The organism is Enterobacter cloacae complex sp. 385G4 (assembly GCF_057320665.1).
In genome coordinates this window covers 1-113,609 of record NZ_JBXWDD010000005.1, presented here as the reverse complement: position 1 = coordinate 113,609, position 113,609 = coordinate 1, and the positions used below count along the sequence as shown (strand labels likewise).

106 protein-coding genes, 5 tRNA genes and 1 pseudogene (1 of these 112 running past the window's edge) are annotated in these 113,609 nt (G+C 55.7%); 50 read left to right on the top strand and 62 right to left on the bottom strand.

What is annotated here, in order from left to right; genetic code table 11:
• Window positions 1-489, top strand: partial view of an orotate phosphoribosyltransferase gene (gene pyrE, locus AC2FAJ_RS15095; protein ID WP_041911672.1) — the 3' portion only. The gene continues 153 nt to the left of window position 1, outside the view; the window shows 489 of its 642 coding nt (coding positions 154-642); its start codon lies off the left edge, out of view; its stop codon occupies window positions 487-489.
• Between the two features lie 41 nt (window positions 490-530).
• Here pyrE and slmA read toward each other — a convergent pair whose 3' ends face one another.
• From slmA to coaBC, 3 genes are all read right to left on the bottom strand, one after another.
• Window positions 531-1,127 carry a nucleoid occlusion factor SlmA gene (gene slmA / locus AC2FAJ_RS15090; RefSeq protein WP_028015015.1) on the bottom strand — a complete coding sequence of 199 codons (597 nt, stop codon included), beginning with the start codon at window positions 1,125-1,127 and terminating at the stop codon, window positions 531-533.
• 118 nt (window positions 1,128-1,245) lie between these two features.
• Complete coding sequence (dut, locus tag AC2FAJ_RS15085) at window positions 1,246-1,704, bottom strand: dUTP diphosphatase (RefSeq protein WP_015570042.1); 459 nt, start codon at window positions 1,702-1,704, stop codon at window positions 1,246-1,248.
• Entirely contained in the window at window positions 1,682-2,893 is a 1,212-nt protein-coding gene (gene coaBC, locus AC2FAJ_RS15080; RefSeq protein ID WP_028015016.1) for a bifunctional phosphopantothenoylcysteine decarboxylase/phosphopantothenate--cysteine ligase CoaBC, read from the bottom strand. Before coaBC ends, dut begins: the two co-directional genes overlap by 23 nt.
• A gap of 173 nt (window positions 2,894-3,066) precedes the next feature.
• Here coaBC and radC point away from each other — a divergent pair, with 173 nt between their 5' ends.
• The 4 genes from radC (at window position 3,067) to mutM (ending at window position 5,259) form a co-directional block, all read left to right on the top strand.
• The gene (gene radC / locus AC2FAJ_RS15075) at window positions 3,067-3,732 is read left to right on the top strand and encodes a RadC family protein (protein WP_048958498.1); all 666 of its coding nucleotides are present in this window, start codon (window positions 3,067-3,069) and stop codon (window positions 3,730-3,732) included.
• Window positions 3,733-3,950: 218 nt separating this feature from the next.
• Window positions 3,951-4,187 (top strand): 50S ribosomal protein L28, encoded by a 237-nt coding sequence (rpmB, locus tag AC2FAJ_RS15070; RefSeq protein WP_002436699.1) that lies wholly within the window; start codon window positions 3,951-3,953, stop codon window positions 4,185-4,187.
• 22 nt (window positions 4,188-4,209) lie between these two features.
• A complete protein-coding gene (rpmG, locus tag AC2FAJ_RS15065; protein WP_003024094.1) occupies window positions 4,210-4,377 on the top strand; it encodes a 50S ribosomal protein L33 in 168 nt (55 codons plus the stop codon).
• A 72-nt stretch (window positions 4,378-4,449) separates the two neighbouring features.
• On the top strand, window positions 4,450-5,259 hold the full coding sequence (gene mutM, locus AC2FAJ_RS15060; protein ID WP_028015018.1) for a bifunctional DNA-formamidopyrimidine glycosylase/DNA-(apurinic or apyrimidinic site) lyase: 810 nt from the start codon (window positions 4,450-4,452) through the stop codon (window positions 5,257-5,259).
• Between the two features lie 2 nt (window positions 5,260-5,261).
• Here the strand turns inward: mutM and coaD are convergent, their stop codons facing one another.
• The 7 genes from coaD to rfaQ form a co-directional block, all read right to left on the bottom strand.
• Complete coding sequence (gene coaD / locus AC2FAJ_RS15055; protein ID WP_045260067.1) at window positions 5,262-5,741, bottom strand: pantetheine-phosphate adenylyltransferase; 480 nt, start codon at window positions 5,739-5,741, stop codon at window positions 5,262-5,264.
• A 3-nt stretch (window positions 5,742-5,744) separates the two neighbouring features.
• Window positions 5,745-6,515, bottom strand: a complete 771-nt coding sequence (locus AC2FAJ_RS15050; RefSeq protein WP_060571997.1) for a glycosyltransferase family 2 protein — start codon at window positions 6,513-6,515, stop codon at window positions 5,745-5,747.
• On the bottom strand, window positions 6,515-7,789 hold the full coding sequence (waaA, locus tag AC2FAJ_RS15045) for a lipid IV(A) 3-deoxy-D-manno-octulosonic acid transferase (protein ID WP_028015020.1): 1,275 nt from the start codon (window positions 7,787-7,789) through the stop codon (window positions 6,515-6,517). Before waaA ends, AC2FAJ_RS15050 begins: the two co-directional genes overlap by 1 nt.
• 66 nt (window positions 7,790-7,855) lie before the next feature.
• Entirely contained in the window at window positions 7,856-8,845 is a 990-nt protein-coding gene (locus tag AC2FAJ_RS15040) for a glycosyltransferase (RefSeq protein WP_060571998.1), read from the bottom strand.
• Between the two features lie 11 nt (window positions 8,846-8,856).
• Window positions 8,857-9,957 (bottom strand): glycosyltransferase, encoded by a 1,101-nt coding sequence (locus AC2FAJ_RS15035; RefSeq protein ID WP_060571999.1) that lies wholly within the window; start codon window positions 9,955-9,957, stop codon window positions 8,857-8,859.
• Between the two features lie 2 nt (window positions 9,958-9,959).
• On the bottom strand, window positions 9,960-11,087 hold the full coding sequence (locus AC2FAJ_RS15030; protein WP_485454277.1) for a glycosyltransferase family 4 protein: 1,128 nt from the start codon (window positions 11,085-11,087) through the stop codon (window positions 9,960-9,962).
• A complete protein-coding gene (gene rfaQ / locus AC2FAJ_RS15025; protein ID WP_485454276.1) occupies window positions 11,084-12,154 on the bottom strand; it encodes a putative lipopolysaccharide heptosyltransferase III in 1,071 nt (356 codons plus the stop codon). The genes AC2FAJ_RS15030 and rfaQ overlap by 4 nt, the downstream gene beginning before the upstream one ends.
• A 150-nt stretch (window positions 12,155-12,304) precedes the next feature.
• Here rfaQ and AC2FAJ_RS15020 point away from each other — a divergent pair, with 150 nt between their 5' ends.
• Complete coding sequence (locus AC2FAJ_RS15020) at window positions 12,305-13,261, top strand: polysaccharide deacetylase family protein (protein ID WP_047363309.1); 957 nt, start codon at window positions 12,305-12,307, stop codon at window positions 13,259-13,261.
• Window positions 13,262-13,285: 24 nt separating this feature from the next.
• Here the strand turns inward: AC2FAJ_RS15020 and AC2FAJ_RS15015 are convergent, their stop codons facing one another.
• The 6 genes from AC2FAJ_RS15015 to rfaD are packed head-to-tail and all read right to left on the bottom strand — an operon-like array spanning window position 13,286 to window position 19,474.
• Entirely contained in the window at window positions 13,286-14,500 is a 1,215-nt protein-coding gene (locus tag AC2FAJ_RS15015; protein ID WP_041911663.1) for an O-antigen ligase family protein, read from the bottom strand.
• Complete coding sequence (locus AC2FAJ_RS15010) at window positions 14,488-15,396, bottom strand: glycosyltransferase family 2 protein (RefSeq protein ID WP_041911662.1); 909 nt, start codon at window positions 15,394-15,396, stop codon at window positions 14,488-14,490. The genes AC2FAJ_RS15015 and AC2FAJ_RS15010 overlap by 13 nt, the downstream gene beginning before the upstream one ends.
• A gap of 5 nt (window positions 15,397-15,401) precedes the next feature.
• Window positions 15,402-16,502, bottom strand: a complete 1,101-nt coding sequence (locus AC2FAJ_RS15005) for a glycosyltransferase family 9 protein (RefSeq protein ID WP_059353786.1) — start codon at window positions 16,500-16,502, stop codon at window positions 15,402-15,404.
• A gap of 3 nt (window positions 16,503-16,505) precedes the next feature.
• A complete protein-coding gene (gene rfaC, locus AC2FAJ_RS15000) occupies window positions 16,506-17,489 on the bottom strand; it encodes a lipopolysaccharide heptosyltransferase RfaC (protein ID WP_060572001.1) in 984 nt (327 codons plus the stop codon).
• 3 nt (window positions 17,490-17,492) lie between these two features.
• Window positions 17,493-18,539, bottom strand: coding sequence for an ADP-heptose--LPS heptosyltransferase RfaF (gene rfaF / locus AC2FAJ_RS14995; protein WP_048958489.1), 1,047 nt, complete (start codon window positions 18,537-18,539; stop codon window positions 17,493-17,495).
• A gap of 2 nt (window positions 18,540-18,541) precedes the next feature.
• Entirely contained in the window at window positions 18,542-19,474 is a 933-nt protein-coding gene (gene rfaD / locus AC2FAJ_RS14990) for an ADP-glyceromanno-heptose 6-epimerase (protein WP_041911658.1), read from the bottom strand.
• A 215-nt stretch (window positions 19,475-19,689) separates the two neighbouring features.
• Here rfaD and kbl point away from each other — a divergent pair, with 215 nt between their 5' ends.
• The gene (gene kbl / locus AC2FAJ_RS14985; protein ID WP_041911657.1) at window positions 19,690-20,886 is read left to right on the top strand and encodes a glycine C-acetyltransferase; all 1,197 of its coding nucleotides are present in this window, start codon (window positions 19,690-19,692) and stop codon (window positions 20,884-20,886) included.
• 9 nt (window positions 20,887-20,895) lie between these two features.
• Window positions 20,896-21,924, top strand: coding sequence for an L-threonine 3-dehydrogenase (gene tdh, locus AC2FAJ_RS14980; protein WP_006812404.1), 1,029 nt, complete (start codon window positions 20,896-20,898; stop codon window positions 21,922-21,924).
• Between the two features lie 26 nt (window positions 21,925-21,950).
• On the opposite strand, the gene AC2FAJ_RS14975 is transcribed toward tdh, so the two are convergent.
• From AC2FAJ_RS14975 to gpmM, 5 genes are read right to left on the bottom strand one after another with little or no spacing between them, the layout of a single operon-like run.
• On the bottom strand, window positions 21,951-22,865 hold the full coding sequence (locus tag AC2FAJ_RS14975) for a hypothetical protein (protein WP_447087747.1): 915 nt from the start codon (window positions 22,863-22,865) through the stop codon (window positions 21,951-21,953).
• 15 nt (window positions 22,866-22,880) lie between these two features.
• Window positions 22,881-24,086 carry a glycosyltransferase gene (locus AC2FAJ_RS14970; protein ID WP_485454275.1) on the bottom strand — a complete coding sequence of 402 codons (1,206 nt, stop codon included), beginning with the start codon at window positions 24,084-24,086 and terminating at the stop codon, window positions 22,881-22,883.
• 20 nt (window positions 24,087-24,106) lie between these two features.
• Entirely contained in the window at window positions 24,107-25,057 is a 951-nt protein-coding gene (locus tag AC2FAJ_RS14965) for a divergent polysaccharide deacetylase family protein (RefSeq protein WP_045630248.1), read from the bottom strand.
• A gap of 3 nt (window positions 25,058-25,060) precedes the next feature.
• Window positions 25,061-26,320 (bottom strand): murein hydrolase activator EnvC, encoded by a 1,260-nt coding sequence (gene envC, locus AC2FAJ_RS14960; RefSeq protein WP_231940812.1) that lies wholly within the window; start codon window positions 26,318-26,320, stop codon window positions 25,061-25,063.
• Between the two features lie 33 nt (window positions 26,321-26,353).
• Window positions 26,354-27,898, bottom strand: a complete 1,545-nt coding sequence (gene gpmM / locus AC2FAJ_RS14955; RefSeq protein WP_485454274.1) for a 2,3-bisphosphoglycerate-independent phosphoglycerate mutase — start codon at window positions 27,896-27,898, stop codon at window positions 26,354-26,356.
• 246 nt (window positions 27,899-28,144) lie between these two features.
• Here gpmM and AC2FAJ_RS14950 point away from each other — a divergent pair, with 246 nt between their 5' ends.
• The 5 genes from AC2FAJ_RS14950 (at window position 28,145) to cysE (ending at window position 31,254) form a co-directional block, all read left to right on the top strand.
• Window positions 28,145-28,576, top strand: a complete 432-nt coding sequence (locus tag AC2FAJ_RS14950; RefSeq protein ID WP_014882007.1) for a rhodanese-like domain-containing protein — start codon at window positions 28,145-28,147, stop codon at window positions 28,574-28,576.
• Window positions 28,577-28,587: 11 nt separating this feature from the next.
• Window positions 28,588-28,839 (top strand): glutaredoxin 3, encoded by a 252-nt coding sequence (gene grxC, locus AC2FAJ_RS14945; protein ID WP_028015037.1) that lies wholly within the window; start codon window positions 28,588-28,590, stop codon window positions 28,837-28,839.
• A 32-nt stretch (window positions 28,840-28,871) separates the two neighbouring features.
• On the top strand, window positions 28,872-29,339 hold the full coding sequence (gene secB / locus AC2FAJ_RS14940; protein ID WP_003860835.1) for a protein-export chaperone SecB: 468 nt from the start codon (window positions 28,872-28,874) through the stop codon (window positions 29,337-29,339).
• The gene (gpsA, locus tag AC2FAJ_RS14935; RefSeq protein ID WP_045630251.1) at window positions 29,339-30,358 is read left to right on the top strand and encodes an NAD(P)H-dependent glycerol-3-phosphate dehydrogenase; all 1,020 of its coding nucleotides are present in this window, start codon (window positions 29,339-29,341) and stop codon (window positions 30,356-30,358) included. Before secB ends, gpsA begins: the two co-directional genes overlap by 1 nt.
• 74 nt (window positions 30,359-30,432) lie before the next feature.
• The gene (gene cysE, locus AC2FAJ_RS14930; protein WP_008502718.1) at window positions 30,433-31,254 is read left to right on the top strand and encodes a serine O-acetyltransferase; all 822 of its coding nucleotides are present in this window, start codon (window positions 30,433-30,435) and stop codon (window positions 31,252-31,254) included.
• Here cysE and trmL read toward each other — a convergent pair.
• The 9 genes from trmL to AC2FAJ_RS14885 all read right to left on the bottom strand — a co-directional run bounded on the left by trmL (window position 31,251) and on the right by AC2FAJ_RS14885 (window position 41,338).
• A complete protein-coding gene (trmL, locus tag AC2FAJ_RS14925) occupies window positions 31,251-31,724 on the bottom strand; it encodes a tRNA (uridine(34)/cytosine(34)/5-carboxymethylaminomethyluridine(34)-2'-O)-methyltransferase TrmL (protein ID WP_485454273.1) in 474 nt (157 codons plus the stop codon). The genes cysE and trmL overlap by 4 nt on opposite strands.
• 45 nt (window positions 31,725-31,769) lie before the next feature.
• Window positions 31,770-33,110, bottom strand: coding sequence for an MFS transporter (locus AC2FAJ_RS14920; protein ID WP_047363324.1), 1,341 nt, complete (start codon window positions 33,108-33,110; stop codon window positions 31,770-31,772).
• Between the two features lie 181 nt (window positions 33,111-33,291).
• Window positions 33,292-34,479 (bottom strand): FMN-dependent L-lactate dehydrogenase LldD, encoded by a 1,188-nt coding sequence (lldD, locus tag AC2FAJ_RS14915; protein ID WP_485454272.1) that lies wholly within the window; start codon window positions 34,477-34,479, stop codon window positions 33,292-33,294.
• Window positions 34,476-35,249, bottom strand: coding sequence for a transcriptional regulator LldR (lldR, locus tag AC2FAJ_RS14910; RefSeq protein WP_485454271.1), 774 nt, complete (start codon window positions 35,247-35,249; stop codon window positions 34,476-34,478). The genes lldD and lldR overlap by 4 nt, the downstream gene beginning before the upstream one ends.
• The gene (gene lldP, locus AC2FAJ_RS14905; RefSeq protein WP_045630254.1) at window positions 35,246-36,901 is read right to left on the bottom strand and encodes an L-lactate permease; all 1,656 of its coding nucleotides are present in this window, start codon (window positions 36,899-36,901) and stop codon (window positions 35,246-35,248) included. The genes lldR and lldP overlap by 4 nt, the downstream gene beginning before the upstream one ends.
• Before the next feature lie 271 nt (window positions 36,902-37,172).
• A complete protein-coding gene (locus AC2FAJ_RS14900) occupies window positions 37,173-37,535 on the bottom strand; it encodes a YibL family ribosome-associated protein (RefSeq protein WP_015572767.1) in 363 nt (120 codons plus the stop codon).
• Window positions 37,536-37,592: 57 nt separating this feature from the next.
• A complete protein-coding gene (gene mtlR / locus AC2FAJ_RS14895) occupies window positions 37,593-38,183 on the bottom strand; it encodes a mannitol operon repressor MtlR (protein ID WP_045630256.1) in 591 nt (196 codons plus the stop codon).
• On the bottom strand, window positions 38,180-39,328 hold the full coding sequence (gene mtlD / locus AC2FAJ_RS14890; RefSeq protein WP_045630257.1) for a mannitol-1-phosphate 5-dehydrogenase: 1,149 nt from the start codon (window positions 39,326-39,328) through the stop codon (window positions 38,180-38,182). Before mtlD ends, mtlR begins: the two co-directional genes overlap by 4 nt.
• A 102-nt stretch (window positions 39,329-39,430) precedes the next feature.
• Window positions 39,431-41,338 carry a PTS mannitol transporter subunit IICBA gene (locus AC2FAJ_RS14885; protein ID WP_028015047.1) on the bottom strand — a complete coding sequence of 636 codons (1,908 nt, stop codon included), beginning with the start codon at window positions 41,336-41,338 and terminating at the stop codon, window positions 39,431-39,433.
• 634 nt (window positions 41,339-41,972) lie between these two features.
• Between AC2FAJ_RS14885 and AC2FAJ_RS14880 the strand changes: the two genes are divergently transcribed.
• The 5 genes from AC2FAJ_RS14880 (at window position 41,973) to selB (ending at window position 47,491) form a co-directional block, all read left to right on the top strand.
• Window positions 41,973-42,329, top strand: a complete 357-nt coding sequence (locus AC2FAJ_RS14880; RefSeq protein ID WP_028015048.1) for a DUF3302 domain-containing protein — start codon at window positions 41,973-41,975, stop codon at window positions 42,327-42,329.
• A 2-nt stretch (window positions 42,330-42,331) separates the two neighbouring features.
• Window positions 42,332-43,468 (top strand): HlyD family secretion protein, encoded by a 1,137-nt coding sequence (locus AC2FAJ_RS14875; RefSeq protein ID WP_048958477.1) that lies wholly within the window; start codon window positions 42,332-42,334, stop codon window positions 43,466-43,468.
• A gap of 90 nt (window positions 43,469-43,558) precedes the next feature.
• Entirely contained in the window at window positions 43,559-44,167 is a 609-nt protein-coding gene (locus tag AC2FAJ_RS14870) for a glutathione S-transferase (protein ID WP_028015050.1), read from the top strand.
• A gap of 103 nt (window positions 44,168-44,270) precedes the next feature.
• Window positions 44,271-45,656: an L-seryl-tRNA(Sec) selenium transferase gene (selA, locus tag AC2FAJ_RS14865; RefSeq protein WP_485454270.1), complete on the top strand. Its 1,386-nt coding sequence runs from the start codon at window positions 44,271-44,273 to the stop codon at window positions 45,654-45,656.
• Window positions 45,653-47,491, top strand: a complete 1,839-nt coding sequence (gene selB / locus AC2FAJ_RS14860; RefSeq protein WP_319879240.1) for a selenocysteine-specific translation elongation factor — start codon at window positions 45,653-45,655, stop codon at window positions 47,489-47,491. Before selA ends, selB begins: the two co-directional genes overlap by 4 nt.
• 3 nt (window positions 47,492-47,494) lie before the next feature.
• Here the strand turns inward: selB and AC2FAJ_RS14855 are convergent, their stop codons facing one another.
• Window positions 47,495-48,379, bottom strand: a complete 885-nt coding sequence (locus tag AC2FAJ_RS14855) for an ROK family protein (protein WP_041911640.1) — start codon at window positions 48,377-48,379, stop codon at window positions 47,495-47,497.
• A 165-nt stretch (window positions 48,380-48,544) separates the two neighbouring features.
• Between AC2FAJ_RS14855 and aldB the strand changes: the two genes are divergently transcribed.
• Window positions 48,545-50,083 carry an aldehyde dehydrogenase AldB gene (gene aldB / locus AC2FAJ_RS14850; protein WP_041911639.1) on the top strand — a complete coding sequence of 513 codons (1,539 nt, stop codon included), beginning with the start codon at window positions 48,545-48,547 and terminating at the stop codon, window positions 50,081-50,083.
• Here aldB and AC2FAJ_RS14845 read toward each other — a convergent pair.
• On the bottom strand, window positions 50,080-51,045 hold the full coding sequence (locus tag AC2FAJ_RS14845; protein WP_065365927.1) for a LysR family transcriptional regulator: 966 nt from the start codon (window positions 51,043-51,045) through the stop codon (window positions 50,080-50,082). The genes aldB and AC2FAJ_RS14845 overlap by 4 nt on opposite strands.
• A gap of 117 nt (window positions 51,046-51,162) precedes the next feature.
• On the opposite strand from AC2FAJ_RS14845, the gene AC2FAJ_RS14840 reads away from it, so the two are divergent.
• The 3 genes from AC2FAJ_RS14840 (at window position 51,163) to AC2FAJ_RS14830 (ending at window position 52,720) form a co-directional block, all read left to right on the top strand.
• On the top strand, window positions 51,163-51,903 hold the full coding sequence (locus tag AC2FAJ_RS14840) for a MipA/OmpV family protein (protein ID WP_045630265.1): 741 nt from the start codon (window positions 51,163-51,165) through the stop codon (window positions 51,901-51,903).
• Window positions 51,904-52,112: 209 nt separating this feature from the next.
• Entirely contained in the window at window positions 52,113-52,298 is a 186-nt protein-coding gene (locus AC2FAJ_RS14835; RefSeq protein ID WP_041911637.1) for a type II toxin-antitoxin system HicA family toxin, read from the top strand.
• A gap of 14 nt (window positions 52,299-52,312) precedes the next feature.
• A complete protein-coding gene (locus AC2FAJ_RS14830; protein WP_193359172.1) occupies window positions 52,313-52,720 on the top strand; it encodes a type II toxin-antitoxin system HicB family antitoxin in 408 nt (135 codons plus the stop codon).
• 3 nt (window positions 52,721-52,723) lie between these two features.
• On the opposite strand, the gene AC2FAJ_RS14825 is transcribed toward AC2FAJ_RS14830, so the two are convergent.
• From AC2FAJ_RS14825 to AC2FAJ_RS14815, 3 genes are all read right to left on the bottom strand, one after another.
• Entirely contained in the window at window positions 52,724-53,800 is a 1,077-nt protein-coding gene (locus AC2FAJ_RS14825) for a type I restriction endonuclease (protein WP_060572008.1), read from the bottom strand.
• Between the two features lie 206 nt (window positions 53,801-54,006).
• The gene (locus AC2FAJ_RS14820; protein ID WP_485454269.1) at window positions 54,007-55,956 is read right to left on the bottom strand and encodes a glycoside hydrolase family 127 protein; all 1,950 of its coding nucleotides are present in this window, start codon (window positions 55,954-55,956) and stop codon (window positions 54,007-54,009) included.
• Between the two features lie 10 nt (window positions 55,957-55,966).
• On the bottom strand, window positions 55,967-57,367 hold the full coding sequence (locus tag AC2FAJ_RS14815) for an MFS transporter (protein WP_041911634.1): 1,401 nt from the start codon (window positions 57,365-57,367) through the stop codon (window positions 55,967-55,969).
• Between the two features lie 225 nt (window positions 57,368-57,592).
• On the opposite strand from AC2FAJ_RS14815, the gene AC2FAJ_RS14810 reads away from it, so the two are divergent.
• Window positions 57,593-58,411, top strand: coding sequence for a helix-turn-helix domain-containing protein (locus AC2FAJ_RS14810; RefSeq protein WP_045260037.1), 819 nt, complete (start codon window positions 57,593-57,595; stop codon window positions 58,409-58,411).
• Here the strand turns inward: AC2FAJ_RS14810 and araD are convergent, their stop codons facing one another.
• The 8 genes from araD to yiaK all read right to left on the bottom strand — a co-directional run bounded on the left by araD (window position 58,412) and on the right by yiaK (window position 66,014).
• Window positions 58,412-59,107: an L-ribulose-5-phosphate 4-epimerase gene (araD, locus tag AC2FAJ_RS14805; protein WP_041911632.1), complete on the bottom strand. Its 696-nt coding sequence runs from the start codon at window positions 59,105-59,107 to the stop codon at window positions 58,412-58,414.
• A complete protein-coding gene (locus AC2FAJ_RS14800) occupies window positions 59,101-59,961 on the bottom strand; it encodes an L-ribulose-5-phosphate 3-epimerase (protein ID WP_060572011.1) in 861 nt (286 codons plus the stop codon). Before AC2FAJ_RS14800 ends, araD begins: the two co-directional genes overlap by 7 nt.
• A 2-nt stretch (window positions 59,962-59,963) precedes the next feature.
• Window positions 59,964-60,617 carry a 3-keto-L-gulonate-6-phosphate decarboxylase UlaD gene (gene ulaD, locus AC2FAJ_RS14795; protein ID WP_060572012.1) on the bottom strand — a complete coding sequence of 218 codons (654 nt, stop codon included), beginning with the start codon at window positions 60,615-60,617 and terminating at the stop codon, window positions 59,964-59,966.
• Window positions 60,614-62,119 (bottom strand): FGGY-family carbohydrate kinase, encoded by a 1,506-nt coding sequence (locus tag AC2FAJ_RS14790; RefSeq protein WP_485454268.1) that lies wholly within the window; start codon window positions 62,117-62,119, stop codon window positions 60,614-60,616. The genes ulaD and AC2FAJ_RS14790 overlap by 4 nt, the downstream gene beginning before the upstream one ends.
• A 76-nt stretch (window positions 62,120-62,195) precedes the next feature.
• A complete protein-coding gene (locus AC2FAJ_RS14785) occupies window positions 62,196-63,515 on the bottom strand; it encodes an MFS transporter (protein ID WP_280029387.1) in 1,320 nt (439 codons plus the stop codon).
• Between the two features lie 42 nt (window positions 63,516-63,557).
• Window positions 63,558-64,511 carry a DUF4862 family protein gene (locus AC2FAJ_RS14780; protein ID WP_485454267.1) on the bottom strand — a complete coding sequence of 318 codons (954 nt, stop codon included), beginning with the start codon at window positions 64,509-64,511 and terminating at the stop codon, window positions 63,558-63,560.
• A gap of 26 nt (window positions 64,512-64,537) precedes the next feature.
• On the bottom strand, window positions 64,538-65,005 hold the full coding sequence (locus AC2FAJ_RS14775) for a YhcH/YjgK/YiaL family protein (protein ID WP_041911627.1): 468 nt from the start codon (window positions 65,003-65,005) through the stop codon (window positions 64,538-64,540).
• A 10-nt stretch (window positions 65,006-65,015) separates the two neighbouring features.
• Window positions 65,016-66,014 (bottom strand): 3-dehydro-L-gulonate 2-dehydrogenase, encoded by a 999-nt coding sequence (gene yiaK / locus AC2FAJ_RS14770; RefSeq protein ID WP_193359167.1) that lies wholly within the window; start codon window positions 66,012-66,014, stop codon window positions 65,016-65,018.
• A 224-nt stretch (window positions 66,015-66,238) separates the two neighbouring features.
• Between yiaK and yiaJ the strand changes: the two genes are divergently transcribed.
• On the top strand, window positions 66,239-67,057 hold the full coding sequence (gene yiaJ / locus AC2FAJ_RS14765; protein WP_041911625.1) for an IclR family transcriptional regulator YiaJ: 819 nt from the start codon (window positions 66,239-66,241) through the stop codon (window positions 67,055-67,057).
• Window positions 67,058-67,061: 4 nt separating this feature from the next.
• Here the strand turns inward: yiaJ and avtA are convergent, their stop codons facing one another.
• The gene (avtA, locus tag AC2FAJ_RS14760; protein WP_047363353.1) at window positions 67,062-68,318 is read right to left on the bottom strand and encodes a valine--pyruvate transaminase; all 1,257 of its coding nucleotides are present in this window, start codon (window positions 68,316-68,318) and stop codon (window positions 67,062-67,064) included.
• A gap of 202 nt (window positions 68,319-68,520) precedes the next feature.
• Window positions 68,521-70,551, bottom strand: a complete 2,031-nt coding sequence (locus tag AC2FAJ_RS14755) for an alpha-amylase (protein ID WP_047363355.1) — start codon at window positions 70,549-70,551, stop codon at window positions 68,521-68,523.
• A 314-nt stretch (window positions 70,552-70,865) separates the two neighbouring features.
• On the opposite strand from AC2FAJ_RS14755, the gene AC2FAJ_RS14750 reads away from it, so the two are divergent.
• Window positions 70,866-71,690, top strand: a complete 825-nt coding sequence (locus AC2FAJ_RS14750; RefSeq protein WP_045630274.1) for a protein bax — start codon at window positions 70,866-70,868, stop codon at window positions 71,688-71,690.
• 38 nt (window positions 71,691-71,728) lie between these two features.
• Here AC2FAJ_RS14750 and xylR read toward each other — a convergent pair whose 3' ends face one another.
• The 4 genes from xylR to xylF form a co-directional block, all read right to left on the bottom strand.
• Window positions 71,729-72,907: a D-xylose utilization transcriptional activator XylR gene (gene xylR / locus AC2FAJ_RS14745; RefSeq protein ID WP_041911622.1), complete on the bottom strand. Its 1,179-nt coding sequence runs from the start codon at window positions 72,905-72,907 to the stop codon at window positions 71,729-71,731.
• A gap of 33 nt (window positions 72,908-72,940) precedes the next feature.
• Window positions 72,941-74,122 carry a xylose ABC transporter permease XylH gene (gene xylH / locus AC2FAJ_RS14740; RefSeq protein ID WP_485454266.1) on the bottom strand — a complete coding sequence of 394 codons (1,182 nt, stop codon included), beginning with the start codon at window positions 74,120-74,122 and terminating at the stop codon, window positions 72,941-72,943.
• Window positions 74,100-75,641 carry a xylose ABC transporter ATP-binding protein gene (locus AC2FAJ_RS14735; RefSeq protein ID WP_048960306.1) on the bottom strand — a complete coding sequence of 514 codons (1,542 nt, stop codon included), beginning with the start codon at window positions 75,639-75,641 and terminating at the stop codon, window positions 74,100-74,102. The genes xylH and AC2FAJ_RS14735 overlap by 23 nt, the downstream gene beginning before the upstream one ends.
• A gap of 72 nt (window positions 75,642-75,713) precedes the next feature.
• A complete protein-coding gene (xylF, locus tag AC2FAJ_RS14730) occupies window positions 75,714-76,706 on the bottom strand; it encodes a D-xylose ABC transporter substrate-binding protein (RefSeq protein ID WP_309258365.1) in 993 nt (330 codons plus the stop codon).
• Between the two features lie 371 nt (window positions 76,707-77,077).
• On the opposite strand from xylF, the gene xylA reads away from it, so the two are divergent.
• The 4 genes from xylA to AC2FAJ_RS14710 all read left to right on the top strand — a co-directional run bounded on the left by xylA (window position 77,078) and on the right by AC2FAJ_RS14710 (window position 81,479).
• On the top strand, window positions 77,078-78,400 hold the full coding sequence (gene xylA, locus AC2FAJ_RS14725; protein WP_088204493.1) for a xylose isomerase: 1,323 nt from the start codon (window positions 77,078-77,080) through the stop codon (window positions 78,398-78,400).
• Window positions 78,401-78,461: 61 nt separating this feature from the next.
• On the top strand, window positions 78,462-79,916 hold the full coding sequence (xylB, locus tag AC2FAJ_RS14720) for a xylulokinase (protein ID WP_048958456.1): 1,455 nt from the start codon (window positions 78,462-78,464) through the stop codon (window positions 79,914-79,916).
• Between the two features lie 103 nt (window positions 79,917-80,019).
• Window positions 80,020-80,559 (top strand): isochorismatase family protein, encoded by a 540-nt coding sequence (locus AC2FAJ_RS14715; RefSeq protein ID WP_045630278.1) that lies wholly within the window; start codon window positions 80,020-80,022, stop codon window positions 80,557-80,559.
• Entirely contained in the window at window positions 80,559-81,479 is a 921-nt protein-coding gene (locus AC2FAJ_RS14710; RefSeq protein WP_485454265.1) for a GlxA family transcriptional regulator, read from the top strand. Before AC2FAJ_RS14715 ends, AC2FAJ_RS14710 begins: the two co-directional genes overlap by 1 nt.
• Here the strand turns inward: AC2FAJ_RS14710 and AC2FAJ_RS14705 are convergent.
• On the bottom strand, window positions 81,472-82,467 hold the full coding sequence (locus AC2FAJ_RS14705; RefSeq protein WP_059353756.1) for an acyltransferase: 996 nt from the start codon (window positions 82,465-82,467) through the stop codon (window positions 81,472-81,474). The genes AC2FAJ_RS14710 and AC2FAJ_RS14705 overlap by 8 nt on opposite strands.
• Window positions 82,468-82,649: 182 nt before the next feature.
• Here AC2FAJ_RS14705 and AC2FAJ_RS14700 point away from each other — a divergent pair, with 182 nt between their 5' ends.
• From AC2FAJ_RS14700 to glyS, 3 genes are all read left to right on the top strand, one after another.
• Window positions 82,650-82,955, top strand: coding sequence for a YsaB family lipoprotein (locus tag AC2FAJ_RS14700; RefSeq protein WP_047363363.1), 306 nt, complete (start codon window positions 82,650-82,652; stop codon window positions 82,953-82,955).
• A gap of 160 nt (window positions 82,956-83,115) precedes the next feature.
• Window positions 83,116-84,027: a glycine--tRNA ligase subunit alpha gene (gene glyQ / locus AC2FAJ_RS14695; RefSeq protein ID WP_003860141.1), complete on the top strand. Its 912-nt coding sequence runs from the start codon at window positions 83,116-83,118 to the stop codon at window positions 84,025-84,027.
• 9 nt (window positions 84,028-84,036) lie between these two features.
• Entirely contained in the window at window positions 84,037-86,106 is a 2,070-nt protein-coding gene (glyS, locus tag AC2FAJ_RS14690; protein WP_028015075.1) for a glycine--tRNA ligase subunit beta, read from the top strand.
• Between the two features lie 94 nt (window positions 86,107-86,200).
• Here glyS and AC2FAJ_RS14685 read toward each other — a convergent pair whose 3' ends face one another.
• Both AC2FAJ_RS14685 and AC2FAJ_RS14680 read right to left on the bottom strand, forming a co-directional pair.
• Window positions 86,201-86,578: a hypothetical protein gene (locus AC2FAJ_RS14685; RefSeq protein WP_485454307.1), complete on the bottom strand. Its 378-nt coding sequence runs from the start codon at window positions 86,576-86,578 to the stop codon at window positions 86,201-86,203.
• A pseudogene (locus tag AC2FAJ_RS14680) lies at window positions 86,539-86,718 on the bottom strand (hypothetical protein); the annotation flags it as partial. The pseudogene AC2FAJ_RS14680 and the gene AC2FAJ_RS14685, both read right to left, overlap by 40 nt.
• Before the next feature lie 841 nt (window positions 86,719-87,559).
• Here AC2FAJ_RS14680 and AC2FAJ_RS14675 point away from each other — a divergent pair.
• Window positions 87,560-89,179, top strand: coding sequence for an ABC-F family ATP-binding cassette domain-containing protein (locus AC2FAJ_RS14675; RefSeq protein ID WP_485454264.1), 1,620 nt, complete (start codon window positions 87,560-87,562; stop codon window positions 89,177-89,179).
• Between the two features lie 38 nt (window positions 89,180-89,217).
• On the opposite strand, the gene AC2FAJ_RS14670 is transcribed toward AC2FAJ_RS14675, so the two are convergent.
• Window positions 89,218-89,505, bottom strand: coding sequence for an HTH-type transcriptional regulator (locus AC2FAJ_RS14670; protein WP_028015078.1), 288 nt, complete (start codon window positions 89,503-89,505; stop codon window positions 89,218-89,220).
• Between the two features lie 331 nt (window positions 89,506-89,836).
• Between AC2FAJ_RS14670 and AC2FAJ_RS14665 the strand changes: the two genes are divergently transcribed.
• On the top strand, window positions 89,837-90,547 hold the full coding sequence (locus AC2FAJ_RS14665; RefSeq protein ID WP_045260020.1) for a DUF3053 domain-containing protein: 711 nt from the start codon (window positions 89,837-89,839) through the stop codon (window positions 90,545-90,547).
• A 247-nt stretch (window positions 90,548-90,794) separates the two neighbouring features.
• On the top strand, window positions 90,795-91,007 hold the full coding sequence (gene cspE, locus AC2FAJ_RS14660) for a transcription antiterminator/RNA stability regulator CspE (protein ID WP_003860775.1): 213 nt from the start codon (window positions 90,795-90,797) through the stop codon (window positions 91,005-91,007).
• Between the two features lie 58 nt (window positions 91,008-91,065).
• Here cspE and ghrB read toward each other — a convergent pair whose 3' ends face one another.
• The 6 genes from ghrB to AC2FAJ_RS14630 form a co-directional block, all read right to left on the bottom strand.
• Complete coding sequence (gene ghrB, locus AC2FAJ_RS14655; protein ID WP_041911608.1) at window positions 91,066-92,040, bottom strand: glyoxylate/hydroxypyruvate reductase GhrB; 975 nt, start codon at window positions 92,038-92,040, stop codon at window positions 91,066-91,068.
• A 26-nt stretch (window positions 92,041-92,066) separates the two neighbouring features.
• A complete protein-coding gene (locus AC2FAJ_RS14650; protein WP_028015081.1) occupies window positions 92,067-93,347 on the bottom strand; it encodes an MFS transporter in 1,281 nt (426 codons plus the stop codon).
• 117 nt (window positions 93,348-93,464) lie between these two features.
• On the bottom strand, window positions 93,465-94,403 hold the full coding sequence (locus AC2FAJ_RS14645) for a sugar kinase (RefSeq protein WP_028015082.1): 939 nt from the start codon (window positions 94,401-94,403) through the stop codon (window positions 93,465-93,467).
• A 3-nt stretch (window positions 94,404-94,406) separates the two neighbouring features.
• Entirely contained in the window at window positions 94,407-95,156 is a 750-nt protein-coding gene (locus AC2FAJ_RS14640; RefSeq protein ID WP_280029405.1) for a sugar phosphate isomerase/epimerase family protein, read from the bottom strand.
• Between the two features lie 103 nt (window positions 95,157-95,259).
• A complete protein-coding gene (locus tag AC2FAJ_RS14635) occupies window positions 95,260-96,276 on the bottom strand; it encodes a LacI family DNA-binding transcriptional regulator (RefSeq protein WP_028015084.1) in 1,017 nt (338 codons plus the stop codon).
• Window positions 96,277-96,390: 114 nt separating this feature from the next.
• On the bottom strand, window positions 96,391-97,053 hold the full coding sequence (locus AC2FAJ_RS14630) for an OmpA family lipoprotein (RefSeq protein WP_008502762.1): 663 nt from the start codon (window positions 97,051-97,053) through the stop codon (window positions 96,391-96,393).
• Window positions 97,054-97,264: 211 nt separating this feature from the next.
• Here AC2FAJ_RS14630 and AC2FAJ_RS14625 point away from each other — a divergent pair, with 211 nt between their 5' ends.
• Window positions 97,265-99,544, top strand: coding sequence for a molybdopterin guanine dinucleotide-containing S/N-oxide reductase (locus AC2FAJ_RS14625; protein WP_485454306.1), 2,280 nt, complete (start codon window positions 97,265-97,267; stop codon window positions 99,542-99,544).
• Here the strand turns inward: AC2FAJ_RS14625 and AC2FAJ_RS14620 are convergent.
• Window positions 99,507-99,953 carry an N-acetyltransferase gene (locus tag AC2FAJ_RS14620; protein WP_041911602.1) on the bottom strand — a complete coding sequence of 149 codons (447 nt, stop codon included), beginning with the start codon at window positions 99,951-99,953 and terminating at the stop codon, window positions 99,507-99,509. The two genes, AC2FAJ_RS14625 and AC2FAJ_RS14620, sit on opposite strands and share 38 nt — an antisense overlap.
• The gene (gene tag, locus AC2FAJ_RS14615; protein WP_047363377.1) at window positions 99,931-100,512 is read right to left on the bottom strand and encodes a DNA-3-methyladenine glycosylase I; all 582 of its coding nucleotides are present in this window, start codon (window positions 100,510-100,512) and stop codon (window positions 99,931-99,933) included. The genes AC2FAJ_RS14620 and tag overlap by 23 nt, the downstream gene beginning before the upstream one ends.
• A gap of 160 nt (window positions 100,513-100,672) precedes the next feature.
• On the opposite strand from tag, the gene AC2FAJ_RS14610 reads away from it, so the two are divergent.
• The 9 genes from AC2FAJ_RS14610 (at window position 100,673) to dppF (ending at window position 111,096) form a co-directional block, all read left to right on the top strand.
• Window positions 100,673-101,215 carry a lipase gene (locus tag AC2FAJ_RS14610; protein ID WP_045260015.1) on the top strand — a complete coding sequence of 181 codons (543 nt, stop codon included), beginning with the start codon at window positions 100,673-100,675 and terminating at the stop codon, window positions 101,213-101,215.
• A 236-nt stretch (window positions 101,216-101,451) separates the two neighbouring features.
• Window positions 101,452-102,654, top strand: a complete 1,203-nt coding sequence (locus AC2FAJ_RS14605) for an L-lactate MFS transporter (RefSeq protein ID WP_041911599.1) — start codon at window positions 101,452-101,454, stop codon at window positions 102,652-102,654.
• A gap of 238 nt (window positions 102,655-102,892) precedes the next feature.
• Window positions 102,893-104,587, top strand: coding sequence for a kdo(2)-lipid A phosphoethanolamine 7''-transferase (eptB, locus tag AC2FAJ_RS14600; RefSeq protein WP_163332990.1), 1,695 nt, complete (start codon window positions 102,893-102,895; stop codon window positions 104,585-104,587).
• A 91-nt stretch (window positions 104,588-104,678) separates the two neighbouring features.
• Window positions 104,679-104,755: transfer RNA gene (locus AC2FAJ_RS14595), tRNA-Pro, on the top strand.
• 620 nt (window positions 104,756-105,375) lie between these two features.
• Window positions 105,376-106,983, top strand: a complete 1,608-nt coding sequence (dppA, locus tag AC2FAJ_RS14590; RefSeq protein WP_028015091.1) for a dipeptide ABC transporter periplasmic-binding protein DppA — start codon at window positions 105,376-105,378, stop codon at window positions 106,981-106,983.
• Between the two features lie 177 nt (window positions 106,984-107,160).
• Window positions 107,161-108,180, top strand: a complete 1,020-nt coding sequence (dppB, locus tag AC2FAJ_RS14585) for a dipeptide ABC transporter permease DppB (RefSeq protein WP_028015092.1) — start codon at window positions 107,161-107,163, stop codon at window positions 108,178-108,180.
• 9 nt (window positions 108,181-108,189) lie between these two features.
• Window positions 108,190-109,092 (top strand): dipeptide ABC transporter permease DppC, encoded by a 903-nt coding sequence (gene dppC, locus AC2FAJ_RS14580; RefSeq protein WP_028015093.1) that lies wholly within the window; start codon window positions 108,190-108,192, stop codon window positions 109,090-109,092.
• Window positions 109,093-109,102: 10 nt separating this feature from the next.
• Window positions 109,103-110,086, top strand: a complete 984-nt coding sequence (gene dppD / locus AC2FAJ_RS14575) for a dipeptide ABC transporter ATP-binding protein (RefSeq protein WP_041911597.1) — start codon at window positions 109,103-109,105, stop codon at window positions 110,084-110,086.
• The gene (dppF, locus tag AC2FAJ_RS14570) at window positions 110,083-111,096 is read left to right on the top strand and encodes a dipeptide ABC transporter ATP-binding subunit DppF (protein ID WP_028015094.1); all 1,014 of its coding nucleotides are present in this window, start codon (window positions 110,083-110,085) and stop codon (window positions 111,094-111,096) included. The genes dppD and dppF overlap by 4 nt, the downstream gene beginning before the upstream one ends.
• A gap of 44 nt (window positions 111,097-111,140) precedes the next feature.
• On the opposite strand, the gene coaA is transcribed toward dppF, so the two are convergent.
• On the bottom strand, window positions 111,141-112,091 hold the full coding sequence (coaA, locus tag AC2FAJ_RS14565) for a type I pantothenate kinase (RefSeq protein WP_032644951.1): 951 nt from the start codon (window positions 112,089-112,091) through the stop codon (window positions 111,141-111,143).
• A gap of 317 nt (window positions 112,092-112,408) precedes the next feature.
• Here coaA and AC2FAJ_RS14560 point away from each other — a divergent pair.
• The 5 genes from AC2FAJ_RS14560 to AC2FAJ_RS14540 form a co-directional block, all read left to right on the top strand.
• A tRNA-Thr gene (locus AC2FAJ_RS14560) sits at window positions 112,409-112,484 on the top strand.
• Between the two features lie 8 nt (window positions 112,485-112,492).
• Window positions 112,493-112,577, top strand: a tRNA-Tyr gene (locus tag AC2FAJ_RS14555).
• Window positions 112,578-112,694: 117 nt separating this feature from the next.
• Window positions 112,695-112,769: transfer RNA gene (locus AC2FAJ_RS14550), tRNA-Gly, on the top strand.
• Window positions 112,770-112,775: 6 nt separating this feature from the next.
• Window positions 112,776-112,851 (top strand) — tRNA-Thr (locus AC2FAJ_RS14545).
• 118 nt (window positions 112,852-112,969) lie between these two features.
• Window positions 112,970-113,609 (top strand): GTP-binding protein (locus AC2FAJ_RS14540; protein ID WP_485454263.1); only part of this gene is annotated, 640 nt, incomplete at its 3' end.

Sequence of the window (113,609 nt, the reverse complement as noted above, 5' to 3'; positions counted from 1 at the left end):
TTCTATGCCGAAGCGCTGGTGGATTCCGGGATTGATTTCGACCTGCTGTTTGGCCCTGCGTACAAGGGCATTCCGATTGCAACTACCACGGCGGTGGCGCTGGCGGAGCACCATGACCGTGATGTGCCGTACTGCTTTAACCGCAAAGAGGCCAAAACCCACGGTGAAGGCGGTAATCTTGTGGGCAGCGCGCTGCAGGGCCGCGTGATGCTGGTCGACGACGTGATTACCGCAGGCACCGCGATCCGTGAATCTATGGAGATTATCCAGGCCAACGGTGCGACGCTGGCTGGCGTGCTGATTTCTCTTGATCGTCAGGAGCGTGGTCGCGGCGATATCTCTGCTATCCAGGAAGTAGAGCGTGATTACAGCTGCAAAGTGACCTCTATCATCACTCTGAAAGACCTGATTGCGTATCTGGAAGAGAAGCCAGAGATGGCGGATCACCTGGCGGCGGTGCGGGCGTATCGCGAAGAGTTTGGTGTGTAATTGAATTGCCCGGCGGCGCTACGCTTACCGGGCCTGCGGTGCTACTGCAGCTGCGCTGCCACTAACGGCCAGCGGGCGTCAAAATCGTCCGTTGGTCGGTATTTGAATTCGCTGCGCACAAAGCGGGAGAGCATGCCTTCACAAAACGCCAGAATCTGGCTTGCCAGCAATGTCTCATCCGTATTGTATCCTTCGCCTTCACGCATTTTCTTCTCGCGCAGCACCTGGCGCAGCTGCGCTTCAATACGCTCAAAAAGCTGATTGATGCGGCCCTGCAGCCTGTCCTGCTCAAACATCAGCGCGTGGCCGGTCAGGATACGGGTTAAACCCGGATTGCGCTCCCCAAAGCCCAGTATTAACAGCACAATCAGACGAAGACGCGCGGTGGTATCTTTTTCATCTTTCAGAATCAGGTTAATGCGCGTGATCAGACTGTCTTCAATAAACTCGATCAGGCTGTCGAACATTTTTGTTTTGCTGGGGAAATGACGATACAGCGCCGCCTCAGACACGCCCACAGAGGCGGCCAGTTTGGCGGTGGTGATGCGTTGACTGCCATCGCTGGATTCAAGCATCAGAGCCAGAGATTGAAGTATTTCTTCGCGACGATTCCTTTTCGCGGTTTGTTTTTCTGCCATGTTACAAAATACCCCTGAAAATAAGCACTTGCCAGGCTGGCATCCACACAGCGACCGCAAACTGACGTTTGCGGTTTGTTATTGCGTTATGGCGCTGCGAGATACGTGTGTCGGGCGGTTATTTGCGCCCGGAATGGCCGAAGCCGCCTTCGCCACGGTCGGTGGCATCAAAGTCTGCCACCAGGTTAAATTCTGCCTGTACCACCGGTACAAAAACCATCTGCGCGATACGCTCGCCCGGTTCAATGGTGAAGCTGTCCTGACCACGGTTCCAGACGGACACCATCAGCTGACCCTGGTAGTCGGAGTCGATCAGGCCGACCAGGTTACCCAGCACTACGCCGTGCTTATGGCCCAGACCCGAGCGCGGCAGGATCACTGCCGCCAGAGACGGGTCTGCAATGTGGATCGCCAGGCCAGTCGGGATCAGGGTAGTGGCACCGGGAGCCAGTTCTACGGCGTCATCGAGACAGGCGCGCAGGTCAAGTCCGGCAGAGCCGGAGGTGGCATAGGTTGGCAGCGGGAATTGCTCGCCAACACGCGGGTCCAGAATCTTAACGTCGATTTTTTTCATCATAACGGGTAACGATCTCGTCCAGTAATTGTTGGCCCAGGAGTTCCTTGCGCTCAAGCGGTAAGATTTTATCTCCATCCTGCCAGAAAAGGTGCAGTGCGTTGCTGTCGCTATTAAATCCTTGCGTGGCCAGCGATACGTCGTTCGCGCAAATTAAATCGAGGTTTTTGCGGGTACGTTTTTGCCGGGCATATTCTTCCACATTATTCGTTTCTGCGGCAAATCCAACAACGTAAGGTCGATGGCTTTTTAATGCGGCGACACCGGCAACAATGTCCGGGTTTTTCACCATTTTCAGTGTTAATTCATCGCCTTGCTTTTTAATTTTAGACTCGGCGATGGTCTCGGCGCGATAGTCTGCCACGGCCGCACAGCCGATAAAAATCTGCTGGCGTTGCGCATGAGCCTGCACGGCGGCTTCCATCTCCAGCGCGGTGGTAACATTAATACGCTGTACAAAAGGTGGCGTAGGTAGCGAGACCGGGCCGCTGACCAGCGTGACGTTAGCACCGCGTTTTGCCGCTGCGGCAGCAATCGCAAAGCCCATTTTGCCGGAGCTGTGGTTGGTGATGTAACGCACCGGGTCCAGCGGCTCGCGCGTCGGGCCCGCGGTAATCATGATGTTGAGATGTTGCAGGTCGTTGACAGGTGAAAAATGGGCGGCGGCCATATCCACAATCGTCAGCGGGTCGAGCATACGCCCCGGGCCAACGTCGCCGCAGGCCTGGCTGCCGCTGTCCGGGCCCCAGACAAGCAGGCCGCGCGAAGCCAGCGTCTCCAGATTATGCTGGGTAGCGGCATTGCGGTACATCTGCTGGTTCATGGCGGGCACAACGGCGACGGGGGCAGGCGTCGCGAGGCAAATGGTCGAAACCAGATCGTTCGCCATACCGGCCGCCACGCGGGCAATTAAATCTGCCGTGGCAGGGGCAAGAATCACCAGATCGGCCCATTTCCCAAGCTCAATATGCCCCATCGCGGCTTCGGCGGCCGGATCGAGCAGGCTGTCAGATACCGGGTATCCTGAAACCGCCTGCAGGCTCAGAGGGGTGATAAAGGCTTTACCGCCTTCGGTTATCGCGACCCGCACGTCCGCCCCGCGCTCGCGCAGACGACGCACCAGCTCCGGCGCTTTATAGGCAGCAATGCCGCCGCTCACGCCAAGAACGATTTTTTTACCGGCCAGGCTCATCATGATTCTTTCCTGTTGGGTTTCACCAGAGAGCGGGCATTTTACCACAATCCCAAATAGGGGGTGATGAAGTCCTTTATGCACTTTGCGAGGCGCTACGCAAGAACGAAACCTCAGCGTCGAGCCCCGGATTTGCCTGTGGCAGCATAATGGCAAACAGAAGGAGGCCGGGCATGGAAGAGACTGAACTGCTGCTACCGCGCGAAAAAATGCTGCGTCATGGCGTCGCGTTATTAAAAGACGAGGAGCTGCTGGCGCTCTTTTTACGTACAGGTACGAAGGGAAAAACGGTATTTACGCTGGCGAAAAATCTGATAGACCATTTTGGTTCACTACATGGTTTGCTGACAGCCGAACTGGAGGCGTTTACGCACGTAGAAGGCATTGGCGTCGCGAAGTATGCCCAGTTACGGGGTATTGCTGAACTTGCCCGGCGATTTTATAACGTACAGATAGAGGAGCAAGATCCGATCCTTACCCCTGACATGACCCGCGAATTTTTGCAAAGCCAGCTATCTGGTCTGGAGCGGGAGATCTTTATGGTGATCTTTCTCGACAACAGGAACCGGGTACTGAAGCACAGCCGCCTGTTTTCGGGTACACTGAGCCACGTTGAGGTACATCCGCGTGAAATTGTGCGTGAAGCGATAAAAGTGAATGCAGCGGGGGTGATCCTCGCGCATAATCACCCCTCTGGCTGTGCAGAACCGAGCAGAGCTGACAAAGAAATCACCGAACGCATTATCAAATGCTGTCAATTCATGGACATTCGTGTTCTGGACCATCTGATAATTGGCCGCGGAGAGTATATTTCTTTTGCAGAACATGGCTGGATTTAGGCTATTTCTCGCGATCCATCGGGATCTTTGTCTGTTCGGGACTTGAGCACACCGCCGAGTCAGCGTATACTACGCCACCTTTGAGAATCTCGGGTTTGGCATTTGGGCCTGGCAATCGAGAGTTCACTTAGAACTACGCGATGACCGGGCTGTAAAGCCTGACGAGGCGCCGATACCCCATACGAAGCTCGAGCTAATTTGATTTTTGGAGAATAGACATGTCCCGAGTCTGCCAAGTTACTGGCAAGCGTCCGGTGACCGGTAACAACCGTTCCCACGCACTGAACGCGACTAAACGCCGTTTCCTGCCGAACCTGCACTCTCACCGTTTCTGGGTTGAGAGCGAGAAGCGTTTTGTCACCCTGCGTGTATCTGCTAAAGGTATGCGTGTAATCGATAAGAAAGGCATCGATACAGTTCTGTCTGAACTGCGTGCCCGTGGCGAAAAGTACTAAGTACTTAAAGAGGAAATAAATCATGGCTAAAGGTATTCGCGAGAAAATCAAGCTGGTTTCTTCTGCTGGTACAGGTCACTTCTACACCACCACGAAGAACAAACGTACTAAGCCGGAAAAACTGGAACTGAAAAAATTCGATCCAGTTGTACGCCAGCACGTACTGTACAAAGAAGCTAAAATCAAATAATTTTAGCCTCCTTGTATTGAAAAACCCCGCAACTGCGGGGTTTTTTGCATTCTGCATCTCAACGGAGGAACCATGCCTGAATTACCTGAGGTAGAGACCAGCCGTCGCGGCATTGAGCCCCATCTGGTCGGCGCGACTATTCTTCATGCCGTCGTTCGTAATGGACGACTGCGCTGGCCGGTGTCCGATGAGATCCACGCGTTAAGCGACAAACCCGTCCTTAGCGTGCAGCGCCGCGCGAAATACCTGCTGCTGGAGCTGCCTGACGGCTGGATCATTATCCATCTTGGGATGTCCGGGAGCCTGCGCATCCTGACCGAAGAACTGCCTGCGGAAAAACACGATCACGTTGACCTGGTAATGAGCAACGGCAAAGTGCTCCGCTACACCGATCCGCGGCGCTTTGGCGCGTGGCTGTGGACGAAGGAGCTGGAAGGACACAACGTGCTGGCGCATCTGGGCCCTGAGCCGCTTTCAGACGCGTTTAATGCGGACTACCTGAAAGAGAAGTGCGCGAAGAAAAAGACTCCGATCAAGCCCTGGCTGATGGATAATAAGCTGGTGGTCGGCGTGGGGAATATTTACGCCAGTGAATCGCTGTTCGCGGCCGGGATCCATCCCGATCGGCTGGCCTCGTCGCTGTCCGCGCAGGAGTGTGAGCTGCTGGTTCGGGTCATTAAAGCAGTGCTGCTGCGCTCGATTGAGCAAGGTGGGACCACCCTGAAGGATTTTCTGCAGAGCGACGGTAAACCAGGCTATTTTGCCCAGGAGCTGCAGGTGTATGGCCGTAAGGGCGAGCCATGCAGGGCATGCGGGACGCCGATTATTGCCACGAAGCACGCCCAACGCGCCACGTTCTACTGCCGCCAGTGTCAGAAATAGAACTACTTTAGCTTTTCCATCAGCGCCAGGTGGACGTTATCCGGCAGGAAATGGGTAACGTCCCCGTGATGGCGCGCCACCTCTTTTACCAGCGTGGACGAGATAAACGACCACTCTTTTGACGGCATCAGGAATACGCTTTCCAGCTCCGGCATCAGGTGGCGGTTCATGTGCGCCAGCTGCATCTCATACTCGAAGTCTGCCACCGCGCGCAGGCCACGAATCAGAATATTGGCCTGCTGGGCGCGGGCGAAGTTCGCCATCAGATCGCTGAACCCGACAACTTCAACATTCGGCAGGTGCGAAATGGCGTCGGTGGCAAGTTGCACGCGCTCGTTGAGATCAAACATCGGCTTTTTGCTGGGGCTGGCGGCAATCGCCAGGATCACCTTGTCGAACATGCACGCTGCACGGGTAATGATGTCAAGATGACCGTTAGTGATCGGATCGAAGGTACCCGGATAAATCGCTTTTGTGCTCATGGCTCACGTTTTCTCTGAGTAGCCGCGGCAGAGCGCCCACAGCTCGGTGTATTTGTTGAAAGTATACTGAGCATTCACTACCGCCAGTAACCAGCCCTGCTTACCATCCAGCACGCCGCCGCGCAGCAGCAGCGTTTTCAGAAACGCGCCCAGCGTGTGGGTGAAGATTCCTGTCAACGAGGCCTTCTTGCCGCGCTGATGGCGTTCCTGCGCCCATGCGGTGGCATAGTTGAGCTGCTTTTGCTGGAAGCTGGCGAAATCACGGCAGGTCAGATGCAGCAAATCACCCGTCAGGGGGATGACCTGTGCGCCGTCGCAGGCCAGTGACTCATGGACAAGATTGTCGTTGTACTGAAAGCACCCGCGCTCGTAGAGGCGCATTACGCGATCCGGATACCAGCCGCTGTGGCGCATGAAGCGGCCAAGGAAGTAGTTGCGACGCGCGATGCTGTATACAGCGCCAGGCTGGGGTGAGGAAAGCACCGCCTGAATGGCCTGCTGGAGTTCCGGGGTGACGCGCTCGTCGGTGTCGATCATCAGCACATAATCGCCCGTGGCGTGACCCTGCGCGCGCTGGCGCTGAATGCCGTAGCCCTGCCAGTCGGTATCGGTAAAGACTTTTGCGCCCGCAGCCCGGGCGATGTCCACCGTGTTGTCCGTGCTTCCGGAGTCGAGGATAACAATTTCGTCAGCCCAGGCGACGGAGGCCAGGCAGTCCGGAAGCAGGTCGGCGGCGTTTTTGGCGATCATGACGACCGACAGACGCGTAGACATTAGTGGCTCCGCTGAGGCAGATAAGGTTGCAGAAGCTGCAGCAGACGGGTGAGTGCGCCCTGGTTCTGGTGCAGCACTTCGACGGCGTGGCGACCGTACCACAGGCGGTAATCTTCATCCGTCAGAAGGGTCGATACTTCTTTGACGACCGAGTCCGCATCGGTCACGGTAATTAAACCATCGGCCTGCTGCAATTTAGCGCAGATATCTTTGAAGTTAAACGTGTGTGGACCCATCAGCACAGGAATGGCGTGGGCTGCCGGCTCCAGCGGGTTATGGCCTCCGCGCTCCACCAGGCTGCCGCCAACAAAGGCGAGGTCAGCAATGCCGTAGAGCAGCATCAGTTCGCCCATCGTATCGCCAATCACCACCTGGGTACTGCCGGAAGGGATCTCTCCGCTGCTGCGCAGGGTGAAGCTGAAGCCGCCTTTCTGCACCATTTCACGGGCATCTTTAAAACGTTCGGGGTGACGAGGCACCAGAATCAGCAGTAGGTCCGGGAAGGTTTCCAGCAGCTTACGGTGCGCCTGCAGGATAATCGCCTCTTCGCCCTCATGAGTACTGGTCGCTATCCAGACCTGGCGACGCGGAGCCCACTGGCGGCGCAGCGTGATGGCGCGGGCGGCCAGTTCAGGGGTAACGGAAATATCGAATTTCAGGCTGCCGGTCACGGCAAGCTGGTTGCGCTTCAGGCCCAGGGAGATAAAGCGCGCCGCGTCTTCTTCGTTCTGCGCGGCAATCAGCGTGATTTTGCTCAACAGGCGGCGCATAAATTTGCCCAGCTTGCCGTAGCCTTTCGCCGAGCGCTCTGACAGGCGCGCGTTGGCAATCACCAGCGGAATTTTACGGGCGTGCAGAGCGGAAATCATGTTCGGCCACAGCTCGGTTTCCATCACGATCACCAGCTTCGGGCGAACGGTGTTCAGGAAACGATTCATAGCGCAGGGCAGATCGTAAGGGAGGTAGACGTGATGAACGTCTTTGCCAAACGCGGATAACGCGCGCTCTGAGCCGGTTGGCGTCATGGTGGTGACGGTAATCGGCAGAGACGGGTAGCGGTGGCGCAGAGCGCGAACCAGCGGGATCGCCGCCAGCGTTTCACCGACAGAAACGGAATGCAGCAAAATACCGTCCGGGGCGACTTTATTGCGGCAAAAGCCATAGCGTTCAGCCCAGCGTTTACGATACGCAGGCGCTTTACGGCTACGAAGCAACAGTCTCAGCCACACCAGTGGCTGAATGATATAGAGCAGGGCGGTATACAACAATTCCAAGCGATTATCCGTCTTTTTAGTTTCGGCGGGCAAATTCTAAGCATTTAAGCCAGGTAAAGCTATCTCTTATGCCAGATACCGTTTTAAACGGAAGTAGCGTCGGCCCAGGCGCCAGCGCAAACGCGGGCTTTTGGCACTTTTCCAGATAAGTTTCCAGATCCCGGTGTCGAAGAACTCTTTGATAATCATTGTTTTCTTTGTCTCATCCTTCATGTTGTCGAAGGTATGAATGATCCCCAGCCCCTCTTTGGCGATTTGCCAGTGGCAGGCGGGGATCTTTTTCACTTTATCCGGGTAACGCTGGTTAATGGCATCAAGCATCTGCAGGATTTTCATGTAGTGGCGCGCGGAGCGGATCAGCGTGTCGTCATTATCCGGTGTATGCGATACCGAGGCAGAGTGAATGTAGTAGTCATAAAAGCGTTCACTGGTGTACTGAACGCGCTCTGCGGCAAGCAGCACCTCGGTGGTCCACGGGATATCCTGATGGCGCAGCCCGGGTTCGAAATGGAAACTGTGTTTACGAATAAAATCGTGGCGATAAATATTAAGCCAGGTCACGTGCAGGAACTTACGTGAATCCAGCGCCATCTTTAACCATGCCGGGCCCGTCATAACGCCCGTTGAGGCGAGTTTATCCTCGGGGAAGATAGGTCGAGACGGTTTCTTATCATTTTCCCAGACGTAGTTGCCGTTGCAGGTGGCGACATCCAGATCCTGCGTGACGGCCATATCCAGCAGACGCTGGTACATGCCAGGTTTGAAGACGTCATCAATATCCGGGAAAGAGAGATACTGACCGGTTGCAACGGCCAGGCCGGTATTCCGCGCAATGGAAACGCCCTGGTTTTGCTGTTCAATCACCTGCATCTGCGGCAGTTTTTCACGCCAGCTTTCGACGATCTGCATCGAGCGGTCAGTCGAGCCATCATTGACAATAATGACTTCCATGCTGTCGATGCGTTGATTCACAAGGCAGGTAAAGAACTGATCCAGAAAAGCTTCGCCGTTATAAACGGCAACCACCACGCTTAACAATGGCGCTGAATTTTGCATAAGAAACCTGATTATTTTTGATTGTCGACCAAAGCAATGTACTGCTGGCAAATGGCATTGATACCGAACGACGAAATCGTTGCATCGCCAACGACCGGCGGGGCGGTATAAATATCTACCAGGGTTTTTGCCAGTGACGCGTCATTTAGCTCTGCCAGCCCGCGCGCTAAGGCGCCGGTGAGAATTTCTGCGGGACCACCCGGACAATTGGTACTGACCGGTGGCGTCTGGCAGATAATGGATTCCACCAGCACATTACCAAAACCTTCGCAGTCAGAACTTAACACTAAGAGGCGTGCCCCTTTAATCCAGGGGTAGGGATTGGAGTCGAAGGGACGGAAAACCGTCTTGTCTTCAATACCCAGGTCGCGGGCAAGCTGTTTGAGCTTTTGAATTTTGGCTTCGGAACCATTGCCCATCATGACAAGCGTAGTGTCGAGCTGGCTCTGTGCGAACGCGCGTAAAAGACGGTCGTGGCGTTTGTGTTCATGGAAGCGGCCGACATGGATGATGTAATCCTTCCCTTGCATCTCGAAGGGGGCATCCGCCAGACGCTGAATTTCAGGGATATCAAAAGGATTGTGGATAACCGCTTTACGCCGGAGTTTCAGAGCCAGGGTCTCGGAAAGGTCTTTCAGCACGGCGCCTGAGACGGCGACAACGTTTCGGTTTTCGTAGGTATGACGAATTTTAAGATGCTTAAACCAGCGCGAAAGCCCGCTGCGATGGCGAAGATAGGAGAAAGAGAACATGCCATGCACGCAGAACCAGACTTTTTCACGCTCCAGCGCGCGGCAGTGCGCCACAATGCGGTCAGTTTTGTGCAGATGAGAGAACACAACGTCAAATTTTCCGCTGCGCTCAGCCCGCTCAATTGCCTGATCCAGCAGGCGGGCTCGGCGTGGGATCTCCGTCAACTTGCGCCACGGTTTTTTGCAGGTATCCTGAACCACCTGATAATCAATGCCTTCCGGGATGGCGTAATCACACACTTTCCGCAGAGAGAAAAGGGAGACCTGATGCCCCATTTCCGTTAATCCGCTGGAAAGTGTAAGAACTGTTTTTTCAGCTCCCCCACCGGGTAAACCATCAATAATCATTAGGATGCGCATTTTTAATCCAGTAATTTTTGATAAAGCGAAATAAGCTGACTTGACAGTTTTTCGGGGGTGGCGTCTTTTACCCGTTCACGTGCCGCTTGCCCCATCGTGTTATTTTTTCCCAGAGAAGGAGTGGCTGCAATTGCCTCCTTCAATGTGTTGATATCCAGGGCGTCACAATAAAATCCGTTCTGGCCTTGCTGAATAAATTCAGCGCCTCCGCAACTCTCTGAAGTAATGACGGGCAAGCCGCAGGCCATCGCTTCAAGAATGACGTTTGGAAAGGGATCATACAGCGTTGGCAACAGTAAACCATCGGATAGCTGATAAAAAGGCAGCGTTTCTTTCTGCATCCCCAGGAAACGGATTTGCCCTTCGTAGCCCAATGAACGGGCGAGGTCACGATAACGATGTTCTGCTTTATCCTGTCCAACCACAATCAGCCAGGCTGAAGTTCCTGCGATAGCGCGTATGGCGCTGGCCAATCCTTTTCGTTCAAAACCCGATCCTACAAAACAGAACACCACGGCATCGGCTGGCAAACCAAATTGCTGACGCAGCGCGGCACGCTGTGCTTCCTGGGCTGGAACGAAGCGGCTGGAATCAATTGAATTATAAATCACATGTATCTTTTTTGCGTCAATATCAAAGTCTTCAACGATTTCGCGTTTGATCATCTCCGCATTACAGATAACCGCTTTCAGCTCTGGCGCCTGGTACATTTCACGCTCGGCGTGCATCACGTAGCGGTGATAGCGGTCGACCATTAGCATTTTCGCGCGCCAGGCGGGCAGGATGCGCGCACGCTGTAGCAGCCAGCGGCGATGAACGCCATCGCCAGCGCGGTAGATATCACAGCCCGGAATCCGCTCGTGGCTTTGCACAATATCAAACTGCTGTTGCTGCCACAGCGCGCGGGCAGCATGGGCAAATCCGCGTTCGCGGCTAATTCGGCCCCATTTGTGCGGGTCGCAAATATGGATATGCCAGTCGTCCTGTCTCTCGCCCTGCCATTCACGCGTAATGACGTTGAGTTCAAGATTCTGATTGCTCAGCGCGGTGAGCGCACGTGAAACGAAGCGCTCCGCTCCGCCATCAGGGCGATACTTTTGGCGAACAATCGCCAGACGATGGTGTTTCATAACAAATATCTCCTTGCAGCGGAGACGACAGCATCAACAGGAATGGCGTCGAGATAGCGTTCTTTCGTTTTGGTATCAATAGCGTCGGGATCGGGAAGGGGACCGTAGTCGCCAGCCCAGATGACTTCACCGTTGACTTGCCATGGAGACCAAAACGTCAGTTTGGAAGGGCCAAACAGCGCCACGCAGGGCGTCTGCAGCGCGGCGGCCATATGCATCGGAACGGAGTCAACGCCAATAAAAAGACACGCGTGGTCGATGAGTGAGGCCAGCTGGCGCAACGTTAGCTGTCCCGCCAGCGAGACGACCCCCGTTTTCGGTGAGGCGGCGAGTATGCGATCTATCATCGCCAGCTCTTTTTTATCCGGCCCGGCCGTGAGTACAACGGTATGCCCATCCTGCTGCAGCGCGGTGATGGTTTGCGCCATTTTGCTTTCATCCCAGCATTTGAAGAACCAGCGTGATGTCGGCTGAATGACGATGTAGTTATCGCCCACTCCTTTTTGCACCAGCTGCTGGCGGGCGTGGTGCCAGTCTTCTGCGCTGTAGGCCATGGTAACAGCTGGCTCAGGTGCGACCTGTAATGGTGACAGAATGGAGAGATTTTGTTCGACAGTGTGCAGGGATTTGTGATTTGCAACAGAGACTAAATCGCTATGACAGAAACGCCAGAATGGATTGTTGCGTTTGTTAAAGGCGAATCCGAGGCGAACCGGCGCACCGGTGAAACGGGTGACGATAGCGCTACGCCACTGATCGGCAAGATTTATCACCAGATGATAATGTTGCTTTCGTAACGCGCAGAGTAACTGCCACTCCTTTTGAAGGTGCTTTAGCGTGCCCAGTTGCTTCCATTTACGATCGATTCCATAAATAGTGCCAATCGTCGGGTGCGCGGCGAGCATATCGCGCGTTTCTTCATACAACAGCACGTCAATTTGCGCTTGTGGCCATTTTTGACGTAATGAATCAATGACGGGGGTGGTCAATAACATATCGCCATGATGGCGGAGTTTGATCAGTAGAATGCGCAAATCAGGCGTGTCAGGTAAGTTATTCATCATCATCTTATCGGCGTTGTACTGTTGGCAATTCTAATAGACCTGGTAGCGACTTGCACTCTTTCTCCATAATCTCAGGAATTTCCCAGGGAGGCTTTACTCAGGCTTTGGTGAGTGCGTAACATAGCGCTAACTTCCCTGTCATGCGGACTCATTATGAAAAAACCAGCGTTTATCATCACGATTGATACTGAGGGCGATAATCTCTGGCAGAATCACCGCGTCATTAAAACGGAAAATGCGCGCTATCTGGCCCGGTTCCAGGCCCTTTGTGAGCGTTTTGGTTTTAAGCCCGTATGGCTGACAAACTATGAGATGGCAATCGAGCCCGTTTTCATTGAATTCGCCAGGGACGCGATCGCTCGCGGTCAGGGGGAGGTGGGAATGCACCTTCACGCATGGAATAGCCCACCTGAGCACGATCTCACGGGAGATGACTGGCGCTGGCAACCGTATCTGATTGAATTTTCAGACGAGGTGATGCGTGAGAAAGTGCTGTTCATGACCCGTCTGCTGGAAGAGACATTCCAGACCAAAATGCTGAGCCACCGCGCCGGGCGTTGGGCATTTGATAGCCGCTATGCAAAATTGCTCGTTGAACTGGGCTACCAGGTTGATTGCTCCGTGACGCCACGCGTGAACTGGCGCAATGCGAAAGGTGCTCCGCAGGGCAATGGTGGAACGGATTATCAGCATTTCCCCGACCACGCCTATTTTATGGATTTAGATACTATTTCCCGGGCGGGAAATAGCCCCTTACTCGAAGTGCCGATGAGCATTCAGTATAAACATCCGGCCTGGTTGAACACGATCAAACAGGGATACGATCGGCTTCGCGGTAAATATCGCTCGCCTTCCGTGAACTGGCTACGACCGACCGGTGGCAATGCGTCGCAGATGATTCAGGTCGCGCAGCAATGCCTGTCGCAGGGAAATGACTATGTGGAGTTTATGCTTCATTCGTCAGAATTTATGCCCGGCGGAAGTCCGACCTTTAAAGATGAGGCGGCGATTGAAGGGTTATATCAGGATTTAGAAGCGCTTTTTAGCTGGCTATCCGATAAGACGGTGGGGATGACGCTGGCGGAGTTTTATCAATACAAGAAAAAATAATGCCCGGCTGGCGGGCATTATCTCTTAGTGATGTTGTCTGGTTTGCGAGAAGGGAGTACTCAATGCAAACAGAGTAACAAAGAATATTAGGGCTTCTGAGCTCAATAAAATGACGTCCGTCAGGCCATAGAGTAATAAGAGAAGCATCGTTGTCAGCAGCAGGCCATTTCGGTTTTTAAGCGCGTAAGCGATCATCGAAACGAAGAAAAAGAGTAATATCGCCAGACCCGGAAGCCCCTGCAGAGAGTATTTTTCGATAAATTCATTGTGCAGATGTATCCTGATATACTCGAGTGCGGATACGAGGTGCGGGTGCCCCTCTTGAACATAATGCTGTGACCATACCTCGCGATCTTCGATTGACTGTCCCAGTGGGTGGGCCAGACCGTTCTGAAGACCCACTGTCCACATGGAAAAACGCGCCCCGAGTGACGTGGCGTCGATGCCTTGTTGGTAGATTGCAAATTCCCTCTGCGTTTGATCTATCTTAGGCGAGATCAACGGTTTGTAGCTAACGATAATAATGCCCGCCACAACACATAAGAAAATCAGCATTGATTTAAGGTGAATTCTTCTGAAATGGTAAAGGGTCAGCACAATCGCCATAAGCAAATACAGCCCCATGGCAGCACGCGTCCCTGTCAAAAGAATAACGAACCAGGAAATTAATACGGTGAGACCCGCTACAACATACAATTTTCTGTTTTTCTGAAGATAAAGACTGTATATCAGCGCCAGCGACAGTACAGAGTATACATAGGCTGACACGGTCGCACGATTTATGGCCATCTCGATACGCCCCATTCCCTGGCAGGCCTGCCATAAGCCATATCCCGTGGCGAGGACAAACCCTGTACCTGCCGCGTACAGGAAGTACTTCTGGAAAGCGCTTTTATCGACGTAAGTTTTAAACCGATCAAGATAAAAAACGAGAATGCTCGCTAATATCAGTTTCTTACTGGCACCCAGATAATCGCTGTAAGCGTTTAAACCTTCGCTATGGTATTCGTACACCATATACCAGACAAGATTGAGTAGCCCAATCAGCAATATGGGGAGCGCGATTGAAAAGGGGCGCAGGGTGATTTTTTTATATTCGCAAGCTAAGCCGATAATGCTGGCATAAACCGCAATATAGAAAAATTCGCGTTGTTTACCTGAGCTCAGCAGCGCCAGTGCAAACGAAATGAGGCTCAAAATCAGCGTCAGCTGATAGAGCCGCAGTTTTACTTTTTCCATAATGCCTCAATGACCCTTTTTTTGTAGCTGAAACGTACATCTCTGGAGAAGAAAAAAGAGAAAGAATAAAGTGCGTTTACCCGCGCCTTAACCTGTTTGAGCTGCAGGTCGGTCAGATATTGGCGGTGATTACTGTAAATATCAAACCAGTGGCAATTAATAAGCTGCTTAAATGATTGCGGGAATGTATTTTCCATCTGTAGTGTACATTCAATCAGCGTGGCGATTTTGCTGGCGTCAAGACGGCTCGACAAACTGTCGCTGCGTTTGATGTAATAGTAGTGTCCCTGGCGCTGATAGAATATTTTGTGCGATTGCATCAGCATGCCGGGAAATACCGCGAAATCTTCATAGCAGACCATAGACGGGATCGGGTTGCTTGCATACAGCTTGCGGTGGATGAATTGCCCGATCAGATGCGCCTGAAAATCTTTGTGCTGCAGGAAACGCTTTATTGCATCATTTTGCGATAATGAGACGGGCGTGAATCCCTGCCAGGCGGAGGTGATTTTCCGCATATCGCGTATTTCCAGCAGGCGCGTCAGCAACATATCAGGACGCTCTGCTTTCAGGAAGGCGATGGCATCCCGGATGCTACCCGGCTTTAACAGATCGTCGCTATCAAGCATCGTGATGTAATCGCCTGACGCCAGTGAGACTGCGCTGTTTCGAACATGCCCTACGTTACGGTACTCAACGTATTGGCATTGCGCATGCGGAAGCTTTGGCAACCACGCCTCAATAATATCCTGTGTGGAATCGTTGGAACTGTCATTAATGATAATAACTTCTACATCATCGCCTGCATTCTCAATCGCGTTTTGCAGACTTTCCAGCGTGGCGTGAAGCGTGTTTTCGGCATTATGTGCGGCAATAATGATGCTGAGAAAAGCCATAGTAATTAGTTCCCCTGAGCATCAAAGGCAGATTTTGCTGTTGGTAGCCCGCAAATGAAATGTTTGAGTTCGTCCAGCGATTCATCTGTTACCGCGAAGAGTTCTTCCCGGCCTTGCGGGAAATAATAACGAGTTTCAAAAACATACGAGCAAATATTATCATCGTTGCCAATCAGCATCACGTTGCCAAGCGGGCGCTGCTCGTAGTGACAGCACGGACCGAACAGTAAGACGACCGGCACGCCAACCGCATCGGCGATGTAGACATTCCCCGAGTCGGAGGCGATATAACAATCCATTTTAGAAATTGCCCATGGAAGCTCTTCAAGCGAGATCTTGCCAATCAGATTAATAAAGTTGGGCAGTTCACCGTAAGCGCGGGTGATGTCATCCATCCAGGACTGTTCATTTGGGGCGCCAAAGACATAAAACTCGCAGGGCAGGTCGGCGAGACGATCGGCAATTTGCTTCCAGATGACAGGCGGAACGGTTTTGGCTTTATTCCCGGCGGCGATACTGATGCCAATGCGGACCGCGCCGGGTTTATCAAGGATCGCCGGATAAGTCGCGGGTTTAAACAGTGGCTTTGTGGCGTGCTTTGGAGAGTCTTGCCAGGTCAGAGCGCGGTCGGCCAGCTTAAGATAGTCAGTGACTGTTAACGTTTTTCTACCGTGGTCAACCGTACCATCGGCCGTTGAATAGAAAATCCCGTGATACCACCTGCGCGTGTAAGTGCTTAAAAATTGCTTGTTTTTGGCGTTACAAACGGAGGCGAAAAAAAGATTCACGCTGTTAGGCTGCAGAAGGTAGACGTTGTCATAGCGGTTCATGATCCTGCAGGCGAAACAGAGCTTACGCCACAGGTTACGCTTATGCTGCTCAATAAAATAAATCTCTTCGACCGTCTCGTCGTGCTTCGCCAGCGCACCCACGCTGCGGCTGATGAGTACGTCGCTTTTTTGCAGCCAGGCCAGAAGAGGCGTTGCATTAACAAAATCACCGATTTTGGCTGTCTGAATGACCAGGTTTTTCCCTGTCTCTTTGCGCAACAGCTTCCGGATAAGCTTCACCGGAAAGAGTAAAATCAGCAGAAATACGTAACTCATGGGTTAAATATCCCTGTTGGAAAGCCAACGGCTGCCCTGTAAAAATGAAAAAATCGCATCTGCGCTGATATCCTTCGTTTGCTGAGTCGGGCTGACCATCTGATGCTGGTTTTTGCCATAGCCCCCGATCAGGCCGGGATCGGTCGGGCCAAAAAGGGTGATATTTGGGCGATCCAGCGCCGCGGTTAAATGGCTTAAACCCGTATCCACGGAAACAACGGCGTTAGCGCCTGCCAGCTCTGCGGCAACCTGCGCCAGCGTGAGTTTGGGTAACACCTCGACGTGGGAAAAGCCTGCTGCCAGACGCGCCGCACGCTGTCGCTCATGCTCAGCGCCCCACGGGAGTTTAATATGGATACCGGAGGGTTGCATTAGTTCAATCAGCCTTCGCCAGTGCGTTTCCGGCCAGTGCTTATCGTCGCGCGTTGTGGCATGCAGGAAGACAAGATAAGGCTGAGCACAGGGATCTGTATTGCGCAAAAAGTGCTGTGCAATGGCATAGTCGCCCTGGGTTTCCGGTTTCGCATAGCCGAGGCTTTTCGCAAACAGCTCGCGGGTGCGTTCGACGGCGTGCTGCTGTTTTGCGATGTGGTGGCGTCGGTTATAGAACAGGCTCGCCAGCGGTTCGCGGGCGGTGTGCCAGTCCATACCGTGCTTTACGCCATGTGCCAGACGCGTGACCAGCGCCGCGCTTTTCACCAGCCCCTGCGCGTCGATAATCGCGTCGTAACGCTGCGCCTGCACCGTTTCACGGAAGGCTTTACGCTCGGCTTTAATCGGCGCGGAGAACCACGCTTTGCGCCAGCGGCGAATCGCGACCGGGATCACGCGGTCAACCGCTTCATGCCAGGTGGGGATCTGCGCGAAGCCTTCTTCTACCACCCAGTCAAAACGGATGCCGGGAATGGCCCGCATGGCGTCCGTCAGCGACGGTAGCGTATGCAGCACATCGCCCATTGAGGAGGTTTTAACGATCAATACCCGCATCCGTTATCCTTCTTCGCTCAACAGCAGTTCGTTGAGCTCTTCGAGAACGCGCTCTGGGGTAATGTCGATCAGGCTCTGATGGTAACCTTCAGCGGCATCGCCTTTGCGTACCTTGTGGTAGCCGGTGATCAAACGGATTACGCGCGCTTTGTGCGACAGCGGCGGCGTGAAGTCCGGGCTGCTTGGGCCATACAGCGCGACCAGCGGACGGTCCAGCGCGGCGGCGACGTGCATCAGGCCAGAGTCATTGCTGACCACGGCCTTACAGGCGGCAATCAGGATAACGGCCTGCTCAAGCTGCGTTTCTCCAGCCAGGTTACGGCACCAGGCCTGCTGTTCATTACTGAGTGTGGCGAGAATTTCGTTGCCCGCCTCGTGATCCTTCGCCGAGCCAAACAGCACAATCTGGTAGCCTTCGTCGATCAGCTGTTTCGCCAGTTCGGCGTAGTGGTAGTGCGGCCAGCGTTTTGCCGGGCCAAATTCTGCGCCGGGGCAGAAGCCAATCAACGGGCGTTCAGACGAAAGACCAAACGCGCTGCAGGTCTGAGACTTCTCGCCGTCGTGCACCTGAAGCTGCGGCCACAGCAGCGGCTGCGGCAGGTCTTTCGCGCTGCGCATCACCCCTTTGTCGTAGGCCAGCGCCACGTAGCGCTCCACCATCAGCGGCCAGGCCGCTTTATCCAGCACCCGCGCGTCGTTCAGCAGACCGTAGCGCATTTCGCCGCGCCAGCCGGTACGGTGCGGAATGCCCGCAAAGAAAGGTACGAGGGCGGATTTAAAGGAGTTTGGCAGCACGTACGCACGGTCATAGCGCTTCTCGCGCAGGCTATGACCGAGCTTGCGGCGTTCGCCGATTTCCAGCGCCCCGTGGCCGAGCGGCATCGGGATCGCCTCGTTTACTTCCGGCATACGCGATAACAGCGGACGGCACCATGCGGGTGCCATCACGTCGATTATCGCCTGGGGATAACGCGCCTTGAGCGTGCGATAGAGACTTTGCGACATCATCATGTCGCCCACCCATGACGGGCCGATCACCAGAATCTTCATACTTATGCGTCGCGGTTCAGCCAGGCCATATATTCCGTTACGCCTTCGGCAACGGTCTTGAACGGCTTGTCATAACCCGCTGCGCGCAGGTTGGTCAGGTCGGCCTGCGTGAACGCCTGGTAACGGCCCTTCAGCTTGTCCGGGAACGGAATGTACTCGATGCTGCCTTTCTTATGATATGCCAGCGTCGCGTCTGCCACCGCCTGGAAGGATTCCGCGCGGCCCGTGCCCAGGTTGAAAATGCCGGAGACGCCGTTTTCCAGGAACCACAGGTTAACGGCCGCCACGTCGCCTACGTAGACGAAGTCACGCTTGAAGCCGTCGCTGCCTTCGAACAGTTTTGGACTTTCACCGTTATTCAGCTGGGTGTTCAGGTGGAACGCCACGCTCGCCATGCTGCCTTTATGGCCTTCGCGCGGCCCGTAAACGTTGAAGTAGCGGAAGCCGACAATCTGCGAGTTCGCTTCCGGCAGGATCTGACGCACGTACTCGTCAAACAGGAACTTGGAGTAGCCGTAGACGTTCAGCGGCTGCTCGTATTCGCGGGATTCGATGAAATCTGAAGTGCGCCCACCGTAGGTTGCCGCGGAAGAGGCGTACAGGAACGGAATTTCACGCTCCAGGCAGTAGTGCAGGATCTCTTTAGAGTACTGATAGTTGTTATCCATCATGTACTTGCCGTCCCACTCGGTGGTGGAAGAGCACGCCCCTTCGTGGAAGATGGCCTCGATCTCGCCGAACTCTTCACCCGCCATAATCTGGATAAGGAAGTCTTCTTTATCCATGTAGTCAGCGATGTTCAGATCCACCAGGTTAACGAACTTGGTGCCGTCTTTCAGGTTGTCCACCACCAGAATGTCGGTGATGCCCTTATCATTGAGGGCCTTGATAATGTTGCTGCCGATAAAGCCCGCGCCGCCGGTAACGATGATCATAACTGTAACCTTTGAAGTGTTGAGCCCGGGGACAATCCCGGACGCTAATATTCATATCATATCATCACAATGCCCGGTCTTCAGCCATTCACCGATATGCAGCAGGGGTACACGTGATTTATGCTGCAAAAACGAGAAGAGATACGGCGTCATCTCGTCATGAACTATAGGTTTGGGTAATATGTGCCAAAATTTGCCGAGTCTGGAGAATTGCAATGCGTGGTGATTTTTACAAACAGTTAAACAGCGACCTCGACACCGCACGTGCGGAAGGGTTGTTCAAAGAAGAGCGTATTATCACGTCTGCCCAGCAGGCGGATATCACCGTTGCCGACGGCAGCCATGTGATCAACTTTTGCGCGAACAACTACTTAGGTCTTGCGAATCACCCTGAGCTGATTGCCGCCGCGAAAAACGGCATGGACACCCACGGCTTCGGCATGGCCTCCGTGCGCTTCATCTGCGGCACCCAGGATAGCCACAAGCAGCTTGAGCAAAAGCTGGCAAACTTCCTCGGAATGGAAGACGCGATTCTGTACTCCTCCTGCTTCGATGCCAACGGCGGTCTGTTTGAAACCCTGCTCGGCGCAGAAGATGCGATTATCTCCGACGCCCTGAACCACGCCTCCATCATCGACGGTGTCCGCCTGTGTAAAGCGAAGCGTTTCCGCTACGCCAACAATGACATGGTTGAGCTGGAAGCGCGGCTCAAAGAGGCACGCGAAGCGGGCGCCCGCCACGTACTGATCGCGACCGACGGGGTATTCTCCATGGACGGCGTGATCGCCAACCTGAAGGGCGTGTGCGACCTGGCGGATAAATACGACGCGCTGGTGATGGTCGATGACTCCCACGCGGTCGGTTTTGTCGGCGAAAACGGCCGCGGCTCCCATGAATACTGTGACGTCATGGGACGCGTGGACATCATCACCGGTACGCTGGGCAAGGCGCTCGGCGGCGCGTCCGGCGGCTATACCGCTGCGCGCAAAGAGGTGGTTGAGTGGCTGCGTCAGCGCTCCCGTCCGTATCTGTTCTCCAACTCCCTGGCGCCGGCCATTGTGGCCGCCTCCATCAAAGTGCTGGAGATGATGGAGTCCGGCGCCGAGCTGCGCGACCGACTGTGGGCAAACGCCCGTCTGTTCCGTGAAAAAATGAGCGCCGCAGGGTTCACCCTGGCCGGCGCTGACCACGCAATCATTCCTGTGATGCTGGGCGACGCAGTTGTGGCGCAGCAGTTTGCCCGTGAGCTGCAGAAAGAAGGGATTTACGTCACCGGGTTCTTCTTCCCGGTGGTACCAAAAGGTCAGGCGCGTATCCGCACCCAGATGTCTGCGGCGCATTCGCCTGAACAAATTGAGCGTGCGGTGGAAGCCTTTACCCGCATCGGCAAACAGCTGGGCGTAATTGCCTGAGGACGTGTGATGAAAGCGTTATCCAAACTGAAAGCGGAAGAAGGGATTTGGATGACCGACGTGCCGGAGCCGGAAGTCGGTCATAACGATCTGCTGATCAAAATTCGTAAAACCGCCATCTGCGGTACTGACGTTCACATCTACAACTGGGATCAGTGGTCGCAAAAAACCATTCCTGTCCCAATGGTTGTCGGTCACGAATATGTTGGTGAAGTGGTCGGCATCGGCCAGGAAGTCAAAGGCTTTAGCATTGGCGATCGCGTCTCTGGTGAAGGCCATATTACCTGCGGTCACTGCCGTAACTGTCGCGGTGGCCGTACGCACCTGTGCCGCAACACCGTCGGCGTGGGCGTAAACCGTCCGGGCTGCTTCGCGGAATACCTGGTGATCCCGGCGTTTAACGCCTTCAAAATCCCGGACAATATCTCTGACGATTTGGCCTCTATCTTCGACCCGTTCGGCAACGCGGTACACACTGCGCTCTCCTTCGACCTGGTGGGTGAAGACGTGCTGGTTTCCGGCGCCGGCCCAATCGGCATTATGGCCGCAGCCGTGGCGAAGCACGTGGGCGCGCGTAACGTGGTGATCACCGACGTGAACGAATACCGTCTGTCGCTGGCGCGCAAAATGGGCGTCACCCGCGCAGTGGATGTCTCGAAAGAGAGCCTGACCGACGTGATGGAAGAGTTGGGTATGACCGAAGGCTTTGACGTAGGCCTGGAGATGTCCGGCGCGCCGCCGGCGTTCCGCACCATGCTGGACACCATGAACCACGGTGGCCGTATCGCGATGCTGGGCATTCCGCCGTCAGATATGTCCATCGACTGGAACAAAGTCATCTTCAAAGGGCTGTTCATCAAAGGCATCTATGGCCGCGAGATGTTCGAAACCTGGTACAAGATGGCAGCGCTGATCCAGTCCGGCCTGGATCTGTCCCCGATTATCACTCACCGTTTCTCCATCGATGAGTTCCAGCAGGGCTTCGACGCGATGCGTTCCGGCCAGTCAGGGAAAGTGATCCTGAGCTGGGATAAGTAAACAAAAAGGGGCCTCAGGCCCCTTTTTTACTGATTCTTTTTCTCTTCGTCCGTCAGGTAGCGCACCTTGCGGGTATAGTCCTGCCCTTTGAACAGCAATTTGTTATCCGGCGATTCCAGATACTTCTGCCATTCGGAAAGCGGGAAACCCCCGTGCGCGCCAATCACCTCTTTCGGCACAACGGCTTCCTGACCGCCGATCTTCTTGGATACCGGCCAGTTCATCCAGTCGCCCAGGTTAACCGTTTTAACATCCAGCATGTCCAGCAGCGCAGCGAGCGGCAGCTGATCGGTCGGCGGCTGCGTGTCGTCCATCAGCTCCCAGGTATCCTGGAACAGCGTCAGCCACAGCGGGCAAATGCGACGCCAGGTCTTTTTGGTTGCGGCAAGAAACGCGCCGTTAACGTGATCGACCAGATACGGGCGCACCGTTTCTTTGTAATAGGCCGGCACTTTTTCTGCGGGGGCGCCGTCCAGCTTGGCAATCATTTTGCCCTGACGGAAGCTGGAGTAGATGTGCATATCGGCCATGTTGATCTGGGGCATCTTGAGCAGGTTGAGATCGGAGTCGATCATCAATACGCCTTCTCCGCGCGCCTGAAGCGGAGCGTTAAGCTTCACCAGACGGCTGAGGTAGATCTGCTTATAGCGGTACCCCTTTTCACGTTTTGGCAGCGTGAGGGTCACAACGCGGGTTTTTGGCGGCAGCTCGCCGAAAGCGGATTCAGGCTGATCGCTGACGATAACAATCTCGCTGACGTCGGTGGCGTAACGCTCTGCAAAGGTCGCTGATAATAACGCCTCTTCGACGAAATCCGCGCCCGTACAAGGGATCACGATGGAATCAACCGCAACGAGATCGCGCGTGACCGGAAGGGAAGCGTACGGAATGTTATGACGCCCGGTAATGTGGCGGTAGCGAGCATTCAGGAATTTAAACATGTTCTTCTCGTTTGGTTATTGCGCGCCAAGAACGGCCTCGACACCGTTAACATAGCTTTCAATGGCATACACGTTGCAGACATTCTGGTGCGCGGCTGCGGCGAGCCGGGCGCGCAGAGCAGGACCCTGCCAGATATTATCCAGATGTTGAGCAAGTTGCGACACATCGCTCCACGGGAACAGCAGCCCGGTCGACTCATGGTCGATCAATTCTGCCGTGCCGGTTACCTTTGAGCCAATCACCGGGATATTCAGCAGCATTGCCTCCAGCACGACGCGGGGCAAACCTTCGCTCTTCGAAGCCAGAATAAACGCGTCAAAGGTGGCGAGATAGTCAAAAGGCGTGTTCTGGAAACCGGTAAAAATGATGTGCTCAGCAATCCCCAGCGCGTCAGCCTGCGCCGTCAGCGCGCCGCGTTCAGCCCCTTCACCGACCAGCACCATCTTCCATTTTGCCTGCGGATGCTTCTGGCTGAACTGGGCCAGCGCCTCCAGAGTATGGTGGTTGGACTTGCGAGGGATAAGCGACCCAATGCTGCCGAACACAAAGGTGTCGTCATCAATGTTCAGACGCTGGCGCATCGCGCGTCGGTCAGGTAAAGGCTGGTGGATGTCGATGGCATTATTGACCGTCGTACACAGTTCGGGCCGGACGCCATGCTGAAGAATCACGCGTTCAACGCCGTGCGAGACGGCGATGATTTTTGTGGCGTGGGCATTCACCAGCTTCACCAGCGGCGGGGTCAGCACCGGTTCAATCCGGCAATGCTGAATTATCCGCGCATGCAGGTTCGCGCCCGCCAGATAACCCTCTTCGTTAGAGCCCGGCTGATTGTTCATGTACAGCGTATCGAAACCGCCTTCCCTGAAAATCGTCTCGATCTTGCTGACGTTGGGCCGGATGCGCCAGAGCGTATCAATATGTCGGGTAAATGCCTTGCGGGCGCTGCGCGAGAAAAATAGCAGGCTGCGGCCCAGTTCTTTCGCAACCTTCGCCCATCCGGGCTGCTTTTGCTGCGGAATGACAATTAACGGGATGCCAATGCCGTTCAACACCTGGCCGATGGTTTGTCCTTCGGCCCGGCTGTAATCACTGTAAAAACAACAGGTAATATCGAACTTCTCGCGGTTAATCCGCTTCAGAAGCTCGAGCATGCTGTTGGTGCCTCCTCCCCACTCTTTACCGGTATCGAGGAGCAGAATTTTGTGTCGCTGTGGCATCTTTCTACCTTAATCGCCTGTCACTGGGATTGGTTCGCTGAGACTTTTTTACCCCATCCCTGCCACTGGTGCTGGAAGTACTGCACCAGCGTACTCTGGCCCACGCTTTCGCTGATGACCGCAAAGAAGCGGGTTGCATGCACCGGCTCGAGCGGCTTTTTCAGCGCGCAGTTCTTCACGCCGCGGAACGGATTACGCGGCTGCGTTGCCGGAGGTTGAGCGCTTTCCGGACGAGACGTGTCAACCTGCGGTTCATTGAGCAGATCGCTCGGGCGTACCAGGGTGATATCGGCGGGTAAGGTCGGCAGCATTTGCTGCAAAACGCGAACGGTAGACGGATGCGGGTGCCCGATGGCAATCGCCGAACCGTTACGGCGCGCCAACTGTACCGCGCGGTTGAACTGCACGCGGATATCCGCTTCGTTCTGGGAGTCGTCCAGGAAGACTTTGCGCTTTATGACCTTCACCCCCGTACCCTGAGCGGCACGCATCGCCTGGCTGTTGCCAATGGTCATGCTGTCGAGGAAATAGAGATTGTAACGCTCCAGCGCCTGCATCACCTTCAGCATACCGTACAGGCTGGAGGTCATCGCGCTACCCATATGGTTGTTCAGACCCACGGCATACGGCACCTTGTTGTAGGCGTCGCGGATGATGCGTTCGATCTCATCGCTGCTCATATCCGGGCGCAGGGTGTCTTTTTCTAGCGGCTGCTTGCTGAGCGGTGCCATCGGAAGATGGATGAGGACCTGGTGGCCGCTATTGTGCGCTTTGGTCGCCATTTCATGCGCGTGAGGCGCATTCGGCAGGACGGCGACGGAGATGGCTGATGGCATCGCCAGCACCTGATTTTCATAGTGTGGTCGATAACCGAAGTCATCAATCACGATGGCGAGTTTACCTGCATATACCGGTGCAGCCAGCGCCAGTGCGCTGACGACGGAGAGAACCATTCGACGAAATTGAAGCAAAACTTATCTTCCCAACCACGGCTGTGGATTGACCGCCTGACCCTGACGACGAATTTCGAAATAGAGTGACGGGCGGCCCTGACCGCCACTGCTGCCCACAAGGGCGATGGGTTGGCCGGCGCGCACCTGGGTGCCGACGCTGACCAGCGCGCTCTGGTTGTAGCCGTAAAGACTCATGTCGCCTTTACCATGCTCGACCACCACCACCAGCCCGTAACCCTGCAGCCAGTCGGCCAGAATCACGCGGCCATCGGCGATGGCTTTCACTTCGCTACCTTCAGACGCACCGATAACGATCCCTTTCCAACGTAGCTCACCCTGCAGCTGTTCGCCATAGCGATGCAGAATAGTGCCGCGAACGGGCCAGTAGGCCTGACCGCGCGGGGAACCCAGACCGCCGGTACGCGACATCAGGGAGCGTTCGCTTTCGCTTGGCTTGTAGGTGGTCCCTTTGCGGGAGGCTTCCTGCTGCTTGTCGCGAACCGCCTGCGCCTCGCGGGCCTCTTTTTCGGCGCGCGCCTTCGCTGCGGCTTCCGCACGGGCAATGCTGTTACGCAGTTTTGATTCGTTGGCGCGCATTTCGCTCAGCTGGCTCTGTCCTGCCTGAATGGAGGACTCAAGACCGGACAGCGTTTTCTTGCGCTCGTTACGGGCCTGCTCAAGTTTTGCCTGCTGCGCTTTTTGTTCGTAGAGCAACGTCTGCTGCTGGCTCTGCTTCTCTTCCAGCTCCGCTTTTTGGGTGGAGACCTCTTCACGCGTTTGTTTCAGCTGTGCAATGGTCTCCTGACGCGCCTGGTTCAGATAGCCGAAATAGGCCTGCAGACGCTGGCCGCGCTGGCTCTCTTCACCGCTGAGGATCAGCTGGAGTCCGGTATGCTCACCCTGGCGGAATGCGGCATCCAGCTGTGCTGCGAGGTTGCGCTCCTGCGCATCACGCTGGCGCTCCAGTTTGGCAATCGACGCATTCATCTCGTCGATCTGTTTGTTCAACTGGGTGAGGGTGTTTTGCGTTTCACGGAGTTTACGTGCGGCAGCGGAGATGGCCTCTTCCTGCTGCTTAAGCTGGGCGAGCAGGGTGGCGCGCTGCTGTTGCTGCTGGCGTACCGCACGCTCTTTGGCGGCGATATCGGCCTGAATGGATTTCAGCTGGTCGCGGTCATCCGCGTGGGCGGATGCGGCGCACAGCAATACGCCAGCGCTGAGTGCGCTGGCGCAAAGCAGAGGTCTGACTGATAGCCTAAGCGGCTTCACGACCCATGTGATTGAAAAAATCGCCTTTCCCCTCATGGGGAGCGATTATTCCACGATGAACAGCGGCTTACCAGTCATCTCTTCAGGGATCGGCATACCCATCAGCGACAACATGGTTGGCGCGATGTCGGAAAGCTTACCGCCTTCTACTGCTTTCACTGATTTATCACCCACATAAATCAGCGGAACAGGGAGGTTGGTATGGGCGGTATGCGCCTGACCGGTTGCCGGGTCACGCATCTGCTCGGCGTTACCGTGGTCAGCGGTGATCAGCAGCTGGCCGCCAACGGACTCAACCGCTTTCGCAACCTGCTCAACGCAGTGGTCCAGCGCTTCAACCGCCTTCACTGCCGCTTCCATTACGCCGGTATGGCCGACCATGTCGCCGTTCGGGTAGTTACAGATGATGGTGTCGTACTTGCCGCTTTCGATGGCCGCGACCAGTTTTTCAGTCAATTCCGCAGAGCTCATCTCTGGCTGCAGATCGTAAGTCGCAACTTTCGGCGAGTTGATCAGAATGCGCTCTTCGCCTTTGAACGGCTCTTCAACGCCGCCGTTAAAGAAGAAGGTCACGTGCGCGTATTTTTCCGTTTCGGAAATACGCAGCTGCGTTTTGTCGTTCTTCGCCATCCACTCACCGAAGGTGTTAGCCAGCGAGGCTGGTGGGTAAGCGCACGGCGCTTTGATGTCTGCCGCGTATTCGGTCAGCTGGATGAAGTCGATGTTAACCACTTTCTTACGGGCAAAACCGTCGAAGTCGCTGTTGACGAACGCACGGGTGATTTCGCGCGCGCGGTCAGCGCGGAAGTTCATGAAGATCAGCGCGTCGCCATCTTCCATTGCGGCATCGGCCTGGCCTTCGGCGCGAATCACGGACGCTTTTACGAATTCATCGTTTTCATCACGCGCATAAGCGGCTTCCAGCGCTTCAACCGCAGTCGGGAAATGGAATTCCCCTTTTGCCAGAGTCATCAGGTCATAGGCCTGTTCAACGCGATCCCAGCGGTTGTCGCGGTCCATAGCGTAGTAACGGCCAATGATGGAGGCCACGCGGCCTTTGCCCAGCGCAGCGAATTTGTCTTCGAAAGCTTTCAGGGACCCTTCTGCGCTGCGCGGTGGCGTGTCGCGACCGTCCAGGAAGGCGTGCAGGTAGATTTTTTCCGCACCGCGTTCAGCGGCCAGTTCAACCATCGCCATGATGTGATCTTCGTGGCTGTGCACGCCGCCTGCGGAGAGCAGACCCATGATGTGTACCGCTTTACCTGCCGCAACGGCTTTATCAACCGCACCGCAGAGAACCGGGTTAGCGAAGAAGGTGCGTTCTTTGATTTCGACGTCCAGACGGGTCAGATCCTGATACACGATACGACCCGCGCCGAGGTTAACGTGGCCAACTTCGGAGTTGCCCATCTGGCGATCAGGCAGGCCCACTTCCAGACCGGATGCGTCAATCAGGGTATGCGGACGTTTTGCCCACAGTGCATCCATGACCGGGGTTTTTGCGTTGAAAATAGCGTTATCCTGGCTATCTTCACGGTAGCCATAGCCATCCAGAATCACCAGTACCATAGGTTTTTTAGAAACCGACATTGCAACAACCTCATGCTCAAGAGTCAAAATTTGCGTAATTTTACTACAGCTGAATCGATCAAATAGCCGCAGAAGATCAAAGAAAACGCGGGGGCAAGATGCTGACCGGACCATTTTGAGGCATTTTTTTAGGTGGCATGCCGCAGAAAATGGATTAGGTTATGGTCGCTGGCTGTATTTGCCAGAACGCACAGGTATACTCCTGTCCTGGTTTTTTTATCACTTAGTCGGGAGTAGTTACCCTCCATGCAAGAAATTATGCAATTCGTTAGCCGCCATCCGGTACTGAGCATCGCGTGGATTGGCCTGCTGGCTGCTGTGCTGTTCACCACATTTAAGAGCCTGACGTCTAAGATTAAGGTTATCACCCGTGGTGAAGCGACGCGTCTGATTAACAAAGAAGATGCCGTCGTTGTCGATCTGCGTCAGCGTGACGATTTCCGTAAAGGTCACATTGCCGGCGCAATCAACCTGTTGCCAGCTGAAATCAAAGCCAACAACGTTGGTGAGCTTGAGAAACACAAAGCCCAGCCCATTATCGTTGTGGATGCGACCGGTATGCAGGCGCAGGAATCTGCCAGCGCGCTTTACAAAGCGGGCTTCGAAAACGTAACGGTACTGAAAGAAGGGATTTCCGGCTGGAGCGGGGAAAATCTTCCTTTGGTTCGCGGTAAATAAGGAGTTCAGTCATGGCCAATATTGAGATCTACACCAAAGCGACGTGCCCGTTCTGCCACCGTGCGAAAGCGCTGCTGAGCAGCAAAGGCGTCACGTTCCAGGAACTGCCGATCGACGGTGACGCGATCAAACGCGAAGAGATGATCCAACGTAGTGGTCGTACGACGGTTCCGCAGATTTTTATTGATGCGCAGCACATTGGGGGCTGTGATGACTTGTATGCGCTCGACGCCCGTGGTGGACTCGATCCGCTGCTGAGCTAAGAGACTTTAGGACAATTAAAAAGGGTATTTCCATGTCAGAACAAAACAACACCGAAATGACTTTCCAGATCCAGCGTATCTACACCAAGGATGTCTCTTTCGAAGCGCCAAATGCGCCGCACGTTTTCCAGAAAGACTGGCAGCCAGAGGTTAAACTTGATCTGGATACCGCATCCACCCAGCTGGCGGATGACGTGTATGAAGTCGTACTGCGTGTGACCGTGACCGCCTCTCTGGGCGAAGAAACTGCATTCCTGTGCGAAGTACAGCAGGGCGGTATCTTCTCCATCGGCGGCATCGAAGGCAACCAGATGGCGCATTGCCTGGGTGCATACTGCCCGAACATCCTGTTCCCGTATGCCCGTGAATGCATCACCAGCCTGGTTTCTCGCGGTACATTCCCGCAACTGAACCTTGCGCCAGTGAACTTTGATGCGCTGTTCATGAACTATCTGCAGCAGCAGGCTGGCGAAGGTGCCGAACAACATCAGGATGCCTGATGAGCACTGTTAATGCGTCAATGACTGTGATCGGTGCCGGCTCATACGGCACCGCTCTTGCCATCACGCTGGCAAGAAATGGTCACGACGTGGTCCTGTGGGGCCACGATCCAAAACATATCGCCACGCTGCAGCGCGACCGTTGCAATGTGGCGTTTCTCCCGGACGTTCCGTTCCCTGACACCCTGCACCTGGAAAGCGATCTTGCAACCGCGCTGGCGGCCAGCCGCAACATTTTGATTGTGGTGCCAAGCCATGTCTTTGGCGACGTGCTGAATCAGATCAAGCCGCTGATGCGCCCGGATGCGCGTATTGTCTGGGCGACCAAAGGGCTGGAAGCGGAAACCGGACGTCTGCTGCAGGACGTTGCCCGCGAAGCGCTGGGGGATGAGATCCCGCTGGCGGTCATCTCCGGGCCGACCTTTGCCAAAGAGCTGGCTGCGGGCCTGCCGACGGCGATCTCGCTGGCATCCACCGATCAGGCCTTCTCCGACGATCTCCAGCAATTGCTGCACTGCGGCAAGAGCTTCCGCGTCTACAGCAACCCCGATTTTATCGGCGTGCAGCTGGGCGGCGCGGTGAAGAACGTGATTGCCATCGGGGCCGGGATGTCTGACGGTATTGGCTTTGGCGCCAACGCGCGTACGGCGTTGATTACCCGCGGCTTAACCGAGATGTCCCGTCTGGGCGAAGCGCTGGGTGCCGATCCGGCCACCTTTATGGGGATGGCGGGTCTGGGGGATCTGGTGCTGACCTGTACCGATAACCAGTCGCGTAACCGCCGCTTTGGCATGATGCTCGGACAGGGCAGCGATGTAAAAAGCGCGCAAGAGAAGATTGGACAGGTGGTGGAAGGCTACCGCAATACCAAAGAAGTCCGCGAATTGGCGCACCGGTTTGGTGTCGAAATGCCAATAACCGAGGAAATTTATCAGGTATTGTATTGCGGAAAAAATGCGCGCGAGGCAGCATTGACCCTATTAGGTCGTGCGCGCAAGGACGAGCGCAGCAGTAACTAGTCGGAACCGTTGTCACCTGAATGACCCAGCCAGCGCAGAACTGGCTGGTCATTAACTATCGTCTGGAGTTAGCAATGCCGTGTGAAGAACTGGATATCGTCTGGAATAATATTAAAGCCGAAGCCCGCGCTTTGGCCGACTGTGAGCCTATGCTGGCCAGTTTCTATCACGCGACGCTACTCAAGCACGAAAACCTCGGCAGCGCCCTGAGCTATATGCTCGCCAACAAGCTGGCTTCCTCGATCATGCCCGCGATTGCGATTCGTGAGGTGGTGGAAGAGGCTTACGCCGCTGACCCGGAAATGATTGCGTCTGCCGCCTGCGACATTCAGGCCGTACGCACGCGCGATCCGGCGGTGGATAAATATTCTACGCCGCTTCTCTACCTGAAAGGCTTCCACGCGCTGCAGGCGTACCGCATTGGCCACTGGCTGTGGAATGAAGGCCGCCGCGCGCTGGCGATCTTCCTGCAAAACCAGGTTTCCGTGACGTTTCAGGTTGATATTCACCCGGCGGCAAAGATTGGCCGCGGGATCATGCTCGACCACGCCACCGGGATCGTTGTCGGGGAAACGGCGGTGATTGAAGACGACGTCTCGATCCTGCAGTCGGTTACCCTGGGCGGTACCGGGAAAACCAGCGGCGATCGCCACCCGAAAATTCGTGAAGGGGTGATGATTGGCGCGGGGGCTAAAATCCTCGGCAATATCGAAGTCGGGCGCGGCGCGAAGATTGGCGCGGGGTCGGTTGTGCTCCAGCCCGTGCCGCCGCACACCACCGCCGCTGGCGTACCGGCGCGCATCGTTGGTAAGCCAGACAGCGATAAGCCGTCGATGGATATGGATCAGCACTTCAACGGCATTCACCATACCTTCGAGTATGGTGACGGCATTTAACTTCTGAGAATGGCGCCCGGGTAACCCAGCTGGCGCCAGGCTTCATACACCACCACCGACACCGCGTTCGACAGGTTCATGCTGCGGCTGTCCGGCATCATCGGAATACGGATTTTCTGCTCAGCGGGCAGGGTATCCAGGATCGTAGCCGGCAGGCCGCGGGTTTCCGGGCCAAACATCAGATAGTCACCCTCCTGATAGCTCACGGCGCTGTGCGCTGGCGTGCCTTTGGTGGTCAGGGCGAACATGCGCTGCGGCTTCTCTGCTTCCAGAAACGCGGCGTAATCGTGATGGCGAACCACGGCGGTAAATTCATGGTAATCCAGCCCCGCGCGGCGCAGGCGTTTGTCGTCCCACGTAAAGCCCATCGGCTCGATGATGTGCAGACGAAAACCGGTGTTGGCGCACAGGCGGATGATATTGCCGGTGTTCGGCGGAATTTCTGGTTCGAATAAAACGATGTTAAGCATGCTGCCCCCTTAATTGCGGGGGCAGAATAGCAGAAAAGAGAGGAACTACGCGACGCCGGGTTCCTGCGAGCGGCTGTACAGCATTTTGTAGACGGTTGCCGCCGCGGCCACCAGAGCGGGCACGCTGAGGATCATTAAAATACTGTCTGCCTGCCACTGCAGGGAAAGAAGCTGGGCGCTGGTCATGGTGCCCGCCACGCCGCCAAAGCGGCCGATGCCCTGCATCCAGGCGATGCCCGTCGCGCGGCACTCGGTAGGGTAAAAGGTGGCCGCGAGGGTTTGCATGCCCGACTGCGCGCCGTTCATCGCGATCCCCATCAGGAAAATCAGCCCGCCAAACAGGGCGATATGGTTATGCTCAAGGCCAAGCAAAAGAATCAGGCCCATCGTCAGCACAAAACCACCTGCGACCACCTTGTGCGCTTCCCAGCGGTCCATCATCCAGCCCGCGAGCAGAATGCCTGCGGTGCCGCCAAAGGTAAACAGCGAGGTGAGCCAGGCGGATTCCGCCAGGGCATAACCCATCCCCTGCATCAGCGTCGGCATCCAGCTAAGCAGGACGTAGTAAATCACCAGCCCCATAAAATAAGTCACCCACAGCATCAGGGTGCCGGGTAGCCAGGGCATGGAAAACAGCTGCCCCACGCTTCCTTTTTTAGACGCGGCTTTCTCTTCCGCCAGGAAAAAGCCCGTAACGCTCTCCAGCGTGCTGCGGCTGAACCGGCTGGCAATGCGGCGAACCTGCGCGACGTCTTTCCCGCGCTGCACCAGAAACTTCACCGATTCCGGCAGCAGCAGCGCCAGCAGCACGGTTAAAATCAGCGGCGCAATCGCGCCGGTCAGCAGCACGCTTCGCCAACCGTGGTGGGGAATAAGCCAGGAAGAGATCGCCCCGCCGCCCGCTGCACCCAGAGGGAAGCCGCAGTACATGGTATTAATCGCCATGGCGCGGCAGCGCTGGGGGGCGAACTCTGAGATCAGCGTGATGGCGTTTGGCATGGCGGCGCCGAGCCCGAGACCCGTCAGAAAGCGCCACAGCGTCAGGGTATTCAGGCTTTGCGCCCAGGCCGTACCCAGGCTCGCCAGGCCGAAGAACAGGCACGAGAAGACCAGCACGCGCTTGCGTCCCATCCGGTCCGATACCGGACCTGCAATAAGGGCTCCCAGCGACAGCCCCAGCAGCGCCGCACTCAGCACCGGCCCCAAATCCTGCTTATGGATCCCCCATTCTGCCGACAGCGTAGGCGCGATGTAGCCCATCGCTGCCGTATCAAAACCATCGATCGCCAGAACCAGAAAGCCCAGCACGATAAGAAGCCAGTGAAACCCTGAAAAAGGACTCTCGTCGATCACCTGCTGAATATCCACCTTACCTGAATAGGTCATACGCTCCCCTCCGATGTGATGTTGTTTTTGTGTTCTTGTATTTGCTTGTCTATACAATTGCGAACGGGAGGAATGTGTCAAATTTTCTTATCCAGAATGTTACGCAGGTGTTATTTTCGACAAAAAAAAGCGCCCGAGGGGGAAATCGGACGCATGGAAAAGGTGGGGTAACGGGAGAGGATCAGGCCGCGTCGCCATGTGACAGCGGAGCCAGCGCCGCCGGCAGTTTACTCAGCTCCTGAACCAGCGAATCCTTGCTGATTTCACTGATCGACTTCGCGCCGGTCAGGGTCATCGCCACCTTCATCTCTTTCTCGATCAGATTCAGCAGATTTGCCACGCCCGCCTGGCCGCTGGTGGCCAGCGCGTACAGGTACGCGCGGCCCAGCAGCACGCTGTCGGCGCCCAGGGCAATCATGCGCACCACGTCCAGCCCGTTGCGAATGCCGCTGTCGGCCAGGATCGCAATATCCCCTTTTACCGCATCGGCAATGGCCGGCAGGGCGCGGGCGGAAGAGAGCACGCCGTCGAGCTGGCGTCCGCCGTGGTTAGAGACCACAATCCCGTCTGCACCAAAGCGTACCGCATCGCGGGCATCTTCCGGATCGAGGATCCCTTTGATCACCATCGGGCCATCCCAGAATTCGCGGATCCACTCCAGGTCTTTCCAGGAGATCGACGGATCGAAGTTGTTTGCCAGCCAGCCGATGTAATCTTCCAGCCCGGTCGGTTTACCGAGGTAGGCCGAGATATTGCCCAGATCGTGCGGTCGGCCGTTCAGACCCACATCCCACGCCCACTGCGGATGCGTAACCGCCTGCCAGTAGCGGCGCAGGGCAGCGTTCGGGCCGCTCATGCCGGAGTGCGCATCGCGGTAGCGCGCGCCGGGGGTCGGCATATCAACGGTAAAGACCAGCGTGGAGCAGCCCGCCGCTTTAGCGCGCTCCAGGGCGTTACGCATAAAGCCGCGATCGCGCAGGACGTACAGCTGGAACCACATCGGGCGCTTGAGGGTCGGGGCGACCTCTTCAATCGGACAGACCGAGACGGTAGAGAGGGTAAACGGAATGCCTGTAGCATCTGCCGCGGCGGCGGCCTGCACTTCGCCCCGGCGGGCATACATGCCGCATAAGCCGACAGGTGCGAGCGCTACCGGCATGGAAAGCGTTTCGTTAAACAGCTTCGTCTCAAGGCTCAGGTCAGACATATTCTTCAGCACGCGCTGGCGCAGGGCCACTACTGACAGATCCTCCACGTTGCGGCGCAGGGTGTATTCGGCATACGCCCCACCGTCAATGTAGTGGAACAGGAACGGGGGCAAAATGCGCTGCGCCGCGGCGCGATAGTCACTGGCTGCTGAAATAATCATGCTTTGTTCTCCCTGGAAATATCACTGTCGCCAGGCAGACGGGTAATACGCGCCTGTCGGGCCTGGTCTTCATCAAATCGTTTAATGGTGGTGTGCACGAAGCCGAGATGCGCCATCATCGCCTTGCGCGCGGCTTCGGCATCGCCGGCCAGAATGGCGTTGAGCACCGCCTCGTGGTGTTCGGTCAGTTGGGCAAAGACCGGTGGGACCAGATACATGCGCTGGCGGCTCTGCTTCACGGAGGATTGCAGCAGGTCGAAGAACCCGCGCATGGTCTGGAGCAGCACCACGTTGTGCGACGCCTCGGCGATTGCCAGATGGAAACGCACGTCCGCCTGGGAGGCGATGTCCGGGTCGCTGCTTTGCGTGGCCTCAAAGCAGGCGATGAGTTTCTCTTTGTCGGCGTCGGTTGCCCGCATCGCTGCGTGCCATGCGGTACTGGTTTCGATGGCGTGACGCGCTTCAAGAATGTCGAAGCTGTAGTCCGGGTCGTTTTCCAGCAGCGTCTTCAGCGGCTGCACGATGTTTTGCTCGGACCAGTCATCATGCTGCCAGCGCACAAAGGTGCCGCCGCCACGACGGCTCACCAGTACGCCTTCGCTGACCAGCGTCGCCAGCGCCTCGCGCAATGAGTTACGCGATACGCCAAGCCGGGCGGCAAGCTGGCGCTCGGCGGGCAATTTCATGCCCGCTTCCAGTTGTTGTTCTTCAATCAGCGCCCGCACGCGAGAGGCAATCTCGTCGGACAGGCGTCTGGGCATCACTATCATGGGATCATCCAGGTTAAGACATAGGCCTGCAGGGTGGTGATCACGCCCACCATGCAGGTGAATATCAGGCTGTGTTTCACGGTAAAGCGGAACAGGTCCGACTCTTTGCCCACCAGTCCCACCGCCGCACAGGCAATGGCGATGGACTGCGGGGAGATCATTTTGCCGGTCACACCGCCGGTGGTGTTCGCGGCGACCAGCAGCACGTCCGACACGCCAATCTGCTGCGCAGCCGTCGCCTGCAGAGCGGCAAACAGGGCGTTAGACGAGGTATCTGAACCCGTCAGGAACACCCCCAGCCAGCCGAGGAACGGCGAGAAGAAGGTGAACGCGTGGCCGGTGTGCGCCAGCGCTAACGCCAGCGTCGACGACAGGCCGGAGTAGTTCGAGATAAACGCGAACGCCAGCACCATGCCGATGGAGTAGATCGGCAGCATCAGCTCTTTAATCGTTGCCGCAAAAGTCTGTACCGCGGCGGCAGGCTTCATGCGCAGCCACACCACGGAAAGGAGTGCCGCAAACAGGATGGCCGTACCGGTGGCGGAGAACCAGTCAAACTTAAACACTGCCGCATACGGCGTGGCGTCGTGCACCACCGGCGGCATACGGGCAACCATCTTGTCGAGGAACGGCACGGAGATGTTAATCACCATGTCGTACAGCGCGCCGCCGGGAGCGAACAGCGCTTTAAACGGCGGTATGCTCCACAGCGTCACGGTAGCGGTCAGGAACAGGAACGGCGACCAGGCGCGGACGATCTGTCCTGCGGTATAGCCGGTGCGGGCGAGGGTCTGATCCACGTGCGACGCCCCCATGTCGGCAAAACGGAAGATGCGCACCGGCTGCCAGCGTTTCAGGAACAGCGTCAGACAGACCAGCGACACCAGGGAAGAGATAATGTCCGGCAGTTCCGGGCCAAGGAAGTTTGAGCTGAGATACTGGGCAATCGCGAACGAACCGCCCGCCACCATCACAGCAGGCCAGGTCTCCTTCACGCCGCGCCAGCCGTCCATAATCGCCATGATCCAGAACAGCACGATAATGGTCAGGAACGGCAGCTGGCGGCCAACCATCTGACCAATCTCAAAGCTGTCCAGCCCGGTCACCTGACCCGCGACCAGAATCGGAATCCCCATCGCGCCAAACGCCACCGGTGCGGTGTTCACAATCAGGCACAGGCCCGCGGCATACAGCGGGTTAAAGCCCAGACCCACCAGCAGCGCGGCGGTGATCGCCACCGGTGCGCCAAAACCTGCCGCGCCTTCCAGAAACGCCCCGAAGGAGAAGCCGACAATCAGCATCTGCAGGCGCTGGTCAGGCGTGATGGAGAGAATCGACGAACGAATGATGTCGAACTGCCCGGTCTTTACCGAGATTTTATAGACAAAAACCGCGGCGATGATGATCCACGCAATCGGCCACAGGCCGTAGAAGAAACCGTAGACAACGGAGGCCAGCGCGCGGTCGACCGGCATTTTGTAGAAGAACAGCGCCACCAGCAGGGCGATGGCAACGGTATACGTCGCGGCAAGGTAGCCCTTCAGCTTGAGCTTAATCAGCGCAAAGAAGAAGAACAGGATCGGTAGCGATGCGATCAGGCTCGACAGCCAGATATTACCGGCTGGGTCGTAGTTTTGTTGCCAGAGGCTCATGCAGGTCTCCTGGGGACCAGACAGCCTGTGCTGCGGGTGAGTCTCCGCTCAACTCTGCGTCACAAACTGTGTAAAAGTGGTCCTGCCAATATTGTGTTGTAGGGTTAATGACAATGAATGGTTAACCAGATGTTATGGAGTGGCAATGGTTTTGTGAGCGCAAATAATGGAATTGTGAACCGGGGGAGGATTGATTGCGCTATTGGTTGGACCAATTCACGCGAAGGGGAAAAGAACAGGCCGGGTAAGCGCAGCGCCACCCGGCATGAAATCAGAATGCGGTCTTACAAAAACCCGTCATCTCTTTGAGGCCCATTTCGCGGCCAAGCTCGGTCATCGGGTGCACCACCACCAGACCACGGACGCTTTTCTTCAGCTTGCCCATGTCAGCCTGCTCTTTTTTGGTGATCGCGCGGCGGTGCGGCATGTTCATCAGCTTCTGCGCTTCTTTGCTCAACTTCTGGCCTTTCACTTCGCGCAGGCGCTCGATTTCCGCTTCCAGCTTCACGGACTCTTTTTCCAGCTCGGCATATTTCTCGGCGGAATCAACCAGAGACAGGCCAGCCATCTGGTGACGGATCAGATCCAGACGGTCGCTCAGGCGTTTAATTTCGTTCTTTTCTACTTCTTTCATGACAATTGACTCTAAATCGGGGGAATTACAGGGAAGGATACACCAATGTGAACGGGCTTACTTCTGAAACGCTTTTTTTAAGCTGATTTTAGAAATCAGCTCAGTCAGGGAGAGGACCATCGTGGAACGGACAACCTGTTGATAGCGCAGCTTTTGCATCGCGTACAGCTCAGGGTCGCTGTTATCAAAATGAGGAGCAGGGGGCAGGGCGGCCACGCAGTGCAACTCGCCGAAGGGCCCCAGGATCTCATCATCGGTAAAAGTGTACTCATTACCGTCATGATTGAGCTCTTCGCGCAGAGCCATTAACAGTTCAGCGTCTTCATACTCCTGGCGGTTGAGCACGCCAAGACCATAAATCAGCTTCAGACGCACCGACAGATCGCCCAGCGGTCCGTCTCCGTCCAGTAACGGTTCTACAGCGTACTTTACCGCGTAGTCGTCTTTGCGAAACACCTGAAGCACCAGAATGTTCACCGCCTCGGTTAACAGCTCGACGGCGGCAATCAGGAAACTTCGTACGGTTTTGCCAGCATTCAGACGCTCAAGCACACGATTTTCAAAGGCCTGGGTTTGTTCCATTATTGCCTGCATATCTGACAATCTGTTATTCGGGCGCAGGCTTACCTGCGCCGGATTCTGCATCATTTGGTTGCGTTGTATGCGTTAACCGCCTCCGCAACCACGTCGCTGCTGGCGTCCAGACCGGAAATCTGCGCCAGCGCAGCCTGCGCGCCTTTGTCATCAATCAGCTGAGCCAGCTCAATCGCCTGCGGGTCCTGCTCGCTGCGGTAGTGCATCGCGGCAGCAATTCCTTTCACCAGGTTGGCGTGCGGCAGACCGTATTCCAGCGTGCCCAGCAGCGGCTTAATCAGGCGGTCGCCCGCGCTCAGCTTACGCAGTGGCTGACGGCCCACGCGCTCAACGTCATCTTTCAGATACGGGTTTTCAAAACGACCGAGGATTTTCTGGATATATGCTGCGTGTTTATCAGCATCAAAACCGTAGCGTTTGATCAGCACCGCGCCGCTCTCTTCCATTGCCCCTTTCACCACCGCGCGGATCTGCTCATCGAGGATCGCGTCGCGAATGGTCTGATGACCGGCCAACTTTCCGAGGTACGCGGTTATAGCATGCCCGGTGTTCAGCGTGAAGAGTTTGCGTTCGACAAATGCCATCAGGTTATCAGTGAGTTCCATTCCCGGAATGGTCGGCAGCGCGCCCTTGAACTGAGTTTTATCGACGATCCACTCGCTGAAGGTTTCAACAGTGACTTCCAGCGGATCGTTGGTGGCGGATTCGGACGGCGGAACGATACGGTCTACAGCGGAATCCACAAACCCGACGTGCGCTTCAACCCAGGCTTTATCTTCCTCAGCCACGGCCGCCATAACGTGACCTTTCAGCTGCGTGGTGCCGCGCACCATGTTTTCACAGGCGATGATGTTCAGCGGTGTTTCAATGCCCTGTGCTTTACGCTTCTTCAGGCCTTTCGCGACCGCAGGAGCAATACGTTCAAGCACCACCGGACCCACGGCGGTGGTCACCAGATCAACGCTGGCGATCAGGTCAATCACGTCGTCGCCGATGCTGCTGACCGCGTTAACGCCAGAGACGGTTTCAACCTGTTCGTTTTCACCCACCACATGAACCTGATAGCTATGACGGGCATTCAGGGCATCCAGAACCACCTGATTCACATCGGCGAATGTCAGGGTAATGCCCGCGTCTGCCAGCAGTTTACCGATAAAGCCACGACCGATATTACCTGCGCCAAAATGTAATGCTTTCATAGTGTTAACCTTCATCAATGTTTTTACCCGAGAGGGCTGGGGTGAGGAACGTTTCCCCCTCACCCTAGCCCTCTCCCCGAAGGGGAGAGGGAAGAGGCGCTGCTATTTGTTGAGCAGGGCCAGAACTTCTTCAACACTTTCAGTTTGTGCCAGGCGCTCGATGACGGACTCATCATCCAGCGCGTTGGTCAGGCTGGTAATCACCTGAATATGCTCGTTGTTGCGAGCGGCGATACCAATCACCAGACGGGCGATGTCGTCCTCTTCTTCACCGAAGCGCACGCCGTCAGGATACTGACAGAACACCACGCCGGTTTTCAGCACACGGTCTTTCGCTTCAACCGTACCGTGCGGCACCGCGATGGATTCACCCAGGTAGGTTGGCGTCAGTTTTTCACGTTCCAGCATCGCGTCAACGTATTCTGGCTGAACGTAGCCGCCCTTCACCAGCTGTTCACCGGCAAAGCGAATCGCCTCTTCTTTGGTGCTCGCGGTACGGCCGAGGAAGATGTTCTCTGCGCCCAGCTTAAACAGGTGAGCGTTGCTCTCGTCAAAGCTGTCCTGCAGGCTGGTGCGCACTTTCACTTCGTTGTCTTCGTGGCGCTGCGCGGCAACCAGACGTTCGGTCAGGCTGGTGTACAGGCCGCTGTCCAGGAAGTTGGTCAGCGAGATGTGCTGTGCCTGCGGTACCTGACGCATAGCGCGCTCGGTCAGATCGCGGTGCGTGATGACCAGGTCAACGTCCGGCGGCAGGTTGTTAATCGCGCTGTTGGTCACGGAGATGTTGGTCAGGCCCGCATCCTGCACTTTCTTACGCAGCACGCCTGCACCCATTGCGCTGGAACCCATACCGGCGTCGCAGGCAACGATGATTTTACGCACGTGGCTCAGGTCGTTAGAAACATCGCCAGCCGCCAGCGGGGTCGCACCTTTGGATTCGGCTTTCATGTCGTGCATACGACGGGTTGCCGCTTCGATATCGTCGTCTTCTTTCACCTTGCTGGTTTTCAGCAGGATAGAAGAGACCACGAAGGAGACCGCCATCGCCGCACAGATCGCCGCGATGTTCGCGAAGTACGCGCCTTTCGGCGTCATCGCCAGCACCGCCAGGATAGAGCCTGGAGAAGCAGGGGAGACCAGACCGCCGCCCAGCACGCTCAGGGTGAACACACCAGTCATACCGCCGAGGATAACGGCCAGGATCAGACGTGGGTTCATCAGCACGTACGGGAAGTAAATTTCGTGGATACCGCCCAGGAAGTGGATGATAGCCGCGCCGCCAGCAGACTGCTTCGCGCTGCCGCGACCAAAGAACATGTACGCCAGCAGAACGCCCATACCCGGACCCGGGTTCGCTTCAATCAGGAAGAAGATGGACTTGCCGAGATCGTGAGACTGCTGAATACCCAGCGGCGAGAAGATACCGTGGTTAATGGCGTTGTTCAGGAACAGGATTTTCGCCGGTTCAACGAAGATAGACGCCAGCGGCAGCATGTCGTGCGCCACCATGAAGTTAACGCCCGCCGCCAGCAGTTTGGACAGCACTTCAACAGCCGGACCAATGCCGAGGAACGCCAGAATCGCGAGGATCATCCCGATGATGCCCGCAGAGAAGTTGTTCACCAGCATTTCGAAGCCGGACTTGATCTTGCCATCAACCCAGACGTCGAATTTCTTAATCGCCCAGCCGCCCAGAGGACCGGCAATCATCGCACCGAGGAACATCGGCATATCCGCACCGACGATCACGCCCATGGTTGTGATGGCACCCACGACGCCACCACGGTCACCGCCCACCAGACGACCACCGGTATAACCGATGAGCAGCGGCAGGAGATAGGTAATCATTGGGCCAACAAGTTTCGCCAGCGTTTCGTTAGGCAACCACCCTGTCGGAATGAACAATGCGGTGATAATACCCCACGCGATAAACGCGCCGATATTTGGCATCACCATGTTGCTGAGGAAACGACCAAAGCTTTGAACTTTGATCTTGAAATCGGATGACATAAAACACCCCTTCTTCTGTTTACGCTTAGGCTTGCGGCCCGAGGTTTATTGTTAATGAGGCGGCAGAGGTAGCCGGACCCTGTTCTGATGCTGTGAAATCTGGCACTGAATCGTTCAACTGTCCAGATAGCGGAATTTTGTGTGATGTATGTCACGTAAATGTAGGGGGTATGGCGTTGAATGAAGTGATCTGAGTCACAAAACAGGTGGGTAAAAAAAATACGATGGCGAAAAATAGAGCAAAAACCACCTCTTTATGTGATTGATATCACATTTTGTTTTTGCGGGTTTGTTTCTGGATTGTGACTGGTTTCACAAAATATTTTTATGCGGATTTCTCCGACTGCGATCGGCGTCAGGACGGCCTCGAGTAACACGGAAAGCTAATAAAACAGTTTTCATATGTAGTATTGCGGAAATTTGAAACCTGAATGACGCTCATAATGTAAGGTTGAGTATATTATTATTCAGGATATATTTTGACACGCTTATAAACTTGCGTGGAGATATTATAAAAACCGATACTCCCCGGCTCTGAAATAATCAGTGTGCCTTTTAAATTTAAAAATAAATTAATTAGGCTGCGTGCTGTTTTATTAATGTAATGAGTTGACGTTGTTTAAGTGAGGAGACTATGTTTCTCAACTATTTCGCGCTGGGCGTGTTGATTTTTGTATTTCTGGTTCTTTTTTACGGAATCATCGCCATCCATGACATCCCCTATAATATGGCTAAAAAGCGTAATCATCCCCATGCCGATGCTATTCATACGGCAGGCTGGATCAGCCTGTTTACGCTCCATGCCATCTGGCCGTTCCTGTGGATTTGGGCCACGCTGTACCGCGAAGATCGCGGCTGGGGCATGCAGAACCACATTACTAAGCCTGATGAGGTTCCGGGGATGGATGCGCTGGCCAAACGCGTGGCCGAGTTAGAACACAAGCTGGCAGCGGTTCAGCCCTCTGATGATAAAAACACGCTGGAGCGCTAATCATGGATCTGTTGATTATTCTGACCTATGTGGCATTTGCCTGGGCAATCTTTAAAATATTCCGTATTCCGGTAAATCAGTGGACGCTTGCTACCGCGACGTTAGGCGGAGTGTTTATTGTTGCCGGACTCATTCTGCTAATGAACTATAACCATCCGTATACCTTTACGGCGCAAAAAGCGGTAATTTCCATTCCGATTACGCCGCAGGTCACGGGGGTGGTTAGTGAAGTGACCGATAAAAATAACCAGCTCATTAAAAAAGGCGAAGTGTTATTTAAACTGGATCCGGGCCGCTATCAGGCGCGCGTCGACAGACTGAAGGCGGACCTGGTGACCGCGACGCACAATATCGACACTCTGAAAGCGCAGCTTTCGGAAGCGGTTGCCAATACGACACGCGTCTCCGCTGAGCGCGATCGACTATATAAAGATTATCAGCGCTACCTCAAAGGCAGCCAGGCGAAGGTGAATCCGTTCTCTGAAAGCGATATTGATAACGCGCGGCAGAACTATCTGGCGCAGGATGCCATGGTGAAAGGCTCCGTTGCTGAGCAGACGCAGATTCAAAGCCAGCTGGACAGCATGGTGAACGGCGAGCAGTCGCAGATTGCCTCGTTACGTGCCCAGCTTGCTGAAGCAAAATACAACCTCGATCAGACCGTGGTGCGCGCGCCGAGCAATGGCTATATCACCCAGGTGCTGATTCGTCCGGGAACCTATGCCGCCGCGCTGCCGCTGCGCCCGGTGATGGTCTTCATTCCTGAACAGAAGCGCCAGATTGTGGCCCAGTTCCGTCAGAACTCGCTGCTGCGTCTGAAGCCGGGCGATGAAGCGGAAGTGGTATTTAACGCGCTGCCGGGCCAGGTGTTCACCGGTAAGCTCACCAGCGTTCTGCCTGTGGTGCCGGGCGGGTCGTATCAGGCGCAGGGTGCCTTGCAGGCACTGACCGTTGCGCCGGGTACGGATGGCGTACAGGCGCTGATTGAACTGGAGCCTAACGCCGACGTCGATGCTTTGCCGGACGGTATTTATGCCCAGGTGGCGGTCTATTCGGATCATTTCGCCCACGTCTCGGTGATGCGTAAAGTGCTGCTGCGTATGACCAGCTGGATGCACTACCTCTATCTCGATCACTAATCCTTCCGGGGCGGGAATGCGACACGCATATCTGCCCTTTTTTCATCGCTTGATCCATACTGACTTTTTCCCGGCATCAAGGATCAGGCAATGAAACTCATCGGTAGCTACACCAGTCCCTTCGTGCGAAAAATCTCGATTCTCCTGCTGGAGAAAGGGATTGAATTTGAATTCGTTAATGAACAGCCCTACAACGCCGAAAACGGCGTCGCGCAGTATAACCCGCTGGGGAAAGTTCCGGCGCTGGTGACGGACGAGGGCGAATACTGGTTCGATTCCCCCATTATTGCGGAGTATATCGAACAGCTGGGCATTGCCCCGGCAATGCTGCCGTCTGACCCTAAAGCGGCGCTGGCGGTGAAGCAAATTGAAGCCCTGGCCGACGGCATTATGGATGCAGCACTCACCTCTGTTCGCGAGCAGGCAAGGCCCGCCGCCCAGCAGTCAGAAAGCGAGCTGCTGCGCCAGCGGGAAAAAATCAGCCGCAGTCTGGATATGTGTGAAAAGCTTATCCGGGAGGGCAAGATCCACACCGACAGCCTGGACCTGGCAACCATCGCCATCGCCTGCGCCATCGGCTATCTCAACTTCCGCCGGGTGTCTCCTGGCTGGTGCGTTGACCGTCCGCTGCTGGTGAAACTCGCAGAAACGCTCTTTAGCCGCGAGAGCTTTGCCCGCACCGAACCGCCAAAGGCTTGACGCGGGTTATAACACTTCGGCGTCGGAGGCGGTACAATCCCTCCACATGTTAACTCCCTCTCCCGTCGGGAGGGGGGAAGATATTTACTCGCCAGGCGCTTTCATGACTACTCATCATTCGCTGTACAGCCAGATCCCCGCGACCGACCGACTTCTTCGCGAGCCCCGCATTCACGCTGCCGTTGAGCGCTTCGGCCATACCGCGACGGTGGAGATGTTACGTCTGCTTCAGGATGAAGCCCGAGGCCATATCCAGGCCGAAAACGCCTTGCCCGACTGGTGTGCAGCGTGGGAGCAGGAAGTTGAGCATCGGCTGGGTGAGAAGGCGCAAAGTGCGTTACGCCCGGTGGTCAACCTGACGGGGACCGTGCTGCACACCAACCTGGGACGCGCCCAGCAGGCGGAAGAGGCGGTGGCTGCGGTCGTGCAGGCCATGCGCTCGCCGGTGACGCTGGAGTACGATCTGGACGGCGCCGGGCGCGGGCATCGCGATCGCGCGCTGGCGGATCTGCTCTGCCAGCTAACCGGTGCGGAAGATGCCTGCATTGTGAATAACAACGCGGCGGCGGTGCTGCTGATGCTGGCGGCGACCGCGAGCGGCAGAGAGGTGGTGGTGTCCCGCGGCGAGCTGGTGGAGATTGGCGGGGCGTTTCGCATCCCGGACGTGATGCGCCAGGCGGGCTGCACGCTGCATGAAGTGGGTACGACTAACCGTACCCATGCGAAAGATTATCGCGCGGCGGTGAATGAAAACACCGCCCTGCTGATGAAGGTCCACACCAGCAATTATCATATTGAAGGCTTCACCAAAACGGTTGAAGAGGCCGAGCTGGCGGCGATTGGGCGCGAGCTGAATATTCCGGTGATTGCCGATCTCGGCAGCGGTTCGCTGGTGGATCTCAGCCAGTACGGGCTGCCTGAAGAGCCGATGCCGCAACAGATGATTGCCGCAGGCGTGAGCCTGGTCAGCTTTTCCGGCGACAAACTACTGGGCGGGCCGCAGGCCGGAATTATCGTCGGCAAGCGCGAGCTGATTGCGCAGCTGCAGCAGCACCCGCTCAAACGAGCCCTGCGCGCCGATAAAATGACGCTTGCCGCGCTGGAGGCGACGCTGCGCCTCTATTTCCACCCGGAGAAACTGGCCGACCGCCTGCCCACGCTGCGCCTGTTAAGCCGGGATGCCGCCTCGATTCGCGCCCAGGCCGAACTGCTGCTACCGCGCGTTGCCCCGCACTACCCCGATTTTGACGTTCGCATTGAGCCCTGCCAGTCGCAAATTGGCAGCGGTTCGCTGCCGGTAGACAGGCTGCCGAGTCAAGCGCTCACCTTCACCCCGCGTGACGGGCGCGGTAGCCGCCTTGAGGCCCTGTCGTTGCGCTGGCGTGGCCTGCCGACGCCGGTTATCGGACGGATTTACGACGGCCGCATGTGGCTGGATCTGCGCTGCCTTGAAGATGAAGAGCGATTTCTGGAGATGTTGTTGAAATGATTATTGCCACCGCCGGTCACGTCGACCACGGAAAAACCACGTTACTGCAGGCAATTACCGGCATAAACGCCGATCGTCTGCCGGAAGAGAAAAAGCGCGGCATGACCATCGATCTTGGCTATGCCTACTGGCCCCAGCCCGATGGCCGCGTGCTGGGCTTTATTGATGTTCCGGGGCATGAAAAATTTCTTTCCAACATGCTGGCGGGCGTGGGGGGCATCGATCATGCCCTGCTTGTGGTGGCCTGCGATGACGGCGTGATGGCGCAAACCCGTGAGCATCTGGCGATCCTCCAGCTGACAGGCAACCCGCAGCTGACCGTGGCGCTGACGAAAGCCGATCGCGTTGACGACGCGCGCGTCAGCGAGGTGCGCGAAGCGGTGCAGGCGACCTTACGGGAATATGGTTTTGCCGATGCACCGCTTTTTGTCACCGTAGCGACAGAAGGGCGCGGTATCGGCGAACTTCGCCACCATTTGCAGCAGCTTTCGTCGCGAGACCGCGCCAGCCATCACCGCTTCCGTCTGGCGATTGACCGGGCGTTTACCGTCAAAGGCGCGGGGCTGGTGGTCACCGGTACGGCGTTAAGCGGTGAAGTGAAGGTGGGCGATAGCCTCTGGCTGACGGGCGTTAATAAACCGATGCGCGTGCGCGGCTTACATGCGCAAAATCAGCCTGCGGAGCACGCCCACGCCGGGCAGCGGATCGCGCTCAACATTGCCGGGGATGCGGAAAAAGAGCAGCTTAACCGCGGCGACTGGCTGCTGGCCGACGCCCCGCCCGAGCCGTCTGAACGCGTCATCGTCTCCCTGCAGACAAACGTCCCGCTGACTCAATGGCAGCCGCTGCATATTCACCACGCGGCCAGCCATATCACCGGGCGCGTGTCCCTGCTGGAAAACGATCTTGCCGAACTGGTTTTTGATTCGCCGCTCTGGCTGGCGGATGACGACCGTCTGGTACTGCGGGACATTTCCGCACGGGAAACGCTGGCCGGGGCGCGGGTGGTGACGCTGAACCCGCCGCGACGCGGCAAGCGTAAGCCTGAATACCTGCAATGGCTGGCTGCGCTTGCGCAGGCTCAGGATGATAACGCCGCGCTGCGGGTGCATCTTGAGCGCGGGGCCGTGAGCCTGAGTGATTTTGCATGGGCACGCCAGCTGAGCGGCGAAGGGTTGCATCAGCTGACCCAACAGCCGGGCTTTATTCAGGCCGGCAACAGCCTGCTCGATGCGCCAGTTGCGGCAAACTGGCAGCGTAAGATCCTGAACACGCTCGCCACTTACCATGAACAGCATCAGGATGAACCCGGTCCTGGTCGTGAGCGCTTGCGACGCATGGCGCTGCCGATGGAAGACGATGCGCTGGTGCTGCTGCTGATTGAAAACATGCGCGAAAGCGGGGTGATTAAAAGCCATCACGGCTGGCTGCACCTGCCGGATCACAAAGCCGGGTTCACCGCAGAGCAGGAGGCAATCTGGCAAAAAGTGGCCTCGCTGTTTGGCGATGAACCCTGGTGGGTTCGCGATCTGGCGCGTGAAACGAATACCGACGAGCAGATGATGCGCCAGGTATTGCGCCATGCGGCGCAGCAGGGGCTGATAGTCGCGATCGTGAAAGATCGTTATTACCGTAACGATCGCATTGTGGCGTTTGCTAACCTGATCCGCGAACTGGATCAGGCGCGCGGCTCCACCTGCGCAGCCGATTTCCGCGACCGGCTGAACGTTGGCCGCAAGCTGGCGATCCAGATCCTGGAATATTTCAACCGCATCGGTTTTACGCGTCGCCGGGGTAATGACCATCTGCTTCGCGACGCGCAGCTGTTCCCCTGAGCGCTACGTGCGGCGGGAGAGTTTTTGTTTTGCCAGCCATACCGCGCCCAGCCTCCCCGCCTGGTTACCCAGCTCGCAGGGCAGAATGGGCACCTTGAGCGCCTCCCACTCTTCGAATCGCTGCAGGTTCTTATCGAGCAGGAGATAGATTTTCTCCTGCTCGCTTACCCCGCCGCCAATCAGCACTGCCTGTGGATCGAACATCGAGATTACGCTGTAAACGCCGCGCGAGAGGCAATGGGCCCACTCCTCAATGGCCTCACGCAGATGCACGTCGCTCTCCATGCGTTTAAACAGCTCCTCGCCGTCAGGCATCTCTTCTTCTGATACGGCCAGCGCGCGGCGGCAGGCTTTCATCAGGCCGCTGGCCGACGCCACGTCATGCATGGGTTCGCCGTTATTACCCACGGGCAGCACGCCAAATTCGCCGGCGCGGTAATGCGACCCGCGATAAAGATCGCCTTCCATTACAATCCCGCCACCGATGCCCGTGCCGATGGTGATGCAGACGAAATGCTCGTAGTCCTTACCCGCGCCCTGCCAGCGCTCGCCCAGCGCCGCACAGTTGGCGTCGTTTTCCACGGTGACGGGAAGGTCGGTCAGCCCGGCGAAGAGTTCGCACAGGTTTTCACCATCGAGATAATCGAGCGCGCCCGCTTTTGCCGCTTCGCCGCTGTGGTGGTTAATATGGCCGGGAAAGCTCACGCCGATACCGACGATGTCGTGTTCGTCCTGATACGCTTCAACTACCGCTTTCCACTTCTTTTTGAAGGTGTTTTTATCCTCAGGAGTATCGTACTCGTCCGTCGTCAGCTCCTTGCCATTTTCATCAATCACGCCGTGTTTGATGTGGGTTCCGCCTACGTCAAAACCGATAAACAGCTGCATCGCATTGTTCCTCATGAGCCCTTGAGCTGTTAAGTATGGCTCAGTGGCAGGAACGAAACGTAAAGTACGGTAATCCGTGATACGGCTCGTAAACCCGTCACCCACTGGCGAGAAAACCGCCAGCCGGGACTACCCTTGTTGTACACCAACAGCAAGGAGACGGTCATGACAAACAATCCTCCCTCTTCGCGAATCCAGCCCGGCGAGTATGGTTTTCCCCTCAAGCTGAAGCCCCGTTATGACAATTTTATCGGCGGCGACTGGGTGGCCCCCGTCGACGGCGAATACTATTCCAACCTGACGCCCGTTACCGGCCAGCCGCTGTGCGAGATTGCCAGCTCCGGCAAGCGGGATATCGATCTGGCGCTGGATGCGGCACACAAAGCGAAAGATAAATGGGGCCATACCTCCGTTCAGGAGCGCGCGGCCATTTTGTTCAAAATCGCCGACCGGATGGAGCAGAACCTGGAGCTGCTGGCGACGGCGGAAACCTGGGATAACGGCAAGCCGATCCGGGAAACGATGGCGGCAGACGTGCCGCTGGCTATCGACCACTTCCGCTATTTTGCCTCCTGTATTCGCGCGCAGGAGGGCGGAATAAGCGAGGTAGATAGCGACACCGTGGCGTACCACTTCCACGAGCCGCTGGGGGTCGTCGGGCAAATTATTCCGTGGAACTTCCCGCTGCTGATGGCGAGCTGGAAAATGGCACCCGCGCTGGCCGCCGGGAACTGCATTGTGCTTAAACCGGCGCGTTTAACCCCGCTCTCTGTCCTGCTGCTGATGGAAATTGTTGCCGATCTTCTGCCGCCGGGGGTGATTAACGTGGTGAACGGCGCGGGCGGTGAGATAGGGGAATATCTGGCCACTTCAAAACGGATCGCTAAAGTGGCGTTTACCGGGTCGACGGAAGTGGGCCAGCAGATTATGCAGTACGCCACGCAAAACATTATTCCGGTGACCCTGGAGCTGGGCGGGAAGTCCCCGAACATCTTCTTCGCGGACGTGATGGAGGAAGAGGACGCTTTCTTCGACAAGGCGCTGGAAGGGTTTGCGCTGTTTGCCTTTAACCAGGGCGAAGTCTGCACCTGCCCAAGCCGCGCGCTGGTGCAGGAGTCCATCTACGAGCGCTTTATGGAGCGGGCCATTCGCCGCGTCGAGTCTATCCGCAGCGGTAACCCGCTCGATAACGTTACGCAGATGGGGGCGCAGGTCTCGCATGGCCAGCTGGAGACTATCCTCAACTACATCGATATCGGCAAGAAGGAAGGGGCGGATATCCTGACCGGCGGTCGCCGTAAGGTGCTCGGCGGAGATCTGCAGGAAGGGTATTACCTTGAGCCGACGATCCTGTTCGGGCAGAACAACATGCGCGTCTTCCAGGAGGAGATCTTCGGACCGGTGCTGGCGGTGACTACCTTCAAAACGATGGAGGAGGCGCTGGAGATTGCCAACGACACGCCGTATGGCCTGGGGGCGGGAGTCTGGAGCCGTAACGGTAATCTGGCCTATAAAATGGGCAGGGGTATACAGGCGGGACGCGTATGGACCAACTGCTACCACGCCTATCCGGCTCACGCGGCATTTGGTGGGTATAAGCAATCGGGCATCGGGCGTGAAACGCACAAGATGATGCTGGAGCATTACCAGCAGACGAAATGTCTGCTTGTCAGCTACTCCGATAAACCGCTGGGGCTGTTCTAATCGCCCAGTTCAGGCCGTCCATGGACGGCCTGAGCAATTTGCTGGCGCAGGCAGTTGAGGACACCATCCAGAACATATTGTACGCGCCAGGGCTGATATTCGCGCTTGCGGAAGATGGCGGTCAGATCGAGCCACCACTCTTCCTGATGCGGGAAACAGGGGACCAGCGTGCCTTGCGTTAATTCTTTCTTCAGGCTTTCTTTCGGCGCGAACACAATGCCAAGGTTATTTCTTGCCAGCTCCAGGGCCGTCTGGGTATTGTCGCAAATATAGTTTCCGGTTACCCGATAATCATGCACATCATCACTGCCATGCATGCGAAAACGCCAGATGTTGGCGTCATCGACCAGCATGGAGTCGATCAGAATACAGGAGTGATTAATTAAATCTTCAGGTCCGGTTAAAGGATGTTTATTTAAATATTCCTGGGTTGCGAATGCAGTGACGGAATATTTTGCTAACACGCTGGCGACCAGACTTTCATCTTTTGGCTGAGCATAGGTAATTAAAATATCACAGTCATCCGGGAAGGACACACCTTCTGAATATTCGTTGCGGTCCAGGTTGTAGGTTTTCAGGGAAATGCGAATGTCCCCGATGTCCTTTATCTGGTGGATCACGTGGCGCGCGAGATAGGTCACAATGCCCGTTGGGGCGTAAATCGTGACTTTTCCACGCTTTTCATGCTTATAATCGGCAATGAAATTAATAAGTTGCGTGTTTTTGTCCAGCGTGGCGTCGATATAAGGGAGCAACGCCTCACCGAACTGCGTCAGAGCGAGCTGGCGGGTCGTGCGCTCAAAAACCTTAAGCCCAACCCGCGTTTCAAAATCCGAGAGATATTTACTGACGTTGGCCTGCGCCATGCCCAGCAGGGCGGCGGCATCACCAATGCTGTGGGTGGCTGCGATGACGGAGATTATTTTTAACTCGCGTGGCTTTAGCTGTAATTTATTCATCATGCGCACCCATCTATATGGTTTTATATATAATATTATATAAACTGCAGCGTTGCACCGGCAAATTTGTAACCATTATTATTCGCCCCGCTTATTTGGCGTATAAATGGATTACTTCACATGACTATTAAATACAATTTACTGATTGCTGCCACGTTATTTGCAACCTCTTCTGCAATGGCCGGTGATTTTTCACTTGGCGCGGGGGCCGTATTTAATGAGTCTCCTTATAAAGGCTATAACGAAAATACCACTGCGGTGCCGTTAATTAGCTATGAGAGCGATCGCTTCTATGTTCGTCAGACCACGGGCGGATGGATCCTGTGGAAAGACGCAAAAAATGAACTCAGCCTGACCGCATCCTGGATGCCGCTGCATTTTGATCCGGATGATAACGACGACCACCAGATGAAGCAGCTTGATGAGCGTAAAGCCTCTGCGTTCCTCGGCGGTGCGTACTACCGCCACGAAAGCTGGGGTTCTCTGAAAGTGGCGGTCTCAGGCGATGCCACGGATGAAAGCGGCGGCGTGGTGGGCGAGGTATCCTACTTCCGTCCAATCAGGATGGAGCGTTTGACCCTGACGCCTTCTGTCGGTGTTTTTTACAGCGACGAGAGCTATAACGACTACTACTACGGCGTATCCGGCAGCGAGTCACGCCGCTCAGGGCTGGATCAATACACCGCCGGCGACAGCTGGACGCCCTACGTTGGTCTGGCAGCTAAATATCAGTTAACCCAGAAGCTGTACCTCAACGCCAGCGCGGTCTACACCGTGTTGCCTGATGACGTGAAGAACAGCCCGATGATCGACCGCGATGATAGCTTCGCGCTAATGACCGGCCTGACCTGGCGCTTCTGATGCGGTAAAGCCGGGCGACGGCGTTGCCTTGCCCGGCCTACGATCTTGCCTGCATTTTTATCTGCAATACAACGTATTCCTTTTTCATTTTTCGATGCTTCTTCCTGTTCCGCCAAAACACGGCTGCACTGATGTTCCTTATGCGCTAATGTGATTCGACCCGATAGTAATGGTGTGTATCATGTGTATAATCATGGAAGGACTGGGATGTGAAAAGTGCGGATGTCATTACCGTTCTGATCGGCCACGGCTGGAAATGTGTCAGAACGAAAGGAAGCCATCATCAGTTTCGCCATCCCGAACAGAAAGGGCTGGTTACTGTCCCACATCCTAAGAAGGATATTAAACCGGGCACGCTCGCGCAGATATGGCGGCAGGCGGGAATTAAACACTGATATCAGGAGTAGTTATGTTTTATCCGGCTTACATTCATTCTGACACCGACGGTAGCGCCAGCGGCTTTTTTCCTGACGTTCCAGGCTGTTTTTTTGCAGGTGATTCCCTGGACGACGCTTTTCAGGATGCACGTGAGGCGCTCACCGCGCACTTCGAAGCGCTGTTTGAAATGGATGAAGCATTGCCTCTTCCGGGAAATGTCGAAGTGCACCTTGAAAATCACCCTGACGACTTCACGGGCGGGCAATGGTTGCTGGTGGATATTAATATGAAGCAGTTTGACGGCAGAGCCGAGCGTATCAACATCACGATGCCTCGACGTTTGCTGGTACAGATTGATTCCTTTGTCAGCGAGCATCCTCAGTTCGGTAATCGAAGCGCATTTCTGGCTGAGGCAGCACGTCGCGTGCTGCCTGGGTAAAAATTAATTATATAGAGCCGCTGTTGCTTTAAGGATATCTGCAAAGGAATAGATATCATCGACTGTCGATATAGGGTGACGTGTTTCGTTTTTTTCTATGTCGAAAAGTCCGATGTATTTTTGCGTACGATTAAAATGCAATCGGCAAATTGGTTTGCGGTTGTTATCATCCACAAGAATGCCAAAATAGCTTTTGGTATCTCTGTGAGTGATACGTGGTGCCTCTAGTACTGCTCTGGTAATTGCTTTAACAATATGATATCCCTCAAGTTCCTCTAGCGTTGTTATCACATCGCTTTCATCTTTATGGTCATCTTCTTCAATATGCGATGGCTCATTTGATGTTTCGGTAATCGCTGGGGTTATACCCGTAATGGCAGACTTAAGTCGCTCATTAACTTGATCATTTATGTACTGACTTGCAGCCTTTTTAGTTAAATTTAAAAATGAATCTCTGACTTTTTGCGTCAGAATTCCATCATAAACCCTGGATGCAAAAAATTTCACAAAATCATCTTCGGGATTATTAAGCTGAGAGTGAAGGATTTTTTTGATTTGGCTAACATATTTTAACTCACCAGCAGCATTGATAATTGATTCGAGATCAAATGAAGATTTAGTTAGTTTCTTTAATTCAGGTATTATATTTTCGTCAATATCAAGTAGATCGACTTCCAAAAATGGTTTTTCGTCCATTTTGTTTGGTGCGTCAAGGTCAGTGAAAAATTTATAATTTTGACCATTGGTAAGAATTGAAATCCTTGCGTTTGTTACGTGAAAATATCTGAATAACTGCGACGCATGATTTATATTTAATGGTTCGCCAATTTTTTTACATTCAATAAGTATTTGTACGTCATTGTTTTTCATTATGGCGTAATCGATTTTTTCTCCTTTTTTTGTGCCAATATCACAGACAAATTCAGGTGTTACCTCTGAAGGATCAAAAACATCGTAGCCCAGGACATTATGAATGAATGGCATTACAAATGCAGTTTTTGTTCCTTCTTCAGTATTTATTACATCAATTTGTTGTTTTATTTTATTTGATAAGGCATTTAATCTTTCAGTGAATTCCATGGGATATCCTTATTTTTAGCTGTGTGTCTTTATGGAATAACACTAAAATGTGTACTAGACAATGGTATGCTGAGATGATGGACACCAAAAAAAACAATACCGAGGGTTAGATCACATTGTCTTTCGATTGATAATAAATCACAGAGCTCGGCATCACCGAGCTCGATAAAAATATTATATATTATGAAAATTAGTATTACCCTTATTTATGCTTCATCCACCCATACCCGCATTTCCCCTTCTCCCCGGTTAGCCCAGCTAAACCACGGAATAAAGGTCAACGTACGGGGCTGGCGCAGTACCGGCGAGCGGTCGTACTGCCACAGCGCATCCGTTTCCTTCATGTGACACCCAATCCCTTCTGTCTGTATCAGCATCTTATGCGCGAAAATGCCTTTGCCTTCATACACCCGGAACTCGCTATCTCGGGGCAAGGAGAGGTTATGCAGGTTGGCGCCGTTATCAGCTTCTTCCTGGCAGTAAACCAGCGGCCCGCGCTGTAGCGCGACTTTACCCGCCTGCTGGCGCACCTGGGGGTTACCGTACACACGGCGGACCGGCATCGGTAGCGTCAGGGTCAGGGTGTCGCCTTCCTGCCAGCGGCGGTTGAGGTAGAGGTATCCGCGTGACGCTTCACCGGTCATGGCTTCGCCATTCAGCGAAACGGCAGGCTCCGCGCACCAGTCCGGCAGCCTGAGTGCCAGCGTGTGGGTGACCGGAACCGGCGAGGTGATTTCGATCTTCACCTGCTCCTGCCACGGATAGTTACCGCTAATGCGCAGCTGTAGGGTGTTATCGCCCACCGGAATGGCGACGTCGTTCCCCACGTACAGGTTTATCAGCAGCGCATCCGGGCGAACGGTATAAATGTAGTGCCCCAGCGAGGTCAGCACGCGGGCGATATTCGGCGGGCAGCAGGCGCAGCCGAACCAGCGCTGACGCACCGGCTTCACGTGGTCATAGATATGGTTAAAGGCCAGCGTTTTCGGATGCACTTCCAGTGGATTGACATAAAAGAAATGCTTACCGTCCAGCGCCATCCCGCCCAGCACCGTGTTGTACAGCGCGCGCTCCATCACGTCGGCGTAGTGGCCGTCTGCCTCCATCTCCAGCATCCGGCGGGCGAACATCATCAGGCCGATTGAGGCGCAGCTTTCGGCGTACACCGTATCGTTGGGCAGATCGTAATCGCTGCTGAACGCCTCGCCGCTGCTCTGCGAGCCAATCCCGCCGGTAATGTACAGCTGGCGCTGCGCCATGTTGTTCCACAGCCGCAGACAGTCCCGGCGTTTCCCCTCGTCGTTGCTCAGGCGCGCCAGATGCGCCATGCCCGCCATCAGGTAGACGAAACGCACGGCGTGGCCGATGGCCGTTTGCTGCTCGGCAAGCGGCTGATGCGCCTGGCTGTAGGCTTTGTCCTTGACCATCCACGCCGGGCCATAGGTATTCCAGTAAGATGTTTTGCCGCGCTTCTCGTATTCGCTATCGTAGAAGTGAGGCTGCGCGCCGCGTTCTTCGATAAAGTATTTCACCAGATTGAGATAGCGTGGCTCCTGCGTGACGTCGTACAGCCTCATCAGCGCCAGCTCGATTTCCGGGTGACCAGGGTAACCGTGTAGCTGTGTTTCTCCCGGGCCAAACACGCTGTCGATATGGTCCGCCAGCCTGCACACCACGTCCAGCAGGCGACGTTTTCCGGTTCCCTGGAAATACGCCACGCCCGCTTCAATCATATGCCCGGCGCAGTACAGCTCGTGGCATTCGGCCAGATTCGTCCAGCGTTCCTCGGGGGCTTTTACCGTGAAGTAGGTGTTGAGGTAGCCATCTTCACACTGCGCCGCCGCGACCAGCTCAATCACCTCGTCGGCGGTTTTTTCCAGTGCTGCATCCGGCTTCTGGCACAGCGACCACGCCACGGCTTCGAGCCATTTCGCCACGTCGCTGTCCTGAAATACCATCCCGTAAAACTCCCCCCGTTCCAGCCCGGCCGCGATGCGGAAGTTGGCGATGGCGTGGCTGGGTTCGGCCTCCGCCACGCGGTCGTTAAGCGCATCCCACTGGTAAGGGATCACCACGTCACGGACCAGCCGTTGATATTGCCCGAGAAACGGATCGTTGATTTTCAGCTGGTGCAGGTCGGGTTCCATTATGGACATAGCGTTCTCCTCAGGACGGTACGTGACGCTGGCGCAGGTCGGTGGAAATGCGCGACATCATTGGGTTATTAAGCCTGCACCAGCGGATAGCGACCGCCAGCAGCAGGTGGAAAAGGGCAGGCAGCAGCGTCTCCATGGCGGTGATGCCGTGTAGTGAGGCTGGCGTCTGGTTGCCCGCGCCTGGCTGATAGGCCACGGCAATAAACACCAGGCTGATAATCCCGGCGCTGGACGCCCACGCAAGCTTGATGAAAAACAGGTTGAAGGCGAAGTTCATGCCCGACGAACGCACGCCGGTTTTCCACTCGCCGTAGTCATCGGCAAAGGCCATTAGCGAGAAGTGCAGCGGCAGGGTGAAGCCCAGGATCACGCCGTTGCTTAAAATGACGATCAGCCATAGCGTCTGGTGCGCCGGGCCACCCGGCAGAAACCACATGCCCACCGCAAGCGCAGCGAGCACCAGGTTGGTGTAGTAGTAGAGTTTGACGGTATCAATACGGCGCGACAGCGGGCTGACGATCACTGCGCCCAGAATAGCGGCAAAGGTCACCATGGTGAAAAACAGCGAGGTGTACGCCGTGCTGCCCTGAAGCACGTAGGTGATAAAGTACATATATCCACCGCCGCGAATGTTGAAGACGTTGATCAGCAGAAACGACATCAACAACATCAGCAGCAGCTGATCGTTTTTACGCAGGCCCGCCAGGTGCTCGCGCAGGGTGAATTTGCCCATCAGCGCCAGCGGAACGCGTTCGCGAACCCAGAAGAAGCAGCACAAGAACATCACCACGGCGATAGCGCACAGCACGCCAACGCCCAGTTGATAACCCTTCGCGGTATCGCCCTGACCCAGCTCCGCTACCAGCCACGGCAGGCCAACGGAGACCAGAAAGCCCGCCACGCCGCACAGCACAAAGCGCCAGGACTGGCAGGCGATCACCTCGTTGTGGCGGGTGGTCATGGTGTTAATCAGCGCGCAGTAGGGCACGTTGATGGCGGTATAGCCCACGGACAATAGCAAATAGGTGCCGAACGCCCAGGCGATTTTCACGCCCATGCTGGCTTCCGGAACGGTGAAGGTCATTACGCCGATAATGCCTATTGGGACGGCGACCCACAGCTGCCAGGGACGAAATCGGCCCCAGCGGCTCTGCGTGCGGTCAGCAATGACGCCCATCACCGGATCGGAAATGGCGTCAAACACGCGAAGGGCAATAAACAGCGTGCCCACCAGCGCAGGGGTGAGACCAAATACATCGGTATAGAAAAAGGTCAGAAAGTTCATGATCAGGCAGGTAATCACCGTGCCGCCCGCATCGCCCAGGCCGTAGCCCATTTTCTCGCGGACGGACAGCCGGTCATCGACTTTCTGTTTTGCAGCGTCTGCGTCTGTAATCGGTGTGGAAGTCATGAAGTAACTCCTCGGAGATCGAATTTATTATCGTATTTATGCTGGGTACCTCTTTATTCTGCATCGAACGGGAAGGCCAACAAGGGAAGGGAAAAGTATAAAAAGGTGACGATTCCGACCTGATGATAAAAATGTGATTCCGATCGGACAGATATTTTAATATTGATTAATAATCAACGGGTAAGTCGAATATTAACGACAATAAAAGCGGAATGGTGAATATCCATGCTCGAATTATCCATAGCGCTTCCGGTTAAGGTTCAAAATGGCGGGCTATTTATCTCCCGCGGAGTGGGCCGCCACCCTGCGCGAAAATTAACATCGTGGGAGATTATTTTTGTCGAAAAAGGGACTTTAACGATCCAGGAAGAAAATCATGTTTTTGATGTCAATGCGGGAGAGAGTTTGTTGCTCTGGCCGCAGCGTCGGCATGTGGGCGTGGAGGATTTCCCGGCGGACCTGCGCTTTTACTGGCTGCATTTTGAGGTGGAGCCGCAAGATCCAACGTTACCCAACGCTGCTCCTCTGGCAATAGAACAACACTGCCGCGTAAGGGATGCGGAATATGTGATTGCGCTCTTTCGTCAATTCCTCAGCGAGCAGGAGAAATTACGGCGTAGCCTGGCGCTGGAGATGATTTTATTATTGATTTTACAGCAGGTGTCGAACTCTTCAGGATATGAAGACAGCGCAGATCAGGCCGGCGCGGCGATGGCATGGAAGGCAAAACAGCTTATTCGCACGCAGTTTCATTTACCGATATCCACCTCGCAGCTGGCAAAAGCGTTGCACTGTAATGCAGATTATCTCGGGCGCGTCTTTCGCCGGACTTTCCATTTAACCCTGACGGAGGCGATACATCGCCAGCGCGTCAGGGCGGCGGAAAAACTCCTGCTCAACGACGCTGCGTCATTAACCGAGGTCGCAGCGCGCTGCGGCTTTAACGACGTGGGATATTTCCGGCAGATATTCTCGAAGCATACCGGGTTAACCCCCGCCGTCTGGAAACGGCGGTACTGTAAGGAGCATATTAATTCCGGTTGATTACTGCCCGTAATAGGCGTTCGCCCCGTGCTTGCGCAGATAATGCTTGTCCAGCAGCGCCTGCTGCATAGCCGGTAACTGTGGTGCGAGCTGGCGTGAGAACAGGCCCATATAGGCGCACTCTTCCAGCACGACGGCATTGTGGACCGCATCGGCAGCGTCTTTGCCCCAGGCGAACGGGCCGTGGGAGTGAACCAGTACCGCCGGGACCTGCATTGGGCTGAGATCGCGCTCCTCGAAGGTTTTAATGATCACTTCGCCCGTCTGGTATTCGTATTCCCCGGCAATTTCTGCCGTGGTCATCAGCCGCGTGCAGGGGATCGCTCCGTAGAAATAGTCTGCGTGCGTCGTGCCCCAGGCGGGTAAATCCTGTCCCGCCTGCGACCAGATGGTGGCGTGGCGGGAATGGGTATGTACGATGCCGCCAATCTCCGGATAACGGCGATACAGTGCCAGATGGGTTGGTGTGTCAGAGGAGGGTTTTTTACTGCCTTCGACCACCAGGCCGGTGGCAATGTTCACCACCACCATATCCTCTGCCGTCATCACGTCGTACTCCACGCCGGACGGCTTGATGACCATCATGCCGCTTTCGCGATCTATTGCGCTGACGTTGCCCCAGGTAAAGGTCACCAGCTGGTGGGCTGGCAGCGCCAGGTTTGCCGCCAGTACCTCGGTTTTGAGTTGTTCTAACATGTCATACCTCCTTCCTGCATACGGGCTTCAATCCAGCGGCGTGCCTGGATAATCTCCAGCACCGGCTCTTTGGCTTTTTCGGTCCACATTTCAATCAGAAACGCGCCGCGATAGTTCAGCTTATTCAACGTGTTAAACACGCCGACAAAATCGACGCAGCCATCGCCAAACGATACATCGCGGAACTGTCCGGGGCTTTGCGCGGTAACGGGTTGGGTATCTTTCAGGTGAATAGCCGCAATGCGGTCAATGCCCAGCGTCAGTTCGGCGGTAACGTCGTTACCCCACGCGCTCAGGTTGCCAACGTCCGGGTAAACGCTGAACCACGGCGAGGCGAGCATGCTGTCCCACTTTTTCCACTTGCTGATGGAATTCATAAATGCGGTATCCATGATCTCGACCGCCAGCATCACCTGTGCGGCGGCGGCCTGCTCGACGGCCCATGCCAGTCCTTCGGCAAAACGTTGTTGAGTACCTTCATCGTGCTCTTCGTAATAGACGTCATAACCCGCAAGCTGAATGGTGCGAATACCTAAGTCGCGTGCCAGCCTGATGGCTTTGGTCATGATCTCACGGGCGCGCTGGCGCACCGTTTCGTCGCGGCTGCCGAACGGGAAGCGACGGTGGGCAGACAAGCACATAGAAGGGATAGACACCCCGGTTTCCAGCATCGCTTCAACCAGAGAGGCGCGCTGCGTGGTACTCCACTCAAGGCGCGATAAACGCTCGTCGGTTTCATCAACCGACATCTCAACGAAATCGAATCCGCAGCTCTTCGCCAGGACCAGGCGTTCCGGCCAGGAGAGATCTTTCGGCAGCGCTTTTTCATAAATACCTAACGGATGCTGACGCATGGTTACGCTCCCCAGATATCGCGGATTTGCGAATGGAATGCCTGTGCCACCTGTGGCGGATTATCCGCGCCCGCCAGCGCGCGCCCGGCGATAAACGCTTTGACGTTGATTTGCTTAAACAGGGGGAGATCGGCAGGCGTGATGCCGCCGGTAATCGAAAGCTGTAAACCGATATCTGAGAGGGCTTTCATTCTGGCGAGATCCGCCTCGCCCCACTGCTGACCGCTGGCCTGCGCGTCTCTTCCCCGGTGGTATATCGCCTGTTTTACGCCGATACGTTGCCATGCGCGCGCGTCGTCCAGCGTCCAGTTACCAAAGAGCTCTATCTGGATTTCTCCTTCGCAGCGCAGTGCCACCTCGTGGCCTCGCTCAACGGTGGCCAGCGGAGCGGCGCAGATAATGGTCATCCAGTTCGCGCCCGCGCCAAACGCCTGTTCTGCCAGCGTCTCTCCGGCATCGGCCACTTTCCAGTCCGCCACGATAATTTTCTTCGGGCACTGTTTGCGCAGCGCGCGGACGGCGCTTAGTCCTTCGGTCAGACATAAAAGGGTACCGGCTTCGACGATATCGACGTGATCCACAAGCAGGGCAACATCGCGCTGCGCGGCCTGAAGTGAGGTGTGATCGAGCGCCAGCTGCAGTAATGGTCGGCTCATAGGTCGTGCTCCTTAACCTGGGCGTGATAGCCCTGTAATGCTGAAATCAGTAACTGATAGCGGTGATATTTGCGTTGATAGGCCGCATGGGCGTCCATGTCGGGTTCAATCACCCGGATGTCATGTTTAAGGGCGCGTTGCGCCGTGTGGAAATCGGGATAGGTGCCTGTACCGACCAGTGCGGCCAGCGCGGCACCGGAACAGCCAGTCTCTTCTACCTGGGGTAATTGAATTGTCAGACCGCTGACGTCCGCAAGCATCTGCATCCACACGTCCGAATGGGCCGGGCCACCCGTGACGCGCAGTGCCTTCACCTCGGTAAAGCGCTCAAGCATGCGGTTAAGATGGGTCATGTGGCTGAATACCACGCCTTCGTAAACCGCCTGCAGCAGGTGCGCGCGGGCGTGTAGCGCCTGCATGCCGTAGAAACCGCTGGTCATCTCCAGACCCGCGTTGCTGCCGTAGAGGAAGGGCAGGAAAATCAGATCGCTTCCGGCTTTTGGCAGACCGGCGACGGCATGGTTGATTTCATCGAATGACATATCGCCCCACTGCGCGGTGAGCCACTCAAGATTGCCGGAGGAAGTCGGGCTGGCTTCGTGAACGATGTACTGTTGCGGATGAACGTAGCGGCCATAGACGTAGGGGAACGGCTCGCTGTCGCGGATGCCATGCGCAATCCCGCTGGTGACGGCCCAGGTGCCCATTACGGCATTCAACGTGTGTTCGTCGTGTAGCCCGGCGCAGATCGCGGTGGAAACCACGTCAAACAGTCCACCAACGACGGGCGTACCCGCCGCGAGACCGGTCAGGGCGGCTGCCTGAGCGGTGATTTCCCCGCAAATTTCTGCTGAACCGACAATCGGCGGCAGGGCGCCGTCAATTTCGCTGATACCGAGCCAGCGTGTGAGCTGTGGGTCGTACTGGCCGGTATTCATATTGTAGAGATTGGACTCCGAAATGTTGCTCTCTTCGCAGGCTTTGGTGCCGGTGAGGCACCAGCGAAGATAATCGTGCGCCATCATCACGCAGCCAATTTTCTCGAAGCGCTGAGGCTCATTCTCTTTTACCCAGCGCAGAAGCGAGGCCGGATGCCCGGTCCACAGCGTCTGGCGCGTATGCGGATAGAGTTTTTCTGGAATGCCGTCCTGCTGCCAGCGTTGCACAATCTCCAGCGCCCGGCGGTCAGAAGAGAGCATGGCGTTGCCCAGGGGCCGATCCTGTTTATCGAGTAGAAACAGTCCTTTGCCCTGAGCAGAAATGCCGACGCCTTTGATCTGCTCTCCGTCTACGCCTGAACGTTTGAGCAGCGTGGCGACGGTAGCGTGGCAGTGCTGCCAGAGCTGGTGCATATCCCGCTCCGCATAGCCTGCGCGTGGGCTGAGCGTGGCCACCGAGCGACGTTCGATACACACTTCCTTTCCCTGGCGGTTGTATAACCCGGCTTTCAGATAAGTACCGCCACAATCGATACCCAGCCAGAAGGGCTCTTTTTCACTCATCTTCATCTCACTTATTCGCCGGGTGGCGCTTCGCTTACCCGGCCTACGGTTCGGTTTAGTGGGTTGGGTGAGGGCATCAGGCCGCACGTTTATGCGGATTCACCGTGGGATTGGGTTCTGCTCCGGCATCACATTTCGTTGGTAACAGCAGTGCCAGCAGCGCCGCCAGTGCCAGAGAAATCGCCAGGCAGTAAACTCCCGCATCTTTGCTGTACAGCGTTATCAGTACGCCTACCGCATAAGGGCCGCAGAATCCGCCGAGGTTACCAAGCGCATTGATCACACCGCGCGCACCGCCTGCCATCTCGGCGCTAAACAGACGTGCAGGAATCGTCCAGAACACCCCAGCGGCGGACTGCAGGAAGAAGCCGCAGCCGACCAACGCGGCATAGGCCAGCCAGGTGTTTGCCTTCAGCGCCACGGAGAGGAACATGCAAAGTGCGAAGCCAATCAGCGGCAGGGAGACAAACAGCTTGCGCTTGCCGGTGCGGTCAGAAAGCGTAGAGAACAGGAACATCCCCGCAATGGCACCGATGTAAGGCAGAATGGCGAGCACCCCGACCTGGCCGATGCTGGTGTGCGTCAGCTCTTTCAGGATGGTGGGTAGCCAAAGGGTATAACCGTAAATCCCGGTCTGGTAGAAGAAGTTCAGGGCGATTAATTGCCACATGGTTTTATCGGAAAGTACGGCGCTCAATGAGGCATTTTTCACCTCTTTTCCGGCGATGGCCTGCTGTTCAGCGGCCAGCGTTTGCACCAGATAGTTTTTCTCGGCCTCTGAGATCCAGCGTGCTTCCTGCGGACGGTCGTAAACGGTGAACGCCCACAGCACCAGCACCACTATGGACATCAAACCTTCAATGATAAAAAGCCAGCGCCAGTCGAGCGCGGTGATAATCCAGCCGGAAAGTGGCGCGGTGATGATCCCGGCAATCGGCACGAACATGATCACAATCGCGTTGGCGCGGCCACGTTCGGCATCCGGGAACCAGTTGCTTATCATCGTTAGCACAACGGGCAGCATCCCGCCTTCCGCCACGCCGAGTAAGAAGCGCAGCACCAGCAACTGATACTGGTTAGTGACAATACCGGTCAGGACTGAGATGACTGCCCAGGCGACCAGGGACCAACCGATAAACTTCTTGCCGCTACCATGAACAGCAATCTTGCCGCCCGGAACCTGCAGGAACAGATAGCCGATAAAGAAGATCCCGCCTGCCAGGCCTGCCATGGTGGCGGAAATACCCAGTTCTTCATCCATACCTCCGGGCATCGCAAAGGCGATATTTACGCGGTCCATGTAAGAAATAATGCAGGCGATAAGAATAGGTGGAATGATTCTTAGCCAGCGCTGGCGCGGAATATCCGCATGTAGAGCATTCGTTGAAATATTCATAGTTAATGTCTCTGTGAATGTAATCGGAATATGTTTTTATTTTTATTGTGTCGCTTTATTCATAGCGCTAATGCCGTCACGCAAAATGGCGATGCGATGGCTGACATCAGCATTAGCATTTATTTCCAGTAATTTAATACCGGAGAATTTCAATGTTGCGGCGCTCGCCGCAGTAAAGAGTGATGTAGCCTGTTCAGTCGTCATTAAACTGTCGGCACAGAACGAAGAAAACGGCGCGTGCAGATCCTGCCACTCGCCATATTCGCCGCGTGTGGTGGTGCCAGAGAACATCAGCGCGCCCAATTTTCCGGCTTTACATGCGGCCTGAACGTGTTCAAGCGGAACGGTGGAATTACGGCCTTCAATGGCCGACCGTGCCCAGTTGATGCAGACGCTGATGTCGGTTCCGTTTACCACCTCCAGCACCTGTTCTAAGGGTAAAAACCCTTTACGCGGTGCAGGTCCGGTCATGGCATCGCAGTGTTCCAGCACCAGATCGCAGGACCAGTTCCAGCTCACAATTTCGCGGATTGAGCGGGAGAATGCCTCGGTGGCCTGTTCGACGGATGCATTCCCGGCCTGCGGCGCCGCCTGCATCTCCAGGGCTATGACTTTTCCCGGAAAACGCACATTTACAGCGTCAATTTTCTGGTGCAGATGCCGGTAAAATTCAACGCATGCTTTACGTTGTTCTTCGTCTGCTGATGCCAGACCAAATGCGCCGTTCGTGCCACGACGGCGCATGGTTTCCATCACCGCCGTGACCACGATTTGCCACTCGTCCGGCGTATGACGGAACAGCCACTCGTCCGGCGTATGACGGAACAGCCACTCGTCACCGAAAGGATGAAGGTTTTCCAGGCAAGGTTGTTCCAGCCCGCGTATGTACGGTGTGTCGGAAAGTTCCCGCCAGAAGGATTGTTCTTCTTGTTCCCCTTTCTGGTGAAACGAGGGTGCGCAGGGGTACGCACCAATAATAAAACCGGTGTTGGTCATTTCGCGTTCCTGTATTCGTCAGAAAATTACAATAATTCGCTGATTGCCACTTTCACCACAATTTTACGAATTACCGTTTCCTTGTTTTTAATACAGGCAGGACGATGAACATCCTGCGGGAAAAATATGGCATAACTGCCAGGTACCATTTCTATAAACGACTCATTTTCGCTGTCGTGATAAAAAATAATATCTCGCTGTTCCAGTAATGATTCGCTTATTTTGTTATTGCCGGTATCAATAGCGATACCGATTTTCTCTTCACCCCAGGCCAGAAACTGAATATCCAGATAGCGGCGGTGCACTTCAGGACGGTTTTCGTGTTGATCCTTTGTGGTGAGGTCGAGCACCTGGGCAAAAATAGTGCGGCCTTCAATTTCCACCACGCCTGGCTCCAGGGTAGTGAAATCCGTGGTGCGCAGAAAATGAAGCGCTTTTTCAATCGCCAGCGGCAGGCGACACGGATTGGGCTGCGAAATATGTCCGAATATCATCATCCCCTCCTTACAGAGACTGGATTTTCGCCCATACGCTGTCGTCAATGGCTATGCCGTTGCGACGGTTCTCTTCCTGCAGACGCGTGAATTCATGTCCCGGCAAACGAACGGCAACATTCTCATCAGCGCGTTCGGCGGTAGTGATGAAGTCCATGATGCGTTGCAGTTTGGCATCGCGGGTTGGCCCGTCGATCAGGCGATCCACTTCAATAGCGATAAAGATCTGCGATACGCCATATTCGTCGCTGTTGTCCTGGGTCACTTCTGCGACGGAAGAGCCGTTAGAGAGCAGGGTAGCGATCATGTCGAGCACGATGGATAAGCCTGAACCTTTCCAGTAGCCCATCGGCAGAATACGGCGGTTTTTCTCAATCACGCCAGGCTCCCGGGTGAGATTGCCCTCGTCGTCAAAGCCGCCATCTACAGGCAACTCGCGCCCGGCCAGGCGGTTCACTTCCAGCATGCCGTAGGAGAACATCGACATCGACATGTCGACCATGGTGATAGGATTCGACGGGATAGCGACAATCAGTGGGTTTGTGCCGATGCAGCATTCTTTTGATCCCCACGCAGGCATTACTGCAATGGAGTTGGTCCAGCAAATTCCAATGTAACCTTTCTCAGCCGCCTGCCAGCCGTAACTGCCGCCGCGCATCCAGTGGTTGGCGTTACGCAGCGCCACCAGGCCGATACCGTGGTCGGATGCCAGTTCGGTGGCGCGATCCATCATCTTTTTCGCCGTCAGGTTGCCGATGGAGCGTCGGGCATCCCACTGTTCGATGGCACCCAATGAGGTCACCCGTTGTGGCTGGGCATCAGGGATGATGTCACCCGCATCCAGTTGCTGAATAAAACGCGGGAAGCGGTTTACGCCATGCGAGTAGACACCGGACTCGGTGGTGCGGGCAAACATCTCTGCGCAGGCATCGGCAGTCTCCACTTTTATGCCGCGATCGAGCAGAACCCGATTGAACGCCGCTTTCAACTCTTCGAAGGTCACTTTCATCCCTGTTCTCCTGTTTTTTAGGGGCAAGTGCGAACGCTTTTTTATCGTTAAATTTCACTATTCGAAATCTGATTTCAAATATAGCGATCAATTTTTGTCAGATCAACGACATTCACGTTTTTCAAAAATCATTAAAATCAACTGGTTGTGTTTTTTCTGTTGAGATCGTGAACTAAACCACACTTTGCGCTACCATCAGGAGCGCGATAAAAAGGAGCGATTTGATGAGCATGAAAGAGAGCGAAATAACGCAGGAAAAAGAGAGGCCAGCGGGCAGCCAGAGCCTGTTTCGCGGCCTGATGCTGATTGAGATCCTCAGCAACTACCCGAACGGGTGTCCGCTTGCGCATTTATCGGAACTGGCAGGTTTGAATAAGAGCACCGTCCACCGGTTACTCCAGGGACTGCAGTCGTGCGGGTACGTTACCCCGGCGCCAGCGGCGGGCAGCTATCGTCTGACCACTAAATTCATTGCTGTCGGGCAAAAGGCGCTTTCATCGCTCAACATTATTCACGTGGCGGCCCCGCATCTTGAGGCGCTGAACATTGCCACTGGCGAAACGGTGAACTTTTCCAGTCGGGAAGATGACCACGCGATCCTAATTTATAAGCTCGAGCCGACAACCGGTATGCTGCGTACGCGTGCTTACATCGGACAGCATATGCCGCTCTATTGTTCTGCAATGGGCAAGATCTATATGGCCTTTGGTCATCAGGATTACGTGGCCAGTTACTGGCAAAGCCATCAGGAACAGATTCAACCGCTGACGCGCAATACCATCACTGAACTGAGTGCTATGTACGATGAGCTGGCGGAAATTCGCGATCGCAGCATGGCAATGGATAAAGAAGAGAACGAGCTGGGTGTCTCCTGTATCGCCGTGCCGGTGTTTGATATTCATGGTCGCGTGCCGTATGCGATCTCCATTTCGCTGTCGACGTCCCGCATGAAGCAGGTTGGCGAGAAAAACCTGCTCAAGCCTCTGCGCGAAACGGCAGAGGCGATATCAAAAGAGCTGGGTTTTAACGTGCGTGAGGGGTAGCGTGTTACTGGCTGCCTTCGTGCCACGCTTTTTCAATTTCTTCGGCGAGAATTTTGACGCCCGCTTCGATTTTTGCCGGATCGGGCACGTAGTTCATGCGCATGCACTGGTGCGTGTGCGGCCACGGCTTATCCAGACCCGGGAAGAAGTAATCGCCCGGCACCATCAGCACGCCACGCTTTTTCAGTCGCTGATAGAGCAGTTCTGTAGTGATCGGCAAATCCTTAAACCACAGCCACAGGAAAATCGCTCCTTCTGGTTTGTGGATCAGGCAGCGTTCTTCCGGTAAGTAGCGGCGAAGCGTCGCAATCGTCTCCTGAACGCGCTGGTAATAGAACGGTTTGATGACTTCATTAGACAGACGCAGCAGGTCGTTGCGCTTGATCATTTCGCACATCATCGCCGGGCCGATACCGCCTGGTGAAAGGCTGATAATGCCGTTCATATTGGTAATGGCGGTGATGATTTTCTCGTTGGCGATGATGATGCCGCAGCGGCTGCCCGGCAGACCCAGCTTGGAGAGGCTCATGCACAGGACAATGTTCGGGTTCCACAGCGGACGAGCTTCGCTGAAGATAATGCCCGGGAACGGCACGCCGTAGGCATTGTCGATCACCAGCGGGATGCCGTGCTGGTTCGCCAGGACATCCAGCTTCATCAGTTCGTCGTCGGTAATCACGTTGCCCGTTGGGTTCGTCGGGCGCGATACGCAGATCATCCCCGTCTCTTCACCAATATGCAGGTGTTCAAAATCGACGTGATATTTGAACTGGCCTTCCGGCAGCAGCTCGATGTTCGGGCGCGTGGAGACGAACAGATCCTCTTCCAGGCCGGAATCAGCATAGCCGATATACTCCGGTGCCAGCGGGAACAGCACCTTTTTGGTGGTGCCGTCGGCACGACGCCCTGCGAAGAGGTTAAACAAGTAGAAAAACGCGCTCTGGCTGCCGTTTGTTAGTGCAATATTCTGTGGTTCGATATCCCAGCCCAGCTCTTCACGCAGCATTTTGGCAAGGAGAGTCAGTAGCTCGGTTTTACCCTGCGGACCGTCGTAATTGCAGAGCGCATCGGTCGCTTTGCCGTTTTCCAGCATCTGCGCGAGCAGCGTCTGGAAATAGGTTGTCATCTCCGGAATTTGCGCCGGGTTTCCGCCGCCGAGCATGATGGCGCCCGGTGTGCGCAGCCCGTCGTTGAGGTCCTCCATCAGGCGAGTAATGCCTGAATGGCGGGTGAATTTGTCGCCAAAAAGTGAAAACGTCATAGCAGGTGTTCTATCGAGCTTATTTTGAAAGTGGGTAACCATAACGCTAGCACTGTGCTGGTGCAAATCGGGAGATGTGGTCGGATTTGTTGTTTTGTATGGCCGAGAGGGATTTGTGTAGTGAATAGTTCTGGTGGGTTTCACCCCTCACCCCCGGCTCACTCCCCATGCGGGGAGAGGGCCAGGGTGAGGGGGGGTATAATTATTGATTACCCGCCCATACCACCATCACCTTATCGTCCTTGTGCTCGCGTACGAAGCCGTACCCCTCTTTCAGCGACAGCGTGGTTTGCTTGCCTTCACCGATCGCCGGATGGCGGGCGCGGAACTGGCCCAGCGTTTGCCAGTGGGCGACGGTTAAGGCCTGCTTGCCCGTCACGTCCTGCCAGTTCATATCCGAGCGGGTACCCTGCAGCGGGTCAGACCCCGTCGGGCCAAACGGACGCTCGGATTCATCACCGTAATAGATTTGTACGCTGCCCGGTGCCAGCAGGAGCAGCTCCGCAGCGCGCTGGCCTCCTTCGCGGAACAGGCGTGTGTCATGGGAGGAGAGATAGCTCAGCACGTTGAAGCTTTGCAGCTTTTCCGCCATCTGCTGCCAGGTGAGATCCATATCGGCCAGGCAATCCACCGCTTTTGCCGCCTGCTCCTGATAATCAAAGTTGATCATCGCGTCGAAACCGTGGCGGTAATAGTCGCTTTGCATCACTCCGTGACCCCAGGACTCGCCGGTCATCCAGAACGGTGCGTTATCGAGCTTTTTGGCCGGGTTGGCCCCTTTCCACGCGGCCAGCGCCTGACTAGCCTGGTCCTTTAACTGTTGCCAAGCCGCAAGCTCGACGTGCTTCGCGGTATCCACCCGGAAACCGTCAATGCCGTAGTCGCGCACCCACTGGCTGAGCCAGTGGGTGAGATAGTCGCGCGGGGTATATCCCGGGATGGCTTTCGCGTGGGTATCGGGCTTGTGCTGATAAAAGTTGGGTAATCCGGAAGGGGCGGTGGATTCCGTTTTCAGATCCGGTAGGAACGCCAGCGACATGGTTAAATCGTCGAAGCCGGGGTTGTCGTAATCACCAATGTCGGTGCGGATCCATTTCTTGCCCCACCATTTTTCCCATGCGGCTTTGTCGCTAAAGTTGATGTAATCGTTGAAGCTATGCCAGCTTTGGCCCGCGCCCGGCTTCCAGTCCGTCCAGCGGTCGCCCAGGGTCTTTTTCAGCTCATCACCCTGCAGATACAGCGCGCCAAACTGGTACTCCTGCATGTCCGCAAGCGTCGCGTAGCCCGCGTGGTTCATGACGATATCGAACAGGATGCGAATGCCGCGCCTGTGCGCTTCATCAACAAGATGGCGCAGATCATCCTCGGTGCCCATGTTGGCATCGAGCTTCGTCCAGTCCTGGGTGTAGTAGCCGTGATAGGCATAGTGTGGGAAGTCCCCTTTGGTGCCACCGCCTACCCAGCCGTGGATCTGCTCAAGCGGGGAACTTATCCAGAGCGCGTTCACCCCCAGCTGCTGTAAATAGTCGAGCCTGCTGGCGAGCCCTTTGAGATCGCCACCGTGGAAGGTGCCAATCTCCTGCATGCCGTCTTTGTGGCGACCGTAGCTGTTGTCGTTGCCCGGGTCGCCATTCACAAAGCGGTCGGTTAGCACAAAATAGACGGTGGCGTTCTGCCAGCTAAACGGCGCTGGTTTGTCGGTTTCGGCGCGCTCAAGCAGCAGCAGGCCACCACTGCTGGCGGCTGGCTGCAGGGTTATGTTTCCGTTCTGCACCGTCGCGGTCTGTTTGCTGTAGAAATCACGCACCACGGTGCCTTCCGGGAAGGTATGGCTGACGTCCAGCGTCAGCGGTTTACCGTCCCACTTCGGGCACTGGCGGATAACGCTTGCAACCGGCTGTTCTGCGGTGCTCTGAATTGTCAGCAGCAGAGTTGGCGTGCCGGATCGGGTATCAATCCGCATCTGGTATTCACCGTCGCGGAAAAGGCGCCACTGCGGCGGAGACCCGTCGCAGGGCTTGAGCGACAGCATCTCATTGAGTTTTATCGCCTCCGAAGGCTGCCAGCACGTCTTGTCAAAACCCAGCGTCAGAGGACGCGTACCCTTCGTAAGCTTTGCCTGGCTGGTGAAAACACCGGTGCCTTCGGCGCGAAATGTGTTAAACCCCGGCGATGACCAGTCGGCATGTGCCAGAGCGGGTAACATCAGAAAAGCTAATGCGGTGCGTTTCATTCCATTTTCCTGTCGCGGCATTTTTGACCAGTGTGCCATCAGGTTGTGGTTAAAAACTCATCCCCCATCGCTTTCTGTCGGGAGGATCTGTGAGGATGAGTGATCCCGCGCGAAATGAGACAGTTATCTGCGATATCACACACATTTTTTCAGGAATGATGTTTTTATGAGCAAGTTTCAGGTGACATAGTTTCGGATTTGGACTATTTCTATACGTGCTCTTGAAGTCTATTTTTGATATGATTTGAGATTCCGCTCTCAAATTTGTGAAAAAAATAAGGTGTTGGGATGATTACATCCGACCAGGAGACCTAATGATATCGACTCCCATTCGACGATATGGGGCCGCGATACTCATGTTACTCACCACGACATTTTCGGGTGGGGTGCTTGCGAAGACGCACACGGATACAACGAGTAAGAAAGCCCACGTAATAAAGACGACAAGTAGTAAGGTTAGCAGTAAACAAGAGTATTCTCGCAATAGTGCAAAGAGTAGTTCACTTCCTGATTTGCGAAAATACCCTTCCGGAACACCAAGAAAAAAAGCGTTTCTCCGGACGGTAATGCCTTACATAACAAGTCAAAATGCCGCGATTACGGCGGATCGTAACTGGTTAATTTCAAAACAGTACGATAGCCGCTGGTCGCCGTCTGAACGCGCGCGTCTGAAAGACATCACGAAGCGCTACAAACTGAGCTGGAACGGTAACACGCGTCGCGTACCGTGGAATGCTCTCCTTGAGCGTGTGGACATTATCCCAGGCAGCATGGTAGCGACCATGGCAGCAGCCGAAAGCGGCTGGGGAACGTCTAAGCTGGCGCGTAATAACAACAACCTGTTCGGCATGAAATGTGCGAAAGGGCGTTGTAATAATGCGCCCGGCAAAGTTAAGGGCTATTCTCAGTTTGAATCAGTAAAAGATTCCGTGAATGCTTACGCGGTGAATCTTAATACGCACCCGGCCTACTCATCGTTCCGTAAATCACGCGCTCAGTTGCGTAAAGCGGATCAGGAAGTAACGGCCAGCGCAATGATTCACAAGCTAAAAGGGTATTCGACGAAGGGAAATAGCTATAACAACTATCTGTTCGCTATGTACCAGGATAACCAGCGCTTAATTGCCGCCCATATGTAATCTCAAAAAACGCCTTCCACTGGAAGGCGTTTCCTTTTCTATATCAGCACCTCGCTGTGGCGATCCCGGTACTCTTTCGGCGTGGTGTCATACTCTTTGCGAAACACCGAATAGAAATACTGCAGCGACGGATAGCCGCACATCTGCGAGATTTCGTTGATCGACAGTGACGTAGAGACAAGCAGGCTGCGGGCCTTCTCCAGCTTCTCCGCATGAATGACGGCATGAATGGTTTCGCCCACCTCTTCTTTGAATCGCTTCTCCAGATTCGAGCGGGAAATGCCCACCGAGTCCAGGACCTGATCGACCTTAATCCCTTTGCAGGCGTGGTTGCGGATATAGTGCATGGCCTGAATGACGGCCGGGTCGCTTAGGGAGCGATAATCGGTTGAGCGACGCTCAACGACGCGGACGGGGGGAACCAGCAGGCGCTGAAGCGGCAGAGCCTCTTTATCCAGCAGACGGTGCAACAGCTTTGCCGCCTGATAGCCCATCTGACGTGTGCCCTGAGCTACGGAGGAGAGCGCCACGCGGGACAGGTAGCGGGTCAGTTCTTCGTTATCAATGCCAATCACGCACAGTTTTTCGGGCACCGGGATATGCAAATGTTCGCAGACCTGCAGCACGTGTCGGGCCCGGGCGTCCGTCACGGCAATAATGCCGGTTTGCGGTGGCAGCGTTTGCAGCCAGTCCGCCAGGCGGTTTTGCGCGTGCTGCCAGTTTTCCGGTGCGGTTTCCAGCCCCTGATAGACCACGCCACGGTACTTCTCCTGCGCGACCAGCTGGCAAAACGCATGTTCACGCTCCACGGCCCAGCGCTTGCCGCTGGTGGCGGGTAAACCATAAAACGCGAAGCGATGGACGCCTTTCTCCTTTAAATGGAGAAAGGCGGCCTCGACCAGGGCATGGTTATCGGTGGCGATGTAGTGGACCGGCGGGTAGTGTTCGGGTGAATGATACGAGCCGCCGACGCCCACAATCGGCACGTCGACGTCGGTTAGCAACTGCTCGATGATGGGATCGTCATAGTCGGCGATGACGCCATCACCCAGCCAGTCTTTGATGTTCTCCAGACGGGTGCGGAAATCTTCTTCAATAAAAATATCCCATTCGGATTGCGACGCCTGCAAATATTCACCCACGCCTTCTACCACCTGACGGTCGTAGGCTTTGTTGGCATTGAATAACAACGTAATGCGGTGACGCTTTTCAAACATGGCTCGCTTCCCAGTTAAGTCACAATGCGGTTATCAGGCTCGTCGCTTGGTGGCAGAGTCCATCCAGACTGCCAGTAAAAGAATGGCCCCCTTGACGATATACTGCCAAAACGTCGGGACGTCCATCATACTCATCCCGTTATCCAACGACGCCATGATAAATGCCCCCATGACCGCGCCCGCCACGCTACCGATACCGCCTGCGAGGCTGGTGCCACCGATGACGCAGGCAGCGATAGCATCCAGCTCGGCGATGTTACCGGCGGAAGGAGAGCCTGCCCCCAGACGCGAGCTGAGGATCAACCCGGCGATAGCGACCATCAGGCCGTTAATGGCGAAAACCGCCAGCTTGGTACGTTCGACGTTAATACCCGACAGGCGAGCAGCTTCAAGGTTGCCGCCGATGGCATAAATACGACGGCCAAACGCGGTGCGCGTCGCCATAAACCTGCCGCCGAGCAGTAACAGCGCCAGCAGCAGTACCGGCGTCGGAACGCCGCGATAGTCGTTAAGAAGCCAGATGGCGCCCAGCACAATGACCGCCGTCAGCGCCTGACGTCCTACCACGGACGTTGACGCTGGCGACGCAAGACCCAGCGCCTGACGGCGCATACGTCCACGCCACTGCCACGCGACAAACGCCAGCAGTCCCACCACGCCGATAGTAAAGCCTATGCTGTCCGAGAGGTAACTCTGGCCAATTTGCGACATCGCCGCGCTGGTCGGGGAGACGGTCGTGCCGTTGGTGATACCGATCAGGATCCCGCGGAAGGCCAGCATTCCCGCCAGGGTGACGATGAACGATGGCACCTTCCGATAGGCAACCCACCAGCCGTTCCAGGCCCCTAAAACCAGCCCCAGTACCAGCGTCACCGCCACGGTCAGCGGCAGCGGCCAGCCGAGCCAGACGTCAAAAATGGCCGCCACGCCGCCGAGAAGACCCATCATCGACCCGACCGACAGGTCGATTTCCGCAGAGATGATCACGAACACCATGCCCACGGCCAGGATGCCGGTGATGGCGGTCTGGCGGAGCAGGTTTGAGACGTTACGCGCGCTTAAGTACGAGCCATCCGTCATCCACGTGAAGAACAGCATGATGACGATAATCGCCGCGATCATCACGAAAACCTGCAGGTTCAGCGCTTTTAGGCCCGCGAACGCGCCGGGCGTCGGAACAGCGACTTTGATATCAGACGGATTGCTTTTCGACATGACGTTCGCTCCTTAAAGCGGCTTCCATCACCTGCTCCTGCGTCAGGTTCTGGTTAATCAGGTTGGCTTTCAGTTTCCCCTCGTGCATGACCAGCACGCGGTCGCTCAGGCCGAGCACTTCGGGTAACTCAGACGAGATGACAATGACGGCAATCCCTTGCTGTACAAGCTGATTAATCAGTTTGTAGATTTCGTATTTGGCACCGATATCGATCCCGCGCGTCGGCTCATCAAGGATTAATATGCGTGGATTGAGGAGCAGACAGCGCGCCAGAATCGCCTTCTGCTGGTTACCACCGCTCAGTCGGCCAATCGCCAGTTCCGGTGAGGAGGTTTTGACCTTAAGACGGGCAAGCGACTGGAGGATGCACTGCTGCTCGGCGGCATCATCCAGGCTGCTCAGCGCGCCGGAGAACCGATCGAGTGCCGCAAGGGTGATGTTTTTACCCACCGCCATGACCGGTACGATGCCGTCTTTTTTGCGGTCTTCCGGAACCATGGCAATGCCGCGGGCAATCGCCTGCTGGCAGTTGTCGATTCTCACGGGCTGGCCGTCTATATATATCGTGCCCTCCCAGCGCCCTGGCCACACGCCAAACAGGCACTGCACGGCTTCGGTGCGCCCGGCACCGACGAGCCCAGCAATCCCAAGAATTTCGCCGCTGTGAAGGGAAAACGAAACGTTATTGACCCGCTTAATGTGGCGGTTAACGGGGTGCCACGCGGTCAGGTTTTCCACGCGCAGCACTTCACCGCCCGTAGTGTGGGGCTCATTCGGGTAGAGCGCGGTCAGCTCGCGGCCCACCATCATGGTGATGATGTCATCTTCACTCATGCCCGCAGCTTCACGCGTGCCGATGTGTTGCCCGTCGCGGATCACGCAGATGGTGTCCGAAATGGCTTTTACCTCGTTCAGCTTGTGCGAAATGTAGATGCAGGCGATACCGTGGTTTTGCAGATCGCGGATGATATTGAGCAGAACCGCAGTTTCCTGTTCGGTGAGCGACGCCGTTGGCTCATCGAGGATCAGCAGCCTGACCTGTTTATTCAGCGCCTTCGCAATTTCGACCAGCTGCTGTTGCCCCAGGCCCAGATCGCCCACGCGGGTATCCGGTGAAATGTTGAGGCTCACCTGCGCCAGCAGCTTTTCACAGCGGAGCGTCATGGTGTCGTAATCCAGCACGCCGTGGCGGGAAATCTCGGCTCCGAGGAAGATGTTCTCCAGCACGGTGAGATGTTTCACCAGCGCCAGCTCCTGGTGGATGATGGCGATGCCTTTACGTTCGGTGTCGCGAATGTGCGTCGCCTGGATGACTTCACCAGCAAAGACAATTTCGCCTTCGTAACTGCCGTGCGGGTAGATCCCACACAGGACTTTCATCAGCGTTGATTTGCCCGAACCATTCTCGCCACACAGCGAAACCACTTCGCCGGGGTTCAACCGGAGACTGACGTTGTCGACGGCTTTCACCGCGCCGAAGCGCTTGGTGATGCTTTTCATTTCAAGTAAATAAGGCATAACTGCTCCACATAACCCGAGGGAAGAACAGTACAACGTGATGCGCCCCCGCAGAGCAGGGGCAGCGCCGGATTACAGTTCGCTCTTCTTGTGGAAACCGTCTTTAATAACGGTGGCGTCAATGTTCTCTTTATTGACTTCAATTGGCGTGAGCAGGCGAGCCGGAACGTCTTTCAGGCCGTTATTCAGCGTTGCATCTGCTTTAGGTTGCTTACCGTTGCCCAGCTCAACGGCAATTTCCGCCGCCGTATTGGCAAGCTCAGTAATCGGTTTGTAGACCGTCATGGTCTGAGTACCTGCGATAATGCGTTTTACGCCCGCCAGGTCGGCATCCTGACCAGAAATCGCGACTTTACCGGCCAGTCCCTGGGCACTCAGAGCCTGAATAGCCCCGCCTGCTGTGGCATCGTTGGAGGCCACGACAGCATCAATTTTGTTGTTATTGGCCGTCAGCGCATTTTCCATAATCTTCAGGGCATTTTCTGGTAACCATCCGTCGGCCCACTGATCGCCGACCACCTTAATTTTGCCGCTGTCGATGTACGACTTAAGGACCTTCATTTGCCCTTCGCGGAACAGTTTGGCGTTGTTATCCACCGGCGAACCGCCCATCAGGAAATAATTGCCTTGAGGCACTTTGTCGATCAGGCTTTGTGCCTGTAATTCGCCCACTTTTTCATTGTCGAAGGAAATATAATAATCAATATCGGCGTTATTAATCATGCGGTCATAAGCGAGAACTTTTATGCCTTCCTGCTTCGCTTCTTTCACCACGTTACTTAATACCTGGCCGTTATAAGGGATAATGACCAGAACATCGACTCCCCGGTTGATCATATTCTCGATCTGCGACATTTGCGTTTCTTCATTGCCGTTAGCCGACTGAACAAACACATTCGCACCGAGTGATTCCGCTTTTTTCACAAAAATATCGCGATCTTTTTGCCAGCGCTCCAGACGCAGGTCATCAATCGCCATACCAATTTTGACCTCCTTGGCATGTCCTGCAAAGCTTACAAGGAGGAGCGTAGTGCAGAGCGTTAGGGTCAGGTTCTTTATCTTCATAATTATTAGGCCTTTTTGTAGGGGTATGTGTTGCTGAGATAAAAGAAACATTCACTGCTGGGTCGCAGCAAATTTTTAACGCGGAAAGGCGGGCTGGCAATTACAGATTTTTATCTTCTCATTACGATATTTGGTTTATTTCTGAATTTATGACCGCGATCGGATTTTAAAATTCGTAACGCCTTAATTACATTTGATTCTGGAATGTGCGCCGAAAAATAGTTTGTCTGCGCATTATTTTGCGAGCCAGCGCACAGTTGTGCATTCTCTCAATAGCAGTGTGAAATAACGTAATTGAGCAACCCAAAATGTCTATTCACTATTACTCCTGAATCAACGACTCGCCGCATACCCTGATTATGGAGCTCAATATGCAAGCTTATTTCGACCAACTCGATCGCGTTCGTTACGAAGGCCCAAAAACGACCAATCCTTTAGCATTTCGTCACTACAATCCGGATGAGCTGGTGCTGGGTAAGCGCATGGAAGATCATCTGCGCTTTGCCGCCTGTTACTGGCATACCTTCTGCTGGAACGGCGCCGATATGTTCGGCGTGGGTTCCTTTGACCGTCCGTGGCAACAGCCGGGTGAGGCCATCGAGCTGGCGAAACGCAAAGCCGACGTGGCGTTTGAGTTCTTCCACAAGCTGAACGTGCCGTACTACTGCTTCCATGATGTTGACGTATCGCCGGAAGGGGCGTCGCTGAAAGAGTACCTGAACAATTTTGCGCAGATGGTGGACGTGCTGGCAGAAAAACAGCAGCAAAGCGGCGTGAAGCTGCTCTGGGGTACGGCAAACTGCTTCACCAACCCACGCTACGGTGCGGGTGCGGCCACCAACCCGGATCCGGAAGTGTTTAGCTGGGCGGCTACGCAGGTGGTGACGGCAATGAACGCTACGCATCAGCTGGGCGGCGAAAACTATGTCCTGTGGGGCGGCCGTGAAGGCTATGAAACCCTGCTCAATACCGACCTGCGCCAGGAGCGCGAGCAGATTGGCCGCTTTATGCAGATGGTTGTCGACCATAAGCACAAAATCGGCTTCCGCGGCACGCTGCTGATCGAGCCTAAACCGCAGGAACCAACCAAGCATCAGTACGACTACGATGTCGCCACCGTGTATGGCTTCCTGAAGCAGTTTGGTCTGGAAAAAGAGATCAAAGTGAATATTGAGGCTAACCACGCTACCCTGGCGGGCCACTCATTCCATCACGAAATTGCCTCTGCGATTGCGCTGGGCATCTTCGGATCGGTAGATGCGAACCGCGGCGATCCGCAGCTGGGCTGGGATACCGACCAGTTCCCGAACAGCGTGGAAGAGAATGCGCTGGTGATGTACGAGATCGTCAAAGCGGGCGGTTTCACCACCGGCGGCCTTAACTTTGACGCCAAGGTGCGTCGCCAGAGCACCGACAAATACGATCTGTTCTACGGCCACATTGGCGCGATGGACACCATGGCGCTGGCGCTGAAAGTGGCGGCGCGTATGATTGAAGACGGCGAGCTGGATAAGCGCGTGGCGAAGCGCTACAGCGGCTGGAACAGTGAGCTGGGCCAGCAAATTTTGAAGGGTCAGTTATCGCTTGCGGACATCGCGAAGTACGCTGAACAACAGCAGCTGGCGCCGCAGCACCAGAGCGGGCATCAGGAATTGCTGGAAAACCTGGTTAATCACTACCTGTTCGATAAATAACAGCATCCAGGCCCGGTAAGCGGAAGCGCCACCGGGCATTTCTGTCAAAGGAGTCACCACAATGTATATCGGGATCGATCTTGGCACATCGGGTGTGAAAGCCATCCTGTTAAGCGAGCAGGGCGACGTTTTAGCAACGCAGACTGAAAAGCTGCAGGTTTCACGCCCGCATCCGCTGTGGTCGGAGCAAGACCCGGAGCAGTGGTGGCAGGCGACGGATCGCGCGATGAAAGCCTTAGGCGAGCAGCACAGCCTGCGCGACGTGAAAGCGCTGGGCATTGCCGGACAAATGCATGGTGCAACGTTGCTGGATAGCCAGCATCGCGTTCTGCGCCCGGCTATTCTCTGGAACGATGGCCGCTGTGCGGAAGAGTGCGCAATCCTTGAAGCGCGTGTGCCCACGTCCCGCGAGATTACGGGCAACCTGATGATGCCGGGCTTCACCGCACCAAAACTTTTGTGGGTACAGCGCCACGAGCCGGAGATTTTCCGTCAGGTGGCGAAAGTCCTGTTGCCAAAAGACTATCTGCGCTTTCGTATGACGGGCGATTTCGCCAGCGACATGTCCGATTCCGCGGGCACGATGTGGCTCGATGTGGCGAAACGCGACTGGAGCGAGGCGATGCTGGATGCCTGCCATCTGACCCGGGAACATATGCCCGCGCTGTTCGAAGGCTGTGAGGTGACGGGTACGCTGCTGCCAGACGTTGCGGAACGCTGGAATATGCCTGCCGTACCGGTGGTGGCCGGGGGCGGTGATAACGCGGCGGGTGCCGTGGGTGTCGGGATGGTTGAGGCGGGGCAGGCGATGCTGTCGCTGGGAACCTCTGGGGTCTATTTTGCCGTCAGCGACGGCTATCGCAGCAATCCCGAAAGCGCTGTGCACAGTTTCTGTCATGCGCTTCCGGGAAAATGGCATTTGATGTCGGTGATGCTGAGCGCGGCATCCTGCCTGGACTGGGCGGCGAAGCTTACCGGCATGGCGGACGTTCCGGCACTCATTGCGGCGGCGCAGCAGGCGGATGACGCGGCGAGTACCGTCTGGTTTTTACCCTATCTTTCTGGCGAGCGTACGCCGCACAACAACCCGGAAGCGAAAGGGGTATTCTTTGGCCTAACCCACCAGCACGGCCCGGCAGAGCTGGCGCGTGCGGTTCTGGAAGGTGTGGGGTATGCGCTGGCCGACGGAATGGATGTGGTGCACGACTGCGGCCTGAAACCGGCGAGCGTCACCCTGATTGGCGGCGGCGCGCGAAGCCCTTACTGGCGACAGATGTTGGCGGATATCAGCGGGTTGCAGCTGGATTTCCGCACGGGAGGGGATGTTGGCCCCGCGCTCGGCGCCGCGCGTCTGGCGCAGATCGCTATGAACCCGGACAAGCCGCTTTCGCAGCTGCTGCCGCAGCTTACGCTTGAACAGGCGCATGTGCCTGACGCGGCAGGACATGCCCGTTATGCAGAAAGGCGCGAGGTGTTCCGCAAAATCTATCAGCAGCTGCTGCCGCTGATGTCATAAACTCGCTTGTCCGACAGAGGCACGAGGATGTCCTTTTTTGGTCTGTGCGTGCCTCTCTTTCCTTGCCAGTATGGTGACACACCCACTGGCGAGGAGATTTATCATGTCACGCATTGCACTCATCAATATTGATACTCAGCAGTCCTTCCATCATCGCCCTTACTGGCAGGAGGGCGACATTCCTGCCTTTCAGCAGGCGATGCTGGGGCTGATTGAAGGCTGCCAGGCGCGCGGTATTCCTGTCGTTGATATTTTTCATGTGGATGAAGATGGCCCCTTCACGCTGCAAAGCGGCTATGTCAAACCGATGGCCTTTTTGCGTCATCAGCCGGATGTGGTTTTCCAGAAACACGTCCATAATGCCTTCACGGATACCGGGCTTGACCGCTGGCTGCGCGAGCGTGATATCAACCAGCTGATCATCTGCGGCATTCGCACGGAACAATGCTGTGAAACCACCGCTCGGGTAGCATCCGATCTGGGTTATGCTGTGACGTTTGTGAGCGAGGCAACGCTGACGTTTCCCATGACGTACAGGGGCATTACCCTGAGCGCAGCGGAAATTCGCCACCGTACCGAGACGGTACTGGCCGGGCGTTTTGCCGACATTAAAACGGTAGCGGAGACGCTGGAGTCACTGTAATGCGCATCGACGTCTGGTTCGTGATGTTACCCGGGGTACTGGCACTGGATATGTCAGGCCCGGCGGAGACCTTTGTGCTGGCTGGCGACGCGTTTCGTCTGCATTACATTGGGCCGCAACCGGACGTGCCGACGTCGATAGGCCTGACGATGGGCGGCATCCAGCCGTTGCCGGAAAGTCTGCCTCCAGGGAGTCTGCTGGTCCTGCCGGGGGTGAGTGACTCCCGCGTTCAGTTCTCAACGCCGCAGGCGCACCAGATCCAGCACTGGCTAATGCGCCTGCAGCCGGTCATTCAGCGCCGGGATATCACGGTGATGTGCGTCTGTTCTGGTGCGCTGCTGGCGGCGAAATCGGGCCTGCTGAATAACAAACAGTGCACAACCCACCATGACGTTATCAGTCGTTTACGCACTGTGGCTCCCACGGCGACGATTAAAGAAAACCGCATCTTTGTACAGGACGAGAATATCTGGACCAGCGCGGGGATCACGTCGGGCATCGATCTGGCGCTGCATATGATTAACCGCCTGTGCGGTCCCGAAAAGGCGCTGGCCGTGGCGCGCGAGATGGTGGTCTGGTTCCGCCGTTCCGGTGACGATCCCCAGCTCTCCCCGTGGCTGCGCTACCGCAATCATCTTCATCCGGCGATCCATCGGGCGCAGGATGCGCTCACCGCCGAGCCGCAAAAAACGTGGAGCTTGCCTGATATCGCCGCACTGGCGCACGTCAGCCCGCGCCATCTCACCCGGCTTTTCCAGACGCATTTAGGGATTAGCGTCCGCGATTATCTGGAGCAGCTGCGTCTGGCGGTGGCGGAGCAGTGGCTGATGCAGGGGCGCGGCGTGGAACAGGCCTCGCTGGCGGCAGGCTTCTCCTCCCCGCGCCAGTACCACCGCGCCCGGCAGCGCAGCGTTAGCTGACGAAGCGGCGAGTGTCGATTTTTTGCAGCAGCATCGACAGCAGCAGGCTGATAACCAGCGTAGCGGCAAAAATCCAGACGATATCCAGCACCGGCCAGTTTTTGAGCTCAACGCCCCTCGTTCGCAGGGCGTGGATCACCAGCGCGTGAAAACCGTAAATTCCCAGCGAGTGCCGCGAGATAAAGCCCAGCACGGGAAGGGGACGCGCATTCAGGGTGTTTTTAACGAGCGTGAGCAGCGATACGGCACAGATAAATACCATCGGCCCGCAATACAGATACCAGGTATCGGCAAAATTGCCGCGCCACTGAAGCTCATGTAGCGTCCCGCGTGAAATCACCGCCACGCCGGCGATAAACAGCGCTCCGCAGAGCCAGTTCAGACCGCGCTTTTGCGTATCCATCATCCCGATGGCGCGCCCCAGCATGCCGTAAAGCACGTAGTAGAAGGTGTCGCCGTTGATATAGAGATTTACCGGCAACCATTCGAAACCGTCGATTTTCTGCGAAACCGTGTTCGGGTTGGCGACGATGCCAATCACCACCATCAGAGCCAGAAGCATTTTCCCGCTGACGTTTTTCACCTGAATGAGCGGAGAGACCAGATAGATAACGATGATGGCGAAGAAGAACCACAGGTGGTAGAAAACCGGTTTTTGCAGCAAATATTTGAGGGATAACCCGGCGTTAATGGAGGTAAACAGGGTGATATAGAGCAGGGCAACGGCGCTGTAGAACCCCAGACAGGCCGCGATGCGGATGAAGTGCCTCGGCTGCGCGCTACGCTCGCCAAAAAAGAGAAAGCCGGAAATCATAAAAAACAGCGGCACGCTGACGCGCGACGCGGAGTTGAGGATATTGGCAATATCCCAGTTAACGGGGCTGATGCTGTGGGCATTCGTGACATACCAGGTCGTCGTGTGGATCATGACCACCATCAGACACGCTATTCCGCGCAGGTTATCAATCCAGTTAATTTTTGACGGCATCAGTTCCTCTTATTCCCTGTAAAGTGAGTGGGACTCCCATTGTCCAAAAGTCTTCGTTTGGAAAATTCTGAGTTTTATGCACAGGCTTGCCGGGAGACCGCGAGATTCGCAGAATGGCAGACCTTAATCTATAAAAGTGTTGATACTAAAAATAACAGCCGCTGACCAGGACGGTAATAAAAATGATGATGAAGCGTGTGGCATCACTCTTTCTGCTATTCATGCTGGCAGGATGCAGTACGCCACAGGAAGTCCCCGTGCAAAAAGCGCAGCAGGGAAAAATAAGCCCGGAGCGTTCGCTGAATATGGAAGCGCTCTGTAAAGAGCGGGCCGCTCGGCGCTATAACTCGGACGTTCAGAAAATTAACGTCATCGGATTCGAGCGCTTTCAGGGCAGCTATGAGCTTAGAGGGTATACTGCGCGTAAAGAGGGCTTTGTCTGCTCGTTTGATGCGGACGGTCAGTTTTTACATCTCTCCATGCGCTAGCCTGCTCGCATAATCAACAACCAGACGCCGCCAGCGTTCTGGCCGGAAGGCTTATTTCCCAATTTTCCCTAAACAACCCCGTTTCGTACTGTATATCTTGCAGCCAGCGGGTATACTGGTCCCTTCCATTTAAAACCACACGTATCCAGCACGAAATACTATGCAAAAGTTTGATACCAAGACCTTCCAGGGCCTGATCCTGACCTTACAGGATTACTGGGCTCGTCAGGGCTGTACCATTGTTCAACCTTTGGACATGGAAGTCGGCGCCGGCACTTCACACCCGATGACCAGCCTGCGCGCGTTGGGGCCAGAGCCAATGGCGACCGCGTATGTGCAGCCTTCCCGTCGTCCGACCGATGGTCGTTACGGTGAAAACCCGAACCGTCTGCAGCATTACTATCAGTTCCAGGTGGTGATTAAGCCATCACCCGACAACATTCAGGAACTGTATCTCGGGTCGCTGAAAGAGCTGGGTATGGATCCAACCATCCACGACATCCGTTTCGTGGAAGACAACTGGGAAAACCCAACGCTGGGTGCCTGGGGTCTCGGTTGGGAAGTGTGGCTGAACGGCATGGAAGTGACCCAGTTCACCTACTTCCAGCAGGTTGGCGGTCTGGAATGTAAGCCGATCACCGGTGAAATCACCTACGGTCTGGAACGTCTGGCCATGTACATTCAGGGTGTAGACAGCGTTTACGACCTGGTCTGGAGCGACGGCCCGCTGGGTAAAACCACCTACGGTGACGTGTTCCATCAGAACGAAGTGGAGCAATCCACCTATAACTTCGAATACGCGGACGTGGATTTCCTGTTCACCTGCTTCGAGCAGTACGAGAAAGAGGCTCAGCAGCTGCTGGCGCTGGAAACTCCGCTGCCGCTGCCTGCCTACGAGCGTATTCTGAAGGCCGCCCACAGCTTCAACCTGCTGGACGCCCGCAAAGCCATCTCCGTGACTGAACGTCAGCGCTACATTCTGCGTATTCGTACCCTGACCAAAGCCGTTGCAGAAGCTTACTACGCGTCCCGTGAAGCCCTTGGCTTCCCGATGTGCAACCGAAACAAATAAGAGGCGGCCATGTCTGAGAAAACTTTCCTGGTGGAAATCGGCACCGAAGAGCTGCCACCAAAAGCCCTGCGCAGCCTGGCTGAATCTTTTGCTGCGAACGTGACCGCCGAGCTGGATAACGCTGGCCTGGCGCACGGTAAAATTGAGTGGTTTGCTGCACCGCGTCGTCTGGCGCTGAAAGTGGCAAATCTGGCGGCGTCTCAGCCGGATCGTGAAGTCGAAAAACGTGGCCCGGCGATTGCCCAGGCGTTTGACGCGGAAGGCAAGCCAAGCAAGGCTGCCGAAGGCTGGGCGCGCGGCTGCGGCATCACCGTTGATCAGGCCGAGCGTCTGACCACGGATAAAGGCGAATGGCTGCTGTATCGTGCCCACGTGAAAGGCGAAAGCGCGGAAGCGCTGCTGCCAAACATGATCGCCACTTCTCTGGCGAAGCTGCCGATTCCTAAGCTGATGCGCTGGGGCGCGTCTGACGTACACTTCGTGCGTCCGGTACACACCGTGACCCTGCTGCTGGGCGACACCGTTATCCCGGCGACCATTCTGGGCGTGGCGTCCGATCGCGTGATCCGCGGCCACCGCTTTATGGGCGAGCCAGAGTTCACCATCGACAATGCCGACCAGTATCCGCAGATCCTGCTGGAACGCGGTAAAGTGATTGCCGACTACGAACAGCGTAAAGCCAAAATTAAAGCGGACGCGGAAGAAGCGGCGCGTAAGATTGGCGGTAATGCCGACCTGAGCGACAGCCTGCTGGAAGAGGTCACTTCTCTGGTGGAATGGCCGGTTGTGCTGACCGCGAAATTCGAAGAGAAATTCCTGGCCGTTCCGGCAGAAGCGCTGGTTTATACCATGAAGGGTGACCAGAAGTACTTCCCGGTTTACGCCAACGACGGCAAGCTGCTGCCAAACTTCATCTTCGTGGCGAACATCGAATCGAAAGATCCGAGCCAGATTATCTCCGGTAACGAGAAAGTGGTGCGCCCGCGTCTGGCGGATGCCGAGTTCTTCTTCAATACCGACCGTAAAAAGCGTCTGGAAGATAACCTGCCGCGCCTGCAGACCGTGCTGTTCCAGCAGCAGCTGGGTACGCTGCGCGACAAAACCGACCGTATCGCGGAGCTGTCCGGCTGGATCGCCCGTGAAATCGGTGCCGACGTTAACCACGCGACCCGCGCGGGCCTGCTCTCCAAATGCGACCTGATGACCAACATGGTGTTCGAATTCACCGACACCCAGGGCGTAATGGGCATGCACTACGCGCGTCACGATGGCGAAGCGGAAGACGTGGCCGTAGCTCTGAACGAGCAGTATCAGCCGCGCTTTGCGGGCGACGATCTGCCGTCCAACCCGGTTGCCTGCGCTGTAGCGATTGCCGATAAGATGGACACCCTGGCGGGTATCTTCGGCATCGGCCAGCATCCGAAAGGCGATAAAGACCCGTTTGCGCTGCGTCGTGCCGCGCTGGGCGTGCTGCGCATCATCGTTGAGAAGAACCTGAACCTTGATCTGCAGACCCTGACCGAAGAAGCGGTGCGTCTGTACGGCGACAAGCTGACCAACGCGAACGTTGTGGATGACGTGATCGACTTTATGCTCGGCCGTTTCCGCGCGTGGTATCAGGACGAAGGTTACACCGTCGACACCATTCAGGCGGTGCTGGCGCGTCGTCCAACCCGTCCGGCTGATTTCGATGCGCGTATGAAGGCGGTTTCCCACTTCCGTACGCTGGAAGCGGCATCTGCTCTGGCGGCGGCCAACAAGCGTGTATCCAACATCCTGGCGAAATCCGACGAGACGCTGAACGAGCGCGTAAACGCCGCGACGCTGAAAGAGCCGGAAGAGATCGCTCTGGCGATGCAGGTTGTGGTGCTGCGCGACAAGCTCGAGCCGTACTTCGCGGAAGGTCGTTACCAGGAAGCGCTGGTTGAGCTGGCGGAGCTGCGTGACGTGATCGACGCCTTCTTCGAGAAAGTGATGGTGAACGTAGAAGATAAAGAACTGCGTATTAACCGTCTCTCCATGCTCGAAAAACTGCGCGAGCTGTTCCTGCGCGTGGCGGATATTTCGCTGTTGCAGTAATGTGCCCGTTGTAACAAATGCTAAAAACCCGCTTCGGCGGGTTTTTTTTATGGGTCTTTTGTAGACCGGATAAGCGCAGCGCCATCCGGCAGGTTTAGCCGATCGCGATTGTGCCTTCGTCTGTCTGCAGCCAGCGCGGTGCCTTCAGCGTATCAGCAAAGTAGCTGACCAGCTCGCACAGCAAATCTTCCATCACGATTTCAGATTGTCGCGACAGTGAGCCGTTCATCAGCATCTGCGTAAGCTCCTGACAGTAGCGCCCCAGCTGATCGCATTCGGGTTCGAAAGCCGGAACGCGTGACGGGAGTTCCTTCACGGTCAGGCTGGCTTTTAAAGCGTCCGGAACAGGTTCCAGAAGCGTGGGTTGCAGAAGATTCAGACAGGCATAAAGTCTGCCGTAAAGCGCCATTTTTGGGGCGGGTTCTTCGCAAACTACCAGTGCGTCGGTAAAACGTTCGCAGTTATCCGCCAGTTCGGTGAAGTCGGTGGCGTGGTTGAAGGGCAGGGTGAATAAAGAATGAGCTTGGGTTGGGGTAGTAGCCATATTGGCAGCCTCCGATAAGTGATAAAGCTTCCACCACCGGAAATGCTAACTTCGCTGGTGGTGGACTGAACAGAGTTAGCATTACCGGCCTTATCGGATACCGGCGCATCTTTCGATGCCCCTGCTCAGCCCACCATTGAGATGTAGCAAAGCATGCTGCACATAATGTGCCGCCGATAAGATAAGCCAGGATGCTAAACCCGGCACCTGATTTTGCAGGTGCAAAGAGAACTTACTGCTCATCAAAACAGGCGGCAATAGATTTGAGCTATGCCACTGAGGATATTACCATTTCTGGAAAGAGACTCGCAAAATTACCGCAATGAAAAGCATACTGCGGGCAGAGGTCTTACAGCGACGCTATGGTCCGGCTGTAAATCGCTGAGGCGTTTGCCTTCCGGCCGGGGCGAGGCGCATGGATGCGCCGAGAGGGCGGGCTTTACAGGGATGTTACCTCCGCCCGTCCCCGATAAGCCGGAAGGAATAAGCCGAAGGTACCGCGTAGCGGCGATTTACCGCCGGGAGCCCGGGTAGCCAGGGTGGTGGCGACTGAGCCACCCTGGCACGTTCACGGGTATTGTCGTTACAGAGTAGCAAGGAACATAAAGTGAACGGAATGACCACCAGAGTCGTATGCTTCCCCTCACCCCAGCCCTCTCCCTCAAGGGAGAGGGGGCCGTCTGTGCAAGCAATATTTGGTGGGGATCCCTCAGCCCAAAGGGAGAGGGAGTACAAATCGTCCAAAATTTAACCTTGAAATGGTCAACCCATTACCGCTATCCTTATCTCCGTTAAATTTCTCGCTCTGGAGCGCCCCCCAAAAATGAACAAACACGACTGATGAATTTCGATCCTTGCTAAACGCCACCGCGTGGGCAGGGGATGTTTTGATTTCATTCAGGAGTGCTTATGGCTCATTTTGCGCAGTCCCCTTCTTTTATTTTGCATCAGGTCACCTGTCAGTTTGCGACGGGCGATACCCTTTTTGGTCCGCTGAGTTTTTCTCTGGAGCCGTCTCTGTGCGCTCTGGTTGGCCGTAACGGCAGCGGGAAAACGCGTCTGCTGCGTCTGCTGGCGGGGCTTGATGAGCCTGCAAGCGGGCATATTGAACGTACCGGAACACATGTCTATGTGGCTCAGCAGCAGGACATTTTGCCGCACACGACGCTGGCTGAGCTGCTCGGGTACGAGGCCATCTTCGCGGCGCGAGCGCGTATCGACAGCGGCGATTACCAGCCTGACGATCTGGAAATGCTTGATGGATTCTGGGATTTAGCTGAACGTCTTGGCGAGGCGTTTGCCCGGGCGAAACTTCCGCCGTTTGATCCAGATAAGCCAGCCGGTGAGCTCAGCGGCGGCGAGCGTATTCGCGCGCTGCTGTGCGGGGCATTTACGGCTGAAGCGGATTTCCTGCTGCTGGACGAACCGACTAACCATCTGGATCGACAAGGACGGGCGTGGTTCTACGACCAGCTTGCCCGTTATCAGGGCGGCGTGCTCGTCGCCTCCCATGACCGTGAGCTGCTGGCGCAGGTGCCGCGTATTCTTGAGCTAAGCAGCGGCGGGCTGCGCAGCTACGGTGGGAATTATGCGGATTATCAAACCCAGCGCGATGCCGAACAGCAGGCGGCCCGCGCGGCGCTGGAACATGCGGCCACGGAGCGCAAACGCACCCGCGCTCGTATGCAAAAAGAGCATGACGACAGCCAGCGGCGCTCGGCGAAAACATTACGCACCGTCGATACCCTGAATATCGCGTCGTTTGAACGCGTCAAATACAAAGGCGCGGCAAAGGAACGTATCGGCGCCTGGAAAAAACAGCACAGCGAGCATAATGAAGCCCTGAATGCCGCGGTAAACAAGGCGCGTGAGCGGGTTGAAGAAGATAACCAGGTGATGTTTACCCTGCCGGGGAGTCAGATCCCGGAAGGTAAACAGGTGCTGGTGCTGGAAGATCTGGTGCTGCCGCATGTGCCTGTTCCTCCGCTTAGCTGGCGGATGGACGGGCCAATGCGCGTGGCGCTAAAAGGTCCGAACGGCTGCGGGAAATCGACGCTGTTGAAAGCCATCCTCGGCGACATTAGTCCACGCTCAGGAACCTGCAAGGTGTCGGTCAGCTGTGCTTATCTCGATCAGCATCTTTCCCGGCTCGATCTGTCGCAGTCGGTCATGATGCACCTCAACCTGGGCAATACGCCCCTGGAAGAGGGTATGTTACGCACCCGTTTAGCCCAGCTTCAGCTGGGGGCCGACAAAGTCTCGCTCCCGCTGGCGGAACTGAGCGGCGGTGAGCGTCTGAAGGCTGCGCTGGCCTGCGTGCTTTGGCGCGGGGAGGCCACGCAGCTCCTGTTGCTGGATGAACCGACCAACCATCTGGATCTGGCTTCAGTGCAGGCTATTGAAGCGGCGCTGGCTGGTTTCCCCGGCGCGCTGCTGGTGGTGTCACACGATGATGCGTTTTTAAAAGGGTTAACGCTGACGCACGAGATGGTGTGGGAAGAGACGGGCTGGCGTTTCGAGAGCCTTTAAACACAAGCCCCCGCAACGGCGGGGGCATTCAATCTTCACTACGCTATCTGTTTGCTGAGTGCAGGGTTGGCCTGAATCAGGCGCATCAGCTTTAACTCGGTTGGGGTGGGTTTCTCTCGTTTTGACTCCCACTCCAGCACCATAGCTACGCTGACACCCATCGCTCTGGCGAATTCTTCAGTTTTCAGTCCTGTCCCTTTGCGCAATTGCTCATATTCTGTAAAGGGATTGGATTTTTGTTGCAGGGTAATGGCCTGCGGTACATCTTTAAAAACGATCTGTTCCAGACTGCTCAGCAGCTCAAACTCAGGATCTTTATATTCCATTGAGAACTCCTCTTAAATCTCACATCGTGATCAAGAACATCAGAGAGCCAATTAAGAATAGTCCCTAATACAAACCAAGGATCGTCACGGCTGTGATTAATCGTGCGGTAATGATCGCTTTACGCGATTCAGCTATCTGGATAGTTATGCTAATTCCCTGATTAACCATATGTCGGCTTCGCCAGGTATTTTTTTGTAAATAGTAAGAAATAAATCGGCAATAGTCGTTTTACATGAAAAGAGTATCTTGCAAGGCTGACCTGGACTATCCTTGTCAGCGTCGGGCACGCGTGTGCCGGTGTGCGCTTTTTTGGGTGAAAGGAGTAATAAAATGGCGACAGGAAAGTCCTGCTCTCGCTGGTTTGCGCCTATTGCGGCGTTGTTGATGGTTGTTAGCCTGAGTGGGTGTTTTGATAAAGAAGGCGATCAGCGCAAAGCGTTTATCGATTTTCTGCAGAATACAGTGATGCGCAGCGGCGAGCGGTTGCCGACGCTGACTGCGGATCAGAAAAAACAGTTTGGCCCCTTTGTGTCCGATTACGCCATTCTTTATGGGTATTCACAGCAGGTGAGCCAGGCGATGGACTCCGGTATCCGCCCGGTAGTGGATAGCGTGAACGCCATCCGTGTTCCCCAGGATTATATGACTCAGCGCGAGCCGCTGCGCCAGTCCAACGGTGCGCTCGGCGTGCTGAGCCAGCAGCTGCAAAATGCGAAAATGCAGGCTGACGCGTCACGTTCTGCGCTGAAGCAGGGCGAGGATCTCAAACCGGTCTTCGATAAAGTGTATGAGAAAGTAGTGACGAAACCGTCTGAAGCGATACAACCGCTGATTCCGGCCGCGCAGGTCTTCACTCAACAGCTTGTTCAGGTCGGGGATTTCATCTCGCAGCAGGGGACACAGGTGAGCTTTGTTGCCAACGGCATTCAGTTCCCAACCTCGCAGCAGGCAAGTCAGTACAATACGCTGATTGGGCCGCTGGCCGCCCAGCACCAGGCCTTTAGCCAGGCGTGGGGCGCAGCAGTCGCTGCCACAGAATAAACCGAAAAACCCCGCCTCAGGCGGGGTTTTTTTTCGGCATTCAGAAAATAACGCTTGTCATTCCTCTACCACATCGGTATAACTGTTCGCGTCGGTTTGTTACACAGACCTAAAGCAGTTTAGTAAAGCAGTCCAGATTGTTATCCATAGATACCCTTCGTAGTGACCCTTCCTTCATCGCTTAAAAATCTGTAACGCAATCCATCAAGCCGGAAGGCACAATATATTTGTTAATAAGGTAATTTCTATGTCTGCTAAAATGACTGGTCTGGTTAAATGGTTCAACGCTGATAAAGGTTTCGGCTTCATCACTCCTGACGATGGCTCTAAAGACGTGTTCGTACACTTCTCTGCTATCCAGAACGATGGCTACAAATCTCTGGACGAAGGTCAGAAAGTTTCCTTCACCATCGAAAGCGGCGCTAAAGGCCCAGCAGCTGGTAACGTTGTAAGCCTGTAAGCTTCCAACCCAGTAGCACAAAATTCAAAAACCCGCCTTCTGGCGGGTTTTTTCGTTTCTACTGTTGGATCTGCGGGTTAACGCAGTTCCTGTCTACTTTTCCGGCAAGCGCGGCTATCAGGTTATCTACTGCCGTCGCCGCCATATTGTAGCGCGTCTCGTGGGTAGCAGAGCCGATGTGTGGCAGGGCGACGACGTTTGGCATGCTCAGCAGCGGGGAGTCCACCGGAAGCGGCTCCTGCTCAAACACGTCCAGACCCGCGGCGTGGATCTCGCCGCTTTGCAGCGCTTCAATCAGCGCCTGCTCATCCACCACCGGACCGCGACCCGCGTTGATGAAGATGGCGGACTTCTTCATTTTTTCAAACGCGGATTTGCCAATCAGATGGCGCGTTTCATCCGTCAGCGGCAGGATCAGGCAAACAAAATCGGCTTCCTGCAGCAGCGTATCCAGCTCGCAGTAACGCGCGTTGAAGCGTTCTTCTGCTTCACTGTGATGACGGCGCGCGTTATACAGAATCGGCATGTTGAAGCCGAAATGCGCGCGCTGCGCCAGCGCCAGCCCGATACGCCCCATACCCACGATGCCCAGCGTTTTGCCATGCACATCCACGCCGAACCAGTCCGGCCCAATGCTTTTAGTCCATTCGCCGGCTTTCACACGCTCGGCCACTTCCACCACGCGACGGGCCGTGCTGAGCACCAGCGCCATCAGCGTATCTGCCACGGTTTCCGTCAGGGCATGCGGCGTGTGCATCAGCAGGATTTTACGGGCGTTCAGGGCATCCACGTCGAAATTGTCATAACCCACGGAAACGGTTGAGGTAGCACGAAGCTTCGGCATTTTCTCCAGCAGGGCGACATCCACTTTTTCGCTTGAACCCAGCAGGCCTTCGGCGCTCGCGAACGCATCGGCGTGCTGCGCCACGGTCTCCGGGCTCAGGTTCTTCACCTGCGTAACGGTGAAGTGTTCTTCCAGGCGTTTCTGCAGATCTTCCGGCAGAGCTTTATACAAAATGACGGACGGCTTCATGCTAATCTCCGTTGATTTTTAAGGATTCAGGCGTGGCGTGCGCCGACGAGGTGCTGTTGATTATTAGCAGGCTTAACAATCAAAGTAAGCCACACGGAGGCGAAAAGCGCTACCCCCATAAAGATGTACGACGCGGATGGGCTGCCGGTCACACCGTTCAGATAGCCGACGAACCAGGATCCGCAGAACGACCCCAGCGCGCCCATACTGTTAATCAATGCCATTGCACCGCCCGCGACGTTACGCGGCAGCATTTCCGGGATGATGGCAAAAAACGGACCGTACGGGGCGTACATGGCGGCACCGGCAATCACCAGCAGGGTATAAGAGGCCCAGAAGTGATTCGCGCCCACCGCCCACGAGCCGATGAAGGCGAAAGCGGCAATCAGCAGCAGCGGCCAGACGAACAGCTTGCGGTTTTGCAGCTTGTCCGACGCCCAGGAGACAACGATCATCGCGATGGTCGCGGCGAGATACGGTACGGAAGAGAGCCAGCCCACTTCCACCATGCCGAGGTTCTCGCCGCCGCTGCGGATAATCGACGGCAGCCACAGCACAAACCCGTACACGCCGATACTCCAGGTAAAGTACTGCGCGCAGAGCAGGATAACGTTGCGGGAGCGGAACGCTTCGCCGTAGTTGCGTACCGCCTTCAGCCCCTGCTGCTCTTTATCCAGCTGCGCCTGCAGCGCGGCTTTTTCATCTTCGGAAAGCCACTTCGCCTGGGCAGGCTTATCTTTTACCAGCACCCACCAGCAGAATGCCCAGATAATTGCGGGTACCCCTTCGATGATAAACATCTCGCGCCAGCCGAAGGACTGGATCAGGTAGCCGGAGACGACCGACATCCACAGTACGGTGACCGGGTTACCGAGGATCAGGAAGGTATTCGCGCGTGAACGTTCAGATTTGGTAAACCAGTTGCTTATGTAAATCAGCATCGCCGGCATGACTGCTGCCTCAACGACGCCGAGGATAAAGCGAATGGCCGCCAGAGCAGGAATATTATTCACCACGCCGGTCAGTGACGCGCAGGCGCCCCACAGGATCAGACAGATGAAGATCAGCTTACGCACGCTGCGGCGTTCCGCGTAAATCGCGCCGGGGATCTGGAAGAAGAAGTAGCCCAGGAAGAAAAGGGCACCCAGCAGGGATGAAATACCTTTGGTGATGCCGAGGTCTTCGGTGATCCCCGCTGCGGATGCGAAACTGAAGTTGGCACGATCGAGGTACGCCAGGCTGTACGTGATAAACACGATTGGCATGATGTACCACCAGCGTTTTACTGCATTGGTCGAACTGTTCATAGGCTTGCCTCTGTTGTTGAGGTTGTTACCGCCGTTGTCTGTAGGGTACACGGTGGCTTAATTATTTGGTGTGGCATGCTGCCCTCACCCTGGCCCTCTCCCACAGGGAGAGGGAATTTAAACGCCGAGCTCTGCTCGCGTTGGCAATCCTTCGCTGTCGCCCTGCACCTGAATCGCCAGCGAGCCAATCTTATTGCCCCGCGCGACGGCCTGCTGCAGCGGTTTGCCTTCCAGCAGGGCGCTAATGACGCCTACGGCAAAGCCATCGCCCGCGCCGACGGTGTCGACAACGTTCTCAACCTTCACCGCCGCGACCGCGCCCTGTTCGCCGTCGGCCGTTTTGAACCATGCACCATCGGCACCGGTCTTCAGCACCACCGCTTTTACCCCTTGATTCAAATAGAAATCAGCAATGCCTTCCGGCGTATTTTCACCCGTCAGAATCATCCCCTCTTTCAGGCCCGGCAGAACCCAGTCCGCCTGGAACGCCAGGCGGTTCAGCTTCTCGACCATTTCCGCTTCGCTTTTCCACAGCACCGGGCGCAAATTCGGATCGAAAGAGATCGTTTTGCCCAGCGACTTCATGGTGGTTGCCGCATGGTCCAGCAGTTCATAGGAACTGTCAGAGAGCGCCGCCGCCACGCCGCTCAGGTGCAGATGGCGCGCGGAGGCAAAATAGCCGGCGTGGTAATCTTCCGTTGAGAGATGGCTTGCCGCCGAACCTTTGCGGAAATACTCCACAATGGGATCGGTTCCATTTTCGACCTTCGATTTAAGCTGAAAGCCGGTAGGAAAGCGTCCGTCCAGGGTGACGCCTGCGGCATCAATATTCTCTTTTTTCAGCGAGTCGAGAACGAAATGGCCAAAGCTGTCATCCCCCACGCGGCTGACCCAGCCGACGTTCAGACCGAGACGCGCCAGGCCGGTCGCGACGTTCAGCTCTGCGCCCGCTACGCGTTTGATAAAGTGCTCTACCGCGCTCAGTTCGCCCGTTTCGGTCGCGACAAACATCGCCATAGCCTCGCCGATCGTGATGGCATCCAGCGTTTTGTGCATGATTTACTCCTCGCGCAGCAGGTTGACGTAATGACGGGTAACGGCGGTTAAATCCGCCCCTTCCAGCGGGAACTCAATACCGCGCGGAGCATCTGCAGGCAGCTGGCCGAGCAGATCCAGCCAGCGCGCGTCTGCGCGGTCCGGCGCCACGGCGCGGAAGTTATCTTTATGCGGAACGGCGGCTTTAACGTGGATATAGCTCACCGCAGGGGCCAGGTGACGTGCGGCCTCTTCGGGGGAGTCGCCGACCCACAGCCAGTTGCCCATGTCGAAGGTCAGCGTGACGGGCAACGCCATTTCCCGACAGGAGGCCTGGAAGCGCCGCATGAGCGCGAGCTGCCCGCAGTCGGTCTGATCGTTCTCCACAACAAGCGCCATACCGCTGGCATTCAGCAGGGCGCGCAGGGCGTCGAGAGGCTGTGTGTCGCTGAAATGGCCCAGGGAAACCTTCAGCCACAGGGCGTTAAGGGTGTTGGCCTCAGAGAGATAGCGGGGCAGGTCCGGGTTAAGGGTGCCGTCGGCCATAAACAGGGCGGCGGGTGCGGAGTAGCACGCCAGCAGACCCATTAGCTCGATGGATTCGCTCAGTGCAGGCAGCGCCAGCAGCTCTTCGCTGTTAAACAGTTCGCGGCGGATCTCCACGCCGTCTGCCCCTGCGGCTGCAATAACGGGGAGCATCGCCCGCTGACCGCCTGCCTGTCGCACCTGTTCCGCGCCATACGCGGCGGTGACCACCATGATTTTCCTGCCCATCTTCGGACTCCATCGCAACATATCAATACTATTACGCTAGATGGAACCGGTTCCAAAGAAAAGATCAGGATGTCGAATTTATGATCGCTATCACAAGGGGGAATTAACGGGCGGTGGAGCCGCGAACGATCAGCTCGCCGGAGAAGACCTGCTCGCGTACGGCATCGCGGGTGCCTTCAATACGACGAATCACTTGTTCTACAGCGGCATAGCCAATCTGCCAGGTGGGTTGTTTAAGGGTCGTAATACCCACGCCAGCCAGCTCCGCCCACTCCAGCTCATCAAAGCCCAGCAGACCGATATCGCTGCCCCAGTGCAGGCCAATGCGCTTGAGCGAGCGGGCGACCTGAAGCGTCAGCGCCCCGTTGGCGGAAATAACGGCTTTGCGCATCCCGCGATGGCGGGTATGGAACTGGCGCAGGGTGTTGTCGATCTGGTCGGCTTCGTGAAGCGGCGTTTCGGCATTTTCGGCGATCGCACCGGGATAACGCGCAAGCGTGGCGCGAAATGCCGCCAGGCGGTCGCGTCGGGTATTTACCATGCCCAGCGGTTCGCTCAGAAAAAGAATCGCTTCGAAGCCCTGTTCGATCAGGTGCTCGGTCGCGGTTGTGGCTGCCTGGGTGTTATCCAGCCCGACGACATCGCAGGCGAATTCCGGGATTTTACGGTCGATGAGGACCATTGGCAGGGAGGACTGCTGCAGGCGGTTCAGGCCCTCTTCACGCATGCCTACTGCGTTGACCACAATCCCTTCCACCTGGTAGCTGCGCAGCAGATCGAGGTAGTGCAGCTCCTGGTCGACTTCGTTGTTGGTATTACAGACCAGCGGCGTGAAGCCCTTCTCGCGGCAGGCGGCCTCGATACCGCTGAGGACGTTGACGGAGTAGGGGTTGGTGATATCGGCGATAATAAGGCCGATCAAGCGGGTGCGACCGCGTTTGAGCCCGCGCGCCATCAGGCTGGGACGATAGTCGAGATCGGCAATGGCCTGTTCAATACGCGCCAGCAATGCGTCGGACAGCAGGTGTTTCTCGCCGTTAAGGTAGCGCGAAATGCTGGTTTTACCGGTTTTGGCGGCTTTCGCCACGTCGCTGATGGTGGCCCGGGCTGGTTTGCTCATCGCTGATTTCCCTGAATTTAGTGAGAATACCTTAGCGGGAAAATCAACGATGGCAAGTGGTTCATGCCGGGGTGTGCGGTCTGTTGCCCTCACCCCGGCCCTCTCCCTCGGGGATTACTGAATCGGGCTCAACGTAATCTCTACGCGACGGTTTTGCGCTTTACCTTCCGCCGTGCTGTTGCTGGCGATAGGGTTGGCAGGGCCCATGCCGCTGGTGCGGATGCGGTTTGCTTCAACGCCCTGGGTTATCAGGGAGCTGGCCACGGAATCGGCACGCTGCTGAGACAGACGCATGTTCAGATCCTGGCTGCCGGTGCTGTCGGTGTAGCCAATCACGTTCACGGCGGTCTTGTTGTACTCTTTCAGCACCATCGCCACGCCGGTCAGGGTGTTCGCGCCCGCGGGTTTCAGCGTGGCGCTGCTGCTGTCAAAGGTCACATTGTTCGGCATGTTCAGGATGATATTATCGCCGCTGCGGGTGACGCTCACGCCGGTTCCCTTCATTTTGTCGCGCAGTTTCGCTTCCTGCACGTCCATGTAATAACCGACGCCGCCGCCCAGCGCCGCACCTGCCGCTGCGCCAATCAGCGCACCTTTGCCGCGGTCTTTCTTGGAGGAGGAGAGTGCCCCAACGCCTGCGCCGACCAGCGAGCCGATACCTGCGCCGATGCCGGATTTACCCGCTTCGCGCTCACCGGTGTAAGGGTTGGTTGTGCAGCCAGAAACAGCCAGTGCACCGCTCACCAGAGCGGCAATAACGAGTACGCGTTTTTTCATCTTCTTTCCTTAATCCTTTTTATTCTTTGCCACGGCGAGCGTGGCAGTTGATTATGACGTCCAGATACGGAGAAAATTCCGGGTATAACTCTGAAATTTGTGACAAACCATAAACGGCCTCAACGAGAAGGCCGTAAACCTGCACGCAACCAGGAGCGCACGCTTGAGCACCTCAACAAAAACCATTCTGACCGCCGCCCACTGGGGGCCGATGCTGGTCGAAACCGATGGCGAAAATGTTCTGTCGTCCCGTGGGGCACTGCCAACACAACATCCCAATTCGTTACAGACCGTCGTACGCGATCAGGTGCACAGCAAAACGCGCGTGCGCTGGCCGATGGTGCGCAAAGGTTTTCTGGCCTCGCCGGATAAGCCGCAGGGGATCCGTGGTCAGGATGAGTTTGTTCGCGTGAGCTGGGACGATGCGCTGGCGCTGATCCATACGCAGCACAAGCGCATTCGCGACAGCTATGGCCCATCGTCCATTTTTGCCGGCTCCTATGGCTGGCGCTCGAACGGCGTGCTGCATAAGGCCTCGACCCTGCTGCAGCGCTACATGAGCCTGGCCGGGGGCTATACCGGTCATCTGGGAGACTATTCGACCGGCGCGGCGCAGGCGATCATGCCGTACGTCGTGGGAGGAAACGAAGTGTACCAGCAGCAGACCAGCTGGCCGCTGGTGCTGCAGCACACCGACGTGGTGGTGCTGTGGAGCGCCAACCCGCTGAACACGCTGAAAATTGCCTGGAATGCCAGCGACGAACAGGGGATCGGGTATTTCGACGCGCTGCGCAAAAGCGGCAAACGCATCATCTGCATTGATCCGATGCGTTCTGAAACCATGGATTTCTTCGGCGACAGCGCCGAGTGGATTGCTCCTCATATGGGCACCGACGTGGCGATGATGCTGGGTGTCGCCCATACGCTGGTGGAGAACGGCTGGCACGACCGCGATTTCCTCGCCCGGTGCACATCCGGCTTCGACAAATTCGCCGACTACCTGACGGGCGAATCTGATGGGGTAGTGAAAACGGCAGAGTGGGCCGCGGAAATTTGTGGCGTTCCAGCCGCTAAAATCCGCGAACTGGCGGCACTGTTCCATAAAAATACCACGATGTTAATGTCCGGCTGGGGGATGCAGCGCCAGCAGTTCGGCGAGCAGAAACACTGGATGCTGGTGACCCTTGCCGCGATGCTTGGGCAGATCGGTACGCCGGGCGGCGGTTTTGGTCTTTCTTATCACTTTGCGAACGGCGGTAACCCAACGCGTAAAGCGGCGGTGCTGGCGTCCCTGCAAGGCTCGGTGCAGGGCGGCGTGGATGCCGTGGATAAAATCCCGGTGGCGCGAATCGTTGAAGCCCTGGAAAACCCGGGCGGTTTTTATCAGCATAACGGTCTCGACCGCCACTTCCCGGACATTAAGTTTGTCTGGTGGGCGGGCGGGGCAAACTTCACGCACCATCAGGATACCAATCGCCTGATCCGCGCCTGGCAAAAGCCGGAGCTGGTAGTGATTTCCGAGTGCTTCTGGACCGCCTCGGCCAAACATGCCGATATCGTGCTGCCGGCGACCACGTCGTTTGAGCGTAACGATCTCACCATGACCGGCGATTACAGCAACCAGCATATGGTGCCGATGAAGCGCGTGGTGGCCCCGCGTGATGAAGCGCGTGATGATTTTGACGTGTTTGCTGAACTGAGCGAGCTCTGGGAAGCGGGCGGTCGCGAACGTTTTACCGAAGGGAAAAATGACCTGCAGTGGCTGGAGAGTTTCTACCAGATCGCCGGACAGCGCGGTGCGGCGCAGGGCGTGACGCTTCCGCCATTTGCTGAATTCTGGGAGGCGAACCAGATTCTCGAAATGCCGGAAAGCGAACAGAACGCCCGATTTGTCCGTTTCGCCGATTTCCGTCGCGACCCGGAAAACCATCCGCTGAAAACCGAGAGCGGCAAGATTGTGATCTACAGCGAGCGCATCGCCAGCTTTGGATATGTCGATTGTCCGCCACACCCTTCGTGGCTGGAGCCGGACGAGTGGCACGGCAACGCTCAGCCGGAGCAGCTGCAGGTGCTGTCTGCCCATCCGGCGCATCGTCTGCACAGTCAGCTTAACTACACCTCTCTGCGCGAGCAGTATGCGGTCGCCGGGCGGGAGCCAATTACGCTGAATACTTTAGACGCCAAAGCGCGTGGGATTGCGGACGGTGACGTGGTGCGCGTCTGGAACCAGCGTGGACAGGTGCTGGCAGGGGCGGTGGTCAGCGACGGGATTAAGCCAGGCGTGATCTGTATTCATCAGGGAGCCTGGCCCGACCTTGAGCCCACCGAAGGTGGAATCTGTAAAAACGGGGCGGTTAACGTGCTGACCAAAGATCTCCCCAGCTCGAAGCTGGGGAATGGTTGCGCAGGGAACACGGCGCTGGCCTGGGTCGAGAAATATGAAGGGCCCGAGCTTACCTTAACGGCGTTTGATCCGCCTGCCAGCTCATGATCCACGTCGGGTGCTGGGTATCATCCTGCCAGGCGCTGTCTTCAATGCGAAAGCCCTGAGCATGATAGAAATTCACCGCCCGGACGTTTTTCTGATACACCTCCAGGGTTAAGTGCGGGAAGCGCTGTTGAACATGGTTCAGCAGCGCGCGCCCGATGCCTTTTCCGATATACGCTGGCGTAACGAACAGCGCCCCCACAAACTGCGACTGTATGACGCTGATAAAACCGCGCGGCGTGCCGTTCTCCTCCCAGACCCAGGTTTCGGCGGCGGGAAGGTATTCATCCCGCACCAGCGCTTCGTTCGCTTTCCAGTAGGCGGCGTCGATAAACGGATGCGCCTCGGTGGTGCTCTCAAGCCACAGTCTCAGGAGCTGAGCGGTATTCTCACTGTGCCATTTGCGGATCATGGTTGCCCTCCGGGTGGCAGATGCAGCCCGTAATATGGTCATTGACCAGCCCGCAGGCTTGCATAAAGGAGTAACAGATGGTGGTGCCCACAAACTTGAAGCCGCGTTTTTTCAGCGCTTTCGACAGGGCATCCGAGGCAGGGGTCGAGGTTGGGATCTCTGCAAGCGTGGCGGCCCGCGTCACCTGCGGCTCGTTATCCACAAACGACCAGACAAATGCTGAGAAGGGTTCGCCGTTTTGCTCCATCGCCAGATAAGCCCGCGCGTTACCGATAATGGCCTGAATTTTACCGCGATGGCGGATGATACCGGGATTCAGAACCAGCCTTTCCACGTCGTCGTCGGTCATGGCGGCCACCGCAGCCGGATTGAACCGGTGGAAGGCATTGCGGTAGTTCTCACGCTTTTTCAGAACGGTGATCCACGACAGACCGGCCTGCTGGCCTTCAAGGCAAATCATTTCAAACAGTTTTTCACCGTCGGTTTCCGGTACGCCCCATTCCTTGTCGTGATAATCGATATAAAGCTGATCCTGGCTTACCCAACCGCAACGTTGCATAGGTCATCTCCCTTCCTGATACGATAAACGCAAAAATTTCAATCTGCCCGGCTTGACGAGTCTGCTAAAGAGACAATAGTTAATACAGGGCTATATGCCCCAATACCTCTTCGAACAATGACATATATCGCCGAACTCGGCTCTTTCTGGAGTCGCTTTGATGATGATAAAAAAAATCAGTGGTCGCCATGCTGCTTCTGGCCTGGTGGGCGTTTCAGCCTGCCTGCTTATATGTAACACCGCTTTTGCGTGGCAACAGGAATATATCGTTTCAGATGCACAAAGTAATACGACAGAACGCTATACATGGGACGCCGATCACCAACCTCGTTATGAAGATATTCTCGCGGAGCGTATTAACCATTCGCAGAATGCTGCGGGCTTTGCGCTGAACGACCCATCCGGTTCGGATGCGGAAACCGTTCTGAGCGTTGGCTGGAATTTTCCCGTGGCGGGGCATATTACAACCGGGCCGGTCATGGCGTGGCGCACAGAGGGCACTCCACCCTCAACGGTAAATACGTTTAGTGATACAACCACCGCGCAGTCGCTTACCGAACCCCTCTGGCATGCCAGCGTGAACTCGCTGGGGTGGCGTGTTGATACCCAGTACGGCGATTTACACCCCTGGGCGAAGATCAGCTACAACCAGCAGTCGGAAGAAGAATATTTGTATACCCTGGGCTTAAGCGCCAAATTTTAGGGTTGTTACTTTTTTAAACGCTGCGGTAACATATTTAATACAATAACGGCGAGGGTTGTGGTGATAGTGGTCACTCACCTTTCAACGTTTTCTTCTCCGGCAAGGTCGTTCATTCCCGCTTCCAGGCATTTCATTCCGTTTCTCCTGCATTTCATGCCGTTTTACCCCTGGCGTTTTGGGGTTTTGTTTATCGTGTCCTCAGCGAATTTCCTTAATTTCTCTTGCAGGATACTGCCATGAACACCTCAACCTATAACCGCACGCGTTGGCTGACGCTATTCGGCACCATCATTACCCAGTTCGCACTGGGTTCGGTTTATACCTGGAGTCTGTTTAACAGCGCCTTGTCTGATAAGCTCGGCGCGCCGATAAGCCAGGTGGCATTCTCCTTCGGCTTGCTGAGTCTTGGATTAGCGATTTCCTCTTCCGTGGCGGGCAAACTTCAGGAACGCTTCGGCGTGAAGCGCGTGACCATGGCCTCCGGCATTCTGCTGGGCCTGGGCTTTTTCCTGACGGCGCATTCCAGCAACCTGATGATGCTGTGGCTGAGCGCCGGCGTGCTGGTGGGGCTGGCGGACGGCGCAGGTTACCTGCTGACGCTGTCGAACTGCGTGAAGTGGTTCCCGGAGCGTAAAGGCTTAATCTCCGCGTTTGCTATCGGCTCCTATGGCCTGGGCAGCCTTGGCTTTAAATTTATCGACTCTCAACTGCTGGCGTCCGTTGGCCTCGAAAAAACGTTCATGATCTGGGGGGCTATTGTCCTGGTGATGATTCTGTTTGGCGCCACGCTGATGAAAGATGCCCCGCAGCAGGAAGTGAAAACCGTTAACGGCGTGGTGGAGAATGATTTCACCCTCGCGCAGTCCATGCGTAAACCGCAGTACTGGATGCTGGCGGTGATGTTCCTGACGGCCTGCATGAGCGGTCTGTATGTCATCGGTGTGGCGAAAGATATCGCGCAGGGGATGGTAAAACTGGATGCCGCGACGGCGGCGAATGCGGTGACGGTCATCTCCATTGCTAACCTCTCGGGTCGTCTGGTGCTCGGTATCCTGTCTGACAAAATCGCCCGCATCCGCGTGATTACGCTGGGGCAGGTCATCTCTCTGGTAGGCATGGCGGCGCTGCTGTTTGCACCGCTGAACGAGGCGACTTTCTTTGCGGCGATTGCCTGCGTCGCCTTTAACTTCGGCGGCACCATTACCGTTTTCCCGTCGCTGGTAAGCGAGTTCTTCGGCCTCAACAATCTGGCGAAAAACTACGGCGTCATTTATCTCGGCTTCGGTATCGGCAGTATCTGCGGGTCGCTGATTGCCTCGCTGTTCGGTGGCTTCTACGTGACCTTCTGCGTGATATTTGCCTTGCTGATTATCTCGCTGGCGCTGTCCACAACGATTCGTCAGCCACAGCGCGAAGTGTATAAAGAAGCGCATGCATGATTCGATGAAAAGGGGCCTCAGGGCCTCTTTTTTTTATCTCAACATCACTTCCGGACTTGTTATTTTGTAAAAAATTTCCTCGATCACACTCTCTGCTGCCACTTTTCTTTCCCGCTGTGGTCTACTTATCGCGCTTGTAGACGTTTCTGATAACGGTTTCGCTCGCATCTACTTACTCTGTCAGCTTTCTCACTGAGATTCGGCGGGTCTTTATACCCCTTCCCCCAGGGTTGTTTGCATGAAATATATTAGGTCTCTTACCCAGCAAAGATTGTGTCTGATGCTGGCTGTCTATATCGGTTTGTTTCTGAATGGCGCGGTACTGTTCAGACGTGTGGAAGGTTATTTCGAACACCTCAGCGTAAGAAATGGAATTTTTGCCGTCATCGAAGTGTTTGGCTCTATCCTGGCAACCTTCTTCCTGTTACGCCTGCTCTCACTTTTTGGGCGACGTACATGGCAAATTCTGGCCTCGCTGGTGGTGATTATCTCTGCCGCCGCAAGCTATTACATGACATTCATGAACGTGGTCATTGGCTACGGTATTGTCGCCTCGGTGATGACCACGGACATCGACCTCTCGAAAGAGGTGGTGGGTCAAGGGTTCATCATATGGACGATTTTGACCTGCCTGATCCCGCTCTTCTTTATCTGGAGTAATACCTGCCGTTATACCCTGTTACGCCAGCTGCGTACCCGGGGACAGCGCATCCGCAACGTCGCCGTCGTTCTGCTGGCGGGCCTGCTGGTGTGGGCGCCGATTCGCCTGATGGAAAAACAGCAAAAACGGATCGAAAAAGCGACGGGCGTGGATATGCCGAGCTATGGCGGCGTGGTGGCTAACTCGTATCTGCCGTCCAACTGGCTGTCCGCGTTAGGTCTTTACGCCTGGGCACAGGCGGACGAATCCAGCGATGTAAAATCGCTGATTAACCCGACCAAAAAGTTCACCTACCAGGCGCCGGCTGACGGGCTGGGTGATACTTACGTAGTCTTTGTCATCGGTGAAACGACGCGCTGGGATCATATGGGTATCCTCGGTTATGACCGCGATACCACGCCGAAACTGGCGCAGGAGAAGAATCTGGTGGCTTACCGCGGCTATTCCTGCGATACCGCCACGAAGCTCTCGTTGCGCTGTATGTTTGTGCGTGAAGGCGGGGCGAGCGATAACCCGCAACGTACGCTGAAAGAACAAAACGTCTTTGCCGTGCTGAAGCAGCTTGGATTTAGCTCCGATCTGTTCGCCATGCAAAGTGAGATGTGGTTCTACACCAACACGCTGGCAGATAACATCGCGTATCGTGAGCAGATTGGTGCCGAGCCTCGCAACCGCGGGAAAAACGTGGACGACATGCTGCTGCTTGAGGAGATGTCCCAGTCTCTGAAGAATCACCCGCAGGGCAAACATCTCGTCATTCTGCATACCAAAGGGTCGCATTACAGTTATTACCAGCGTTACACGCGCGATTTCGCGAAATGGCAGCCTGAGTGCGTAGGCATTAATAAAGACTGCAGCAAGCAGGAGCTGATCAACGCCTACGATAACTCCATTCTGTATGTGGATACCTTCCTGAGCCGCGTGATTGACCAGCTGCGTGATAAAAAAGCGATTGTTATCTACGCCGCAGACCACGGTGAGTCCATTAATGAGAAAGAGCACCTGCACGGTACGCCGCGCAAGCTGGCACCGCCGGAGCAGTTCCGCGTGCCGATGATCATGTGGATGTCGGATAAGTATCTTGAAAATCCGGAGAAAGCGAAGATGTTTGCTCAGCTTAAGAAAGAGGCGGAAATGAAGGTGCCGCGTCGTCACGTTGAGCTGTACGATACCATTATGGGTTGCCTCGGCTATACCTCACCGAATGGTGGGATTAACGAAAACAACAACTGGTGTAAACTCCCTGATAACACCGCAAAAGCCGCGCAGTAGCTGCTCTGGCGAGAATATCGCCAGTTGAATGGCTTTTTGAAAATAAGGGATTGACGGGGGCGCACCTCAGCAGTAAGATGCGCTCCGCATTCGGCGAGTAGCGCAGCTTGGTAGCGCAACTGGTTTGGGACCAGTGGGTCGGAGGTTCGAATCCTCTCTCGCCGACCACATTCTGAAAAGGGCTAACCGCAAGGTTAGCCCTTTTTGCATTAACGGCTTACTCATCCTGATTCAGTAAAATGCCCCTTATCCCCGCTTCTTCCTGCCTGTTAACGATTTTGTGACATAATCCATTGTATTTTTTTATATATAGATTGATCTTTTTTCGCGTTGCTTATGGATAACCTCAGCATTTTTCGCTGTGCGTTTTAACGTTCGCGGTATTTAGTGCTCAGATAATCACCATTCTGCAAGAAAATTTACCCATTCTGAATAAAAGTTAATCACTGATTGTTGCGAAATATGAAGATATTTGTGCTGCAAGTTGGCGAGTAGCATAAATTTCCCTGCTGAAAACTGGCGTTCAGGGTTTTTTTAATCTTTGTTTGCGGTTTCTCACACTCGGCGCAAATCCCCGTCACCTGTATTGACGTTTTCACATTCTGTTGACAGATTGTAGGGCATGAGGGGCATTTCAGGGACGATCTGCGCTGCAACTCAAACGCTCTTCTGAAAGGATTCTCCATCCCTTTAACGCCTTCGGGCACCTCCGACCGGACCGGGTAAAAAATAAATAAAGGTCTGGCGGCGTAACACAACAAAGCAAAACATCACATTGGAGCAGAATAATGAGTATTTCCTTGAAGAAGTCAGGGATGCTGAAGCTTGGTCTGAGCCTGGTGGCTATGACCGTGGCAGCAAGCGTACAGGCAAAAACCCTGGTTTACTGTTCTGAAGGCTCGCCGGAAGGCTTTAACCCACAGCTCTTTACCTCTGGTACGACTTACGACGCAAGCTCTGTACCGATTTATAACCGTCTGGTTGAATTCAAAACCGGCACCACGGAAGTGATTCCGGGTCTGGCCGAGAAGTGGGACATCAGCGAAGACGGCAAAACCTATACCTTCCACCTGCGCCAGGGCGTGAAGTGGCAGGACAGCAAAGAATTCAAACCAACGCGCGACTTTAACGCCGACGACGTTGTGTTCTCCTTCGACCGTCAGAAAAACGCCCAGAACCCGTACCACAAAGTGTCTGGCGGCAGCTACGAATACTTCGAAGGGATGGGTCTGCCGGACCTGATCGCCGAAGTGAAAAAAGTAGACGATAAAACCGTTCAGTTCGTGCTGACCCGTCCGGAAGCGCCATTCCTGGCTGACCTGGCCATGGACTTCGCCTCTATTCTCTCTAAAGAGTATGCGGACAACATGCTGAAAGCCGGCACGCCGGAAAAAGTGGACCTGAACCCAATCGGTACCGGCCCGTTCCAGCTGCTGCAGTACCAGAAAGACTCCCGTATTCTGTATAAAGCCTTCCCGGGCTATTGGGGCACCAAGCCGCAGATCGACCGTCTGGTCTTCTCCATCACGCCTGATGCGTCCGTACGTTACGCTAAACTGCAGAAAAATGAATGCCAGGTGATGCCGTACCCGAACCCGGCAGATATCGCGCGCATGAAGCAGGACAAAAACATCAACCTGATGGAGCAGGCGGGCCTGAACGTAGGCTATCTCTCCTTCAACACCGAGAAGAAACCGTTTGATGACGTGAAAGTACGTCAGGCGCTGACCTACGCGGTGAACAAAGAAGCGATCATCAAGGCCGTTTACCAGGGCGCGGGCGTTGCTGCCAAGAACCTGATCCCACCAACCATGTGGGGCTATAACGACGACGTTAAGGACTACAGTTACGATCCTGAGAAAGCGAAAGCGCTGCTGAAAGAAGCGGGCCAGGATAAAGGCTTTACCGTCGAGCTGTGGGCGATGCCGGTACAGCGTCCGTACAACCCGAACGCACGCCGTATGGCGGAAATGGTTCAGGCTGACTGGGCGAAAATTGGCGTTCAGGCTAAGATCGTGACCTACGAGTGGGGCGAGTATCTGAAGCGCGCCAAAGCGGGTGAGCACCAGGCGGTAATGATGGGCTGGACCGGTGACAACGGGGATCCGGACAACTTCTTCGCCACCCTGTTCAGCTGTGCGGCAGCGAAAGACGGCTCTAACTACTCTCGCTGGTGCTACAAGCCGTTTGAAGACCTGATCCAGCCGGCGCGTGCGACCGACGATCACAACAAACGTATTGAACTCTACAAGCAGGCTCAGGTTGTTATGCACGATCAGGCTCCGGCGCTGATTGTTGCTCACTCCACCGTGTATGAGCCAGTGCGTAAAGAAGTGAAGGGCTACGTGGTTGATCCACTGGGCAAACACCACTTCGAAAACGTATCGGTTGAATAATTAAAAGCAACGCCAGGCGGCGCTGCGCTTGCACTGGCCTACGGTATGTAGGCCGGGTAAGCGTAGCGCCACCCGGCAGCAGTGCTTTATTGCCTCTCTGAAAGGGGAGGGAATAAGATTTGTGAGCAATACAGACGTCACGCCACTGGCCGTGCGTCATCAGAGAGAATCCGGGTTATGTTGCAGTTCATCCTCCGACGTCTGGGACTTGTTATCCCGACGTTTATCGGTATCACCCTTCTCACTTTTGCCTTCGTCCATATGATCCCCGGCGACCCGGTAATGATTATGGCGGGCGAGCGTGGTATTTCCCCTGAACGTCATGCGCAGCTGCTGGCTGAACTCGGCCTCGATAAGCCGATGTGGCAGCAGTACCTCCACTATATCTGGGGCGTGATGCACGGTGACTTAGGGATTTCGTTAAAAAGCCGTCTTCCGGTGTGGGACGAGTTCGTGCCGCGTTTTAAAGCGACGCTGGAGCTTGGCATCTGCGCCATGATTTTCGCCACTGCGGTGGGTATTCCTGTTGGGGTACTGGCTGCCGTTAAGCGTGGCTCTATTTTCGACCATACCGCCGTGGGGCTGGCGCTGACCGGTTACTCCATGCCTATCTTCTGGTGGGGCATGATGCTGATCATGCTGGTCTCGGTGCAATTGAACCTGACGCCAGTCTCCGGACGCGTCAGCGATATGGTCTTCCTTGATGATACCAATCCGTTAACCGGCTTTATGCTGATCGACACGGCCATCTGGGGCGAGGAGGGCAACTTCATTGATGCCGTTGCGCACATGATCCTGCCTGCCATGGTGCTGGGCACCATTCCTCTGGCGGTGATCGTGCGTATGACCCGTTCCTCCATGCTGGAAGTGCTGGGTGAAGATTACATCCGTACCGCGCGCGCCAAAGGTTTAACCCGCATGCGCGTCATCATCGTCCACGCGCTGCGTAACGCCATGCTGCCGGTGGTGACCGTTATCGGCCTCCAGGTGGGTACGCTGCTGGCGGGGGCGATCCTGACGGAAACCATCTTCTCCTGGCCGGGCCTCGGACGCTGGCTGATTGATGCGCTGCAACGCCGTGACTATCCGGTGGTGCAGGGTGGGGTGCTGCTGGTCGCGACGATGATTATCCTCGTCAACCTGCTGGTCGATTTGCTGTACGGCGTGGTGAACCCGCGTATTCGTCATAAGAAGTAAGGGGCCATCATGTCACAGGTTTCTGAAAACAAAGCTGTTGCTGCACCGGTTCCAATGACGCCGCTGCAGGAGTTCTGGCACTACTTCAAGCGCAATAAAGGCGCGGTAGTCGGGCTGGTGTATGTCGCTATCATGATTCTGATTGCGGTGTTTGCGAACTTTCTGGCGCCGTATAACCCGGCGGATCAGTTCCGCGATGCGCTGCTGGCACCTCCTGCCTGGCAGGACGGCGGTAGTCTGGCGCACCTGCTGGGTACCGATGATGTGGGCCGCGATGTGCTGTCGCGTCTGATGTACGGCGCGCGTTTGTCGCTGCTGGTTGGCTGTCTGGTGGTGGTGCTCTCCCTGATTATGGGGATCATCCTCGGCCTGGTTGCCGGTTACTTCGGCGGCATCGTTGATAACATCATTATGCGTATCGTCGACATCATGCTGGCGCTGCCAAGCCTGCTGCTGGCTCTGGTGCTGGTGGCGATCTTCGGCCCGTCGATCGGTAACGCCGCCCTGGCGCTGACCTTCGTGGCGCTTCCTCACTATGTGCGATTAACACGCGCGGCGGTGCTGGTGGAGGTGAACCGCGACTACGTGACCGCCTCTCGCGTGGCGGGTGCCGGTGCGATGCGCCAGATGTTCGTTAATATCTTCCCTAACTGCCTTGCGCCGCTGATCGTTCAGGCGTCGCTCGGTTTCTCTAACGCCATTCTTGATATGGCCGCTCTTGGCTTCCTGGGCATGGGTGCGCAGCCGCCAACACCGGAGTGGGGCACTATGCTCTCCGACGTGTTGCAGTTCGCACAAAGCGCCTGGTGGGTTGTCACCTTCCCGGGTCTGGCAATCCTGCTGACGGTGCTGGCATTTAACCTGATGGGTGATGGCCTGCGTGATGCGCTTGATCCCAAACTGAAGCAGTAAGAGGCACGAGATGGCGTTATTAAATGTAGATAAATTATCGGTGCACTTCGGCGACGAAGGCACCCCGTTTCGCGCCGTGGACCGCATCAGCTACAGCGTCAATCAGGGCGAAGTGGTTGGTATCGTCGGGGAGTCCGGTTCCGGTAAGTCGGTGAGTTCACTGGCAATCATGGGGCTGATTGATTACCCGGGCCGCGTGATGGCGGAAAACCTGCAGTTCAACGGTCAGGACCTGAAGCGCATTTCTGAGAAACAGCGCCGCCAGCTGGTGGGCGCCGAAGTGGCGATGATCTTCCAGGACCCGATGACCAGCCTGAACCCGTGCTACACGGTCGGCTTCCAGATTATGGAAGCGATTAAGGTGCACCAGGGTGGTAACAAGAAAACCCGTCGCCAGCGCGCGATCGACCTGCTGAACCAGGTGGGTATTCCTGACCCGGCATCCCGGCTGGACGTTTACCCGCACCAGCTTTCCGGTGGGATGAGCCAGCGCGTGATGATCGCCATGGCGATTGCCTGTCGACCAAAGCTGCTGATTGCGGATGAACCGACAACGGCGCTGGATGTGACCATTCAGGCGCAAATCATTGAGCTGCTGCTGGAATTGCAGCAGAAAGAGAATATGGCGCTGGTGCTGATTACGCACGATCTGGCGCTGGTGGCCGAAGCCGCACACAAGATCATCGTGATGTATGCCGGCCAGGTGGTTGAGACCGGGAATTCGCACGATATCTTCCGCGCGCCGCGTCATCCGTATACCCAGGCACTGCTGCGCGCGCTGCCGGAGTTTGCTCAGGACAAAGCGCGTCTGGCGTCGCTGCCGGGCGTGGTTCCGGGCAAATACGACCGTCCGCAGGGCTGTCTGCTTAATCCGCGCTGCCCGTATGCGACGGACAAATGCCGCGTTGAGGAGCCAGAGCTGAATCTGCTGGCCGACGGTCGACAGTCAAAATGCCACTACCCACTCGATGATGCCGGGAGGCCAACACTATGAGTACGCAACAGGCCACCACGCAACAACCGCTGTTGCAGGCCATCGACCTAAAAAAACACTACCCGGTGAAAAAGGGGATTTTTGCCCCTGAGCGCCTGGTGAAAGCGCTGGACGGCGTGTCATTTACCCTCGAACGCGGTAAAACGCTGGCGGTGGTGGGGGAGTCAGGCTGCGGGAAATCGACACTGGGCCGTCTGCTGACGATGATTGAAGTCCCGACCGGCGGTGAGCTTTATTATCAGGGCCAGGATCTGCTCAAGCACGACCCGCAGGCGCAGAAGCTGCGCCGCCAGAAAATCCAGATTGTGTTCCAGAACCCGTACGGTTCTTTGAACCCGCGTAAAAAAGTGGGACAGATCCTGGAAGAGCCCCTGCTGATTAACAGCAATCTGAGCAAAGAGCAGCGCCGTGAAAAAGCGCTGGCGATGATGGCGAAGGTCGGCCTCAAAACCGAGCATTACGACCGCTACCCGCATATGTTCTCCGGCGGCCAGCGTCAGCGTATCGCCATCGCCCGCGGGCTGATGCTCGATCCGGATGTGGTGATTGCCGATGAGCCGGTTTCGGCGCTCGACGTCTCCGTGCGCGCGCAGGTGCTGAACCTGATGATGGATCTCCAGCAGGATCTGGGGCTGTCTTATGTGTTCATCTCTCACGACCTGTCGGTGGTGGAGCATATTGCCGATGAAGTGATGGTGATGTATCTGGGGCGCTGCGTGGAGAAGGGGACCAAAGAGCAGATCTTTAGTAATCCTCGTCATCCGTACACCCAGGCGCTGCTGTCTGCGACGCCGCGTCTGAACCCGGACGATCGTCGCGAGCGCATTAAGCTGACGGGTGAACTGCCAAGTCCGCTGAATCCGCCGCCGGGGTGTGCCTTCAACGCGCGCTGCAGCCGCCGCTTTGGCCCGTGCACCCAGCTTCAGCCGCAGCTGAAGGATTATGGCGGTCAGCTGGTCGCCTGCTTTGCGGTCGATCAGGATGAAAATGGCGAGAAGCCGCACGCATAACGAAAAAAAACCGGCGCTAAGCCGGTTTTTTTATGTCTGCCTGACTATTTTCGCAGGCGAATCTGGTCGACGGCGTGCTTCTCGCTCTTGGTGAGGATCAGGCTCGCACGCTCGCGCGTCGGGAGGATGTTCTCTTTGAGGTTCACGTAGTTGATCTCATTCCACAGCCCCCTGGCCACATTAATCGCCTCTTCTTCAGAAAGCTGGGCGTAGTGGTGGAAATAGGAGTCCGGGTCGGTGAATGCCCCTTCGCGGAACTTCAGGAAGCGGTTGATATACCAGTTCTGCAGCAGATCTTCCGGCGCATCAACATAGATAGAGAAATCGACGAAATCCGAAACGAACACATGATGCGGGTCATGAGGATAGTCCATGCCGCTTTGCAGCACGTTCAAACCTTCAAGGATCAGGATATCCGGCTGGACTACCGTTTTATCCCCATCCGGGATGCGGTCGTAAATCAGGTGTGAATAGACCGGCGCCGTGACGTGCGGCACGCCAGATTTCAGGTCAGAGACAAATTTTACCAGACGGTGCATATCATAAGAGAGCGGGAAGCCCTTCTTCTTCATCAACCCGCGTTCTTTTAATACTTCATTTGGATGCAGGAAGCCGTCGGTGGTGATCAACTCAACGCTGCGGTGTTCCGGCCAGCGGCTCAGCAGCGCCTGCAGCACGCGTGCGGTAGTGCTTTTACCCACGGCCACGCTGCCCGCAATACTAATGATATAAGGAATGCGCTGACCATTGGTTCCGAGGAACTGCTCCAGCACCGCCTGACGGCGCAGGTTGGAGCTGATATAGAAGTTAAGCAAGCGAGAGAGGGGGAGATAAATTTCTGCCACCTCTTCCAGGGACAGATCTTCGTTTATCCCTTTTAACCGTGCGATTTCACCTTCCGTCAGCGTCATAGGGACGGAATCACGCAGGGCAGCCCACTGGCTGCGGTTAAAGTGAAGATAAGGCGTCATTAACGTTTGCTCTTTTTTGCTCATAAGCATGCTTCAGTGAGCCAGCGCTATGCTGCCGGGACGTGGCTCATCACACAGTTAATTTTGGACAATGGGCAGGAGGTTAACACCAGATGGCGGGAATAATAAGAAAAAAGATGGAAAGCGCTGCGTTACGCGTAAGCCGTCACGCTACGGTGTATGCGATGTAAATCATGCCTGTATGTTGATTATTTGACCCGGAATGACTACTTTTACATCGCTTAGCGCTGCGTTCGCATAAAATGTGAGCGAAAGAACGTTTTATGCAAATTTTTAGTTGCATGACCGCGCAGGTATCCATAGAATGCGCGCTACTTGATGCCGACTTAGCTCAGTAGGTAGAGCAACTGACTTGTAATCAGTAGGTCACCAGTTCGATTCCGGTAGTCGGCACCATCAAGTCCGGTGGGGTTCCCGAGCGGCCAAAGGGAGCAGACTGTAAATCTGCCGTCACAGACTTCGAAGGTTCGAATCCTTCCCCCACCACCACTTTCTGGCAGCGTAAATGCCGCCGGAGCTGGTTGGAAAAATTAGCCAGCTCAAACTGAAAAAGAGAGAAATCTCTTTTTTTGTTACAGAAAGAACTGGGTAGCCGAGTTTCAGGATGCGGGCATCGTATAATGGCTATTACCTCAGCCTTCCAAGCTGATGATGCGGGTTCGATTCCCGCTGCCCGCTCCAATACGTGCTGATATGGCTCAGTTGGTAGAGCGCACCCTTGGTAAGGGTGAGGTCCCCAGTTCGACTCTGGGTATCAGCACCACTTCACTTCTCCTTCCCGTTTCTCTCTGTTTCAATTTTACTGTATTCAACAATTCAGGCATTTCGCCTGGTTGATGTGGTGATATCACCGATTTATCCGTGTCTTAGAGGGACAATCGATGTCTAAAGAAAAGTTTGAACGTACAAAACCGCACGTTAACGTCGGTACTATCGGCCACGTTGACCATGGTAAAACAACGCTGACCGCTGCAATCACTACCGTTCTGGCTAAAACCTACGGTGGTTCTGCTCGTGCATTCGACCAGATCGATAACGCACCAGAAGAAAAAGCTCGTGGTATCACCATCAACACCTCTCACGTTGAGTACGACACCCCGACTCGCCACTACGCACACGTAGACTGCCCAGGCCACGCCGACTATGTTAAAAACATGATCACCGGTGCTGCGCAGATGGACGGCGCGATCCTGGTTGTTGCTGCGACTGACGGCCCAATGCCTCAGACTCGTGAGCACATCCTGCTGGGTCGTCAGGTAGGCGTTCCTTACATCATCGTGTTCCTGAACAAATGCGACATGGTTGATGACGAAGAGCTGCTGGAACTGGTAGAGATGGAAGTTCGTGAACTGCTGTCTCAGTACGATTTCCCGGGCGACGACACTCCAATCGTTCGTGGTTCCGCGCTGAAAGCGCTGGAAGGCGACGCTGAGTGGGAAGCGAAAATCATCGAACTGGCTGGCTTCCTGGATTCTTACATCCCAGAACCAGAGCGTGCGATTGACAAGCCATTCCTGCTGC

Excerpts from the sequence above, each read along its gene's own strand:
- rfaF (WP_048958489.1), bottom strand. The coding sequence starts at position 18,539 with ATGAAGATTCTGGTGATCGGCCCGTCATGGGTGGGCGACATGATGATG.
- AC2FAJ_RS14775 (WP_041911627.1), bottom strand. The coding sequence starts at position 65,005 with ATGATATTCGGACATATTTCGCAGCCCAATCCGTGTCGCCTGCCGCTG.
- xylA (WP_088204493.1), top strand. The coding sequence starts at position 77,078 with ATGCAAGCTTATTTCGACCAACTCGATCGCGTTCGTTACGAAGGCCCA.
- rpmB (WP_002436699.1), top strand. The coding sequence starts at position 3,951 with ATGTCCCGAGTCTGCCAAGTTACTGGCAAGCGTCCGGTGACCGGTAAC.
- AC2FAJ_RS15035 (WP_060571999.1), bottom strand. The coding sequence starts at position 9,957 with ATGCGCATCCTAATGATTATTGATGGTTTACCCGGTGGGGGAGCTGAA.
- AC2FAJ_RS14810 (WP_045260037.1), top strand. The coding sequence starts at position 57,593 with ATGCTCGAATTATCCATAGCGCTTCCGGTTAAGGTTCAAAATGGCGGG.
- AC2FAJ_RS14840 (WP_045630265.1), top strand. The coding sequence starts at position 51,163 with ATGACTATTAAATACAATTTACTGATTGCTGCCACGTTATTTGCAACC.
- AC2FAJ_RS14635 (WP_028015084.1), bottom strand. The coding sequence starts at position 96,276 with ATGAGCAAACCAGCCCGGGCCACCATCAGCGACGTGGCGAAAGCCGCC.
- glyQ (WP_003860141.1), top strand. The coding sequence starts at position 83,116 with ATGCAAAAGTTTGATACCAAGACCTTCCAGGGCCTGATCCTGACCTTA.
- dppF (WP_028015094.1), top strand. The coding sequence starts at position 110,083 with ATGAGTACGCAACAGGCCACCACGCAACAACCGCTGTTGCAGGCCATC.
- AC2FAJ_RS14855 (WP_041911640.1), bottom strand. The coding sequence starts at position 48,379 with ATGCAGCTGTTTATCGGTTTTGACGTAGGCGGAACCCACATCAAACAC.
- AC2FAJ_RS14715 (WP_045630278.1), top strand. The coding sequence starts at position 80,020 with ATGTCACGCATTGCACTCATCAATATTGATACTCAGCAGTCCTTCCAT.
- AC2FAJ_RS14920 (WP_047363324.1), bottom strand. The coding sequence starts at position 33,110 with ATGACCTATTCAGGTAAGGTGGATATTCAGCAGGTGATCGACGAGAGT.
- grxC (WP_028015037.1), top strand. The coding sequence starts at position 28,588 with ATGGCCAATATTGAGATCTACACCAAAGCGACGTGCCCGTTCTGCCAC.
- AC2FAJ_RS14785 (WP_280029387.1), bottom strand. The coding sequence starts at position 63,515 with ATGAATATTTCAACGAATGCTCTACATGCGGATATTCCGCGCCAGCGC.
- dppC (WP_028015093.1), top strand. The coding sequence starts at position 108,190 with ATGTCACAGGTTTCTGAAAACAAAGCTGTTGCTGCACCGGTTCCAATG.
- tag (WP_047363377.1), bottom strand. The coding sequence starts at position 100,512 with ATGCAACGTTGCGGTTGGGTAAGCCAGGATCAGCTTTATATCGATTAT.
- AC2FAJ_RS14605 (WP_041911599.1), top strand. The coding sequence starts at position 101,452 with ATGAACACCTCAACCTATAACCGCACGCGTTGGCTGACGCTATTCGGC.
- AC2FAJ_RS14845 (WP_065365927.1), bottom strand. The coding sequence starts at position 51,045 with ATGATGAATAAATTACAGCTAAAGCCACGCGAGTTAAAAATAATCTCC.
- AC2FAJ_RS14750 (WP_045630274.1), top strand. The coding sequence starts at position 70,866 with ATGATATCGACTCCCATTCGACGATATGGGGCCGCGATACTCATGTTA.
- mtlD (WP_045630257.1), bottom strand. The coding sequence starts at position 39,328 with ATGAAAGCATTACATTTTGGCGCAGGTAATATCGGTCGTGGCTTTATC.
- AC2FAJ_RS15015 (WP_041911663.1), bottom strand. The coding sequence starts at position 14,500 with ATGGAAAAAGTAAAACTGCGGCTCTATCAGCTGACGCTGATTTTGAGC.
- kbl (WP_041911657.1), top strand. The coding sequence starts at position 19,690 with ATGCGTGGTGATTTTTACAAACAGTTAAACAGCGACCTCGACACCGCA.
- AC2FAJ_RS14700 (WP_047363363.1), top strand. The coding sequence starts at position 82,650 with ATGATGATGAAGCGTGTGGCATCACTCTTTCTGCTATTCATGCTGGCA.
- AC2FAJ_RS14735 (WP_048960306.1), bottom strand. The coding sequence starts at position 75,641 with ATGCCTTATTTACTTGAAATGAAAAGCATCACCAAGCGCTTCGGCGCG.
- rfaD (WP_041911658.1), bottom strand. The coding sequence starts at position 19,474 with ATGATCATCGTTACCGGCGGCGCGGGCTTTATCGGCAGCAACATTATC.
- ulaD (WP_060572012.1), bottom strand. The coding sequence starts at position 60,617 with ATGAGCCGACCATTACTGCAGCTGGCGCTCGATCACACCTCACTTCAG.
- rfaC (WP_060572001.1), bottom strand. The coding sequence starts at position 17,489 with ATGCGGGTATTGATCGTTAAAACCTCCTCAATGGGCGATGTGCTGCAT.
- AC2FAJ_RS14815 (WP_041911634.1), bottom strand. The coding sequence starts at position 57,367 with ATGACTTCCACACCGATTACAGACGCAGACGCTGCAAAACAGAAAGTC.
- glyS (WP_028015075.1), top strand. The coding sequence starts at position 84,037 with ATGTCTGAGAAAACTTTCCTGGTGGAAATCGGCACCGAAGAGCTGCCA.
- cysE (WP_008502718.1), top strand. The coding sequence starts at position 30,433 with ATGCCGTGTGAAGAACTGGATATCGTCTGGAATAATATTAAAGCCGAA.
- rfaQ (WP_485454276.1), bottom strand. The coding sequence starts at position 12,154 with ATGATGATGAATAACTTACCTGACACGCCTGATTTGCGCATTCTACTG.
- AC2FAJ_RS14800 (WP_060572011.1), bottom strand. The coding sequence starts at position 59,961 with ATGCGTCAGCATCCGTTAGGTATTTATGAAAAAGCGCTGCCGAAAGAT.
- selB (WP_319879240.1), top strand. The coding sequence starts at position 45,653 with ATGATTATTGCCACCGCCGGTCACGTCGACCACGGAAAAACCACGTTA.
- selA (WP_485454270.1), top strand. The coding sequence starts at position 44,271 with ATGACTACTCATCATTCGCTGTACAGCCAGATCCCCGCGACCGACCGA.
- yiaK (WP_193359167.1), bottom strand. The coding sequence starts at position 66,014 with ATGAAAGTGACCTTCGAAGAGTTGAAAGCGGCGTTCAATCGGGTTCTG.
- trmL (WP_485454273.1), bottom strand. The coding sequence starts at position 31,724 with ATGCTTAACATCGTTTTATTCGAACCAGAAATTCCGCCGAACACCGGC.
- lldD (WP_485454272.1), bottom strand. The coding sequence starts at position 34,479 with ATGATTATTTCAGCAGCCAGTGACTATCGCGCCGCGGCGCAGCGCATT.
- rpmG (WP_003024094.1), top strand. The coding sequence starts at position 4,210 with ATGGCTAAAGGTATTCGCGAGAAAATCAAGCTGGTTTCTTCTGCTGGT.
- AC2FAJ_RS14875 (WP_048958477.1), top strand. The coding sequence starts at position 42,332 with ATGGATCTGTTGATTATTCTGACCTATGTGGCATTTGCCTGGGCAATC.
- tdh (WP_006812404.1), top strand. The coding sequence starts at position 20,896 with ATGAAAGCGTTATCCAAACTGAAAGCGGAAGAAGGGATTTGGATGACC.
- AC2FAJ_RS14950 (WP_014882007.1), top strand. The coding sequence starts at position 28,145 with ATGCAAGAAATTATGCAATTCGTTAGCCGCCATCCGGTACTGAGCATC.
- radC (WP_048958498.1), top strand. The coding sequence starts at position 3,067 with ATGGAAGAGACTGAACTGCTGCTACCGCGCGAAAAAATGCTGCGTCAT.
- AC2FAJ_RS14670 (WP_028015078.1), bottom strand. The coding sequence starts at position 89,505 with ATGGAATATAAAGATCCTGAGTTTGAGCTGCTGAGCAGTCTGGAACAG.
- AC2FAJ_RS15040 (WP_060571998.1), bottom strand. The coding sequence starts at position 8,845 with ATGCAAAATTCAGCGCCATTGTTAAGCGTGGTGGTTGCCGTTTATAAC.
- AC2FAJ_RS14630 (WP_008502762.1), bottom strand. The coding sequence starts at position 97,053 with ATGAAAAAACGCGTACTCGTTATTGCCGCTCTGGTGAGCGGTGCACTG.
- eptB (WP_163332990.1), top strand. The coding sequence starts at position 102,893 with ATGAAATATATTAGGTCTCTTACCCAGCAAAGATTGTGTCTGATGCTG.
- AC2FAJ_RS14975 (WP_447087747.1), bottom strand. The coding sequence starts at position 22,865 with ATGTTTAAATTCCTGAATGCTCGCTACCGCCACATTACCGGGCGTCAT.
- dppD (WP_041911597.1), top strand. The coding sequence starts at position 109,103 with ATGGCGTTATTAAATGTAGATAAATTATCGGTGCACTTCGGCGACGAA.
- gpsA (WP_045630251.1), top strand. The coding sequence starts at position 29,339 with ATGAGCACTGTTAATGCGTCAATGACTGTGATCGGTGCCGGCTCATAC.
- AC2FAJ_RS14705 (WP_059353756.1), bottom strand. The coding sequence starts at position 82,467 with ATGCCGTCAAAAATTAACTGGATTGATAACCTGCGCGGAATAGCGTGT.
- AC2FAJ_RS14620 (WP_041911602.1), bottom strand. The coding sequence starts at position 99,953 with ATGATCCGCAAATGGCACAGTGAGAATACCGCTCAGCTCCTGAGACTG.
- AC2FAJ_RS15005 (WP_059353786.1), bottom strand. The coding sequence starts at position 16,502 with ATGAGTTACGTATTTCTGCTGATTTTACTCTTTCCGGTGAAGCTTATC.
- araD (WP_041911632.1), bottom strand. The coding sequence starts at position 59,107 with ATGTTAGAACAACTCAAAACCGAGGTACTGGCGGCAAACCTGGCGCTG.
- AC2FAJ_RS14790 (WP_485454268.1), bottom strand. The coding sequence starts at position 62,119 with ATGAGTGAAAAAGAGCCCTTCTGGCTGGGTATCGATTGTGGCGGTACT.
- AC2FAJ_RS15020 (WP_047363309.1), top strand. The coding sequence starts at position 12,305 with ATGAAAAAACCAGCGTTTATCATCACGATTGATACTGAGGGCGATAAT.
- AC2FAJ_RS14710 (WP_485454265.1), top strand. The coding sequence starts at position 80,559 with ATGCGCATCGACGTCTGGTTCGTGATGTTACCCGGGGTACTGGCACTG.
- AC2FAJ_RS14830 (WP_193359172.1), top strand. The coding sequence starts at position 52,313 with ATGTTTTATCCGGCTTACATTCATTCTGACACCGACGGTAGCGCCAGC.
- AC2FAJ_RS14625 (WP_485454306.1), top strand. The coding sequence starts at position 97,265 with ATGCTGGTCGAAACCGATGGCGAAAATGTTCTGTCGTCCCGTGGGGCA.
- AC2FAJ_RS14610 (WP_045260015.1), top strand. The coding sequence starts at position 100,673 with ATGATGATAAAAAAAATCAGTGGTCGCCATGCTGCTTCTGGCCTGGTG.
- secB (WP_003860835.1), top strand. The coding sequence starts at position 28,872 with ATGTCAGAACAAAACAACACCGAAATGACTTTCCAGATCCAGCGTATC.
- mutM (WP_028015018.1), top strand. The coding sequence starts at position 4,450 with ATGCCTGAATTACCTGAGGTAGAGACCAGCCGTCGCGGCATTGAGCCC.
- aldB (WP_041911639.1), top strand. The coding sequence starts at position 48,545 with ATGACAAACAATCCTCCCTCTTCGCGAATCCAGCCCGGCGAGTATGGT.
- AC2FAJ_RS14825 (WP_060572008.1), bottom strand. The coding sequence starts at position 53,800 with ATGGAATTCACTGAAAGATTAAATGCCTTATCAAATAAAATAAAACAA.
- AC2FAJ_RS14640 (WP_280029405.1), bottom strand. The coding sequence starts at position 95,156 with ATGGGCAGGAAAATCATGGTGGTCACCGCCGCGTATGGCGCGGAACAG.
- AC2FAJ_RS14780 (WP_485454267.1), bottom strand. The coding sequence starts at position 64,511 with ATGACCAACACCGGTTTTATTATTGGTGCGTACCCCTGCGCACCCTCG.
- AC2FAJ_RS14645 (WP_028015082.1), bottom strand. The coding sequence starts at position 94,403 with ATGCACAAAACGCTGGATGCCATCACGATCGGCGAGGCTATGGCGATG.
- ghrB (WP_041911608.1), bottom strand. The coding sequence starts at position 92,040 with ATGAAGCCGTCCGTCATTTTGTATAAAGCTCTGCCGGAAGATCTGCAG.
- dut (WP_015570042.1), bottom strand. The coding sequence starts at position 1,704 with ATGATGAAAAAAATCGACGTTAAGATTCTGGACCCGCGTGTTGGCGAG.
- AC2FAJ_RS14665 (WP_045260020.1), top strand. The coding sequence starts at position 89,837 with ATGGCGACAGGAAAGTCCTGCTCTCGCTGGTTTGCGCCTATTGCGGCG.
- AC2FAJ_RS14870 (WP_028015050.1), top strand. The coding sequence starts at position 43,559 with ATGAAACTCATCGGTAGCTACACCAGTCCCTTCGTGCGAAAAATCTCG.
- coaD (WP_045260067.1), bottom strand. The coding sequence starts at position 5,741 with ATGAGCACAAAAGCGATTTATCCGGGTACCTTCGATCCGATCACTAAC.
- AC2FAJ_RS14650 (WP_028015081.1), bottom strand. The coding sequence starts at position 93,347 with ATGAACAGTTCGACCAATGCAGTAAAACGCTGGTGGTACATCATGCCA.
- slmA (WP_028015015.1), bottom strand. The coding sequence starts at position 1,127 with ATGGCAGAAAAACAAACCGCGAAAAGGAATCGTCGCGAAGAAATACTT.
- xylF (WP_309258365.1), bottom strand. The coding sequence starts at position 76,706 with ATGAAGATAAAGAACCTGACCCTAACGCTCTGCACTACGCTCCTCCTT.
- coaA (WP_032644951.1), bottom strand. The coding sequence starts at position 112,091 with ATGAGCAAAAAAGAGCAAACGTTAATGACGCCTTATCTTCACTTTAAC.
- AC2FAJ_RS15010 (WP_041911662.1), bottom strand. The coding sequence starts at position 15,396 with ATGGCTTTTCTCAGCATCATTATTGCCGCACATAATGCCGAAAACACG.
- AC2FAJ_RS14820 (WP_485454269.1), bottom strand. The coding sequence starts at position 55,956 with ATGTCCATAATGGAACCCGACCTGCACCAGCTGAAAATCAACGATCCG.
- yiaJ (WP_041911625.1), top strand. The coding sequence starts at position 66,239 with ATGAGCATGAAAGAGAGCGAAATAACGCAGGAAAAAGAGAGGCCAGCG.
- dppA (WP_028015091.1), top strand. The coding sequence starts at position 105,376 with ATGAGTATTTCCTTGAAGAAGTCAGGGATGCTGAAGCTTGGTCTGAGC.
- AC2FAJ_RS15050 (WP_060571997.1), bottom strand. The coding sequence starts at position 6,515 with ATGTCTACGCGTCTGTCGGTCGTCATGATCGCCAAAAACGCCGCCGAC.
- lldR (WP_485454271.1), bottom strand. The coding sequence starts at position 35,249 with ATGATAGTGATGCCCAGACGCCTGTCCGACGAGATTGCCTCTCGCGTG.
- AC2FAJ_RS14970 (WP_485454275.1), bottom strand. The coding sequence starts at position 24,086 with ATGCCACAGCGACACAAAATTCTGCTCCTCGATACCGGTAAAGAGTGG.
- xylB (WP_048958456.1), top strand. The coding sequence starts at position 78,462 with ATGTATATCGGGATCGATCTTGGCACATCGGGTGTGAAAGCCATCCTG.
- dppB (WP_028015092.1), top strand. The coding sequence starts at position 107,161 with ATGTTGCAGTTCATCCTCCGACGTCTGGGACTTGTTATCCCGACGTTT.
- xylH (WP_485454266.1), bottom strand. The coding sequence starts at position 74,122 with ATGTCGAAAAGCAATCCGTCTGATATCAAAGTCGCTGTTCCGACGCCC.
- xylR (WP_041911622.1), bottom strand. The coding sequence starts at position 72,907 with ATGTTTGAAAAGCGTCACCGCATTACGTTGTTATTCAATGCCAACAAA.
- AC2FAJ_RS14885 (WP_028015047.1), bottom strand. The coding sequence starts at position 41,338 with ATGTCATCCGATTTCAAGATCAAAGTTCAAAGCTTTGGTCGTTTCCTC.
- cspE (WP_003860775.1), top strand. The coding sequence starts at position 90,795 with ATGTCTGCTAAAATGACTGGTCTGGTTAAATGGTTCAACGCTGATAAA.
- AC2FAJ_RS14755 (WP_047363355.1), bottom strand. The coding sequence starts at position 70,551 with ATGAAACGCACCGCATTAGCTTTTCTGATGTTACCCGCTCTGGCACAT.
- lldP (WP_045630254.1), bottom strand. The coding sequence starts at position 36,901 with ATGAGCCTCTGGCAACAAAACTACGACCCAGCCGGTAATATCTGGCTG.
- AC2FAJ_RS14675 (WP_485454264.1), top strand. The coding sequence starts at position 87,560 with ATGGCTCATTTTGCGCAGTCCCCTTCTTTTATTTTGCATCAGGTCACC.
- mtlR (WP_045630256.1), bottom strand. The coding sequence starts at position 38,183 with ATGATGCAGAATCCGGCGCAGGTAAGCCTGCGCCCGAATAACAGATTG.
- gpmM (WP_485454274.1), bottom strand. The coding sequence starts at position 27,898 with ATGTCGGTTTCTAAAAAACCTATGGTACTGGTGATTCTGGATGGCTAT.
- AC2FAJ_RS14900 (WP_015572767.1), bottom strand. The coding sequence starts at position 37,535 with ATGAAAGAAGTAGAAAAGAACGAAATTAAACGCCTGAGCGACCGTCTG.
- coaBC (WP_028015016.1), bottom strand. The coding sequence starts at position 2,893 with ATGAGCCTGGCCGGTAAAAAAATCGTTCTTGGCGTGAGCGGCGGCATT.
- AC2FAJ_RS14880 (WP_028015048.1), top strand. The coding sequence starts at position 41,973 with ATGTTTCTCAACTATTTCGCGCTGGGCGTGTTGATTTTTGTATTTCTG.
- AC2FAJ_RS15030 (WP_485454277.1), bottom strand. The coding sequence starts at position 11,087 with ATGAAACACCATCGTCTGGCGATTGTTCGCCAAAAGTATCGCCCTGAT.
- avtA (WP_047363353.1), bottom strand. The coding sequence starts at position 68,318 with ATGACGTTTTCACTTTTTGGCGACAAATTCACCCGCCATTCAGGCATT.